At 61.8% G+C, this 115343-nt stretch carries 96 protein-coding genes (2 of these 96 running past the window's edge); 44 read left to right on the top strand and 52 right to left on the bottom strand.

Annotation, left to right across the window (positions count from 1 at the left end; translation table 11 throughout):
* Together OH764_RS04735 and OH764_RS04730 are read right to left on the bottom strand one after the other, a co-directional pair.
* A protein-coding gene (locus OH764_RS04735; protein WP_498848206.1) for an NAD(P)-dependent oxidoreductase crosses the window boundary here: on the bottom strand, nt 1–35 show its start. Its footprint begins 1315 nt before the window's first position; the window shows 35 of its 1350 coding nt (coding positions 1–35); it begins with the start codon at nt 33–35; the stop codon falls past the left edge of the window.
* Between the two features lie 167 nt (nt 36–202).
* Entirely contained in the window at nt 203–1483 is a 1281-nt protein-coding gene (locus OH764_RS04730; protein WP_088174812.1) for a Zn-dependent hydrolase, read from the bottom strand.
* A 302-nt stretch (nt 1484–1785) separates the two neighbouring features.
* Between OH764_RS04730 and OH764_RS04725 the strand changes: the two genes are divergently transcribed.
* On the top strand, nt 1786–2526 hold the full coding sequence (locus OH764_RS04725) for a TetR/AcrR family transcriptional regulator (protein WP_020065404.1): 741 nt from the start codon (nt 1786–1788) through the stop codon (nt 2524–2526).
* A gap of 33 nt (nt 2527–2559) precedes the next feature.
* Here OH764_RS04725 and boxA read toward each other — a convergent pair whose 3' ends face one another.
* The 4 genes from boxA to OH764_RS04705 form a co-directional block, all read right to left on the bottom strand.
* Nucleotides 2560–3801: a benzoyl-CoA 2,3-epoxidase subunit BoxA gene (gene boxA / locus OH764_RS04720; protein WP_498848205.1), complete on the bottom strand. Its 1242-nt coding sequence runs from the start codon at nt 3799–3801 to the stop codon at nt 2560–2562.
* Nucleotides 3802–3888: 87 nt separating this feature from the next.
* Nucleotides 3889–5316, bottom strand: a complete 1428-nt coding sequence (boxB, locus tag OH764_RS04715) for a benzoyl-CoA 2,3-epoxidase subunit BoxB (protein WP_498848204.1) — start codon at nt 5314–5316, stop codon at nt 3889–3891.
* Between the two features lie 67 nt (nt 5317–5383).
* Complete coding sequence (gene boxC / locus OH764_RS04710; RefSeq protein WP_498848203.1) at nt 5384–7054, bottom strand: benzoyl-CoA-dihydrodiol lyase; 1671 nt, start codon at nt 7052–7054, stop codon at nt 5384–5386.
* A 113-nt stretch (nt 7055–7167) separates the two neighbouring features.
* Nucleotides 7168–8163 carry a helix-turn-helix transcriptional regulator gene (locus tag OH764_RS04705; RefSeq protein WP_498848202.1) on the bottom strand — a complete coding sequence of 332 codons (996 nt, stop codon included), beginning with the start codon at nt 8161–8163 and terminating at the stop codon, nt 7168–7170.
* 180 nt (nt 8164–8343) lie between these two features.
* Between OH764_RS04705 and OH764_RS04700 the strand changes: the two genes are divergently transcribed.
* From OH764_RS04700 to OH764_RS04670, 7 genes are all read left to right on the top strand, one after another.
* A complete protein-coding gene (locus OH764_RS04700; protein ID WP_498848201.1) occupies nt 8344–8811 on the top strand; it encodes a DUF4863 family protein in 468 nt (155 codons plus the stop codon).
* An 8-nt stretch (nt 8812–8819) separates the two neighbouring features.
* Nucleotides 8820–10415, top strand: coding sequence for an aldehyde dehydrogenase family protein (locus OH764_RS04695; protein WP_498848200.1), 1596 nt, complete (start codon nt 8820–8822; stop codon nt 10413–10415).
* 114 nt (nt 10416–10529) lie between these two features.
* Nucleotides 10530–12134, top strand: a complete 1605-nt coding sequence (locus tag OH764_RS04690) for an acyl-CoA synthetase family protein (protein ID WP_498848199.1) — start codon at nt 10530–10532, stop codon at nt 12132–12134.
* A gap of 8 nt (nt 12135–12142) precedes the next feature.
* Nucleotides 12143–12997 (top strand): alpha/beta fold hydrolase, encoded by an 855-nt coding sequence (locus OH764_RS04685; RefSeq protein WP_498848198.1) that lies wholly within the window; start codon nt 12143–12145, stop codon nt 12995–12997.
* Between the two features lie 179 nt (nt 12998–13176).
* Nucleotides 13177–13500: a hypothetical protein gene (locus OH764_RS04680; RefSeq protein ID WP_498848197.1), complete on the top strand. Its 324-nt coding sequence runs from the start codon at nt 13177–13179 to the stop codon at nt 13498–13500.
* A gap of 78 nt (nt 13501–13578) precedes the next feature.
* Entirely contained in the window at nt 13579–15690 is a 2112-nt protein-coding gene (locus OH764_RS04675; protein WP_498848196.1) for a phosphocholine-specific phospholipase C, read from the top strand.
* Between the two features lie 239 nt (nt 15691–15929).
* A complete protein-coding gene (locus OH764_RS04670) occupies nt 15930–17729 on the top strand; it encodes a methyl-accepting chemotaxis protein (protein WP_498848195.1) in 1800 nt (599 codons plus the stop codon).
* Nucleotides 17730–17757: 28 nt separating this feature from the next.
* On the opposite strand, the gene OH764_RS04665 is transcribed toward OH764_RS04670, so the two are convergent.
* The 3 genes from OH764_RS04665 to OH764_RS04655 all read right to left on the bottom strand — a co-directional run bounded on the left by OH764_RS04665 (nt 17758) and on the right by OH764_RS04655 (nt 19465).
* Complete coding sequence (locus OH764_RS04665) at nt 17758–18138, bottom strand: DUF5594 family protein (RefSeq protein WP_498848194.1); 381 nt, start codon at nt 18136–18138, stop codon at nt 17758–17760.
* Between the two features lie 84 nt (nt 18139–18222).
* Nucleotides 18223–18411: a hypothetical protein gene (locus OH764_RS04660; RefSeq protein ID WP_498848193.1), complete on the bottom strand. Its 189-nt coding sequence runs from the start codon at nt 18409–18411 to the stop codon at nt 18223–18225.
* Nucleotides 18412–18556: 145 nt separating this feature from the next.
* Nucleotides 18557–19465: a LysR family transcriptional regulator gene (locus OH764_RS04655; protein ID WP_498848192.1), complete on the bottom strand. Its 909-nt coding sequence runs from the start codon at nt 19463–19465 to the stop codon at nt 18557–18559.
* 146 nt (nt 19466–19611) lie between these two features.
* On the opposite strand from OH764_RS04655, the gene OH764_RS04650 reads away from it, so the two are divergent.
* The 3 genes from OH764_RS04650 to OH764_RS04640 are packed head-to-tail and all read left to right on the top strand — an operon-like array spanning nt 19612 to nt 24132.
* The gene (locus OH764_RS04650) at nt 19612–21732 is read left to right on the top strand and encodes a fatty acid beta-oxidation multifunctional protein (protein ID WP_498848191.1); all 2121 of its coding nucleotides are present in this window, start codon (nt 19612–19614) and stop codon (nt 21730–21732) included.
* Nucleotides 21733–21780: 48 nt separating this feature from the next.
* Nucleotides 21781–22989, top strand: a complete 1209-nt coding sequence (locus tag OH764_RS04645; protein WP_498848190.1) for an acyl-CoA dehydrogenase family protein — start codon at nt 21781–21783, stop codon at nt 22987–22989.
* A 12-nt stretch (nt 22990–23001) separates the two neighbouring features.
* The gene (locus OH764_RS04640; protein ID WP_498848189.1) at nt 23002–24132 is read left to right on the top strand and encodes an acyl-CoA dehydrogenase family protein; all 1131 of its coding nucleotides are present in this window, start codon (nt 23002–23004) and stop codon (nt 24130–24132) included.
* 39 nt (nt 24133–24171) lie between these two features.
* Here the strand turns inward: OH764_RS04640 and OH764_RS04635 are convergent, their stop codons facing one another.
* From OH764_RS04635 to OH764_RS04615, 5 genes are all read right to left on the bottom strand, one after another.
* Entirely contained in the window at nt 24172–26997 is a 2826-nt protein-coding gene (locus tag OH764_RS04635; protein ID WP_498848188.1) for a 2-oxoglutarate dehydrogenase family protein, read from the bottom strand.
* 338 nt (nt 26998–27335) lie between these two features.
* Nucleotides 27336–28274 carry an aldo-keto reductase family protein gene (locus OH764_RS04630; RefSeq protein ID WP_498848187.1) on the bottom strand — a complete coding sequence of 313 codons (939 nt, stop codon included), beginning with the start codon at nt 28272–28274 and terminating at the stop codon, nt 27336–27338.
* A 218-nt stretch (nt 28275–28492) separates the two neighbouring features.
* Nucleotides 28493–28792, bottom strand: a complete 300-nt coding sequence (locus OH764_RS04625; protein ID WP_027775524.1) for an ArsR/SmtB family transcription factor — start codon at nt 28790–28792, stop codon at nt 28493–28495.
* Nucleotides 28793–28835: 43 nt separating this feature from the next.
* Nucleotides 28836–30701 (bottom strand): acetolactate synthase large subunit family protein, encoded by a 1866-nt coding sequence (gene ilvB / locus OH764_RS04620; RefSeq protein ID WP_498848186.1) that lies wholly within the window; start codon nt 30699–30701, stop codon nt 28836–28838.
* Nucleotides 30702–30922: 221 nt separating this feature from the next.
* Nucleotides 30923–31501, bottom strand: coding sequence for an AraC family transcriptional regulator (locus OH764_RS04615; protein WP_498848185.1), 579 nt, complete (start codon nt 31499–31501; stop codon nt 30923–30925).
* A gap of 335 nt (nt 31502–31836) precedes the next feature.
* On the opposite strand from OH764_RS04615, the gene OH764_RS04610 reads away from it, so the two are divergent.
* Both OH764_RS04610 and mug read left to right on the top strand, forming a co-directional pair.
* Nucleotides 31837–32862, top strand: a complete 1026-nt coding sequence (locus tag OH764_RS04610) for a GlxA family transcriptional regulator (protein WP_498848184.1) — start codon at nt 31837–31839, stop codon at nt 32860–32862.
* 80 nt (nt 32863–32942) lie between these two features.
* Nucleotides 32943–33389 (top strand): G/U mismatch-specific DNA glycosylase, encoded by a 447-nt coding sequence (mug, locus tag OH764_RS04605; protein ID WP_498848183.1) that lies wholly within the window; start codon nt 32943–32945, stop codon nt 33387–33389.
* Here the strand turns inward: mug and OH764_RS04600 are convergent.
* Nucleotides 33362–34282, bottom strand: a complete 921-nt coding sequence (locus OH764_RS04600; protein WP_498848182.1) for a LysR family transcriptional regulator — start codon at nt 34280–34282, stop codon at nt 33362–33364. The genes mug and OH764_RS04600 overlap by 28 nt on opposite strands.
* 374 nt (nt 34283–34656) lie before the next feature.
* Here OH764_RS04600 and OH764_RS04595 point away from each other — a divergent pair, with 374 nt between their 5' ends.
* Nucleotides 34657–35331 carry an antibiotic biosynthesis monooxygenase family protein gene (locus OH764_RS04595; RefSeq protein WP_498848181.1) on the top strand — a complete coding sequence of 225 codons (675 nt, stop codon included), beginning with the start codon at nt 34657–34659 and terminating at the stop codon, nt 35329–35331.
* Nucleotides 35332–35393: 62 nt separating this feature from the next.
* On the opposite strand, the gene OH764_RS04590 is transcribed toward OH764_RS04595, so the two are convergent.
* Nucleotides 35394–35594 carry a copper chaperone gene (locus OH764_RS04590; RefSeq protein WP_498848180.1) on the bottom strand — a complete coding sequence of 67 codons (201 nt, stop codon included), beginning with the start codon at nt 35592–35594 and terminating at the stop codon, nt 35394–35396.
* 590 nt (nt 35595–36184) lie between these two features.
* Here OH764_RS04590 and OH764_RS04585 point away from each other — a divergent pair.
* From OH764_RS04585 to OH764_RS04575, 3 genes are read left to right on the top strand one after another with little or no spacing between them, the layout of a single operon-like run.
* Complete coding sequence (locus OH764_RS04585) at nt 36185–37813, top strand: MFS transporter (RefSeq protein ID WP_498848179.1); 1629 nt, start codon at nt 36185–36187, stop codon at nt 37811–37813.
* Between the two features lie 11 nt (nt 37814–37824).
* Entirely contained in the window at nt 37825–38901 is a 1077-nt protein-coding gene (locus OH764_RS04580) for an HlyD family secretion protein (RefSeq protein WP_498848178.1), read from the top strand.
* Nucleotides 38898–40436, top strand: coding sequence for an outer membrane factor lipoprotein domain-containing protein (locus OH764_RS04575; RefSeq protein WP_498848177.1), 1539 nt, complete (start codon nt 38898–38900; stop codon nt 40434–40436). The genes OH764_RS04580 and OH764_RS04575 overlap by 4 nt, the downstream gene beginning before the upstream one ends.
* A 713-nt stretch (nt 40437–41149) precedes the next feature.
* Here OH764_RS04575 and OH764_RS04570 read toward each other — a convergent pair.
* Nucleotides 41150–41953, bottom strand: coding sequence for a transglutaminase-like domain-containing protein (locus tag OH764_RS04570; protein ID WP_498848176.1), 804 nt, complete (start codon nt 41951–41953; stop codon nt 41150–41152).
* A gap of 830 nt (nt 41954–42783) precedes the next feature.
* Entirely contained in the window at nt 42784–43932 is a 1149-nt protein-coding gene (locus OH764_RS04565; RefSeq protein ID WP_498848175.1) for a monovalent cation:proton antiporter-2 (CPA2) family protein, read from the bottom strand.
* 297 nt (nt 43933–44229) lie between these two features.
* Between OH764_RS04565 and OH764_RS04560 the strand changes: the two genes are divergently transcribed.
* Nucleotides 44230–45966 carry a SulP family inorganic anion transporter gene (locus OH764_RS04560; RefSeq protein ID WP_498848756.1) on the top strand — a complete coding sequence of 579 codons (1737 nt, stop codon included), beginning with the start codon at nt 44230–44232 and terminating at the stop codon, nt 45964–45966.
* Nucleotides 45967–46002: 36 nt separating this feature from the next.
* On the opposite strand, the gene OH764_RS04555 is transcribed toward OH764_RS04560, so the two are convergent.
* A complete protein-coding gene (locus OH764_RS04555; RefSeq protein ID WP_498848174.1) occupies nt 46003–47034 on the bottom strand; it encodes a hypothetical protein in 1032 nt (343 codons plus the stop codon).
* A gap of 142 nt (nt 47035–47176) precedes the next feature.
* Here OH764_RS04555 and OH764_RS04550 point away from each other — a divergent pair, with 142 nt between their 5' ends.
* From OH764_RS04550 to OH764_RS04540, 3 genes are all read left to right on the top strand, one after another.
* Entirely contained in the window at nt 47177–48286 is a 1110-nt protein-coding gene (locus OH764_RS04550) for a transporter (RefSeq protein WP_498848173.1), read from the top strand.
* A gap of 143 nt (nt 48287–48429) precedes the next feature.
* Nucleotides 48430–49241, top strand: a protein-coding gene (locus OH764_RS04545) for an IS5 family transposase (RefSeq protein ID WP_498846769.1) whose coding sequence is annotated in 2 segments (ribosomal slippage) — nt 48430–48769 and nt 48769–49241 — 813 coding nt in all. Because the reading frame shifts where the segments join, the coding sequence is not laid out codon by codon here.
* Nucleotides 49242–49401: 160 nt separating this feature from the next.
* A complete protein-coding gene (locus OH764_RS04540; RefSeq protein ID WP_131316658.1) occupies nt 49402–49755 on the top strand; it encodes a BON domain-containing protein in 354 nt (117 codons plus the stop codon).
* 24 nt (nt 49756–49779) lie between these two features.
* Here the strand turns inward: OH764_RS04540 and OH764_RS04535 are convergent, their stop codons facing one another.
* From OH764_RS04535 to OH764_RS04525, 3 genes are all read right to left on the bottom strand, one after another.
* A complete protein-coding gene (locus OH764_RS04535) occupies nt 49780–50619 on the bottom strand; it encodes a class II glutamine amidotransferase (RefSeq protein ID WP_498848172.1) in 840 nt (279 codons plus the stop codon).
* A 159-nt stretch (nt 50620–50778) separates the two neighbouring features.
* A complete protein-coding gene (locus OH764_RS04530) occupies nt 50779–51243 on the bottom strand; it encodes a DUF4126 domain-containing protein (RefSeq protein ID WP_498848171.1) in 465 nt (154 codons plus the stop codon).
* Between the two features lie 168 nt (nt 51244–51411).
* Nucleotides 51412–51630, bottom strand: coding sequence for a DUF2964 family protein (locus OH764_RS04525; protein ID WP_498848170.1), 219 nt, complete (start codon nt 51628–51630; stop codon nt 51412–51414).
* 346 nt (nt 51631–51976) lie between these two features.
* Between OH764_RS04525 and OH764_RS04520 the strand changes: the two genes are divergently transcribed.
* The 5 genes from OH764_RS04520 (at nt 51977) to OH764_RS04500 (ending at nt 58230) form a co-directional block, all read left to right on the top strand.
* Nucleotides 51977–53290: a DUF2254 domain-containing protein gene (locus tag OH764_RS04520; protein ID WP_498848169.1), complete on the top strand. Its 1314-nt coding sequence runs from the start codon at nt 51977–51979 to the stop codon at nt 53288–53290.
* 25 nt (nt 53291–53315) lie between these two features.
* Complete coding sequence (locus OH764_RS04515; protein ID WP_498848168.1) at nt 53316–53993, top strand: carbonic anhydrase; 678 nt, start codon at nt 53316–53318, stop codon at nt 53991–53993.
* A gap of 457 nt (nt 53994–54450) precedes the next feature.
* Nucleotides 54451–54726 carry a hypothetical protein gene (locus tag OH764_RS04510; RefSeq protein ID WP_498848167.1) on the top strand — a complete coding sequence of 92 codons (276 nt, stop codon included), beginning with the start codon at nt 54451–54453 and terminating at the stop codon, nt 54724–54726.
* A gap of 434 nt (nt 54727–55160) precedes the next feature.
* On the top strand, nt 55161–56888 hold the full coding sequence (locus OH764_RS04505; RefSeq protein ID WP_498848166.1) for a methanol/ethanol family PQQ-dependent dehydrogenase: 1728 nt from the start codon (nt 55161–55163) through the stop codon (nt 56886–56888).
* Between the two features lie 88 nt (nt 56889–56976).
* Entirely contained in the window at nt 56977–58230 is a 1254-nt protein-coding gene (locus OH764_RS04500; protein ID WP_498848165.1) for a c-type cytochrome, read from the top strand.
* A gap of 139 nt (nt 58231–58369) precedes the next feature.
* Here OH764_RS04500 and pqqD read toward each other — a convergent pair whose 3' ends face one another.
* The 6 genes from pqqD to OH764_RS04470 all read right to left on the bottom strand — a co-directional run bounded on the left by pqqD (nt 58370) and on the right by OH764_RS04470 (nt 63990).
* Nucleotides 58370–58651, bottom strand: a complete 282-nt coding sequence (gene pqqD, locus OH764_RS04495; protein WP_498848164.1) for a pyrroloquinoline quinone biosynthesis protein PqqD — start codon at nt 58649–58651, stop codon at nt 58370–58372.
* A gap of 135 nt (nt 58652–58786) precedes the next feature.
* Nucleotides 58787–58861 carry a pyrroloquinoline quinone precursor peptide PqqA gene (gene pqqA, locus OH764_RS04490; protein WP_033379411.1) on the bottom strand — a complete coding sequence of 25 codons (75 nt, stop codon included), beginning with the start codon at nt 58859–58861 and terminating at the stop codon, nt 58787–58789.
* Between the two features lie 278 nt (nt 58862–59139).
* Nucleotides 59140–61107: a sigma-54-dependent Fis family transcriptional regulator gene (locus OH764_RS04485; protein ID WP_498848163.1), complete on the bottom strand. Its 1968-nt coding sequence runs from the start codon at nt 61105–61107 to the stop codon at nt 59140–59142.
* Nucleotides 61108–61234: 127 nt separating this feature from the next.
* Nucleotides 61235–62929 (bottom strand): putative bifunctional diguanylate cyclase/phosphodiesterase, encoded by a 1695-nt coding sequence (locus tag OH764_RS04480; RefSeq protein WP_498848162.1) that lies wholly within the window; start codon nt 62927–62929, stop codon nt 61235–61237.
* Between the two features lie 47 nt (nt 62930–62976).
* A complete protein-coding gene (locus OH764_RS04475; RefSeq protein ID WP_498848161.1) occupies nt 62977–63477 on the bottom strand; it encodes a GAF domain-containing protein in 501 nt (166 codons plus the stop codon).
* An 87-nt stretch (nt 63478–63564) separates the two neighbouring features.
* Nucleotides 63565–63990, bottom strand: a complete 426-nt coding sequence (locus OH764_RS04470) for a TOBE domain-containing protein (RefSeq protein WP_498848160.1) — start codon at nt 63988–63990, stop codon at nt 63565–63567.
* 118 nt (nt 63991–64108) lie between these two features.
* Here OH764_RS04470 and OH764_RS04465 point away from each other — a divergent pair, with 118 nt between their 5' ends.
* Nucleotides 64109–65824, top strand: a complete 1716-nt coding sequence (locus OH764_RS04465; protein ID WP_498848159.1) for an SH3 domain-containing protein — start codon at nt 64109–64111, stop codon at nt 65822–65824.
* Between the two features lie 240 nt (nt 65825–66064).
* Nucleotides 66065–66529 carry a VOC family protein gene (locus OH764_RS04460; RefSeq protein ID WP_020065348.1) on the top strand — a complete coding sequence of 155 codons (465 nt, stop codon included), beginning with the start codon at nt 66065–66067 and terminating at the stop codon, nt 66527–66529.
* A gap of 272 nt (nt 66530–66801) precedes the next feature.
* Here OH764_RS04460 and OH764_RS04455 read toward each other — a convergent pair whose 3' ends face one another.
* The 6 genes from OH764_RS04455 to msbA all read right to left on the bottom strand — a co-directional run bounded on the left by OH764_RS04455 (nt 66802) and on the right by msbA (nt 74943).
* A complete protein-coding gene (locus tag OH764_RS04455) occupies nt 66802–67725 on the bottom strand; it encodes a recombination-associated protein RdgC (RefSeq protein ID WP_498848158.1) in 924 nt (307 codons plus the stop codon).
* Nucleotides 67726–67864: 139 nt separating this feature from the next.
* The gene (locus tag OH764_RS04450) at nt 67865–69100 is read right to left on the bottom strand and encodes a glycosyltransferase (RefSeq protein WP_498848157.1); all 1236 of its coding nucleotides are present in this window, start codon (nt 69098–69100) and stop codon (nt 67865–67867) included.
* Complete coding sequence (locus tag OH764_RS04445) at nt 69100–70455, bottom strand: O-antigen ligase family protein (protein WP_498848156.1); 1356 nt, start codon at nt 70453–70455, stop codon at nt 69100–69102. The genes OH764_RS04450 and OH764_RS04445 overlap by 1 nt, the downstream gene beginning before the upstream one ends.
* Nucleotides 70455–71582 (bottom strand): glycosyltransferase family 9 protein, encoded by a 1128-nt coding sequence (locus OH764_RS04440; RefSeq protein WP_498848155.1) that lies wholly within the window; start codon nt 71580–71582, stop codon nt 70455–70457. Before OH764_RS04440 ends, OH764_RS04445 begins: the two co-directional genes overlap by 1 nt.
* 361 nt (nt 71583–71943) lie before the next feature.
* Nucleotides 71944–73020: a glycosyltransferase family 4 protein gene (locus OH764_RS04435; RefSeq protein WP_498848755.1), complete on the bottom strand. Its 1077-nt coding sequence runs from the start codon at nt 73018–73020 to the stop codon at nt 71944–71946.
* A gap of 129 nt (nt 73021–73149) precedes the next feature.
* Entirely contained in the window at nt 73150–74943 is a 1794-nt protein-coding gene (msbA, locus tag OH764_RS04430; RefSeq protein WP_498848154.1) for a lipid A export permease/ATP-binding protein MsbA, read from the bottom strand.
* A 249-nt stretch (nt 74944–75192) separates the two neighbouring features.
* Between msbA and OH764_RS04425 the strand changes: the two genes are divergently transcribed.
* Nucleotides 75193–75957, top strand: a complete 765-nt coding sequence (locus tag OH764_RS04425) for a glycosyltransferase family 2 protein (protein ID WP_498848153.1) — start codon at nt 75193–75195, stop codon at nt 75955–75957.
* A gap of 55 nt (nt 75958–76012) precedes the next feature.
* Here the strand turns inward: OH764_RS04425 and dnaE are convergent, their stop codons facing one another.
* Nucleotides 76013–79603 (bottom strand): DNA polymerase III subunit alpha, encoded by a 3591-nt coding sequence (gene dnaE / locus OH764_RS04420; protein WP_498848152.1) that lies wholly within the window; start codon nt 79601–79603, stop codon nt 76013–76015.
* Between the two features lie 348 nt (nt 79604–79951).
* Here dnaE and OH764_RS04415 point away from each other — a divergent pair, with 348 nt between their 5' ends.
* Together OH764_RS04415 and gluQRS are read left to right on the top strand one after the other, a co-directional pair.
* Entirely contained in the window at nt 79952–80815 is an 864-nt protein-coding gene (locus tag OH764_RS04415) for a rhodanese family protein (RefSeq protein ID WP_498848754.1), read from the top strand.
* A 20-nt stretch (nt 80816–80835) separates the two neighbouring features.
* A complete protein-coding gene (gene gluQRS, locus OH764_RS04410; protein WP_498848753.1) occupies nt 80836–81732 on the top strand; it encodes a glutamyl-Q tRNA(Asp) synthetase in 897 nt (298 codons plus the stop codon).
* Between the two features lie 131 nt (nt 81733–81863).
* Here gluQRS and OH764_RS04405 read toward each other — a convergent pair whose 3' ends face one another.
* From OH764_RS04405 to purT, 6 genes are all read right to left on the bottom strand, one after another.
* The gene (locus OH764_RS04405) at nt 81864–83324 is read right to left on the bottom strand and encodes a DEAD/DEAH box helicase (RefSeq protein WP_498848151.1); all 1461 of its coding nucleotides are present in this window, start codon (nt 83322–83324) and stop codon (nt 81864–81866) included.
* A 352-nt stretch (nt 83325–83676) separates the two neighbouring features.
* Nucleotides 83677–85113, bottom strand: coding sequence for an aldehyde dehydrogenase family protein (locus OH764_RS04400; protein ID WP_498848150.1), 1437 nt, complete (start codon nt 85111–85113; stop codon nt 83677–83679).
* Between the two features lie 60 nt (nt 85114–85173).
* Entirely contained in the window at nt 85174–86826 is a 1653-nt protein-coding gene (locus tag OH764_RS04395; RefSeq protein WP_027775566.1) for an acetolactate synthase large subunit, read from the bottom strand.
* 271 nt (nt 86827–87097) lie between these two features.
* Nucleotides 87098–87454 (bottom strand): MliC family protein, encoded by a 357-nt coding sequence (locus OH764_RS04390; protein WP_498848149.1) that lies wholly within the window; start codon nt 87452–87454, stop codon nt 87098–87100.
* Between the two features lie 22 nt (nt 87455–87476).
* Nucleotides 87477–87704, bottom strand: a complete 228-nt coding sequence (locus OH764_RS04385; RefSeq protein ID WP_498848752.1) for a DUF6726 family protein — start codon at nt 87702–87704, stop codon at nt 87477–87479.
* A 119-nt stretch (nt 87705–87823) separates the two neighbouring features.
* On the bottom strand, nt 87824–89047 hold the full coding sequence (gene purT, locus OH764_RS04380) for a formate-dependent phosphoribosylglycinamide formyltransferase (RefSeq protein ID WP_498848148.1): 1224 nt from the start codon (nt 89045–89047) through the stop codon (nt 87824–87826).
* A gap of 240 nt (nt 89048–89287) precedes the next feature.
* Here purT and OH764_RS04375 point away from each other — a divergent pair, with 240 nt between their 5' ends.
* Together OH764_RS04375 and OH764_RS04370 are read left to right on the top strand one after the other, a co-directional pair.
* Nucleotides 89288–89827 (top strand): META domain-containing protein, encoded by a 540-nt coding sequence (locus tag OH764_RS04375; RefSeq protein WP_498848147.1) that lies wholly within the window; start codon nt 89288–89290, stop codon nt 89825–89827.
* A 153-nt stretch (nt 89828–89980) separates the two neighbouring features.
* Nucleotides 89981–94015 carry an FtsK/SpoIIIE family DNA translocase gene (locus tag OH764_RS04370; protein WP_498848146.1) on the top strand — a complete coding sequence of 1345 codons (4035 nt, stop codon included), beginning with the start codon at nt 89981–89983 and terminating at the stop codon, nt 94013–94015.
* A gap of 179 nt (nt 94016–94194) precedes the next feature.
* Here the strand turns inward: OH764_RS04370 and OH764_RS04365 are convergent, their stop codons facing one another.
* Nucleotides 94195–95391, bottom strand: a complete 1197-nt coding sequence (locus OH764_RS04365; RefSeq protein ID WP_498848751.1) for a lactonase family protein — start codon at nt 95389–95391, stop codon at nt 94195–94197.
* Between the two features lie 312 nt (nt 95392–95703).
* On the opposite strand from OH764_RS04365, the gene OH764_RS04360 reads away from it, so the two are divergent.
* Entirely contained in the window at nt 95704–95856 is a 153-nt protein-coding gene (locus OH764_RS04360; RefSeq protein ID WP_007175701.1) for a DUF3096 domain-containing protein, read from the top strand.
* A 257-nt stretch (nt 95857–96113) separates the two neighbouring features.
* On the opposite strand, the gene OH764_RS04355 is transcribed toward OH764_RS04360, so the two are convergent.
* The gene (locus tag OH764_RS04355; RefSeq protein WP_006048362.1) at nt 96114–96359 is read right to left on the bottom strand and encodes a hypothetical protein; all 246 of its coding nucleotides are present in this window, start codon (nt 96357–96359) and stop codon (nt 96114–96116) included.
* 237 nt (nt 96360–96596) lie between these two features.
* Here OH764_RS04355 and OH764_RS04350 point away from each other — a divergent pair, with 237 nt between their 5' ends.
* Together OH764_RS04350 and OH764_RS04345 are read left to right on the top strand one after the other, a co-directional pair.
* The gene (locus tag OH764_RS04350) at nt 96597–98477 is read left to right on the top strand and encodes a glycoside hydrolase family 15 protein (RefSeq protein ID WP_498848145.1); all 1881 of its coding nucleotides are present in this window, start codon (nt 96597–96599) and stop codon (nt 98475–98477) included.
* A 180-nt stretch (nt 98478–98657) separates the two neighbouring features.
* A complete protein-coding gene (locus OH764_RS04345; RefSeq protein WP_498848144.1) occupies nt 98658–99935 on the top strand; it encodes a polyhydroxyalkanoate depolymerase in 1278 nt (425 codons plus the stop codon).
* A 208-nt stretch (nt 99936–100143) separates the two neighbouring features.
* Here the strand turns inward: OH764_RS04345 and OH764_RS04340 are convergent, their stop codons facing one another.
* Nucleotides 100144–100776, bottom strand: a complete 633-nt coding sequence (locus tag OH764_RS04340; RefSeq protein WP_020065324.1) for a TetR/AcrR family transcriptional regulator — start codon at nt 100774–100776, stop codon at nt 100144–100146.
* 234 nt (nt 100777–101010) lie between these two features.
* Between OH764_RS04340 and rsxB the strand changes: the two genes are divergently transcribed.
* The 3 genes from rsxB to OH764_RS04325 all read left to right on the top strand — a co-directional run bounded on the left by rsxB (nt 101011) and on the right by OH764_RS04325 (nt 103211).
* Nucleotides 101011–101919, top strand: a complete 909-nt coding sequence (gene rsxB, locus OH764_RS04335) for an electron transport complex subunit RsxB (protein ID WP_498848143.1) — start codon at nt 101011–101013, stop codon at nt 101917–101919.
* A 19-nt stretch (nt 101920–101938) separates the two neighbouring features.
* Entirely contained in the window at nt 101939–102583 is a 645-nt protein-coding gene (nth, locus tag OH764_RS04330) for an endonuclease III (protein ID WP_088174870.1), read from the top strand.
* Between the two features lie 193 nt (nt 102584–102776).
* Complete coding sequence (locus tag OH764_RS04325) at nt 102777–103211, top strand: DUF1841 family protein (protein ID WP_027775577.1); 435 nt, start codon at nt 102777–102779, stop codon at nt 103209–103211.
* Nucleotides 103212–103386: 175 nt separating this feature from the next.
* Here the strand turns inward: OH764_RS04325 and OH764_RS04320 are convergent, their stop codons facing one another.
* Both OH764_RS04320 and OH764_RS04315 read right to left on the bottom strand, forming a co-directional pair.
* Nucleotides 103387–103770 carry a c-type cytochrome gene (locus OH764_RS04320; protein ID WP_020065320.1) on the bottom strand — a complete coding sequence of 128 codons (384 nt, stop codon included), beginning with the start codon at nt 103768–103770 and terminating at the stop codon, nt 103387–103389.
* Nucleotides 103771–103828: 58 nt separating this feature from the next.
* A complete protein-coding gene (locus tag OH764_RS04315) occupies nt 103829–104197 on the bottom strand; it encodes a c-type cytochrome (RefSeq protein ID WP_013338619.1) in 369 nt (122 codons plus the stop codon).
* A gap of 265 nt (nt 104198–104462) precedes the next feature.
* Between OH764_RS04315 and OH764_RS04310 the strand changes: the two genes are divergently transcribed.
* The 5 genes from OH764_RS04310 to OH764_RS04290 all read left to right on the top strand — a co-directional run bounded on the left by OH764_RS04310 (nt 104463) and on the right by OH764_RS04290 (nt 109738).
* Nucleotides 104463–105305 carry an AAA family ATPase gene (locus tag OH764_RS04310; protein WP_498848142.1) on the top strand — a complete coding sequence of 281 codons (843 nt, stop codon included), beginning with the start codon at nt 104463–104465 and terminating at the stop codon, nt 105303–105305.
* Nucleotides 105306–105341: 36 nt separating this feature from the next.
* Entirely contained in the window at nt 105342–106517 is a 1176-nt protein-coding gene (locus OH764_RS04305) for a vWA domain-containing protein (RefSeq protein ID WP_498848141.1), read from the top strand.
* Between the two features lie 39 nt (nt 106518–106556).
* Complete coding sequence (locus OH764_RS04300) at nt 106557–107777, top strand: benzoate/H(+) symporter BenE family transporter (RefSeq protein ID WP_498848140.1); 1221 nt, start codon at nt 106557–106559, stop codon at nt 107775–107777.
* 297 nt (nt 107778–108074) lie between these two features.
* Nucleotides 108075–109028: a transaldolase gene (gene tal / locus OH764_RS04295; RefSeq protein ID WP_498848139.1), complete on the top strand. Its 954-nt coding sequence runs from the start codon at nt 108075–108077 to the stop codon at nt 109026–109028.
* Between the two features lie 293 nt (nt 109029–109321).
* The gene (locus OH764_RS04290) at nt 109322–109738 is read left to right on the top strand and encodes a VOC family protein (protein WP_498848750.1); all 417 of its coding nucleotides are present in this window, start codon (nt 109322–109324) and stop codon (nt 109736–109738) included.
* A gap of 189 nt (nt 109739–109927) precedes the next feature.
* Here OH764_RS04290 and OH764_RS04285 read toward each other — a convergent pair whose 3' ends face one another.
* The 6 genes from OH764_RS04285 to OH764_RS04260 form a co-directional block, all read right to left on the bottom strand.
* Nucleotides 109928–111082, bottom strand: coding sequence for an FUSC family protein (locus OH764_RS04285; RefSeq protein WP_498848138.1), 1155 nt, complete (start codon nt 111080–111082; stop codon nt 109928–109930).
* A gap of 160 nt (nt 111083–111242) precedes the next feature.
* Nucleotides 111243–112793 carry a sodium:solute symporter family protein gene (gene mctP, locus OH764_RS04280; RefSeq protein ID WP_498848137.1) on the bottom strand — a complete coding sequence of 517 codons (1551 nt, stop codon included), beginning with the start codon at nt 112791–112793 and terminating at the stop codon, nt 111243–111245.
* Nucleotides 112793–113032, bottom strand: coding sequence for a DUF3311 domain-containing protein (locus OH764_RS04275; RefSeq protein ID WP_020065312.1), 240 nt, complete (start codon nt 113030–113032; stop codon nt 112793–112795). Before OH764_RS04275 ends, mctP begins: the two co-directional genes overlap by 1 nt.
* A 432-nt stretch (nt 113033–113464) precedes the next feature.
* The gene (locus OH764_RS04270; RefSeq protein WP_498848136.1) at nt 113465–114376 is read right to left on the bottom strand and encodes a class I SAM-dependent methyltransferase; all 912 of its coding nucleotides are present in this window, start codon (nt 114374–114376) and stop codon (nt 113465–113467) included.
* Nucleotides 114373–114846, bottom strand: a complete 474-nt coding sequence (locus OH764_RS04265; protein WP_020065310.1) for a DNA-deoxyinosine glycosylase — start codon at nt 114844–114846, stop codon at nt 114373–114375. Before OH764_RS04265 ends, OH764_RS04270 begins: the two co-directional genes overlap by 4 nt.
* Nucleotides 114846–115343, bottom strand: the 3' portion of a protein-coding gene (locus tag OH764_RS04260) for a chorismate--pyruvate lyase family protein (protein ID WP_498848135.1). It continues 213 nt past the right edge of the window; the window shows 498 of its 711 coding nt (coding positions 214–711); the start codon falls outside the window, past its right edge; the stop codon is at nt 114846–114848. Before OH764_RS04260 ends, OH764_RS04265 begins: the two co-directional genes overlap by 1 nt.

The following is a 115343-nucleotide window of genomic DNA, read 5'->3' as shown; positions in this document are numbered from 1 at the left end:
TGCGCGGCGATGTCGCCTGTTTGCTTGATAGCCATACACGTTCCTTCTGTCGATTTGAGGACGCAGCCGAACCTGTCGGCTCTCGCGTGAGCGAAGCCCGGACGGCATGTTTTTCTGGCGCTACGGTGAAGCTGTTAAAGCAGGTAATCCGGCTCGCGATCAGAAGCCGGGACGGCGCTCGCAAGCCGCATTGATCGGCGCACTATGAAACCGGCTCGCACGCACGCTCCAGCATCGCGTGCAGCAATACGTTCGCGCCGGCCTCAATCCATTCGAAGGAGGCGTCCTCGATTTCGTTATGGCTGATCCCGTCGACGCACGGCACGAACACCATTGAAGTGGGCGCGACTTGCGCGAGATAACAGGCGTCGTGCCCCGCGCCGGACACCATGTTGCGATGCGAGTAACCAAAGCGCTCGGCCGCTGCCCGCACCGACTTCACGCAAGCTTCGTCGAACGCAACGGGCTCGTAGTAAAAGATCTGTTCGAGTTCGGTTTCGAGGCCGATGCCGCTCGCGATCTGCGCCACGCCTTCGCGCAACGCGGCATCCATCTTCGCCAACACGGCGTTGTCCGGATGCCGGAAGTCGACAGTAAAGAACACCCGCCCAGGAATCACGTTGCGCGAGTTCGGATAGACCTGCATCATGCCGACCGTCGCGCATGCGAGCGGCGCGTTATCCAGCCCGATTCGATTGACGAGGTCGACTACTCGCGCAGCACCGAGCAGTGCATCGCGCCGGCGCGGCATCGGCGTCGGACCCGCGTGCGCCTCCTGTCCCGTTAGCGTGATTTCGTACCAGCGCTGACCTTGCGCGTCCGTGACCACGCCAATGGTTTTCTGCTCGGCTTCGAGAATCGGCCCCTGCTCGATATGCAGTTCGAACGCCGCATGCAATCGGCGACCGCCGCACGGTACATCGCCCGCATAGCCGATGCGCTGCAGTTCCTCGCCGATCGTCTTGCCATCTACGTCTTTGCGCGACAGTCCGTATTCGAGCGAGAACACGCCCGCGAACACGCCCGACGCAACCATGGCCGGCGCAAAACGCGAGCCTTCCTCGTTGGTCCAGATCACGACTTCGACCGGATGCTCGGTCTCGATGCCATGATCGTTCAGACTCCGAATCACTTCGAGACCGCCCAAGACGCCGTAGATGCCGTCAAAGCGCCCGCCCGTCGGCTGTGAGTCCGCATGCGAGCCGGTCATCACAGGCAGCGCATCGGGATTGCGTCCTGCGCGGCGCATGAACACGTTGCCCATCTGATCGACACTGACCGTGCAGCCGGCTTCCTTCGCCCAGCTAACGATCAGGTCTCGCCCTTCCTTGTCGAGGTCGGTCAGCGCAAGGCGGCATACGCCGCCTTTAGGCGTTGCACCAATCTTTGCCATCGTCATCAGGCTGTCCCACAGCCGCTTGCCGTCGATCCTGATCGACGTGGCGGGCTCTGCCCGCTTTAGCGCTTCGGATACCGCGTTCATTCGTCTCGCTCCTTCCGGTGAACCGACATGAAACTGGTGCATGGGCGGCGGCTTTTGGGGCGTCTCCGCACGGCTGCGGTGCAGGTTCCATGCTCCCGGTTGCTTCTCATAGCGAGGGCTAACCCTGGTGCATGTCCCGCTTTCTCAATCCTGTCCGGTTGGACAGGTTGTAGACGATTAACTCCGCCAAATCAATGCTTTTCGCACGGGCAAACCAAGAGCGAGAAGCGTGCCATTGCATTGCAGCAGGGCTGAAAGCGGCTTCCAAAATACGTAGGTGAGCAATGCGTCGAGCGACTAGAATGAAGCGCGACGCGGCGCCCATGCCGCCGAAGGCGAACATGAGAGACGACGACGTGGCTGGGGGCATCACGGAAAACGACGAAACGCGCGCGCCTTTGCGGCGGCGCAAGGCGCACATTCGCGAGTCGAACGAAGCGCATCTTCTGGCTTGTGCGGAAGCGGTCTTCGCGGAACGCGGACTCGACGGCGCGAGCACCGCGATGATCGCCGAACGCGCGGGCTTACCGAAAGCCAACGTGCATTACTACTTCCCGACCAAGCTTGCGCTTTACCGGCGTGTGCTCGAAGACCTGTTCGAAGACTGGTACCGCGCAGCCGATACTTTCGAATGCAGCGACGATCCGGTGGAGGCAATCGGCGGATATGTGCGCGCGAAAATGGAACTGTCGCGGCGGCGTCCGCTCGGCTCAAAAGTGTGGGCGAGCGAGATCATTCACGGCGCCGGGCATATGGAAGACATTCTCACGGAACGCGTCAAGCCTTGGCTCGACAGCCGTGTAAAAGTAATCGACGACTGGATCTCACGAGGCCTGCTCGCGCCTGTCGATGCGCGCACGCTGATGTATATGATCTGGGCGACGACCCAGCACTATGCCGACTTCGACGCACAGATTCGCGCGCTGAAAGGCAAGCGCGCGATGACGCAAAAGTCGTTCGAGGCGACGACCGAAGAAGTCGTGCAACTGGTCATTCGCGCATGCGGAGCAGTGTCGCCGGCACAACGGGCGCCAGGCCGGTGACGCTTCGCGGTAGCGGTTTCTGGCGCGGCCGGATCAATACGTTTCCAGATGCAGGCGCCCTTCTTTCTTGAGCTTTGCCCACAGCGCTTCCCAATCCAGCTGATGCTGCTCGCCGATCTCCTTCAGCGCTTGCAGCACGCCGTCTTCCATGCCCTTTAGCCCGCATACATAAATATGCGTATTGTCGTCCTTGAGCATCTGCGCAACGTCCACCGCGCGTTCGCGCATCGCGTCCTGCACGTAGCGCTTGGGCTGCCCCGGCGTGCGCGAGAACGCAAGATTGGTGTCGATGAAATCCTTCGGCAGATTAGTTAGCGGCCCGAAGTATGGCAATTCCTCTTTGGTACGCGCACCGAAGAACAGCATCAGCTTGCCCGTTGCTCCCTTCAGGCGACGGCGCCGGCGATATTCCGTCATTGCGCGCATCGGCGCCGAACCGGTGCCCGTGCAGATCATCAGAAGATGGGAATTCGGATGGTTCGGCATCAGAAACGTGCTGCCGAACGGGCCGATCACCGTGACCGCGTCGCCCTTTTTCAGATCGCACAGATAGTTCGAGCAGACTCCGTCGATCGAATCGCCATGCCGTTGTGCGACGCGCTTCACCGTCAGCGAAACGTTGTTGTAGCCGGGGCGCTCGCCGTCGCGCGGGCTGGCGATCGAATATTGGCGCGCGTGGTGCACGCGCCCGTCGCCGGTCGCGCCGGGCGGAAGAATGCCTATCGATTGACCTTCGAGCACCGGAAACGGCATCGTTCCGAAGTCGAGCACGATGTGATGTATGTCGCTTTCCGTCGATACGTCGGTAAGCCGGTAGTTGCCGACCACAGTCGCCGTAGTCGGCGTCTTGTGTGTGTAGAGATTGACGTAAGGCTTCGCGGCGGACCACGGCGGCACGACTGACCCGCGCACGGTGTCTACTTCAATGCCGCTCGCGTTCGCCGCTGCATCGCCGGTAGTGTCCGCCGCGGGCGATTCCTCCACCGCGGGCGCGGCCATTGTGTTCTGCTCCGGCAGGACGTCCCACGTGAATTGTTCTTCGACCGGATATGCGTCTGCCTTCAATACGGTACGCCAGTTGTCGATCGCGCCGGTCGGACAAGGCGGCACGCACGCCATGCAGCCGTTGCAGACATCCGCTTTCACGACGTAGTTGTTTTCGTCGTGCGTGATCGCGTCGATCGGACAGGTCTCTTCGCACGTATTGCAGCGAATGCAGATTTCCGGATCGATCAGATGCTGCCTGAGAACCTCGATCGACACTGGGCCGTTCATGACTTCCTCCACCATGTTGTGACGCGCAAGCTTGCCACGCGCGCTTCATGCAACTTCAGCAACTCCTGCGTTGCGCGATACCGGCGTTCAGTTAAAGCGCACGTATTCGAAATCGACCGGCTGACGGTTCACGCCCATCGCAGGCGGCGCAATCCAGTTCGCGAATTTGCCGGGCTCCGTGACGCGACCCATCAGCGAAGCAACGAATGCGCGGTCTTCCGGTGTGGCGAGCCACTTCGCTTCGTTTGCGGCCCACTCCGTTTCGCCAATCACGCGGCCGTCGGGCGACACGCGTGTGCCCGCAAAGGTGCCGATCTGCCGGTTGAACGCCTTGTGCGGCACCGTCATGCGGAAGTCTATGCCGGCCTTTTCGAGCACCTTGTTCCAGCGTCCTACACCCGCAACCGAGTCCTTGATGTAGTCGTCGCGCAGAACTTCGTTCATCGCATTGAGCATGGGCACTTCGCGTTCCACGAGCTTGCCGTCCTGCACATCCAGCAGCTTGTAGCTCTGTCCGTTCAATTGATGATCGTCGTCGCGCTTGCCCTCTTCATAGCGGCCCTTCAGGCCCGAACTATAGAACGTGGCCGCATTCGACGAATGGTCCGCGCCGAACAGGTCGATCGTCACCGAGTAATGGAAGTTGAGATAGCGCTGAATGGTCGGCAAGTCGATCACGCCGGCCGCGCGAATCCTGGCGACGTCGTCGGTGCCGAGTTCGTTCATCACCTGAGCAGTCCGCTGAATCACGCGCGAAACGCCCGATTCGCCGACGAACATATGGTGCGCCTCTTCCGTCAACATAAACTTCGTGGTGCGCGCGAGCGGGTCGAAGCCCGATTCCGCGAGTGCGGACAACTGGAACTTGCCGTCGCGATCAGTGAAGTACGTGAACATATAGAACGCGAGCCAATCCGGCGTTTTCTCATTGAACGCACCGAGAATGCGAGGATTGTCGTCGTCGCCGGAACGACGCCCCAGCAGTGCTTCGGCTTCCTCACGACCGTCGCGGCCGAAGTAGCGGTGCAGCAGGTACACCATGGCCCACAGATGCCGGCCTTCTTCCACGTTGACCTGAAACAGGTTGCGCAAGTCGTACATGGAAGGCGCGGTCAAGCCGAGGTGTCGTTGCTGCTCGACGGAAGCGGGCTCCGTATCGCCTTGCGTCACGATGATACGGCGCAGATTGGCGCGGTGCTCGCCGGGCACGTCCTGCCATGCGGCTTCGCCCTTATGTTCGCCGAAGTGAATCTTGCGATCCTGGTCACCCGGCGTCAGAAAGATGCCCCAGCGATAGTCCGGCATCTTCACATGATCGAAATGCGCCCAGCCTCCCGCGTCCACGCTCACCGCCGTGCGCAGATACACGTCGTAGCCGTGCGAGCCTTCTGGGCCCATATCGCCCCACCACGACAGAAAGTTCGGCTGCCACTGCTCGAGCGCGCGTTGCAGCGCGCGATCGTCGGCGAGGTTGACGTTGTTCGGAATCTTTTCGCTGTAGTTGATCGTTGACATGGTCGTTCCTTGCAATGCGGAAGGTGAGAGGCGTACCGGGAAGCGGGCGTCGTATCGCGCTCATGCGTCAAACTCGCGATACGTCGAATTGCGCCTTGCTGCCCTTGCCGTACACCTTGAGCGCACCCTTCTCGCCCACTGCGTTCGGCCGGTTGAAGATCCAGTTCTGCCACGCGGTGAGACGGCCAAAAATGCGCGTTTCCATTGTTTCGGGGCCGTTGAAACGCAGGTTCGCTTCGAGTCCGGTCAGCGCATCGGGAGACATTGCCGCGCGTTCCTCGAGTGCGATCCGAATCTCGTCGGCCCAATCGATGTCGTCCGGCGCTGCCGTGACAAGTCCCAAACGCTCCGCTTCGACCGGCTTGACCGCCTGTCCGATCAGCGAACGCACCGCGTCGAGCGGCGCCGCTTCTTCATAGAAGCGGCGTGCAAGCCGTGACTGGTGGGTAACCATCGGATAAAGACCGAAGTTCGCTTCCGACAGCGTAATGGCCGGCTCCTCTTCCTCATTGCCCGGCAATGCGGCCATGTACGAACGATCCGCCGCAAAAGCGAGTTCGGCAAAGGTGCCGGCGAAGCATGAGCCCGGTTCGATCAATGCAAATAACGAACGCGACGAAACGTCGATGCGCGCGAGCGTGCGGCGCAACAGGCCAATCGTCTCGCGTACGAACCAGTGGTCCTTGTGCTGCATCAACACGGCGTCGGCAGCGAGCACGTTGCGCGCGTCGCCTTCGGTTCGGAATATCCACGTGCCGACTTCAAGCTCGTTGGTGCGCATCGACAGGATGGCGTCGTCGAGTTCGCGAGCGAAATGCAACGGCCACCAGTTCGCGCCCGCCGCGACGACCGCATCGATATTCGTAGGCTGTTCGGTTTGCGGCGCTTTTGCGGTGAATGTCGCAATGCGTTTAGCGCGATCGATCGTGACGTCTAGCGTTTTATACGTGAGCCCGTCGTCGCGGTCCGTACGCTCGATGCGCGTGAGCATCACACCTTGCGCGTCGGAAGGACGATCGCTCTGGGCGGCGAGTTCGAGCGCGCGAGCCTGAATGGCCTGGTCGAACTTGTTCGGTTTGACCACCTCGTCCACGAGACGCCACGCTTTTGCCCGCTCGCCGCGAATGCCTTCGACCACGGTGCAGAAAATGTCGGCGCGGTCATGGCGCACCTTGCGTTTGTCAGTGACGCGCGTGAGTCCGCCCGTGCCGGGCAGCACGCCGAGCAACGGCACTTCCGGCAATGACACCGACGAAGAGCGGTCGTCCACCAGGTAGATCTCGTCGCACGCAAGGGCAAGTTCATAACCGCCGCCCGCACAGGCGCCGTTCACCGCCGCAAGAAATTTGAGGCCCGAATACCGCGACGAGTCTTCGAGTCCGTTACGCGTTTCGTTCGTGAACTTGCAGAAGTTGACCTTCCACGCATGCGACGAAAGACCGAGCATGAAGATGTTGGCACCGGAGCAGAACACGCGGTCCTTGAGACTCGTCAACACGACGGTTTTGACTTCCGGATGCTCGAAACGAATTCGCTGAATAGCGTCGTGCAGTTCGATATCCACGCCGAGGTCATACGAATTCAGTTTGAGCTTATAGCCGTCGCGAATGCCGCCGTCTTCCGCGATGTCGATACCGAGCGTGGCTACCGGGCCGTTGAAGCTCAGCTTCCAGTGCTTGTACTGCGAGGGATCGGTGCGGTAATCGACCGGCGCGATCGCGGCTTCTGCTGTGGACATGGGCGTCTCCTGACTTGGACATGCAAGTTGTTTCTAGAACAATAGTGCACTGTCCGACCCATGTAAAGCACTTTAATGCATCTTAGGGTGTTTCCCTGATCCCTCAATGCACGTCAGACAGCGCGCGCCTCATCGGGCGATTCGGCTGCGAGCCGCGCCGCAAGGCGGTCCCGCAGTTGCAGATAGGCGTCCGCCAAGGTTTTCTCGCTCGTGTCGAAGGTCATATCCGCGCGGCCATACAACTCGCTGCGGCCGGCCAGAATGCGCTTCAGGTCGTCCATCGCCTCCTTGTTGCCTGACATGGGCCGCAAATCGCCCTGCGCGACGACCCGGCGCATATGCTCCTCCGGCGCGGCCTGCAGCCAGACGGTGAAGCAATGCGACAGCAGCGCGTTGAACGTGCCGGACTCGGACACCAGCCCGCCCGGCGACGCAATCACCGCACGTTCGTGCTCCTGTATCACCGCTTCGAGCGCACGGTGTTCGTACCGCCTGTAAGCGCTCGCGCCATATAGCGAATGGATTTCCGCCGGCGGGCAGCCCGCCAGCTGCTCGATCACCCGCGTCAGCTCGACGAACGGCACCTTGCGCTCCTGCGCGAGCATGCGCCCGAGCGTCGACTTTCCGGCGCCGCGCAGGCCGATCAACGCGATCCGGTCCTTGCGATGCGGGTCGCGCGGCGCTTGCGCGAACATCTCGGCAAGTGCCATGCGCGCGCGCTGCAATGCAGCTTGGTCACGCCCGTGCAGCAGTTCGCGGATCAGCAACCATTCAGCAGAGGCAGTAGTCTCGTCGCCGATCACCTCGGCCAGCGGGCAGTTCAACGTGGCCGCGATCTGCCGCAACACCAGCACCGACGCATTGCCGACGCCCGATTCCAGATTCGCGAGATGCCGCTCCGACAAGCCGGTTTCGGCAGCCAGTGTCTTGCGCGTCATGCCGCGACGCGCGCGCAGCAGGCGCACGCGTTCGCCCATCGCGGTCAGAAACGGGTCGCGCTCCTCGCGCTCGCCGGTGCGCTCCCCGCGAGCGCTCTCCTCGCCGACGGTTTCGAGCGGCGACGAATCGGACGGCGAGTCGGACGATGAAGCAACGTTATTTCGGTTCATGTTTTCTACCTAGATCCAGCCATACATGTACTATAGTGCTTGACACACACTTAGTGAACGGTTAATTTTCGCCGAACATTGATCTCATACCAAGCTCGCCGCGATTCTTCGAGCGGCATTACGGAGACCGCGCAGCGCGTCACATGCACTAACGTGCGTGCGCACAGTCTGGAGACCCGCATGTCCCCATCCGATTTCCAGCGCCTGATAGCCGGCGTGACAGCGCAACTCGCGGGCCGGCCGCTGAACGCCGAACTCGCAGACTGGCTCAACAGCACTTATCCCGCAGACAGCCAGACCTTTCGCGATCTCGCCGCCGCATGCCGCGCGGGAGTCGCTGAAGGCTGGCTGTGCAACCGCGAGGGCGGCGGCATCCGTTACGGGCGCATCTTCAAAGCGCTGCCCGACACCCACGGCTTTTCCGTCGACGTGGTCGACATGAAGAACATCGCCGGCCCGCATCATGTTCATCCGCACGGCGAGATCGATCTCATCATGCCGCTGACAGAAGGCGCGACCTTCGACGGCCACCCTGCGGGCTGGTGCGTCTATCACGCAGGCTCCGCGCATCGACCCACGGTGGCGAACGGCCAGGCGCTCGTGCTCTATCTGCTGCCGCAAGGCGCAATCGAATTCACCGCTGCGTGAGTGCCGTCATGATCGAACTGCTGAAGAACCACGTAGCGGGCGAATGGGTCGCGGGAACCGGAGACGGACACACGCTGATCGATCCAGTAACGGGAGAAGCGCTCGTCCGCGTGTCCAGCGAAGGACTGGATCTCCCACACGCGTTCCGCTTTGCGCGCGATGAAGCCGGCGCGGCACTGCGCGCGCTGACCTATGCCGAGCGCGCCGCGCGTCTCGCCGATGTGGTCAAGCTGCTTCAGGCAAGGCGCGACGACTACTACGCGATCGCTCTCGCGAACTCCGGCACCACGCGCAACGACTCAGCGGTGGATATCGACGGCGGCATTTTCACGCTGTCGTACTACGCCAGGCTCGGAGCATCGCTCGGCAACGTGCATGCGCTGCGCGACGGCAACGCGAGCGCATTGAGCAAGGATCAATCGTTCAGCGTGCAGCACGTGCTCACGCCAACGCGCGGCGTCGCGCTCTTTATCAACGCATTCAACTTTCCGTCGTGGGGCTTGTGGGAAAAAGCGGCGCCTGCGTTGCTTTCCGGCGTGCCCCTCATCGTCAAGCCCGCGACCGCGACGGCGTGGCTCACGCAACGCATGATCGCCGATGTCGTCGACGCAGGCATCCTGCCACGCGGCGCGCTCTCCGTGATTTGCGGCGGCTCTGCGGGGCTGCTCGACCAGGTTCAGGCGTTCGATGTCGTGTCCTTCACGGGCTCCGCTGAAACGGCCGCATCGCTGCGCGCACACCCGGCTTTCGTCGCACGCGGCGCGCGGCTCAATGTCGAAGCCGATAGTCTGAACAGCGCCATTCTGTGTGCGGACGCCACGCCTGACACGCCCGCATTCGATCTTTTCATCAAGGAAGTCGTGCGGGAGATGACCGTGAAATCCGGGCAGAAATGCACCGCGATCCGGCGCGCGTTCGTTCCTGACGCGGCGCTCGATGCCGTCATCGATGCACTGAAAACGAAGCTCGCGAAGATCACCGTGGGCAATCCGCGCAACGACGCCGTGCGCATGGGATCGCTCGTGAGCCGCGCACAATACGAGAACGTGCTGGCGGGCATTGCTGCGTTGCGCGAGGAAGCGGTGCTCGCGTACGACGGGTCGGCCGCGCCGCTCATCGACGCCGATGCGGCTGTTGCTGCATGCATCGCGCCGCATCTGTTCGTCGTCAACGATCCGGATAACGCGACGCTGCTCCACGATGTCGAAGTTTTCGGACCCGTGGCGAGCGTGGCGCCATATCGCGTCGCATCCGGTGCCGGTGAACTGCGCGAAGCGCACGCGGTCAACCTCGCGCGGCGCGGACAGGGATCGCTCGTCGCATCGATCTATTCAAACGACGACGCGCACCTGGGCAGGCTTGCACTTGAACTGGCCGATTCGCATGGCCGCGTGCATGCGGTTTCGCCTTCCGTCGAGCAGAGTCAGACCGGCCACGGCAATGTGATGCCGATGTCGCTTCACGGCGGACCGGGACGCGCAGGCGGCGGCGAAGAACTCGGCGGTCTGCGCGCGCTCGGTTTCTATCACCGGCGTTCGGCGATTCAGGCGTCGGCAGCGGCAATCGATGCAGTTACGCAGCTAACCCATTCGCCCACGGCATGACGACTTGAAGATGAACACCACCTGACGGAAAAGCGCCCGCAGTAGCGCACGCAGACATTCAGCGGATCATGAGCACATAACAGCCGGACCGCCCCCACTCGATGGAGGAGACATATGGAAGCCCTGTTCGAACCGGCTGCAAGCCAGCCTGTCGTCACGGTCGAGCCGCCGCCCGCTCGCTTCAATTTCGCGGCTCATCTGTTCGCGTTGAACGCGCCGCGCGCGGCGAAAACCGCTTATATCGACGACAGCGGCCACACGACTTACGGCGAACTCGAAGATCGCGCACGGCGCTTCTCGAGCGCGTTACGCGGTTTGGGCGTGCATCCGGAAGAGCGTGTGCTGCTGGTGATGCTGGACACCGTCTCATTGCCCATCGCCTTTCTTGGCGCGCTCTATGCGGGCGTGGTTCCGGTGGTCGCCAACACGCTCCTCACGCCGGCCGATTACGTGTACATGCTCACGCATAGTCATGCGCGTGCGGTCATTGCGTCGAGCGCGCTGATCCCACATGTCACGCAAGCCATGGAGACGGCCGAGCACGATGGCTGCCAGCTCATCGTGTCAAACCGCGCGGCGCCAGCACCTGGAGGCGAGCCGCTCGCGGCACCGGTGCTGGAAGATCTGATCGACGCCGCGACGCCCGCATTGAAAGCTGCCACCACAGGTTGCGACGACATTGCCTTCTGGCTGTATTCGTCGGGTTCGACCGGCAAACCGAAGGGCACGGTCCACACGCATGCGAATCTTTACTGGACCGCCGAGTTGTACGCGAAGCCGGTGCTGGGCATTGTCGAAAGCGATGTGGTGTTCTCCGCGGCGAAGTTGTTCTTTGCATATGGGCTGGGCAACGCATTGACCTTTCCGCTTTCTGTCGGCGCCACTGCTGTGTTGATGGCCGAGCGCCCCACCGCCGACGCCGTTTTCTCCCGCCTCACGCGCCACCTTCCGACCGTTTTCTATGGCGTGCCGACGCTTTACGCGAGCATGCTCGTGTCGCCAAATCTACCTGCGCGCGACGATGTCGCGATGCGCGTTTGCACCTCCGCTGGCGAGGCATTGCCGCGGGAGATCGGCGAACGGTTTACGCGGCACTTTGGCTGCGAAATTCTCGACGGCATCGGCTCGACGGAGATGCTGCATATCTTCCTGTCCAATCGCGCGGGCGAAGTCGAATATGGCACGACCGGTCGCCCTGTGCCTGGTTACGAAGTGGAGTTACGCGACGACAGCGGTCGCGCGGTCGGCGACGGTGAAGTGGGCGATCTCTTTATCAAAGGCCCGAGTGCCGCGCTGATGTACTGGAGCAACCGCGAAAAAACGCGAGCCACTTTTCTCGGCGAGTGGATTCGCAGCGGCGACAAGTACAGCCGTTTGCCGAATGGCTGCTATGTGTATGCGGGCCGCAGCGACGACATGCTGAAAGTCAGCGGCCAGTATGTGTCGCCGGTCGAAGTGGAAATGGTGCTGGTGCAGCATGACGCAGTGCTCGAAGCGGCCGTTGTCGGCGTCGATCATGGCGGCCTTGTGAAAACTCGCGCGTTCGTCGTATTGAAGCGCGAGTTCCCACCGTCTGAGATACTGGTGGATGAGCTGAAGGCGTTCGTGAAAGACCGGCTCGCTCCGCACAAGTATCCACGCGATATCGTGTTCGTCGACGACTTGCCGAAGACCGCCACCGGAAAAATCCAACGCTTCAAACTGCGCGAACAGTCATAAGGTGATACATGCAGAATGCCGCTGTCGAGACGCCCGCTAGCCATTTCGCCGACTTGCCCGCCACGGCATCGCACGGGCCGCTGCGCATCGAATATCGCTGGTTGAACGGTGCACCCGCCGAAGCAACTGGCAACGCAACGAGCCATGCGCCAATAGCCGTCTTTCTTCACGAAGGACTCGGCTCGATCGCCATGTGGCGCGACTGGCCACAATCGTTGTGCGAGCGGCTCGGCATGCGTGGACTCGTGTACTCGCGTCCCGGTTATGGTTTGTCGACACCGCGTCCCCACCACGTCAAATGGCCGGTCGACTTCATGAGCGACCAGGCGCGCGATATTTTGCCCGCGCTGCTGGACGAACTCGGCATCGGCCTGCACGAACGGCGGCGCATGTGGGTCATTGGACACAGCGACGGCGGCTCGATCGCGCTGCTTTATGCGGCGTTGCATCCCGACGCGCTGGCGGGTGCGGTGGCCATCGCGCCGCACGTATTCGTCCAGGAGTTATCGGTGCAAAGCATCGCGCAGACGAAGCAGCTTTACGAAAGCACCGACCTGCGCGACAAGCTCGCCCGCTATCACGCGGACGTCGATTCCGCTTTCTATGGCTGGAACGATATCTGGCTGGACCCCGCATTCCGCGACTGGTCGATTGCGCAGCAGCTCTCGACGATCAGCAAGCCATTGCTCGCCCTACAAGGCCACGACGACAACTACGGCACGATGGCTCAGATCGACATCATTCCCGAGTACGCGCCGCATGCCGAACTCGTCAAGCTCGACGCTTGCGGACATTCGCCACACCGCGATGCGCCAGACCGGTTGAACGAGGCAATCGCGGAGTTCGTGTCGCGACACCGGTAGCCGCAGGTTGCCGCTTGCCGGCACGCAACGGGCGAGGCGACAGCCTCTATCCCCATTTGTCACCAAATCCCCAAATTTCCAAAACTTCACAAAACTTACACAGGTAAGCGGATATTCTCTTCGCACCGCTGACCTGGGCACACCGATGCCCGCGCGTTCCCCGTGCCGGAGACATCGCTATGTCCTATGCATCGAAGCCGTTCAGTGCCTTGCATCGCAAACGTTTGGCCATTGCGCTCGTGGCGCTGCCACTGTCCGCGCTGATGGTCGCCTGCGGCAATGACGACGCCAAGGCGCCGGATACGGGCAACGCGAGCTCCGCGCTGAATGCCACCGATCAGAGCAACACCGCCGTCCTGTCGGCCAATCCCCTTTCTGCATCGCCCTCGCCTGCCGCCGTCACGATTCAAAGCCCAGCACTACCTGCATCAAGCGCCGATCCTGCATTGTCCGCCGCCGCTTCGACGCCCCTCGCCACACCTGTAATCCATACCGTTGACTGAGTCCCGCGCTTCACGCGCCGCTCATGCCTGCCGCGCTGCGTGGATCGTTTCCCCACTGAAGACACGAAAGCACATACCATGACCTCAAAAAATCGTCGTGATTTTCTACGCTCTGCCGCGCACGCGGCCGGTTCCGTCACCGCGCTGAGCATGCTGCCGCAAGGCATTCGCAACGCGCTCGCCATTCCGGCGAACAACAAGACCGGCACGATCCGCGACGTCGAACATATCGTGGTGCTGATGCAGGAAAACCGCTCGTTCGACCACTACTTCGGCACGCTCAAGGGTGTCCGCGGTTTCGGCGACACGCGCGCGGTCAATCTGCCCAATGGCAAGCCGGTGTGGTATCAACCGCTTGCCGCGGATCTCGGCTATGTGTTGCCGTTTCGCCCGAGCGCGCCGAACCTCGGACTGCAGTTCCTGCAAGACCTCGCGCACGACTGGAACAGCACGCACGCCGCGTGGAACGGCGGCCGCTACGATCAGTGGGTGCCCGCCAAAAGCGCGACCACCATGGCCTACCTCACGCGCGAGGACATTCCTTTTCACTATCAGCTCGCCGACGCTTTCACAATCTGCGACGCCTACCATTGCTCGCTAATGGGCCCGACGGACCCAAACCGCTACTACATGTGGGCAGGCGGTGTAGGCAACGACGGCACCGGCGGCGGACCCGTGATCGACAATTCCGAGCTCGGTTACGGCTGGTCGACCTATCCGGAAGTGCTGCAAAACGCAGGCATTTCGTGGAAGATCTATCAGGACATCGGCACCGGCCTCGACGCCAAAGGCTCGTGGGGCTGGACTCAGAACGCCTACATCGGCAACTACGGCGACAACTCGCTGCTTTACTTCAACCAGTACCGCAACGCACAGCCGGGCAACCCGCTGTACGAGAACGCGCGCACCGGCACGAATGCATTGAAGGGCGACGGCTACTTCGACATTCTCAAGCGCGATGTGCAGAACAACGCGCTGCCGCAAGTCTCGTGGATCGTTGCACCGGAAGCCTATTCCGAGCACCCGAACTGGCCTGCGAACTACGGCGCGTGGTACATCGACCAGGTCTTGCAGATCCTGACGTCGAATCCCGAGGTGTGGAGTAAGACGGTACTCCTGATCAATTACGACGAGAACGACGGCTTCTTCGACCACATGGTGCCGCCGTGCGCGCCGAGTTCGAGCGCGAATGGCCTCTCCACTGTCGACACTGTCAACGAGATCTATCCGGGCGATGCAAAGAACGTCGCCGCGCCGTACGGCCTCGGCCCGCGCGTGCCGATGCTCGTCGTCTCGCCGTGGTCCAAAGGCGGCTATGTTTGCTCGGAGGTGTTCGATCATACGTCGGTAATCCGCTTCATCGAACAGCGCTTCGGCCAACAGCACAATCTCGGCGAGCCGAACATCTCGCCGTGGCGACGCGCCGTGTGCGGCGACCTGACGTCGGCCTTCAATTTCAGCAACCCGAACGACGCCTTCCCGACGTTGCCGAGCACGACCGGCTATGTGCCGCCCGATCAGAACCGTCATCCGGATTACGTGCCGCTGCCGCCTGCGGTCCAGGCAGTCCCGCGCCAGGAACCCGGCGTGCGCCCGGCTCGCGCGCTGCCGTATGAAATGTTCGTGCGAGTACATGGCGAAGGTGCCGACAAAACGTTGACCATGCGCTTCGTCAATACGGGCAGCGCGGGCGCCGTGTTTCTGGTCTATCGCGCAAATAGCCTGGCCGCGCCGCGCACGTACACGGTCGAGGCCGGCAAGCGCTTGCAGGATCAGTTCCCGCTCAATGCGGACGGCACTTACGATTTCACCGTGCACGGTCCGAACGGATTCTTGCGCCGCTTCACCGGCCGGCCGATTGCGCGCAGCTGGTGGGACGGCTCGGATATCGCGCGCCCGGAAGTACTCGAAGGCTACGACGTCGTGAACGGCAACCTGCAACTGCGCCTTGAAAACGTGGGCAGCGCGCATTGCAAGTTCACGATCGTCAATGCGTACGACCCGAAGCACACGATCAAACGTGTGGTGCGCGGCGGCGATACGGACGAGCTTTACCTCGATCTTCGCAATGCGCACGGCTGGTACGACCTGGCGATCACCGTCGACACCGACCCGCTGTTTGCCCGCCGTTTTGCAGGCCACGTGGAGACGGGCAAGAGCAGCATGAGCGATCCTGCGCTGGGCGCCTGAGCGAGCGCGAACACCGACGCATGAGAACGGCCGCTGCGATAAAAAGCAGCGGCCGTTTTTTTAAATCGTAGTGCACGTTGGCCGTATTTGAATCCTTATCTTCAGACGAATCGCGCGATGCACCGTGTGAAAACACTGGCGCACATGCGCTCAAGTCTTTCCGTTAGTAAGCCGTATACCCCGTATGAGGCGCCCGCCTCAATCACTACGGCTCAATGCTCATCCGAAAGACTTCCACCATGTTCACATCCATTCGCGCGCGGATCGTTGCGCTGTGCGTCGCCATCGTCGTGGTGGCACTTGCTGCCAATGCGGTCCTTAATTATGTGGTCGCGAATTCGTATAACGCCGACGCCATCGACAGCAGTTTGACGGCAGTCGAGAGCGGCCATGCAGCCGGTATCAGCGACTGGGTTGCCGCCAATAGCCAGATGGTCGACTCGCTGCAGGACGCGGTGCTTCAACCCGACCCGTCGCCGGCACTCAAGCAGATCGCCACTGCTGGCAAGTTCACCAACGTGTATGTTGGCTACGCAGACAAGACAGCAAAGTTTTCCGACCCGACCGGCATTCCCCCCGACTACGATCCGACCGGGCGGCCCTGGTACAAGCAGGCCGTCGCAGCAGGCAAGCCGGTGGCAACGCCGCCCTATGTCGATGTCGGCTCGGGTAAGCTGGTGGTCGCGTTCGCCGCGCCCGTTGTACGCGACGGCACCGTCAAGGGCGTGGTGTCCGGCGACGTCGCAATGGACAGCGTGATCGCCAACGTGAAGTCGATCCACCCGACCCCCGCGAGCTTCGGCATGTTGATCGACGCGAGCGGCAATATCGTCGCGCATCCGGATCCAAAGCTCACGTTGAAGCCGGTGTCCGATCTGGCGCCTGGCCTCGCCGGCGACAAGCTCGCCGCGCTCTTTAGCGCGCAACGTCCGGTGCAGATGGACGTCAGCGGCAGCTCGAAACTGTTGCGCGCGCAATCCATTCCGGGCACCAACTGGTACGTGGTCGTCGCGCTCGACAAAGCGGAGGCAACCGCCGGGATGCGTTCGCTGCTGACCGCGTCGGTGGTCGCGCTGATCGTGATTGCGGGCATTGCGGCGGCTATTGTCGCGGCGGTCACCGCGGTTTCGTTCCAGCGTCTGTCGAAAGTACGCGATGCAATGGACGACATCGGTTCCGGCGAAGGCGATCTGACGCAACGCCTGCCTGCCATCGGCAACGACGAAGTCGCGCAGATCGCCCGTTCGTTCAACACATTCATCGACAAACTGAGTCACGTGATGCGTCAGATTCGCGATGCGAGCGAGTCGGTGCGCGTGGCCGCCAATGAAATTGCAGCGGGCAACGTCGATCTGTCCGGACGCACCGAATCGGCTGCGGCGAGCTTGCAGGAAACCGCAGCGTCGATGGAAGAGATCACTTCCACGGTCACCCAATCGGCGAGCGCCGCGAAGCAGGCCGACACGACCGCAGTTTCCGCATCGCGGGTCGCTTCGCGCGGCGGCGTGGTCATCTCCGAAGTGATTACGACGATGGGCGAGATCGAACATGCGTCGGTGAAGATCTCCGACATCATCGGCGTGATCGACGGCATTGCTTTCCAGACCAATATTCTTGCGCTAAACGCTGCGGTTGAAGCTGCCCGCGCCGGCGAACAGGGTCGCGGCTTCGCGGTCGTGGCGGGCGAAGTGCGCAGCCTCGCACAACGCAGCGCGCAAGCCGCCAAGGAAATCAAGGCGCTGATCGAAGCCACGGTCGCGAGTGTGAGTTCAGGCTCGGGACAGGTGCGCCAGGCGGGCGAAACGATGACGGAGATCGTGAGCAACGTCGCCAACGTGACCACGATCATTTCCGAAATCACGCAAGCCGCCAATGAGCAGACTCGCGGCATTCAGGAAGTGAACCGCGCGGTGAGCCAGCTGGACGAAATGGTTCAGCAGAACGCCGCGCTCGTCGAACAGTCGACGGCAGCTGCCGCCGCATTGCAATCGCAGGCGGTGAGCCTCGCGAGCGCGGTTACGCAGTTCAAGCTCGACTAGACGAGCCGAAAAAACCGGTGGCGCGGGCTTACGACTCGAAGTCGAGCCCGCCTATCAGTGCCACCGGATCGGCCTGGGTGTGCGACAGAAAATCGAGGTCGCGCGCATGATGCCACGCCGCCAGCTTTCGCGGCAGCGCGGCCAGATAACGAGAGAAACGCGCCTGCCCTTCTTCTTTCATGAGCCTCTCGATCTCGTCGCTGTCCCACGTGAGATATAGATTCAACGGATGCGCAAACTGGGCGATATGCTCGAGCGGCGCCGCGTGAATGCGCAGGCGCGTGGGATGGCCAGGGCCTTCATACGGCAGTATTTCCGTGTGCACGGTGGTAGCGAAGCACGCGGCGATGGCCTCGGCGATGCGAGGCGCGAACTCTTCATCGAAACGGGCGGCATTCTCTGGACGCATCTGATTCTCCGACATGCTGCGCAATGAGCGAAGCATCGTAGCATGTACTACGCGGCCCGCTGCAAGCACTCAGCTCGGCGCCGCCTAGCCCACGCGCCTCGTTTTACGCGCGCGATTGCCGCGCCGCCGGATCACGTAACTCACGAGCGCAGCAAGCGCCGCCGTCGCCGCATAGCCTCCCAGGCGAATAGCCTGCTCGGCGGGCAGGCGCGCGATCAGCATCGCCACAATGATGCTTGCGAGCACGACGAGAAATGCGATTGTCCACTTCATTCCGGTCTCCGCTGACGTTCACGACGTTCGTGACGTTCTTTAAGTTCGTGGCGTACTGTTGCACGGCTCGTGCACGCTCTTTTTTCACAGCATACTCGCCAGAGCTACACGAAGGGACAATTGTGGTCGGCCGAAAACCCGCGGGCTACGAAGCGCCGCCTCTTCCGCTTGCCCGCGCCTGCGCCAGAATGAACTCGATGAAAGTTGCCGCCGCGCGAGTGTGGTGCCGGTTCGGCATGTAAAGCATGTACATGTTCGTACCGAAGATACTCAGGCGCCATTCGTCGAGCGTAGTTACGGCATCGCCGCGTTTCAGATCATCTTGCACCACATAATCCGGCAAGATGCCGACGCCTAGCCCTGCAAGTACCGCTTGCCGCAAAAACAGAAAGTTCTCGGAGATGATTGTCGGTTCGAGCAGCACCTCGTGCCGTTCGTCACCGAGATAGGCGGCAACCCGCAATTGACGGCCCACCACCGCCGCCGTAATCAATGGCGTGGTGCGCAGATCGTCGAGTTGCATGGGCATGCCGTGGTTTTCCGCGAACGCGCGCGATGCACAGGCAACGTATCTGACCGGTCCCATATCGCGCGCCACGAGATTTTGCGGCGGCTCGGACATGACCCGCACGGCAATGTCCACTTCGTCGCGCATCAGGTCTTCCACGCGGTTCTCGAACAACACATCGAGAACGATGCCTGGATAGCGACGCTTGAACTCGATCAACCACTCGGACATGACGAGTTGACCGTAACCGCTCGGCACGCTCAGGCGCACCCGCCCCTGCAGGCTTTGCCCGAGCGTCGTCACCGATTCGCGCGCAGCCAGCAACGCGTTCTGAATCGCGCGGCCATGCTCATATAGCTGTAGACCGATTTCAGTGGGTTCGACGCGACGCGTGGTGCGCCGAACGAGCTGCACGCCCACCGAGCGTTCCAGCTGGTTCAGGTGATAGCTCACGTTCGCGCGGCTCATTTTCAGGCGCCTCGCCGCCTCGCTCAGATTACCTGCGTCGAGAATCTCCACCAGCAAAGTCAGCGAATGGACGTCCACAACTGCGCCTTTGTCAAAGTTATTTTGACAGTCTGTCAACCGTTCATGTGATTGTCAATGAACCTTGACCACTCCACAATCAGGACAATTCGCGGGCGCGGGATGCCGCCGACGCGCCCAGACAATCAGCCAGGAGACGACACGCCATGAGCTTCACCACTTCAACCGACGTCGTGACACGCGAATTGCGTGGCAAGGTGCTGCTCGTCACGATCGATCACGCGCCCGTCAACGCGCTCTCTGCCGACGTGCGGCGCGGACTGCTCGCCGCGATCGAAGCCGCCGACAGCGACCGTTCGGTGCAAGCCGTGCTGATTGTCGGCGCGGGCCGCAACTTCATTGCCGGCGCGGACATTCGCGAGTTCGGCAAGCCACCGGTGCCGCCGTCGCTGCCGGACGTGTGCAACCGCATTGAAGCGTGTACGAAACCAGTCGTCGCGGCGATTCACGGTGCGGCGCTCGGCGGCGGTCTGGAAGTGGCGCTCGCCGCGCATTACCGGATCGCCGTAGACGGGGCGAAGCTCGGCTTGCCCGAGGTCCAACTCGGATTGCTGCCCGGCGCGGGCGGCACGCAGCGCACGCCGCGCCTGATCGGCGCCCAGGCGGCGCTCGACCTGATGTTGAGCGGTCGCCATGCAACCGCGCAGGAAGCACTGGCGTTAGGGCTCGTCGACCGGCTTGGCAGCAGCGACGACATCCTCGCGGAAGGTCTCGCCTATGTTCACGAATTGCTTGCGGGTCATGCGCCGGTGCGCCGCACGCGTGACGCCACCGCGTTGAACGACCGGGCCGCGAACCTCGCCGTCGTCGCTACGGCACGCGCCGAGACCACAAAAAAATCGCGTGGTCTGTTTTCACCGCTAAAGATCGTCGATGCAGTCGAAGCGGCAATCACGCAGCCTTTCGAAGACGGCTTGCGCCGCGAGCGCCAACTCTTTCTCGAATGCCTCGACAGTCCGCAGCGCGCGGGCCTCGTTCATGCGTTTTTTGCGGAGCGCGAAGTGCTGAAAGCGCCCGAGACGCGCGACACGAAGCCGCGTGCGCTGAACGCGATTGGCGTCGTCGGCGGCGGCACGATGGGTGCGGGCATTGCCGTCGCAGTGCTCGACGCGGGCCTGCCCGTGACGATGATCGAGCGCGATGAAGCATCGCTCGCCCGGGGCCGCGCGCACATCGAAAAGGTCTATGACGGCCTGATTGCCAAGGGCCGCATGAGTGACGAGAAAAAGGCTCAACTCATGGCGCGCTGGACCGGCAGTACTTCATACGACGCACTCGCCAACGCGGACCTCGTGATCGAGGCCGTGTTCGAAGATCTGTCGGTCAAGCAGGCCGTGTTTGCCGAACTCGACCGCGTGTGCAAGCCGGGCGCCGTGCTCGCAACCAACACGTCGTATCTGGACATCGACGCGATTGCAGCCAGCATCTCGCGCCCCGCCGATGTGATCGGTCTGCACTTCTTCTCGCCGGCCAACATCATGAAGCTCCTTGAAGTAGTCGTGCCGAAAGCCGTCAGCGCCGACGTGGTCGCCACCGCATTCGAGCTTGCAAAGAAGCTGCGCAAGACACCGGTACGCGCAGGCGTGTGCGACGGCTTCATTGGCAACCGCATTCTCGCCGTCTATCGCAGTGCCGCCGACGCGATGATGGAAGACGGCGCGTCGCCCTATCAGATCGATGCAGCAGTACGCGCGTTCGGCTTCCCGATGGGACCGTTTCAGGTGGTGGATCTCGCTGGCGGTGACATCGGCTGGGCAGCGCGCAAACGGCGCGCAGCGACGCGTAATCCGGCGGCCCGCTATGTGCAGATTGCCGACCGTCTGTGCGAGCGAGGCTGGTTTGGTCAAAAAACGGGGCGCGGCTTTTATCTGTACCCCGAAGGATCGCGCAGCGGTCAGCCCGATCCGGAAGTCGAGGCGATCATCGACGCCGAGCGCGTGAGAGCCGGCATCACCCCGCGCGAATTCTCCGACGACGAGATCATTCGCCGCTACATGGCTGCGATGATCAATGAAGGAGCGAACGTCGTACATGAACGGATTGCGCTGCGACCGCTCGACGTCGACGTGACCTTTTTATACGGCTACGGTTTCCCGCGTTATCGCGGCGGCCCGATGAAATATGCGGATATGGTCGGCCTGCCGCGTATTCTCGCGGACATCCGCGAATTTGCGAAAGAAGACCCATTGTTCTGGCGAGCTTCGCCCTTGCTGATTGACCTGGTCGAGCGCGGCGCGGATTTTGCGAGCCTCAATCACGCGGCATGAAGCGGCTCGCTTTTCAGCGCAGCCGTTGAACATCACGAAGGAACAGTCATGGATCTGAACTTCACACTCGAAGAAGAAGCCTTTCGCGCAGAGGTGCTTGCGTTTTTGCGCGACAAACTTCCACAGCACCTCGCCGACAAGGTGCATGGCGGCCGGCGCCTCACGCGCGACGACATGGCCGGGTGGCATGCGATTCTGAACGAGCGCGGCTGGCTCGCAAATCACTGGCCGGCAGAATACGGCGGACCGGGTTGGACCGCAGTGCAGAAGTTCATCTTCGAAAACGAATGTGCGCTGGCCGGAGCGCCGCGCATCGTGCCGTTCGGCGTCAACATGCTCGGACCGGTGTTGATCAGATACGGCCGTGAAGCGCAGAAGCGGTATTGGCTGCCGCGTATTCTCGAGGGTTCCGATTGGTGGTGCCAAGGCTACTCCGAACCCGGCGCAGGGTCCGATCTCGCTTCGGTCAAGACCACTGCCGTGCGCGGCGTCGACGCCGACGGCGAGCACTACATCGTGAACGGCCAGAAGACCTGGACCACGCTCGGCCACTACGCGAACATGATCTTCTGTCTCGTGCGCACCGCAACCGACGTACGCAAGCAGGAAGGCATCAGCTTCCTGCTGGTCGATATGAAAACGCCGGGCGTCGAAGTGAGGCCGATCATCACGCTCGATGGCGAGCATGAAGTGAACGAGGTATTTTTCACCGACGTGCGAGTGCCAGCTGAGAACCTCGTCGGTGAGGAAAACAAAGGCTGGACGTACGCCAAATATCTACTCACGTACGAGCGCACGAATATTGCCGGCGTAGGGTTCTCCGTCGCGGCGTTCAACCGGCTGCGCAAGATTGCGGCGAAACAGCAGCGCAACGGCCGGCCGCTTTGCGAAGATCCGGCATTCGCGGCGCGCATGGCACGCGTCGAAATAGATCTGGAGAACATGAAGACGACCAACTTGCGCGTGATTGCGGCAGTAGCAGGCGGCGGCGTGCCGGGTGCCGAGAGTTCGATGCTGAAGATTCGCGGCACGGAGATTCGCCAGGAAATCTCGTCGCTGACGCGCCGCGCGATGGGGCCGTATGCGCAGCCGTTCATCGAAGAAGCATTGCACGACAGTTATCAAGGGGCACCGGTTGGTCCCGAAGAAGCGGCGAGCGCGGCGTCGCTGTATTTCAACAACCGCAAGCTGTCGATTTTCGGCGGCTCAAACGAAATCCAGAAGAACATCATTTCTAAAATGATCCTCGGACTGTAGGAGACGCACGTCATGAATTTCCAGCACACCGAAGATCGCCGCATGCTTGCGGATACGCTGAACCGCTTCGTCAGCGAGCAGTACGGGTTCGAGACGCGCGACAGGATCGCCCGCTCGCCTCAAGGTTTTAGCCCTGAACTGTGGAGTCGTTTCGCAGAGCTGGGTATTATCGGCGCCCTCTTCGATGAAGCGAACGGCGGCTTTGGTGGCGGCGGATTCGACATTGCGGTGGTGTTCGAGAGCTTGGGCCGCGGCCTCGTGGTCGAACCGTTCCTCGATACGCTTGTTGTGGGACAGGCCGTCGCACGAAGCGGCAACGCCACGCAACGCGCTCTGCTGGGCGAATTGATCGACGGCTCGCGTATCGCCGCACTCGCGCATGGCGAACCCGGCGGCCATTACGAACTCTCGCGTGTCACCACGCGCGCCCAACGCGAGGGCAACGGGTGGCAATTGAATGGCGCTAAAGCAGTCGTGCATTACGGTGAGCACGCCGCACTCTTCCTCGTGTCTGCGCGGACCGTCGGCGACGACGATTCAGAGGAAGGCATAGCGCTCTTTCTCGTGCCTCGGGACGCAGCGGGTGTCAGCGTGCGAGGCTATCCGAAGATTGACGGCGGACGCGCGGCCGAAGTCACGTTCGACAATGTCAAACTCGGCGAAGAATCGCTGCTTGGCGCGGAAGGTGCGGGTTTCCCGACGCTCGAGTATGCGATTGCATGTGGTGTGCTCGCGTTGTGTGCAGAAGCCGTCGGCGCGATGGACGTCGCTAAAGACTACACGCTCGACTACCTGCGCACGCGCAAGCAGTTCGGCGTGGCGATAGGCAGCTTCCAGGCGCTGCAACACAGAATGGCCGACATGCTGCTGGAAATCGAGCAGGCGCGTTCAGCGGTAATCAATGCTGCAGCAGCGCTCGGTGCACAGCGCACGGTGCGGGAGCGTGCGGTGTCGGCGGCGAAGTACAGCATCGGCAGGATCGGCGCACTGGTCGCACAAGAGAGCATTCAACTGCACGGCGGCATAGGCATGACGTGGGAGTTGCCGCTCGCTCATTATGCGAAGCGGCTTGTGATGATCGATCATCAGCTTGGAGATGAGGATCATCACCTGGATAGATTCGTGCGCTTGGGACGTGAGTAAAGTCATAACCGTGTCTGTGATTGACTCACGCCACCCCGTTCACTCATCGATAGCTGCGTGCAGGTACTGTTCCTGGCGAGCAACGTGCATTGACCGATAACCGGGCGCAGTAGATGCCGTTGCCTCGGGTCCAATGTAACGCAGCGCCGCGGGCGCTTGCACAATGTCCAGCAGCGGTTCCAATACGAAGCTCCAGGAACCCTGGTTCTTGGACTCTTCCTGACACCACACCACGCTCTTCAGATTCGGATAGCGCCGTAACTGCGCGCTGATTTGCTTCGCGGGGAACGGATACAACTGTTCAACGCGAATCAACGCGATGTTGTCCCTTTGCGCCTTGCGCCGACGCTCCAGAAGCTCGAAGTAGACCTTGCCCGAACACAGAATCACGCGGTCGATTCTGGACGCCGCTTCTGCAGTCGGCGACTCGGCAAGGATCTCATTGAATCGGCCGGTGGCGAGATCGTCGAGGCTGCTGACCGCCTCGGGGTGGCGCAAAAGCGATTTCGGCGTCATGACAATGAGCGGAACGCGCTCGGCGAGCACCGCCTGCATACGCAGCAGGTGGAACATCTGGGCGGGCGTTGTAGGCTGACACACTCGCATATTGTCCTGCGCGCAAAGTTGCAGATATCGCTCTAGCCGCGCGGACGCGTGCTCCGGCCCTTCTCCTTCCTGACCGTGCGGCAGCAGCATCGTTACGCCGCTATGTTGCCCCCACTTTGCCGCGCCTGCCGACAGGAAGTTGTCGATCACAACCTGCGCGCCGTTAGCAAAGTCGCCAAACTGCGCTTCCCACAATACGAGCGAGTTCTGCCGAACAACGGAGTACCCGTACTCGAAACCGAGAACCGCAGCCTCGGACAAAACCGAGTTCGTGACCGAAAACCGCCCCTGGCGTTCGGATACATGGTGAAGCGGCACGTAGGTGCCTTCTCCGCGAATCGACCGGTTCTGATCATGCAGTACCGCGTGACGATGGCTGAATGTGCCGCGCTCGCTGTCCTGCCCGCTCAGGCGCACGTCGATGCCCGCGGAGAGTAAAGAGGCGAAAGCCATATGCTCGGCCATCCCCCAGTCCAGCGGACGCTTGCCTTCCGCCATGTCCCGGCGAGCCGACATGACTCTTGCAACTAGCGGATGCAGCGAGTATTGCTCGGGCACTTCGGTGATCTTGTGCGCCAGCGTCTCCACCAGGCCCGGCAATGGTGGAGCGTAATAGATCCGGCCCACGTTTCCATCGAGTAGTTGCGGCCAGTTCGCTTCATCGTTCTTCTGGTCGACTGGCTTCTGCTCTTCGGCGCTCTGCGCGGCATCAAGACGCTCACGGTACTCGTGAACATACTTCTCGACGTCCTCAGCCGCCAGAAGCCGCTCGTCGAGAAGCTTCTCGGCATAGACGGTACGAACGCCGGGGTGGCCGACAATGGACCGATACATCAGCGGTTGCGTGATGTTCGGCGTGTCCTGTTCCTGGTGGCCGTGGCGGCGGAAGCAGACGAGTTCAATAACGACGCTCTTGTGAAACGTCGCTCGGAAGTCGATTGCAAGACGTGTCGCGGCAACCACCGCTTCGGGGTCGTCGCCGTTGACGTGCAGGATCGGTGCTTCGATCATCTTCGCGATGTCGGTGCTATAGAACGATGAGCGAACGTCTCTCGGATCAGACGTAGTGAAGCCAACCTGGTTGTTCACCACTATATGAATCGTGCCGCCCGTGCCGTAGCCCTTCGTGTTGGAAAGATTCATCGTCTCCATGACGATGCCCTGACCTGAAATAGCGGCGTCGCCGTGAATCTCGACAGGCAGAACAGCGGCCGAACCTTGCCCCAATACTTCGGCGCGCGCCCGGGCAATACCTTGAACGACCGGATTGACTATTTCGAGGTGCGACGGATTAAACGCGAGGGTGACTTCGGCAAGACCGGTTGCCGTGGGCAACTGGCCAGTAAAGCCTTTGTGATATTTGACGTCGCCGGCCGGGAGAAGATTCGCCGTTTTGCCTTCGAACTCATCGAATAACGCAGCCGGCGGTTTGCCGACAATATTGACGAGAACGTTCAGACGCCCACGATGTGCCATGCCGAGAATAGAACTTCTGACTCCTTTCGTGGCGCCGTACGCAATCAACTCGTCGAGCAGCACAATAAGCGACTCGCCACCTTCGAGAGAAAAGCGCTTTTGACCGACATAGCGGGCGTGCAGGTATTTTTCCAGGCCCTCGGCAGCCGTGAGCCGCTCGAGAATGTGCAGCTTGTCACCCTTATCCAGTGTCGCTTTCGAACGTGACGACTCGAGGCGCATTGGCCACCAGTTGCGCTGATCCGGATCGGCAAGATGCATGAACTCTGCGCCGAGCGTCCTGCAATAGGTTTCTGTCAGCGCCTGCACCAGATCGCCGAGGGTTGTATCGTCGTCCGCGAAATAGGTGCCTGACGTGCTGAATCTCGTGTTCATGTCCGCGTGGGACAGATCGTAGTAGCTCGGGTTTAATTCAGGCACTGGCGCGGGTGCGGTCCACCGCAGCGGGTCGAGATGAGCATTGCGGGTACCGACCATTCGATACGCAGAAATCAACGCCTGTACCGCGACTTGCTTGCGGGCGAAACTGAGTACGTCGCTTTCTGAGCGCCCGCCCGTTTGCGTGTGCCTCGCCAACTCGACGAAGCGCGACACGACTGGCGCATGGGCGACGTCGCCCGCGTCCGATCCATCGAGCGCCGGCACTTCCTGCAACGCGTCGAAATATCCGCGCCACTCGTCCGATACCGTTTTCGGGTCGGCAAGGTAGGTTTCGTATTGCTCCTCCACGTAAGGAGCGTTGCCTCCAAAAAGAAAGGAGGTGTTGCGGTTGCGCATCATCATGATGACTCTGTCCTCAATCGGGCCCACGCCCGGTGTCCGCGAAAAATCTGGCTATGGCGGCACCGTTGCCGTCTTGACCAGGCCATTGCATTCACAGGTACACGAAGACAAAGATCCGACTGCGAAAGGAGGCAACGTTCATCGCCATCCTGCTCGCGTCGACTTGTGCAAAACCTGATGACTTAAGTCACCAGATCCCTGTGCTCGCCAGGACCAGCAGTCTTTTGACCACTGATGAGAACAGTTTAGGTTCTAAGGGTTATGACTGACGCACTCGCTTCAACGGTTTCGGGACATTTCACGCTCGTTTCTGGCCAGCACTGCGCCAGATCGCAACCTCATTCAATGCGCGGGATAAATCCCGGGTTGCCGGTCTTCACGACCTGGTTGAACCGCTGCCTGGTCTCGATGCGATTGATCTCGTCAAAGGCATCGGCGGGAAGGGCTGAAATGTCGAAATTTTCGCGGGCACGCGCGGCGGTCTTCGGCGTCGTCAGGACGGCGGTGCCACGCTGCACCGCCCATGCAAGCAGTACCTGTGCAGGCGTCTTGCCGATCCGCGCAGCAATCCTTGAGACGACCGGATCTTCGAGCGGCCCGGGTCTTATTCCGTGACCTAACGGCGCAAACGCCAGAAACACGATCTCTCTTTTCTTGCAGAACTCCAGGAGTTCGTTTTCTGGAAGATAAGGATGCGCCTCGACCTGAACCACGGCCGGCTTGATTCTTGCCGATTCATAGAGCGGTACCAGATCATCGAGGCCGATGTCGGACAGACCGATCGCGCGACATCTTCCCCCGTCGACCAGATCTTCCATCGCCCGCCATGTATCGAGCAGGGTTACTCCTTCGTCGTAGAGGACGTTTCCATTTGCGTCACGGGGATCCTGCTCATCTCCCGCCTGGAATGCGAACGGCGTATGAATAAGATAAAGATCCAGATAGTCGAGTCGAAGCCTTTCAAGGCTTGCGTCGAAAGCCGGTTTGACACGCTCCGGGCGATGATTCGAATTCCATAGCTTCGTGGTCACGAAGATTTCTTCGCGTGCGATTCCTCCCGCTGCAAGTCCCGCTTGTAACGCTTCGCCCACCTCGCGCTCGTTGCGATAGCGCTCCGCACAATCGAAGTGCCGATAGCCCGCTTCCAGCGCGTCTTTCGTGGCGCTTGTCGTGATGGCAGCATCTGCGATCAGCGTGCCAAAGCCGATTGCGGGCATCGAGCCGCCTCCGTGGTTCAGCGCAATTCTTTTGAGCCGGAAATCGCAAGGCTCGATCATGACGATACCTCCGCATTGAGTGGCGCCACACAGGTTCCGCAACCGGGCACTCCGGTCGTGGCAGAGAGTCAGGGCCAATGTCACGCATCGAACCTGGAGCGAAGACTGTGCCTTCGCAATTGTTCAACGCTCGTCTCGACTTCCAGCATAGGACGATTTGTGAAGAACACCGGACGATTTCGACGAAGAGAAGAGACGCGATGCGCCGCGCGCCGCAGTCACAAATGCAAGCTGACCTGCCTGGCAAATTCGCGGATCACCTCTTCATTGCGCGATAGAAAGACCCACTGGCCTACTCGCGTCGGCACCACAAGCTGCGCCTCCACCAGGCTTGCAACGTGCGCCGAGACCGTAGACTGCGATAGACCGCTGCGCGCGTGAATCGCGTTCGGTGGTACGCCGTGACTGAAATCGATGTGACCCTGTGCAAAAACTTCGTCCGGCGTCTTCAACCACGCGAGAATCTGTCGCCGGAAGGGATTCGCTAGCGCCTTATGAATCAGGTCGACGTCAATCATGGCGTTTTGCCGAGAATGAAAATAGAAAGCATCGAAAGCATGCTCAGAACATGTCCGCGGCCTGAAGGCGCACTGCCCCTTCCTTTCCCGGTTCCGGATCGGACCGCGACGGTATGAACGGCCCTGTGATCATGTTCGAATAGCTTTGACCCGGACCTACCATTGGAAATACGTCGGCGTTCTGATCGATCATCACTTCCAGAAAGGCGGGTCCCTCGAACGCCACGAATGCTTTCAGTTTCTCCTCGAGTTCGCTCGCCGTTTCGACGCGACGGGCAAACTCGAAGCCGTCCGCTCGCGCCGCCATCACAAAGTCCTTGCGATGAAGAGCCTTGTCGCTCACGAAAGTGCGTCCTTCGTAAAAGAGACGCTGCCACTGGCGGATCATCCCGTCACCGCGATTGTTGAGCAGCAAGACCTTTACCGGGACGCCATACGTGCTGGCCGTTTCGAGTTCTCCAGCGTTCATGCGGATACTGCCGTCACCGTCGATGTCGATAACCAGTGCATCAGGGCGCGCCAGTTGAGCGCCGATCGCCGCGGGCAGACCAAAGCCCATCGTGCCCATGCTGCCCGAGGTGAGAAAGCTTCGAGGCTCGGTGAACTGGTAGAACTGCGCGGTCCACATTTGATGCTGGCCTACACCTGTGCTGATGATTGCGCGCCCACCGGTGATCTCGCTGAGCTTTTCAATCACACGCTGCGGCTGAATCAGCGGGTTGCTACGGTCATAGTTCATCCCGTGGCGCTGCCTCAGTTCCGTCACCCAGCCGATCCATCCGGAGGACGACAGAGCAATGGACTCGTGCTCCATCAATGCACGCAATGCCTGCCTCGCGTCGCCTATGTGACTCCAGTGCGCGCGCTTGACCTTGTTGATCTCCGCCTCGTCGATGTCGATATGTGCGACGTGGCGCGCGCCTGCGGCGAACATGTCGGGTCGGCCGCCGGCGACCCGGTCGTCGAATCGTGCGCCCACCGCAATCAGGAAGTCGCAATCTTCAACCGCGTAATTCGCGCAGGCGGCGCCGTGCATGCCGAGCATGCCGAGCGATAGCGGGTGTTGCGCAGGTATCGCGCCAAGACCCATCAACGTCGTCACGACCGGGATCTCGTAACGCTCCACGAACTGACGCAGTTCGGCCGTTGCTCCTGCCGCGATAACACCGCCGCCCACATACAGGAGCGGTCGCTCGCTTTGTCTGAGGAGATCGAAGAACTGGGCGCCCTTTTGCTCGTCAAGGCGAGCACCGTTAGCTACCAATCGCAACCGGTCGGAGTAGCCGCGAAAGTGCAAGGTGCCTTGCCCGTGATATTGACCGACCCAGTTCTGGATGTCCTTTGGCACATCTACCACGACCGGGCCAGGGCGGCCGGTGCGCGCGATTTCGAATGCCGTGCGCAATGTCTGTTCGAGTTTGGCGGGATCGGTGACGAGAAACACCTGTTTGGCGCAGGCCGACATGATGTTGAAGACCGGCGCCTCCTGGAAAGCGTCGCTGCCGATTGCCGCACGCGGCACCTGCCCGCATATGAGGACGACGGGAATCGAATCGCCGTTACAGTCGGCGATCGGCGTGACTGCATTGGTCGCGCCAGGCCCGGACGTCACCATGAACACACCTACTTTTCCGCTCGCGCGCGCATAGCCGGCCGCCATGAAACCCGCCGCCTGTTCGTTGGCCGGCACGACGAATTTGATCTGACGCTCGGGGTTTGCGGCATGTGATTCATTGAAACGGAACACTGCGTCGTAAGTCGGCAGGATCGCGCCGCCGCTATATCCGAATAGCGTATCGACGCCCTGCTCCGCAAGTACGCGCAGGATAATGTCGGCGCCCGACATTGGTTCGCCGGGAAGCGTTGGTGCCGGACAGACTTTTGAAGCAACGTTCGGATGGGTGGTCATGGCTGACTCGTGTGGAGAACCGCCGTGGGATCAACGGCCAGGTCTTACCGGCGATGGGCCGGAAGAACATGAAGTCGATTCTGCCAACGATCCAGACAGCACGCTCAACGATGCAGGCGCTCTACGGGCCAAAAGAGAACACATCCGGGCCACCGCATCGCCACAGCGTTGCGGAAAAGGAAACGCGGTCGTTCCAGCGCGTTTTCGGCACACGCCTCGGTTTAAATGCCTGGAGGCAACAGTGCTTTCGCAACGTCGCCGGCGATGTGCTCGCCCAGATCTTCTCCGACGAGAGCCAACGCGAGATAAATACCGGCACTCACGCCGCCTGACGAATAAAGATTGCCGTCCTTCAAGCAGATTCGATCCGTTGCAACGTGTACCAATGGATAGTCGCTTGCAAGACGCTGCGCGTCGCGCTCACGCGTGGTCAGCCAGCGATCGTTCGCAAGACCCGCACGCGCCACGAGAAAAGCACCGTTCGACACCGACGCGACCTTGCTCGCGCTGCGTCCAGCGTTCGTGAGCCATTTCACCAGTTCGTGATGCTCGCGCTCCGAACCTGTCGCCGGAGAACCGGGCACCATGACAATGTCGAACGATGTCTGCAAATCGCGCAGAGACGCTGTGGTGCCCACCGCGGTGCCGTTCGAGCATGTCACCGGCCCGGGACGCGGCCCAACAACGTGCTGCTCGTAGAACGCGGTGCCGCATACACGGTTCGCTTCCTGGAACACGTCCATTGGGCAACTTACCTCTAGCAGTTGAAAACCTGAATACACCATCATTCCGACACGCATGCGCCGTTACTCCGCGAGTGCACTCAAATAGATCGATCCTTGAAATCACTTTAACCAATCGACGTCGCCCCGGAATGCGTAGATCCCGCGATAGCTGGCCAATCAGCGCGGAATTTGGGCCACGTCGTGCCGCTGGCATCGCCGTGAGTTTTTGTCCGTTCTTTACACTGACGCAAAAGTCATTTAACGGTTACGGCGGGCCCGGTATGTGGCCATTGCTGTAAGCTAGGCCATCGCTCGTTGCCGTCGTTTATTGCGTTGCATGGCGCCCCCATGAAGGGGCGTGGGCTCATGCTGGTAACGGAAGCGCGTTCCTATTTGATGAAGGTCACGGCATGAAAGTCGCCATTGTCGCATTCGATGGTGTGCAGGCACTGGACGTTGCAGGCCCACTCGATGTATTCGCGGAAGCGAATGCAAATCTCTCCGAGCATCAACGCTATGAGGTGTCGCTTGTCGGAAGCAAAGCCGGCACTGTGACGTGCTCCAACGGGATGCAACTTTCCGTGCCGTCGGCTTTTTCGGATTCTCTCGTCCAGTTCGATCTGGTTCTCGTCGCGGGGGGACCAAGCCTGCCAGATTACCGGCCACCGGACGAATTTCTGAAGTGGTTGCAAACGCAGGCATATGGCGCGGCACGGTTCGGTTCAGTGTGCAATGGAGCGTTTGTACTCGGCCACGCCGGACTGATCGACGGCAAGCAAGTAACGACCCATTGGGCAGAAGCCGCCCGCCTCGCGCGCGACTTCCCTTTGGCCTGCGTGCAGCCCGACCGGATCTTCATTCGCGACGGCCGGTTGTTTACATCTGCTGGCGTGACAGCGGGAATCGACCTTTGTCTTTCGCTCGTTGCCGAAGACTGGGGACACGAAATGGCGGTGCGAGTCGCAAAACGCCTCGTTGTATATATCCAGCGAGAAGGCGGTCAATCGCAGTACAGCCCTTACATCGGGGCCGGCAAGGATGACAATCCGATTATCGGCAAAGTCCATCAGTATGTGACCGAACATATAACCGACACGCTATCGATCGAGCAGCTTGCCACCGCTGTTTCTGTCAGCCGGCGCACTTTTTCACGCCTCTTCGCCAAATATGCAAAGGTCACGCCTTCGGCGTTTGTCGAACAGGTCCGCGTAGATACGGCGAGAAAGCTGCTCGAAGACTCGGACGCTCCGCTAAAAACCGTCGCCTTCAAGTGCGGCTTTCACAGTGCCACGCAGATGCGGACTACCTTCGCCCGTCGGCTCAATGTCACGCCAAAACAATATCGCCAGCGATTCCGCGGCACGGTCGAGTCCCGTCCGCGGACAAATACGGGCACCGGCATGCCGGTGGCGGCTCAAAGCGCGAGTTATCTGTGAGTTGCGCAATCGACGCTCAATCGCTTCCGGATGTTCTAGAGCCAGGTCTGTCGCTGATATTTTGCGGAATAAATCCTGGCATGCGTGCTGCAGCGACAGGCCATCACTTCGAAGGTAGAAACAACCGCTTCTGGCGGACGGTGCACCTCGCAGGCTTTACTCCGGAACAGATTCGTCCTGAAGATGACCGCACTTTGCCCCGCTATGGTTGTGGACTCACCACGGCGGTCTCGCGTCCAACTGCACGAGCGGACGAGCTTTCGCAACTGGAGATAGAAGCGGCCGCATCTGATTTCCGGCACAAAATCGCACACTATGCGCCGCGGTATATCGCCTTTCTCGGGAAGATGGCGCTCTCGGCCATGTCCGGCAGGCGCGATATCCAATGGGGCTTGCAGGCCGACACATTCGGCGGTGCGCGCGCATGGGTGCTGCCCAACCCGAGTGGCCTCAATCGCGCATATAGCCTCGATTCGCTGGTGAGTGCCTACCGCGAACTTTACGTGGCCGTTGCGTCTTCGTCCTGAAGGTGCGGGTTGCTGCGCAGGCTATCCGTGACGAAATCCACAAACGCGCGCACCTTACCGCTCGCGCCCCGCCGCTCGATATGCAGCAGATTCACTGGCGTAGCCTCGGGCTCGAACGCTCTCAGCACGGATCGCAGCTTGCCATCGAGCACCTCCGGCGCCGCTTGATACGACAGCAGTTGAGTTATGCCTACGCCATCGAGTGCTGCCAGTACCGCAGCGGGAGACAGATCGACAATCATCCGTGGCTGAAGCCGCACCGGCAGTCTTGATCCATTCTCGTTGAACACCCATTCGAACGGACTGGACACACCGGTAAACGACACACAGTGGTGGTTCATCAGATCCCTGGGATGGCTGGGCTCACCACGCGCCGCGAGGTACGCAGGCGCCGCGTAGGTCCGGCGTCGCACCGCCCCTAGTGGCACGGCGAATATCGTCGAATCTCCGAGGTGGCCAATACGGATCGCAATATCCACGCCTTCTTCCAGTAGCCGAGTCGTGCGATCGGCGTAGACGGCATTGACGTTGACCTCGGGGTAGCGCAGCGCGAACGCGTTGATCAAGGGCGCAACGAACCGCTGCCCGAATAGAACCGGCGCCGATACCGTCAACGTGCCGACGGGATTCAAGTGGTCTGCTGCGACATTCGCGTCGGCTTCGGTGATAGCGTCCAGCACTTTCCGGCAGGCATCGAGGTAAACGACGCCTGCGTCAGTCGGCCGAACCGTGCGAGTGGTCCGTGCGAGCAATTGCGTGCCAAGCCGCGCTTCAAGCGAATTCAGTGCCCGTGAGACCGCGGGTGTCGACATTCCGAGCTTCTCCGATGCCCCCGTAAAGCTGCCACGATCGACGATGGCGACAAAAACCTCCATCTCGCGCAATTTGTCCATTTCAACTCCTATCGGTCATCTGCTGCGCACCTCGCGATTGTAGGCATCGGAATGCTTCGTCTCTTCAACCTGGCCCAAAGAAGACCGGGATTGGCCGAGCGCAGGCTATTTAAGGCGGACCTAAATCCAATGCACAAAGTGTTCGCTGTGTTAGCTGCGTTCGCATCCGCACTATTGGTCTGACGGAAGAAGACGCTCGTCCCCGCGCGACGGCTGTCATGACACGCGCCAGCGGACTGGCAAATTTGCCGAACTTATTGGCCCAATATGGGACGCGCTTGCGCTTCAGTAAATTCGATGCGTCGCAGACAATCAATGCAGCCAATCACCCGACTGCGGGCCAATCGTATCGCCAAGCAAAGGAAGAATCCGGAATGTTTTCTGCAATGCTCGAAGTCCATCCTCTACGTGAGCAGTTTGATCTGTATCTCGGCATGGCAAAGATGCTACGCCCAGAACTCGAAAAGATCGTGGGGTTTATCGACAACAACCGCTATGCAAGTTTGACGCGCGACGGGTGGCTTCTTTCGCTGTCGACCTGGCGCGATGAGAAGTCGCTCGTGCGCTGGCGCACCACGACGAAGCATCATCAGGTACAACAGGCAGCGCGCGACCGCGTGTTTTCCGACTATCGCCTGCGAATTGGACAGGTCGTCGCGGACACCTGCCTGCCTGAGGGCGAAGTGCTGCTTGAACAACGTCTTGATGTGACGGAGACAGGAGCAGGCACGGCGGTGACGCTCCTCAGTGCGACGTACGATCCGGAGTGGCTCAGACAGGCAGGAGCAGAGGCAGTTGTGAAGTCAATGGGACTCGACGTTGCGGCTTCCGGTCTGGTTGCGTGGGACGTATTCGATGCGCTAATGACGCCCGGCGATGCGATCGCGGTGCTGACGTGGCGCGATCTGGAGGCCGCGCGGGCGTTCCAGCGAGAAGCCACGCTGCCGGCCAATGTGCACCTGCGACATATTCGTGTGGTGCGCGAGTATGGAATGTTCGATCGCCGTGAAGCACCTCAATACTTCAGCGACGCGCAGCCTGCTGCCTAGCGCGTGGGGCGAACCGGGAGGCGGCTCTATGTCGCCTCCCGATTCGCCCGAGTACCGTCAGCCTATGCCTCGACAATGCGCACGTCATAGTCTTCGTCGACGAAAGCGACGAGGAACTCCTCCGGCATCAACCACGAATCGACGCTCACGGTTCTTGCATTGACGTTCACGCTAACTTTAGCGTCTGCGTCGACCATCTTCATTGCATGCTCAATGGTCGGAACGTCGCCTGTTTGAATGTCTTTCTTCATTGAAAATTTCATGTCTCACCTGTTCAGTCAATAGCATGACGGCTGCACACATTCTCCGCACCAGACATCAGGCTGCATGCAAGCCAGCTCACGGTTCATGGCGATGCACCTTCAGAAGAAATATGGCGCGACGGCACATCACCGGCTTGTCCTAACTATGGGTGTCGTATGTGCCATTGGAAAGCCTGCCCTCTTGCGTTGGCCCAAAAACGATCAGAAATGGCCACCGTACGCCTCGTGCGCTACACGTCTTCGTACTGTCTCCAGCACGACCATGTTGATTGGCTCGTCGAATCGAAAGAGAGTATTCCAGAACACGCGCATGCATGAGCGCGCTCGGACTCGTTGGCCCGATTCGCAAACGGAATGGCCAAATGCACAAGCTCCATTGTCTTTCATGAAGGTCGGCTGGTCTCCTAGAATTAATCAACCTCGATGTGGTAGTCCTGCAGCGCAGTAATACGTTGAACAGACGCGCAGGAACTACGAGGGCAAAGAAGTGAACCGTACGCCGACTCCGCTCGTTATTTAACACTACCGAGCGTCGGCAAGCTCGGTGCCCGGCGCAAAAGCCCAACCATTCTGGTAGATCTGCATACCTCATGAACATCGCAACGCCACGGACAACTGGAACGGCAGAACCGGAGGAAGTCAGTTCGTCGGCACCGGTCGCCTTACGGGAAGCAGACAGTCCAGCTCCAAAGAACGCTGCGACATCTGCGTTGTCGCCTCGCCTCGCAATCGGGCTGGTTGGAATGCTTCTCTCCTCATTGCTGGCGATAGTCAATGAGCAGGTGACGGCGGTCGCGCTGACGGACATCCGCGGCGCGCTGTCGATCGGACACGACGACGGAACGTGGCTGACTGCTCTTTTCGAGGCAGCAAACGTGACCACGATGGTATTTGCGCCATGGTTCGCGATGACGCTCACGCTCAAGCGGTTCACGATCGGCGCGGTAGTGGCCACCATGGTGTTCGGATTTCTTTGCCCGCTGGCACCGAATCTGCCGACACTGTATGTGCTGCGAGTACTCCAGGGAATAGCCGGCGGATGCCTTCCTCCGATGCTGATCATCGCAGCACTGCGCTATCTTCCGCCGAAGATCAAGCTCTATGGACTTGCTGGCTACGCATTGACTGCAACGTTCGGGCCCGCACTCGGAATTCCGCTCGCCGCGCTGTGGACCGAATATGTGAACTGGCGGATGACTTTCTGGCAGATCGTGCCGCTAGGCCTTCTGAGCTGTATCGCGATTCAGCAAGGGCTTCCTGTAGAGCCGCTCAAACTCGAACGCTTCAAATCGTTCAACTGGAGCGGATTCGTGACAGGCTGCCCTGCAGTTGCGATGCTGGTCATTGGCTTATTACAGGGCGACCGACTGGACTGGCTCAATTCCGGCTTTATCCGCGTGATGCTCGGCGGTGGTGCATTGCTGCTGATCGCATTCATCGTGAACGAGTGGTTTCATCCGCTGCCGTTTTTCGGCCTGCGTCTGCTTGGCCGGAGAAACTTCACTCACGGCCTTCTCACGCTCGCGGGGGCCGTGATCCTGCTGACCGGCATCGCCGTCATCCCATCCCAATACCTTGCAAAGGTACACGGCTACCGGCCGCTTCAAACGACGCCGTTGGCGCTGCTCGTCGCGCTGCCTCTACTGGTTGCGCTGCCTCTGACCGCAGCCGTTCTGAACATCCAGCGGATCGACCGCCGGTGGATCCTCGCCGTTGGAATTTCACTGATGGGCGTCACCTGCTTCATGGGAAGCTTCATGACGTCAGAGTGGGTGCGCGATAACTTCTACTGGCTGCAATCGCTGCAAATTGCAGCACAGCCCATGGTGATTCTCTCGATCCTGATGGGCGTGACCGGTGGTCTCGCTCCAACAGATGGCCCGTTTGCGTCCGCCATGTTCAACACAGTGAAGGTTTTCGCAGGAGTGGGAGCGACCAGTCTCATCGAGGGGCTAGGTACCGCCCGCCAGCACTTTCATTCGAGCATGCTCGTGGACCGGCTTGGCAATAGCGCACTGATTACAGCGCAAAGCGTCGGTGAAGATCACGGCCTCCTTGCCACACTTGCGCACCGTATTCACGAGCAGTCCGTCGTGCTGACATCCGCGGACCTTTATCGCGTGATGGGCTGCATCGCGATAGCCCTGCTTCTTCTCGTGCCCGTGTTACCGACGCGTATCTATCCGCCCTGGTGCACCACGCCTCCCTCTTCCCGCTGATCGACGAATATATGTCAACTGTCTTCCGACTCCCTTTGAAAACGCTTCGTCTCGCCGCGTATGTGGTGGTTCCCTGCGTCGTTGTACTGGCTTGCATATGGCTGTGGGCCGAGCCCGGCAGCGAGTCGACCAACGACGCGTATGTCACCGCCGATTTCACCCTGGTGGCGTCGCGCATCGCAGGCCAGTTGTCCGACGTGCCGGTGGCAGATAACCAGCAGGTGAAGGCCGGCCAACTGCTCGCGCGTATCGATGATCGCGACTTTCGCGCGGCGCTCATGAGCGCCGAGGCTGACGTGGCCGCCGCGAAAGCCTCCGTTGCGAACTACGACGCAGAGATCGCGCGACATCCGTCGCTCGTCGATCAGGGCCGCGCGACGCTTCGCTCCGACGAAGCAGCCATCGAGTTTGCGCAAGCGAATGCATCGCGCTACCGCAATCTGTCCGAAACCGGCGCGGGCACGACGCAGGAACAACAGCGTGCATCGAGCGCGCTGGCCGAGCAACTCGCACAACAGTCGCGCGATCGCGCGGTACTCGTCGCCACCCAGCAAAACCTCGACGTGCTGCGTACCCAACGCGATAAAGCAGCCGGCGCCCTCGCGCATGCGCAGGCCACTCTGGAGCAGGCGAAGCTGAACCTCTCCTATACGGAGATTCGTGCGCCCATCGACGGGAAGGTCGGAAGGCGTTCGGCACGCATTGGCGCATTCATTACGCCGGGTGCCCCGCTTCTTGCCATCGTGCCGCTTACGGATGCATATGTCGTCGCAAACTTTCAGGAAAACCAGCTTGCAAGAATGCGCCCGGGAGCTACAGTGCGCATCAAGGTCGACAGTTTTCCGGGCGTCGTTATTCGAGGTCATATCGACAGTCTTGCGCCCGCTACCGGCGTCAGCTTTGCGCCCATCGCGCCCGACAACGCGACCGGTAATTTCACGAAAGTGGTGCAGCGCGTGCCGGTCAAGATCAGCATCGACCCGGGTCAGCAAGCGGCATCTGCATTGAGCGTGGGGCTTTCTGTCGAAACTGAAGTCGCTGTCGGCAAACCCGCCGATGTGTCGATCAAGGAGGCAGACCTCAAATGAACGCGCGCGAGTTTTCCGTCCGTACACCGGCATTGGCTGTGTTGGTGTGCTTTGCGCTAAGCGGGTGTCTGGTCGGGCCCAACTTCGAGCGCCCAGAGGCCGCTGCACCGGATGTGTTCAATCGAACACAGTCCGCGCAAGCAGCGAGCCGCCCGGTCGAATCGGAATTCAACTCCGACTGGTGGAAGCTGCTTAACGATCCCACGCTGAATTCGCTGGAAGAACGTCTGGGCGATGCGAACCTCGATGTTGCGGCGGCGTCCGCTCGCCTGCTGCAAAGTCGGGCGGAGCGGCGCATCGTGGGCGCAGAGGAATATCCCAGCCTCAATGGAGCCGCCTCGTATAACCGCGAGCGCGGCAGCATAAACGGCATTCTGTCGTTGCTCGGTGTTACTCCCACGGGAACACAAACCCAGTCCGCTTCCGGTGCTTCGCCGACCGGCGTGGCGGCGTTACCTGGCGACAAAGGCTCGCCGGCATACGACCTCTATCAGTTCGGCTTCGACGCGTCGTGGGAACTTGATTTTTGGGGACGAGTAAGGCGTGGCGTGGAGGCCGCCACCGCGATGAGCGAGGCGTCATATCAGGACCGGAACGCTGTGCTGCTGTCTGCACGCGCAGAGCTCGCGCGAGACTATGTTCAGCTGCGCGACACTCAGGCTCTGCTGGAAATAGCAAAGCAGAACCTTGCGATCGCCCGCGATGCCACGAAGCTCACAGAGACGCGAGTACGTGAAGGCGTCACTACGAATCTGGACGTGGCGAACGCTTCCGCGCAGGCAGAGTCGATAGAGAGCCTCATTCCGACACTCGAGGCGAGCCGCGAAACAACGATCAATGCAATTGGCGTGTTGCTGGGAATGCAGCCGGGTGGACTACAGCCAATGCTCAGCGAGGCCGGTGACGTCCCAGCGTTGCCTCGCCAGGTGCCTATCGGGTTCCCGTCGGAAGTGGTGCAACGCAGGCCGGACATCAGGAGAGCCGAGGCGCAGTTGCACGCCGCTACCGCGACGATCGGTATGGCGAAGGCTGACTTTTATCCGCGCATATCGCTCAACGGCAGCGCGGGATTTCAGAGCCTCCAGCTTTCTACTCTCGCAGACTGGGCGTCCGGCCAATTCGTGATTGGGCCGTCAATAACGCTTCCAATCTTCGAGGGCGGCCGCCTGAAAGGAACACTGCACCTGCGCGAGGCGCAACAGCAGGAAGCCGCTATCGTCTACAAGCGCACGGTGCTACAGGCCTGGCGCGAGGTGGACGATGCGCTCGTCGTGTACGACGCCGAACAGCGCCGAAACGATCGGCTCAAACAAGTGGTCAGCCTGAATCAGAGCGCGCTTTCGATCGCACGGCAACGTTACAAAGCAGGGGCCGTCGATTTTCTCGACGTGCTCAACGTGCAAAAGCAGTTGCTCGACGCACAGAGTAATCTTGAACACAGCAAAGCGAACGCCGCCACTAACCTCATCACGCTCTGCAAGGTACTCGGCGGTGGTTGGGAGTCGACTTATGGCCAGCAGCAAGCGGAGCATTAGGAGTTGAGCCGCGACGCTGACCGCTCTAACAATCGACACGCGATAGGCAATTGCGGCACAAAGGGGTCAAAAGAAGGTATGTAGTTCAACCTACACGGTTCGATTCGTGATCCTATCGATCTATAGCGGATCGTGCTTCAAACTGAGGTTCAACATGAAAGTTTCGTTATCTTCAATGCTGGTTGCCACGGCAATCGCCGCTGCGTCGGGTCTCGCGTATTCGCAAACTGCCCAGCCTGTCCAGAACAGCCAGGGGTCAGGTACGACCATGTCACAACCCGCAATGTCGCAACCTATGGCAGCGACGACCGGGTACGACGCTCTCGGGCCGCAACCCGGTGGCTCCACCGCAAGCGGCAGAGGGCGAGACGGGGCCCCTTGTATTGTTGGCTTGTCTTGCGATATTTATCGGGGCAACTAAGTCGAATGGCGACCCATGTCACCGCAAGGCGCCGCGGGTGAGAGCCTATGAACGACCATGAACAACGCCGTTCAACGATAACTCGCGCGCGCGACATCCACCTCACCTGCGGTAGCGCTGACAGCGGGCCGTACCGCGCTTCGTGTCGACAGGTTGGCGCGAGACGCGGTGCGGCTTCGACCGCTATCGTTCAGCAATTGACTCGATTTGCCATGTCTTTGCTCGGCGCGTCGAGCACGTGCCGCGCGTGTGTCGACTGCCTGACCGTACACTCGGCCGGACCTGCCCGTAGTCATTCCGCTGCGCAGTGAACGTCGAATTTGATGAGCTTCGTCGGGCCGAACGTGTTGCTAATTGCCACGTCGGCGGCATCGCGGCCACGCGCCATCAGGACCCGACCGATACGCGGCACGTTATTGCGCGGATCGAAGGTTTGCCATGAGCCGCCGACATACGCTTCAAACCAGGCTGCAAAATCCATTGTGCTCCAGGGCGGCGGCACGCCGACATCGCTGATATAGCCCGTGCAGTAGCGTGCCGGAATATTCATTGCACGGCACAGCGCCACGGCCAGATGGGCGAAATCGCGACAGACGCCCTTGCGTTCTTGCCATGCATCGAACGCAGTTTTGGTCGGGCGGGCGAATTCGTAGCCGAATTCGATATGACGGTGCACATAGTCGCAAATCGCCTGAACCCGTGCACCGCCGGGTGGCGTGCCGGAAAATAGTTTCCACGCAATGTCGGACAGCAGATCCGTTTCGCAATAGCGGCTGCCGAGCAAAAACGCGAGGCACTCGTCCGGCAGCGCTTCGACGGCATGCTGATAGTCAAAGGGACCGCGCGTCTCCGGCTGATCGGAGACATTCAGTAGCGCGCTCGTCGAAAGCGAGATCGACCCTTGAGGTGCAACAAGGCGGCTGCAAAGATTGCCGAAGCTATCGCGATACTGCGTAATGGCCACTGGCGGATTCACAACCAGAAGATCAGCGGACAACACGTCCTGAGCGTGCGAAAAGTGTGTGTTCAGCATCAACATCATCGGTGTCGGCTGTGCGCACTCATAGACCAGTTCATAGCCCACGCGAAGTTTCATCGGACCATCCTTTCATTGATAAAACACGTGACGCGCTGCGCGCTGGAGATGCCGGTTGCCGGCGGTGACGTGGGTCAGGTGGATGGAGCGACGAATCAGCGATAACAATTCTGCTGATCGTGACTCGCCAAGGAACAGAAAAAAGGTGCACGCGAAACCGCAGCGACGCTGCTTCTAGCTGGCTCTCGTACACCTTGTTGAAATACGCACACACATGGGGCAAAGCGGCTGCCCGCCACGTGCGCGTGTCGTTACTTTTTCTTTGCTACGGCACTCGGTACAGAAGCCTTGGAGGGAGGCGTCCTGAACAGATCCGTTCCGGGTGATGGCGACTTCTTCGGCTGTTTCGGCTTTTTCGCCTCTCGGTTACTACGCAGTTGACCTTTTGCCATTTTGTTCCCCCGTTTCGGCGGCCACGAAGAGGCCGCTCTCCTACTCATTCTGGGCGCATTTCTGCGTAATGTCGCGATCTATTTAAAAGCGACGCTTGGAGCCAGGAACCGGCATGAGCTGCTGGTGCTGCGAAACGTCTGGGGGCCGTCAAGTGCCAGTCGGTGAGAGATTCTGCCGTGCGTCGTTATGGGGCCTGCCGGGAGGCTCCGCGTGGCTTTCTGTTGCCAATCTGTGTTGACCGAGTTGCCACGCCTTCTACAGCCATGCCGACGCTGCAGAGAACAACAACGAGCCGGGTCCACGAGTGAGGCGAGTTTGCAATTCGAGCTCCACGGGAGCTGCTCGATTCGATCTGGCCAGCACGAATGTTTCGCGTTTTCTCCGAATCCGGGTACAAAGCGCAAAAACATGGTGTACCGCTTGAGGATGCGTCCGTTCTAGCCTGCTTCACCGCTGAGAAATGGCCGCGCTAGTCGGCGGTGCAAAAGCAGCATTAAGGGCGTCGAGACCATCGACAGCGCAACAACCAGTGTGACAAGTGACGATTGGCGCTGATCGATGACATGTGCCGCCATTGAGGCCGCCATCACCACGAACGCGAATTCGCCGCCTTGTGACAGCAGAATGGCGAAATAGCCGCGTTGCGGAGCGGGCACGTCGAATTTGTCTGCCAGCAACCACTGCGCGATCGTCTTGATGCCGACTACCGCTACGACGAGTACTGCCACACGAAGAGGCTCGCGCATCAAGACGCCGAAATCGATCGACATGCCTACTGCAATGAAAAACAAACCGAGCAGCAAGCCCTTGAATGGAGCCATGTCGGCTTCGATTTCGTGACGATATTCCGAGTCGGCGAGAAGCAGACCCGCGACAAAGGCGCCTAACGACATCGACAGATGGACGCGTTGCATGAGCAGTGAGATACCGATGACCCAGAGTAATGCCAAAGCGGTGAAAATCTCTGGGACTCCGATGCTCGTGATCAAGCGCAGTACGACATGCAGCAAATAGCGGCCGCCAAGCACCACCACACCGAGCATGGCCAGTGCTTTCAAGACTACAAGCCATGCCGGCTCCGCCGTGGGTGTGGCCATGGCTGGTCCTAGCAACGGCAACAACGCAATCAGGGGGATAGCTGCCATGTCCTGAAACAGGAGAATGCCGAATCCGGCACGGCCGGTTGGCATGTCCATCAGCTTCCGCTCCTGAAGTTCAGACATAACCATTGCAGTCGACGACAGTGAAAGCGCAAGGCCGCCCGTCAACGCAATGCGCCACGGCAACCCTAACCCCATAAAAACAACCGACAGGACTGCAGCACAGACTCCCATTTGTACGGTGCCATAGCCGAAAATCGTGCGACGCATCGCCCACAGTCTATCGGGCCGCATTTCCAGTCCGATCACGAACATCATCAGCACGATGCCCAACTCGGAAAAATGCAGGATCGCGTCGACGTCGGTCATGAGCTTAAAAACCCATGGGCCGATGAATATGCCGGCTACGAGATAACCGAGCACGGCGCCGAAGCCAAGGCGTACCGACAGGGGAACGGCAATCAGTGCCGAAACGAGGAAGATCACCACTTCTATCAGCAACTCGGTCACCCTGCCTCCCTGAAGCAAACCGAGACCTGTCTTCTACTCAAACGTATTGGGGGCACGGTAACTACTCCAGAATCGCGCATTCCGGACAGCACGTTTTACGCCGCTCCAACGACCTGGAAAGTACGTCAAAAGCCAGTCTACGCATTGCCTGCCGCGGAAGGTATTGGACCATGGTCCCATACACCGCGCCCCACTGACTCGCCTATCCTTCATGCGGAAATGGCAGTACGGGACACTCAATATCGCGACTCTTTCGCCTCAACCATCCGACAAATGCAATCCGACCATCCTGTTCCGGAAGGTGGACAAACTGCGGCGCCCACGCGGCGCTGGTTGCGTTGGTTGCCCGGTTTGACGATGCTTCGGACGTATCGGCTCAACTGGCTACCTAACGATCTTGCAGCGGGACTGGTGCTCACCACGATGCTCGTACCCGTCGGTATCGCGTATGCCGAGGCGTCGGGCGTACCTGGCGTTTACGGTCTCTATGCGACGATCGTTCCGTTGCTGACTTATGCCGTCTTCGGCCCCAGCCGGATTCTGGTTCTCGGTCCCGATTCCGCGCTGGCCGCGCCGATTCTTGCCGTCGTCATCGCTACCGCCGGCAGCGATCCGTCGCGCGCGATCGCGACAGCCAGCATGATGGCGATCGTCTCGGGCCTCTTCTGTATCGTGATGGGGCTCCTCCGCCTCGGCTTCATCACGGAACTGCTTTCCAAGCCGATTCGATACGGCTACATGAACGGCATTGCGCTGACTGTCCTGATCAGCCAGCTACCCAAACTCTTTGCCATTTCCTTCGACGATCGCGGGCCCCTGCGTGATCTGCTGTCGCTTGGCGCCGCCATCGCCGACGGCAAAACCAACTGGTACAGCTTCGCCGTCGGTGCGGGAAGCCTCGCACTGATACTGTTGCTAAAACGCTTCGATAAAGTGCCGGGCATCCTTATCGCCGTCGTCGTCGCGACGCTGAGCGTTATCGTTTTCGATCTTGACAGCCGAGGCGTCAAAGTACTCGGCAAGATCCCACAAGGTCTGCCGTCGTTCGCGTTGCCATCGATCGGCGATGCCGATCCCACCAAGATCCTGCTCGGCGGCTGTGCGGTAGCGCTGATTTCGTTTGCGGATACAAGCGTGCTGTCACGGACCTTCGCTGCCCGATTTCATACACGCGTGGATCCCAACCAGGAGATGGTCGGCTTAGGAGCGGCCAATTTAGCGGCTGGCTTTTTTCAGGGCTTCCCAATCAGCAGCAGTTCTTCGCGAACCCCCGTGGCCGAAGCAGCGGGCGCAAGAACGCAGGTGACGGGTGTTGTCGGCGCGGTGGCGGTAGCGATACTTCTGATTGCCGCGCCCAATCTGATGCGCTACCTGCCCAATAGCGCGCTCGCCGCTGTCGTCATTGCCGCAGCCCTCGGCCTGTTCGAATTTGCGGACCTCCGCCGCATCTTCCGAATCCAGCAATGGGAGTTCTGGCTTTCCGTTGTGTGCTTCGTGGGCGTCGCCGCCTTCGGCGCGATTCCCGGTATCTGCATCGCAATCGTGATCGCAGTCATAGAGTACCTGTGGGACGGCTGGCGCCCTCACTACGCCATTCTCGGACGCGTGGAACACCTTCGCGGCTACCATGACATCGAGCGCTATCCGCATGCCATGCGGATTCCGGGACTGCTTCTGTTCCGCTGGGACGCGCCATTGTTTTTCGCCAATGCCGAGTTATTTCAGGAATGCCTGCTGGAAGCCGTCGATACGTCTCCCACGCCCGTGCGCACCATCGTAGTGGCTGCGGAACCTGTAACCAGCGTCGACGTGACTTCGGCAGACATGCTCAGAGAGCTGACGCGAACACTAGGCAAGCGCAATATTGCGTTGCACTTCGCCGAAATGAAGGATCCTGTGCGAGACAAGCTCAGACGTTTCGAAATGTCCGATGTGCTCGGCGATGCGCAGTTTCATCCGACCGTGGAGAGTGCCGTCGATGAGTATGTCGAGCGGCACTCAGCGCAATAACTCATCCGCTATCAATGGGTCACCCGCGTCCCAGACTCAGATCAGCAGCCGCCCCGCCTCTCCGAACATATCCCGTTCAGGGAGAAGATCACTGCGTTTGAAGCGCAGCAATGCAAACGCTCGTGTCAGGTCGGCGGACTCAGGGAGTTGCACGACCGTGAACTCGATCTCGTTCGCCTCCCGACCGCCCGTGCCATCCGTTCCATCGGCCACGACATTCATCGGGTCCAGCCGCAGCTTTTTCTGTTGCACGCATAGGTATGGCTCCGGCGAAGACAGTACTTCGCACATCAGACCGAGTCCGCGCTCGATCGTCTCTGTCTTGAGACCGAGCTGCGCCAGTTCCTGTTCGTTCCGGTCGAGTTGCGCCTGGGCACTCGCCATCTCGGCGACGCTCGGCGGCGCTTTGCTTCCCAACATGGACTGCACGCCAGCGGCTTGCCGCTCCAATAGCACGAGGCGTGCTCTCAACAGTGCGCGCTCTTCCTGAAGGGCATTGCGCCGCGATTCGTCGGTTTCGATTTTTTGCAGGCCTTGCAACGTCAACTGGTCGAGCAGCCGCAGCACGATCTGTTGGCGAAGTTCTGCATCGGTTGCGCCGCATACGCGCACTTGATGATCGCTGAAACTCACGGTAGTTTGAGCGACATCCGACCGGGTGGCTACGCCGTGCTGTGCAACGCCGAACACCTCTCTCTGATGCATGGCCATTCCCAACACCGCGAATACCTCGAGCAATTCCGCATGCTCCTCGAAGTAGTTCCGCAACTGTTCTGATTGACTCAATGCGGCACATACGTCCTGCGGTGTCGTAAAAAAGGCATGAATGCAGGGGTCGCTGGACCAGGCGGCAGCACTCGCCTCGTGCGCAGCGGGAACTTCCGCAGTGAGCCGCTCAATGTAGCGCACGGCTTCAGTCAACGCGGGCAATAGACGCGCCTCATAATTCCGCGCGAAACGTAATGGCGGGCTCATTCCGACGACGCGCTCCAACATTTGCTTCATCTGCTGGTGATCGCTTCGATCGTCGTGACGGTGGCGGTTCAGCAACCATGACAGCATGCTCATCGCTGGCTCCTGGCGTGCTTTTATCTCTCGCGTCCCCGGAGAATCTGCGCGTTGATCAAGGGTACTTCCAGTACTTGTTATGGATGCGCGACCGCAATGTTCTCGAGCCGTGCATGAGCAAGCGGCCTCGCGTTAACGGCCAATGCAAACCGTAGTCCACGCTCATCCTGATCGACGTCTGTTCATGGTCGCACCGCTGCACGACCCCTGTAATCAGACCAAGGTCGTATTACCGGTGGATCAGCGAGCGGCTACGCTGGATTTGCCAACTCCGGTTCATTTTCGGGCGCGGTCGCGCGCTGCGCTCGACCGTCCATTCAGGCCGACGATGACGCGTATCTGGTGCCGTTGGGCGCTTGCGTGTGCAAGTGCATTCGGCACTCTACTGGCCAACGCCCCAGCGTGTTCACAGGAACTGGAACCTCGCTCGTATTCTCCTTCGCCTGTCGGCACCAATTTTCTGGTCGCAACGTACTCGCATCTTTCCGGCGATGTACTGACGGACTCGTCTTTGCCGATTACGGGTGTGCAGGCCCAATTCAACCTGCTGACGCTCGGCTACGTCAGGACCTTCGATCTGCTCGGTCACACAGCCTCGTTGGGAGTCGGGGTGCCGTTCGCGCGCGGCAACGTCAGCGGCAATGTGATCGACGCGCCCACCGAAGTACATCGAAGCGGCATTGGAGACATGCGACTTCGCTTCGCCTACAACGTCTTCGGTAATCCACCGTTGCCACCCGAGGCCTTCACGAAGCCGGAGTCGACTACGTCGCTTGGCACCAGCCTGACGGTCATTGCGCCATCCGGGCAATATGTGGATTCGAGGCTCGTCAACATTGGCGCGAACCGATGGGCATTCAAGCCCGAAGTGGGAATCTCGCAGCCATTCGGAAACTGGTTCATGGACGGGTCCGCCGGTGCGTGGTTCTTCACGTCTAACAATGACTTCTTCCGTGGAAAGCAACGCAGCCAGGCGCCTTTCATGGTCTTTCAGTTGCACGTGGGCTACGGTTTTCGCCCCGGCCTCTGGATCGCGGGCGATCTCGGCTACGCAGCAGGCGGCCGAACCACGACGAACGGTGTCGACGCCGCCGATCGATCGGCCAATATGCGATACGGCATGACGTTTTCCGTGCCCATTGCACGAGGCTGGTCGACCAAGTTGGCCTTCTCGCACGGACTCGTCACAAGGGCTGGCGGAGACTTCACCTCCATCTCGTTGACGCTCCAGTATCGCTGGTTTAGTCGATGAATCATGGCCACGCGCCAAGGTGCGTTATGCCCGACTGTGGTGTATCCGCTTAGCTAAGAAGCTGTTGCGAAATTAAGTTCTGGGCCTGTTAACTTTTCTGACTTGGTGTTAACTTCCTGTCTTGTTTTGTCCAACAGGAAGCGATGCCTAAAGAACTCATCGACGACGAATTGTGGTTGCTCATCGAACCGCTTTTACCTGCTCGGGCACCGCGCAATCGCCAGTATGCGGGCCGCAAGCCGACTCCCGACCGTGCCGCGCTGACGGGCATTGTGTTCGTACTGCGCTCCGGCATTGCGTGGAATCTGCTACCGCAGGAGATGGGATGCGGTTCGGGCACCGCCTGCTGGCGGCGGCTCGTGGCATGGCAAGAAGCAGGAGTCTGGCAACGCATCCACGAAACGCTGCTGGCCGAACTGCGTCGCCGTGGCGAAATCGACTTGTCACGAGCGCTTGTAGACAGCTCGTCGATTCGCGCGATGCTGGCGGGAAAAAAACCGGCCCGAATCCCACGGACCGGCGCAAGCTCGGCAGCAAACACCACCTCATCGTCGACGCGAAAGGCATCCCGCTCGCGGTCATTCTGAGCGGGGCGAACCGCCACGACGTCACCCAGCTTGATGCACTCGTCGATGCCATTCCACACATTAGAGGCAAGCGGGGACGCCCGTTGCATAAACCGCAAATCGTTCAGGGCGACCGGGGCTACAGCTCGGAACCACATCGACAGCGTTTGAGAGAGCGCGGCATCACGCCGGTGCTCGCAAAGATTGGCTCGCCCCATGGCAGTGGTCTGGGCAAAACGCGTTGGCCAGTCGAGCGCTCGATTGCATGGCTTCACTCGTTTCGACGCCTGAAGATTCGCTACGAACGTTATGCCCATGTCCATGAAGCCTTTCTGTCCCTGGCTTGCGCCTTGATTTGCTGGACGCGACTCAGGCCAATGTTTAACTAATTTCGCAACAGCTTCTAAGTGCTGCCGCCTTCGTTCACTCCTCAATGGCGCGAGACCTTCAAATCACCTTGGGCCGCGACCGTAGAGACGGCTTTATTCGGAACGAAACGTTGGCTATCTTTGATTCAGAGTCAATTAAAAACCACCTGGAGATGCAATCATGAAAACACTTCACGTCGTGAGTCGGCTTGTCTTCGCCGGATGTCTGACGCTGGCGTCGAACGTCTACGCGCAAACCAGCAACACCATGCCGACGACATCAGCTTCAGGTGCAAGCTCAGGCAGTACGGCACAGTCCGACAAGAAGCTGGCCCGCGATGTTCGCAAAGCGTTGTCTAAAGCGCCCCACTTCAACGTATCGAACGTATTCGTCAAGGCGCGCGGCGGTGTCGTGACCTTATCGGGCAGCGTGCCCGACGGTGCTCAGATCGAGCAGGCCGCGACGGTGGCGATGAACGTGCCGGGCGTAACCTCGGTGAGTAACCATTTATCGCTGTATACCAAGGGGTATTAACGGCCCACCATGCAAATCGTGGGCTTAACTGGCGGCGCCGCGAGGCTCGAACGCAAAGCGCTCGATCTCGCCGCCGCGCGCCACCACGGCAGTGCTTTCCGGAATCTCTTGCCACCATCCCGGCAAATCGGCGAGCGGTTCCGAAACAACCAGAAACGCATCCTGCCCGGCCATCGCGATCCGGGTATCGTCGGGGTACAACTGGTGCAGGTGGCGGAACGACGTGTTGTGAAACAACGAGCGCGACTGCCTTTCGCTCGAGTAGCGCACGGCGACGATCTGCTCGCCATCGGTTGCGCAGACGGTCATGTTCAACGGTTCGGCGACACCGTGGCGGCGCCCCGTTTCTTCGACGAACCCAACCATCCTCTCGAGAGCCGTAACGGGTTCCAGTTCGAGACCGAACGTGAGCGCGAGGAAGAACAGCACTTCGGAGTCGGTCGAGCCTTCGATCGAAGGGAACAGTTCGGGCGAAACCGCGATCATCAGGTCGCGGCGCACCGCCGGATAATTACGCACGAGCCCGTTGTGCGCGAAAAGCCAGCGGCCATGACGGAACGGATGACAGTTGGTTTCCTGCGACGGCGTGTCGGTCGCCGCCCGGATGTGGGCGACGAATAGCGGCGCGCGGACCGCTCGCGCCGCTTCGCGCAGATTGCGGTCGCTCCATGCGGGCTGAATACAGCGGTAGCGAAAAGGTATGTCGGTCGGATGTCCGTACCAGCCGATTCCAAAGCCGTCACCATTGGTGGTCGTGTGGCCGAGCCGCGAGTTCAGGCTCTGATCGATCAGAGAATGCTTGGCGTTGAACATGACCGTTTCAAGCTGAATCGGGTTGCCGGAATAAGCGAGCCAGCGGCACATGAGAGGTCTCCTGTCAGATACGCCGGGGTAAGTGGCGAAAAGTTCGCGAGGCAAAGGAACGCCGCACCGGCTCTTTGAAATTGCGGGCCGCACGCGCGGTGCTAATAGACAAACTTGACGATATCGTTCGAGCAAGGCACTACGTCGCTCCCGGTCCGGTCAGGGCACGGCCATTACGATCAATGCGGCGGCGACCACCGCCACTGCGTCTTCGACCAGCGCCGCCGAACCGTCGCGGCCAAACGCGCGCGCCATGGCGCCCCGTGCTCTGGCGCCGCCCAATGTGCCGATCACTGCGCCGGCCAATCCAGCAATCACGCCGCCGACCCAACCCCCGTGCGCCGCGCCGATTCCCGCGCCGCTCAGTCCGCCCGACACGAGACGCGCGCCGAACTGTATCGGCACGGTGCGGCTGGCGGTACTGGGCAACTGATCGACGATGAACTCCGCAATGGCCAGCACCGTGAAAATGTAGGGTGTGGCGGCGAAGCCAAAAAACGCGAGCGGTGTCTCCTGCAACGGCAACCAACCGAGGTGCGCCGCCCAACTGACGGCAGTGGGGGCAGTCATCGTGCGAAGCCCTGCCACAACGCCAATCAGCAATGCGAGAACATACATGGACATGCGGACTCCAGGTCGGAACCAATAATGCGCATTAAACACGCTCATTGACTTCCGTGTCATCGGGGTACCGCATCAATTCGCGGTCGCGACTTGCGATGCGCAGCTACAGGGACCGCCGGCGTTGAGTGTTCTTCAGAACAGCAAAGAGGGATATTCCGGGCGCACCCGCTACCGCGAGATTGGCTTCTTCCTGCTCGACAGGCCTGGAATGGATATCAGGTTAAGCGCAATCACCGCGATTGCGACACCGAAAAAAATCGCGAGTACGCCGTAGCGAAACTCCGCCGGCCGGTCGTAGAGCAAGCCGACGATAGTCGTATAAAGACCGCTCAGCCATAAAGCGACGCCCATCAATGCGATCGCAACCCGCCTTTCCGATTTTTTCATCAGGACCTCTGCAGTCTGCAACTGGTTCCTCAAACCATATTAGTGCGCAGTTGCGGCGTTTTCCAGAACAGCCGTGTTCGCGCCGAGAAATATTCGGACGGAAGAGCCCATCAAGGCGCCATTCTCGAATCTTGCGTCCAGGACCAAGGTCTCATTGACCACGCTGAAGTTCGAGTGTTTTATTGCATCGGGAAGGTTCACGTGTCCGTAACCTGCTTCGCGCCGCGTTTGGACTGATCTGAGCCCCGTGCGCGACCGCTCAGGAAGCCTCCATTGAATGCTGGCGGACGCACCGCGGATACCTTAGGCCACACCGCGATATGAACCGTGTAGAGAGAGAACAAACATGGACTGGAATCGCTGGTACAGCTTAAAGAGCTACCTGAGGTCTTCCCTATGGACTGTGCCGCTCATTGCGATCGCAATCTATGCCGTGGTGAAGCCTGTGGCTGAAATGATCGGAAGATGGATGACCCGGCAAGGGACCCTTGACCCGAAAACCAGCCTTCTTGGACTGTCCATGACGGGTGCACGCTCGCTGCTCGGCGACATCGTTTCCGCAGACCTGGCGTTCCTGGTATTCACGTTTGGTTCGCTGCTCGTCGCAATCCAGGTCGCCGGGGGACAGTACACCCCGCGAATTATCGCGACGACGTTGCTGCGCGATAACGTCATTCGTAGCATTTCGGGGTTATTCGTTTTCACACTGCTGTTCGCCAACAGAACGGCCGGCTGGATGGGTGAGAATCAGGTACTCCAGCTGCAAGTCTTCATTGCAGCGTTATTCGGATTTACTTCCGTCGTCGCTTTTCTTTTCCTGATTGACTATGCGGCAAAATTTCTGCGCCCCGTCAGCCTCGTGGCTCGCGTGGGAGAGCAAGGAATCGCCGTTATTAAGAGCGTTTATCCCTTTCCGTCTACGGGCGTGGTGGTCGAGCCGGAACTTCACAAAGAGCGAGGTGTACCCGATCGCATTGTTTGTCAGCGCGGAAAGCCTGGCATCGTTCTCGCGGTGAATCTGGAGAGGCTGGTGGCCAAAGCACGGCGCGCTGACGTGGTGATTGAATTCGTGCCGCAAGTCGGTGATTTCGTCGCGCTGGACGAACCCTTGTTTCATCTGTACGGAAACTTCGGAGCGATCGACGAAAACAAGCTGCGCACCCTCGTCGCATTCGGGACAGAGCGAACGATGGAGCAGGACCCTATGTTCGCGTTTCGCATCCTGGTCGATATTGCGCTAAAAGCGCTGTCGGCGGCGATAAACGATCCGACCACGGCAGTGCTCGCGATCGATCAGTTGCACCGGCTATTACGCGTGGTGGGCAAATGTTCTCTGCGCGTCGAAGAGATTGAGGATCGTTCGGGGCGGGTTCGCGTGATCTTGCGAACGCCCAATTGGGAAGATTTCGTGCATATCAGTTTCCGCGAGATACGCCAGTATGGCGCGAGCAGCATTCAAATCGCACGCCGTCTGCGCGCGGCGATAGAAAATCTCATTCAGTGCCTGCCGGAGCATCGTCATGAAGCATTGCGCATTGAGCTAACACTGATCGACCGCGCGATTGCCAGGCATCATCCATTCCCGGAGGACCTGGCTTTGGCCCGCATCCCCGACTCGCAAGGGCTTGGAGGTTCGGCGGTCTCGCCAACACATAACTAGTAAGTCGCCTTTCCAGAGGCAAGCCATGCGCAAACTGATCATGGGCATCGTCGAATTTCGCGAGAAAATGCTCCCGCAATATGCGAAGCAGTTCAGCAAACTGGCGCTTGCGCAGACACCCGATGCGCTCTTCATTACGTGCTCGGACAGCCGGGTTGTGCCGGACCTGCTCGCCTCGACCCATCCGGGCGATCTGTTCACGATGCGCAATGTCGGCAATCTGATACCACCAGCCACTTTGGACGGAACCTCTACCGGCGACCTCTCCGAGGCAAGCGCAATCGAGTACGCAGTGCTGGTGCTGAAAGTCGCGAATATCGTTGTATGCGGGCATTCCGAGTGCGGTGCGATGAAAGCCGTATATGCACACAACGCCATGCTGAAAGCGCCCAATCTCGATAGATGGCTGTTCCACGCCAACAACGCAGCGTTTCGCCTCGAAAACGAAGGTCCTCTCAATGCGACGTTGAAAACGCACGATCAATTGTCGCAACTCAACGTGCTTGTGCAGCTCGAGCATCTGATGACATACCCGATAGTTCATCAGCAGGTCACCTCTGGGGCACTGGTACTAAGCGGCTGGTGGTTCGACATCGCGACGGGCGGCATGTACGCCTATGAGCGCACGAGCCGCTCATTCCAGGTCATTGACCGCGCGATGGCTGACCGGATGATTGCGCGCCTTGCCGCACGTGCGCGCTGAAGGCGCGGACCCATGTTCGCTCGTGGCGACGTCGTCACTGACGATCCTGGCGGTGCACAACGAAGGCTGGAAGCACAATACGGAACGCGCCGACGACCTTGCTTCGGTATTCAACGCGCGCGGCGTCGCTTCGCTGCGAGACTCGAGGCGCGGCTAGAAGGACTGCCAGGCCTTCGGTCGGGCCGGAGAGCGCGGATGCAGCGAGCAACGAGTCGCAGAGATTGATGGCCGTTGCCGCCGCAGGCGTAGTCGATACGCCTGAGGAAGAAGCGTTCGACGAGATCACGCGACCGGTGGCAACCCTACTTGAGGCGCCCATTGCGTTGCTGACGTTGCTCACGCCGGAGCGGCAGTGGTTCAAATCTCATTGGGGCCTTGAGCGCAGCGAAACGCCGCGTTCAAGGGCCTCTGCAACTTCACGATCCAGCAGGACGACGTATTTCTCGTTGACGACGCGGTGGCCGACCTGCGCTTTGCAGGTAATCCGCTGGTGACGGGCGAACTTCCCATCCATTTCTATGCGGGCGTGAGCGTTCGCGACATTCAGGGCTACGCGCTCGGGTCACTGGCTGTGATCGACCGCGCGCCGCGCAGACTCCTCCAGTCGCAGCGCGACGCGCGCTCCACGCTCGGGCGCCTTGCGTCGGATCGTATCAACCTGCGCGTCAGGGAACGCCAACTCAGATGGGCTGTGACGAGGCGCGCTGACGCGGGTGCCCCGCCCGTCGCCTGAAATCGAACGAATGATCCTGGTCCACCAGCTGAAGGCTCGCCGCTGTCAGCAAGGTCGACGGCGCCCCGCTCGCGCACTCGAAGCCGCGCTGTCTTTTTTCGCAACACATAGCCGCGTGGTTGCGCCAACGCGCAACAGCGTCATGACCGTCAACAAGCACGCTGACGGGCTCTATTGTTGCCCGCCTCCCCAGCCTGGCGCGTCCTGCGGCATAGCGCTGCGGAAATGGCATGCGACTTGCCTTGAACGACTCGCAGCGAGACTGCGTTCGCAAAGCGATGACGTCGCCGTCCGGCTTCGCGTCGATAACTCAACAGCAACCATGTGGTGTGGATCGGACCAGCGCGCCGCGCCCGAGTTCTGATCGGCCGCGACCACGTCGCATGAGACCGGAGCAGCGCTTAGCGCGACTCCGGTCGACACAGGAGACAAGTATGAAAGCACGTTCAATTTCGGTGCTGCGGCCGCGAGCGCTTGCAATAAGCGTCGCCGCGGTCGTCAGTCTGTCATGCGCAGCGGCCGCCGTGGCCGACGACTATCCCGCCGTCACCTACGACCGGCTGAGCGCCGCGCAAAGCGATCCGGGTTGGCTCACGTATTACCGCACCTACAACGGCCAGGCACATTCGCCGCTCAAGCAGATCGATACGTCGAATGTGAAGCAGTTGAAACAGGTGTGGAGCTACAAATTTCCCGCGGATCTACAACAGGGTTTCGAAGCCACGCCAATCGTCAATGGCCGTTACCTCTTCGTGACCACGCCGAAAGACAACGTCTATGCATTCGATGCGACAAGCGGCAAGCAATTGTGGAAGTTCGAACCGAAGCTCGGCGCCGAGTCGTTCAAGACCGCATGCTGCGACGTGATCAACCGCGGCGTCGCGCTTTACGGCAAGAACGTGTATGTCGCGATGCTCAACGGCGAAGTCGTCGCGCTCGACGCGCAAACAGGTTCGCTCGCATGGCGCAAGACGATGTTCGAGCCGGGAGTCGGCTATGCGTTCTCGCTTGCGCCGCTCGCGATCGACGGCGCGCTGGTGGTGGGCAGCGCGGGCGGCGAATATGGCGCACGCGGCTTTATCGCGGCATTGAATCCCGATAACGGCAACGTGCTGTGGAAGCGCTTCACGGTGCCGGCTGCCGGTGAGAAAGGCGCCAACACCTGGCCCGACGGCATGCAGGAGCACGGCGGCGCACCCGCATGGCTCACGGGAACGTACGACGCGGCATCCAGAACGCTGTACTGGGGCGTGGGCAATCCTGGCCCGTGGCTCGCAGATCTGCGGCCGGGCGACAACCTCTATTCGGATTCGCTGCTCGCGCTCGACCCGAAGACCGGCGACCTCAAATGGCATTACCAGTACACGAAGCACGACACCTGGGACTATGACGGCGTCAACACGCCGGTGCTCGCGAACATCAAGTACCAGGACAAGAACTATGACGCGATCATTCATGCGGACCGCAACGGGTACTTCCACGCAATCGACCGCGGCACCGGCAAGCTGATCTACGCGAAGCCCTTCGTCAAGGCCACCTCCGTGACGGGCTACACAGCGGACGGCGTGCCGGTTCAGGACGCGTCGAAATACCCGAAGACAGGCACGACCATCGAGACGTGCCCGAGCTTCCTCGGCGGCAAGAACTGGTGGTCGGTTTCGTACGACCCCGACAGGCAGGTCGCGATTGTTCCGGCGCTGCATGCGTGCATGTCGCTGTCCGGCAAGTCGGTCACGTACATGGAAGGATTGCCGTACCTCGGCGAAGGTTTCGAGATCAAGCCTGAGCCTGGCAGCAAGGGCTACGGCGAACTGCAGGCCATCGACGTCACGACCGGCAAGAAGATGTGGAGTTACTGGAGCAAGCTGCCCTGGAATGGCGGCGTGGCCACCACCGCGAGCGGACTCGCGTTTAGCGGTTCGCTGGACGGCCACCTGTACGCATTCGACTCGTCGACCGGCAAGGTGCTCTGGAAGAGCCCGAAGCTCGCCAGCGGCATCGTGGCGCAACCGTCGGTGTTCGAAGTCGACGGCAAGGAGTACGTGGCGATTCTCGCCGGCTACGGCGGCGCAAATCCGATCTGGGGCGGGCCGATGGCGAAAGCTGCCGAAAAAATCCCACGCGGCGGCACGCTGTACGTATTCGCACTCAACCACGGCTGATCTCCACGCGGCCGCCGCGCCGGCCTCGCGCGCCTGTTCGCGCGCGCAGATGGCTTGCGGCGGTCCCGTCTTTCCCGGAAGCAATATCATGAAGACTCGACTCAACTCTTTTGCTCTAGCCGGCGCGTTGCTGGCGAGCGGCATGCCGATGCCTGGTCACGCCAGCGCGGGCGTGCGCGTTTGCACTTTTCCAGGCAGTCCTTCGACGGTACTCGACGAGGCCGTCACACGTGAAGCATTTCGCACCGCGGGCATTGCCCTGACGCTTGCGCCCGGAGGCTTCGCGAGCAACGACGACGACGACGGCGTCTCACTCAAGGAACTCGACAAGGCGCTCGCCCGCAAATGCGATGTGATCGCCGGCTTTCCGCGCTCCGAGGTCGCCGACGGCTCCAATAGCAAGCTGACTTTCTCGCGGGCTTATCTGCACTCGGGCTATGTGAGCGTGACGATGCAGCAACCCGCGGCTCACACAGGCGACGCCGAGATCGTTGCGGCCACCTATGCGAGCCCCGCGCAGTTGATTGCCGTGCAGCAACCGAACGTGAAGCTCGATTTGGAGAACACCGCTGAACTGACCGTCGATGCGGTCGCCAACGGACATGCACATCGTGCGATCGTCTGGTACCCGGCTGTCGTTGCTTATACGAAAACGCATCCCGAGCGGCGCTTTCAGATCGCGCAAGCCGCTTCCGCATATGCCGACTGGCAACTGGTGTTTGCGTTCGGCAAAAACGGGGCGGCGTTGCAGCCGCGTATCGACGCCGCGCTGCGCAAGATGGAGTCCGACGGCAGACTCGCCGCGTTGACGCGTGGCTGGACGCTGCCTCGCGCAGCACAGGCGACCACGCCGGATGCAGCGGTGTTTGCGTATCGCGACGGTCCTCATGGTGCCGACGTCAAAGGAGCAATCATGCGAGCCGGTGGCCGCGGGATTGCCGAAGGCCATTTCATCAAGGTCGATGCGGCCGTTTCCACGGATGCGCCGGCTTTCGACCGCGCCCAGGTTGCGCACGGCAAGACCTTGTACTCGAGCGCATGCGCGAAGTGCCACGGTCCCGATCTGCAAGGATTGAACGCGCCGGCGTTGCGAGGTCCGTCGTTTGCGCCGACCGCGAATGCGAAGCTGACTATCGGCGGTGTGTACGGGTATATGGCGACCAACATGCCCGCGGACCGTCCCGGCAAGATGAAGCCGCAAGACTACGCGGACATCATGGCGTTCCTCTTGTATTCGAACGGCTACAGCGCCGGAACGAGCAAGCTGACAGACGAGAGCGCGAGGGCGTCATCGAAACCGCTGAGCGCCGGTAGCTCGCTCAATGCGGGTACTTCGCCCTAACGGCAAGCGCTGAAAGAATGCAATGTGCGCCGTGCGGCGCGAGCGAAAGCGCTCAGCGATTCCCTGTGGTTCAGGAGAATCGCTGGGCGCTCTAACGCGTGTGCAGAGTGCGTTGCGCCGCCGAACACTCAAATCGTGATCACTCCACCCAGCCGCGTTGCCGCGCATGCTCGATGAAACGATAGACGTCCATGGCGAGATCCGACGCGTTGAACATGTCCTCGAGCTCGCCGATGATCTCGTCGAGTTCGCGCGTGCCGTCACAGCGGCTCAGTATTTCGCCTGCTGTCGGATTCAACTTGACGACACCTGCCGCAGACACCAGCACGTAGCCGTCTTGCGCGACATCCTGCTGCAAGCGAAGGCGCGGGTGCAAATTCGGGCGCGGACCGATGAAGTTTTCAGTATCCGGAGCATTCATGGCAGTCACGCGTTTCTGGTTCGTTGTGGCAGGGCGCTGCCTGCATCCAACCCCGGAATCTGTGCTTGCGCAGGCGATGCTTTGAACGCCGCCGCGCGTCGCGCAACGTGACGCGCGGCGGCGTTTGAACATGGTTTAGCGAGTGGCGATATACATCGTGATTTCAAAACCAAAGCGCAAGTCGGTGTAGGCGGGGGTGGTCCACTGCATGGCAGTCTCCTTGATAGACATTCGATAAAAAACCGCATCGTCGAAGCGGTCCTCTTCCGAACGCAAGGTCCATGCCGAACGTATCGACCTGCGCTTTCATTTCGCCTGTAGTGCAGCCAAAGCATTGCGTCCCAAGCGACGGCTTGTTTTGCCAGCCAACGCCTGCTGCGCGAGACAAACATGCCGCGCTGGGCGCGGCATCGAAATTCGCACCCGTTCAATTCCGGAACAGTGCTGTTGCACAACGGAGCATTGCAGCGCATTGCGCCGTACACGAATCACGCTGCGTCTTCGCTGTTGTTCGCGCCGCGCGGCGGCAGCTTCCGATAGATGGTATTGCGCGAGATGCCGAGCGTGCGAGCCGCCGCCGACACGTTGCCGCCATGCTGCGCCACCGCGTTGGCGATCACGCTCGCGGCAACGTCGTGAAGCCGCCCGCTCGGTAGCGACAACACATCCACTCCGTGCGGGGACGATGGCCCGACGGCACGCAGGTCGTCGAAGAAGTCGTCAGGAAGATGCTCGCGGCGAATTTCTCCGTCTGCATCGACCATCACCGCCGCCGTGCGCAGCAGATTGCCGAGCTGGCGGAAGTTGCCGGGCCACGCGCATTGCCCGAAGAGCGTCATGACGTCGTCTGCGATGCTCAGTGCCTGGCCGCCGCCGCTCTCAGCCGCTGCGCAATCCAGCATTTTTTTGATCACCGCTGACAGATCGGTGCGTTCGCGCAGCGGCGGCAATTTGACGACCAGACCGTTGAGGCGGTAGTACAAATCCTCGCGAAAGCGGCTCTGCGCGATCATTTCGCGCAGATCGCGATGCGTCGCGCAAATGATCGCGACATCGACGGGAATCGACTTTGTCGAGCCGAGCGGGTTCACGAGACGCTCCTGCAGCACCCGCAACAGACGCACTTGCAACGGGTACGGCATGTCGCCGATTTCGTCGAGAAAGAGCGTGCCGCCGTTGGCCTGCAACAGTTTGCCGACGGCGCCTTTGCGCCGCGCGCCGGTGAATGCGCCCTCCTCGTAGCCGAACAGTTCCGATTCGATCAACGTTTCCGGTATCGACGCGCAGTTCACCGCGACGAAAGGGCCGGCGCGGCGAGGCGAATCGTTGTGGATCGCCTGCGCGAGCAGTTCCTTGCCGGTGCCCGTCTCGCCGGTGATCAGAATCGGGATGTTCTTGCCGATGACCTTGCGCACCTTGGCGATGACCGCCGCGATCTGCGGGTCGCCGGTGTCGAGATAAGCGAGCTTCGACAGCGGATGCGCAGGCGTCGCAAACGGTTCGCTTCGCTGTGCCGCTTCAGTCGGCGTGCGCGAACGGGCGGGCTCTTCGGCGACTGTCGCGCGGCGGAACCGGACGTTCGCGCACACCACGGCGCCGTTGCTCAGGTTCAGCGACAGATGACGATCGCGGTGCGTGCGCAGACGGTCGATCAACTGGGCGCTCGTGAGCCCGAACAGCGACGACAGCGTATGCGCGCGCAACCCCGCAAGCGGCAAACCGAGCTGGAATTGCGCGCTGCGATTCGCGGACAGAAATCGGCCGTCGCAGGTGAAGGCGGCAATCCCTTCCATCAAGGTACCGAGAAACTCCGGACGGCCATGAAATGCGATCTGCAAGGTTTCGCGGAACGTGTTGGCAAACAGATGGTTCTCGATCATCTGCACGGACATTTTTGCGAGCGCCATGGTGTGCTGGTGATAGCTGCGATGGTCGCCCGTGACGTCGAGCACGCCGATGAGATCGCCGTACGGATCGAGAATCGGCACGCTGGAGCAGGTCAGGAACCGGTTCGCGACGAGATAATGCTGCTCGCCGTGCACGACAGTTGCGCTGCGCTCGGCGATCGCTGTGCCGATTGCATTGGTGCCTTGACGGTTTTCCGCCCAGTTCGCGCCGGGCCGCAGCGCGACCTTCTCGGCGCGCCGCAGGAAGTCGTCGTCGCCGATCGAATGGAGGATCAGACCTTCGGCGTCCGTCAGCACGATCATGCTCTGAGTGTTCACAATCTGCTCATGGAGGGTTTCCATGACCGGCGTGGCGTGCGCGCAAAGAATGCGGTTCTGCTCGAGCTTCAGCGCCAGTTCGCCGGCCGGCAGCACATCGTAGTCGGGACGCATGGACTCGCTCAGACCGAACACTTCCGAGCGTTCATGGGACTTCTGAATCGACGGGGTGAGCCAGCAAGTCTCGTTGGGGGCGAATGGGGTTACGGCATGGTACGTGTCGTCGCGCATTGTCTCCTCCTGGTCAGGCCCGGGTCGTTTTGCCCGGGCCGTGATGGTGCGACACAATGCAAATATTGCGCCAACTCGTCACACGCGGCGGCCGGCCAGATGGTGAACGGCACGCACGCCACCGACATCACGCGCCCGGCGGACTCAGCAGATTCCCCAACGCCGACGCCGTCACCGGCCGCGAAAACCAGAAGCCTTGCGCCTCGTCGCAGCCGAGCGCCCGTAGCTGCGCCGCCTGCTCAGGTGTTTCGACGCCCTCCGCCGTGACGCGTAGCCCGAGCGCGTGCGCCATCGCAACGACCGCGCCGACGAGCGCGTGACATTGCGGATCGCCGGCCATTCTCGTCACGAACGACCGGTCGATCTTCAGGCGATTGAGCGGAAACCGCGTCAAATACGCGAGACTCGAATAGCCAGTGCCGAAGTCGTCGACGGCAATCTCCACGCCGAGCCCGCGCAGCGCGTGGAGCGTTTCCAGCGTCTGCTCGGTGTCGCCCAGCAACACGCCTTCGGTAATCTCCACCTCCAGATAGGACGGAGCGAGCGCGGCGCTGTCGAGCGCGCCGCGAATGGTCTCGAAGAGGTCGTGCCGCTGGAACTGCTGCGGCGACACATTGACCGCGACGCGCGGCAGGTTGCCGGTCATGCGAAGGAGTTTGCCCGCGTCGCGACACGCGGTACGGATCACCCATTCGCCGATCTGCTCGATGAGCCCGGACTCTTCGGCAACCGGCACGAATTCCGCCGGACTGATCATGCCGCGCTCCGGATGATTCCAGCGCAGCAGCGCTTCGACTTGCGCGATGCCGCCAGTGGCGAGCGTCACCTGCGGCTGGTAGACAAGATGCAACTGCTGGCGCTCCAACGCTTCACGCAACATGGTCTCGATCTGGAAGCGGCGCGCGGCCTGTCCTTCGAGCGCCGTCGAAAAGCGCCGGACCGCGTTACCGTTGACCGCCGCTGCGGCCGAGAGTGCGACGCCTGCGCGGCGCATCAGCGTCGGCGCATCGCCGCCGTCGTCCGGATATGCGACGATGCCGATGCTCGCCGCGATGTTCAGCGCCGTACCGCCGTAGTCGATCGGCTCGGCAATGCGGCTGAGCGCCTCGGCGGCGAACGCATCGGCAGCGGAGCCGGTCTCGTTGATCAGCAATGCGAACTGCGTGCCGCCGATCGAGGCGATCGTGCCATCGTTCGGAAAGAGGCCCCGCAACCGCTCACCGACGATCTGCAACACCAGTTCGGCTGCGTGCAAACCGAGTGCGTCGCGAAGCTTGCGCAAGTGATCGAGCTCGGCGATCAGCACAGTAAAGCCGCTCGTATGGCGTTCGCACCGTGCGATCGTCAGCTCGAGGCGCTCGGTGAAAAGCGTCTGATTGGGTAGGCGCGTCACGCCGTCGTGATGCGAGACATACCAGAGGCGCGCGTCCGATTGCGCATAGCGCGTCATGTCGACGACAACGCCGACGTAACGCGCGTCGCCGGGATGACACACCCCTTCACCGGAGAGCGGAGACAGCGCGAGCACCACGCGCACTGGCGTGCCGCTGCGGCGCAGATAAGTCCACTCACTCTCGTAGCGGGCGCCTATCCTGGCCAATATCGGCAATTCACCGCGACGTCTCGCAAGCTCAGCCGGATCGTGCAGAGACTCGAAGCTACGCCGGCCGACCAGTTCATTGGCGGTCATGCCTGTCAGTTTTTCGAGTGCCGCGTTGACGTGCTCGAATGTGCCGCGTGCATTGCAGATGAACATGCCGAAAGGCGCCGCTGCGAGAGCGGCGTCGCGCGCATGCATTACGGGATGAGACGGGTCTTGCATCGCGCGCCTTATATTTTTCTGACGATGGCCGAGACCGCGTGCGGCGACTACGGCGCGCGCGGAAGCGCCGATTCGATAAACACCGCACAGAGCGCTTGCATGCCCTTTGCGTCGTCCTGGTCGAAGCGCGCAACGAGCGGGCTGTCCACGTCCCATACGCCGATCAGCGTGCCGTCCGGTGCGACGAGCGGCACGACGATTTCCGATTGCGACGCGGAATCGCAAGCGATATGGCCGGGAAATTCGTGAACATCGCGTACCACCTGCGTCTCACGCGTTTGCGCAGCCGTGCCGCAGACGCCTTTGCCGAGCGCAATGCGCACGCACGCCGGCTTGCCCTGGAATGGGCCGACCACGAGTTCGCGGCCGTCGAAAAAGTAGAACCCGGCCCAGTTCAGACCGCTCAGCGAATGAAATACGAACGACGAGAAATTCGCGGCGTTGGCGATCGAGTCGGTTTCGTCGGCGAGGAGCGCGCGCGCCTGCGCGACGAGTTCTTCGTAATGCGCGGCCTTGGGCAATTGCGAGGCGGAGGAAACTTCGAACATGACGAGTCCGTGATGAAAGCGGAAAGTGAGGAAACCAGTCGTCCCAGTGTAAAGCAAGCGGCTTCCTGGTTCACTGGAGTGCGGCCACTACGACTGGACGCCGACGATCACGCTCGATGCCTTGAAGATCGCCGTTGCCGCTTTGCCTGCCGCGAGGCCGAGGCGCTCGGCACTTTCGTTGGTCACGACCGCAGCGATCTGCGCGCCGCCCGCGCCGATGATCACCTCCGAATTGACCGCGCCCTTCGTGACTGCCGTCACGGTACCCGCGATGCAGTTGCGCGCCGACACCTGATTCTTCGCTACGTCGACCATCACGATAATCGAGGACGCCTTCACCAGCGGGAAGGCTTTCTTGCCTGCGGCGAGACCGAGCGCCGTTGCACTGCCGTGCGTAATGATTGCGACGATTTCCAGTCCGTCCGCGGTGCGCAGCGTGACTTCGTCGTTGACGGCGCCGTGCGTGACTGTGGTGACTTCGCCGGCAAACTGGTTGCGTGCGCTCGTTTGCATATCTCGCTCCTATGGTTCAACGCACGAGGCGTTGAATGTGTTCGTCTGCGAATCGATCAAGTGTAATGGAACGCGCGACACCGTATCATCGTGCCCTTGGACTTACTTCGTCGAACTCATGCCTGTAGCCGTCCCTTTCCGCATCGCTCGCTCCTGGCCGAACACCGCTCGCGCGGTCGTCCTTTCCGTGGCTTTCGCGTCGCTTGCGGGGCTCGGCGCGTGTAGTAATCCGTCGCAGACACGCGACGCGCGCGTTACCGCCGATACGATCACGCTTTTCCCGCTCAGCGCCTACGATCAGGACGTCGATCACTGGCTCGATCCGACGAGCCCCGGTTACGACAAGGCGTTCCTGAGTGCCGCCGACCAGCAGGCGCACTTCCGGGCGCTCTATGCACGCTACTTCGGCACCGGCACGAATGCGCCGTCGCCGTGGAATTCCGCGTACGTCGCCATGCGTGTCTATCGCCAGCAAGGCGCGGATATTGTCGCGCTGCAGCAGCGCCGCATTGCCAGCTTCGACAATAGCGGCAAGAGCGGCGCGGCCATCGGTTATGGCGAGAACTTCCGCCCGCACGATAAGGCGTGGATCGACGCCATCGCGCGCAACATGAACGTCGCGCAGTTCACCGAGGCGCCGGTCTACCAACCCGCACGACGTGCAATCGCGACGACCAACCTCATGGTGCGCGAGTTGCCGACCTCCGACCCGTCGTTCTACAGCCACCGTCTGGCTGGCGAAGGTTATCCGTTCGACAACCTCCAAATCTCCGCGGTGCGGCCGGGCACGCCGCTGTATGTGCTGGGCACGAGCGTCGACGGCGCGTGGCGTTATGTGCAAACGCCGGATGTGCAGGGCTGGGTGCGCAGCGACGGTGTGGGCATGACGAGCGAGCGATTCGTCGATACATGGCGCGCAGCGACGGCCAAATCGCTCGGCGCGGTGATCGCTGCGTCCGCGCCGGTGCGCGATAGCCGCGGTGTCTTCCGCTTCGACGCACCTGCCGGCACGCTGTTGCCATTGATCGCGCGCTCATCGGTCAACGCGGGACGCGGCGTCAAGACGCGTGCGGCGGCTGACGGTAGCGCTAGCGGTGCTGGCGCTGCCAATGACTCGAGCGTGGACGCGAATGCGGGCACCAACGCTAGCGAACACGACGCAGTCGCCGGGACGCCGGCTCCGCGTGAAGTCCTCGTGCCCGCACGCGACGCAGAAGGCGCCGCGCTCGTTCGCACAGCCGAACTTGGCGACGAACAGATTGCACCGATGCCGCTCGCCGCCACGCCGCGCCATCTCGCTACGCTGATGAAAGCGCTGATTGGCCGGCCTTACGGCTGGGGCAACAGCGGCCTCTATAACGACTGCTCGTCGGAATTGCAGAGCATCTTCGCAGCCTTCGGCGTGTGGTTGCCGCGCCATTCGTCCACGCAGATGGGCGCCGGGCGCATGATCGATCTGTCCGCGTCGACGCCTCGAGAACGCCTCGACTATCTGACGGAACATGGAGTGCCGTTACGCACGCTGATTTATATCGGCGGGCATGTGATGCTTTACATCGGCAATACGACTCGCAACGGCGTCGCGGTGCCGGTCGTCTATCAGGACGTGTGGGGACTGCGTCCCGCTGACAACAGCCGGCGCGCGGTGATTGGCGGCTCCGTCATCCTGCCGCTTTTGGAGCACATTCCCGAAGATTCCACACTACAGTCGCTTGCGGCCACGCCGACATTCCAGATCAGCATACTTGGCGCGCCCGACGGGACGGCGGCGCCCTCGCCAGGGCCCGCTGCGGCGCCACCGGCGCCTGCGGATGAAGATAATCCGGCGGGCTGAGGGTCGGCTGCGATGGCTGGAAGCTGACGGCTGACGGCTGACGGCTGACGGCTGACGGCTGATGACTGACAAGCGACTTTCAGGCTTTGCAACGTCGGCCGGTTACGCGCACGTTCGTGCTTGAAAATATTTTTTACGGAGTGTCGATCCGGCGGCGACGTGCTCGTCGTAACGTTGGGAGCCTGGCTGAAACAGTCGGACTTTCAATCCACGAACCTGTTACTTCAAGGAGTCGCCGTCATGAGCAGCCCTGCTGTCAAACCGATCCCGGAAGGGATGCACTCGCTCACGCCGTACCTGATTTGCGCAAACGCGGCCGAAGCCATCGCGTTCTACACTAAAGCCTTCAACGCCGTCGAACAGTTCCGGCTGCCGGGGCCGGGCGGCAAGGTGATGCACGCGTGCCTGAAAATCGGCGATTCGATGCTGATGCTCACCGACGAATGGCCCGAACACCAGGCCTTCGGACCGAACCATCTGCAAGGCACGCCGGTGACGATCCACCACTACGTCGAAGATGTGGACGCCAGTTTCCAGCAGGCCGTCGATGCGGGCGCGACCGTCAAGATGGCTGTCGCCGACATGTTCTGGGGCGACCGCTACGGCCAGCTGAAAGACCCGTTCGGACATAGCTGGTCGTTGGCGACGCATAAGCGCGATCTCAGCACCGAAGAGATCCAGCAGGCCATGGCGGCGATGAAGTAATTCACTGGGCGGCATGCTTGGAGGGGGTGGCGGGGTGAAGTTACCCACAGATTCTGTTCAGTAGTCTGTGCATAACCGCCCCACAACTTCCTCAACTCATTGATACGGTAGCCGTTTTCGCCGCAACGCTAAACCGGGTCATGTTTCCTTGAGCGAGCCTGTGCATCGTAACTGCTGCCCTCCTCCGACTACGGGACCGAGCGGACATTCCGCCTCCCGGAACCCAGGAGTGGCGTGAGCGCAAAACAGGCCTCCCCGAACGCACCGCCTTCTCAAGCCGCCGCGGCCTCCAACATCGCGTCAACCTGCTCTCCGCCCAACGCGTCGAGCAAGTCACCCAGCATGCGATCGAGTTCCGCAGTCATCAGCGTGAAATCCGAGTCGAAGCGTTCGTCGTCGTTCTGCGCGGTCGGATCGCTTGCTTCCTTCAGCACGTCGAGGGGCGCAATGCGCTTGATCGTCAGCGAAGGCGTCAGTACGAACGACACCCGATCGTTCCACGTCATCGCAAGTCGCATGCATTGCTTGCCGGCCTCGATATGGCGGCGCATATCTTCGGCGTCCAAAGTATGTCCCACGTAACGCACGGTCGCGTTGCCTTCCGCCGGTGAGCGCAACTCGGTGTCCTGATCGAGCGTGAAACCAGCGGGCCCCTCGCCCGACAGCAGCCAACCCGTCATGGCCGCAACCGGCGATTGTGTAACGCGCACGGTACCAAGCGGCAACTGATCGATCGACTTCACCAGCAACCCGCGCACTTCGTCGGCAACTGCTTGCGACGCTGCGTCGATGACCAGCCAGCCGTTGCGGCAATCGATCCACACGCGCGTATCACGCCGGATGCTGAAAGCGCGCGGCAACAGTTCGTCGGTGACCTGCTCCTTGAGTTCGCGCATCTGTTTGCGGCCTGGTTTGAAACCCTGCTGCTCTTCCAGTTCAGCGGCGCGCGCCTTCGTAACCTGCGTGACGACCGAAGCCGGCAGCAGTTTCTTTTCGGTGCGAAACGTGAGCAGCATCTGCCCATTGAGCGCATAGACGAGCGAATCGTTGTCGCGAGGAGACGCCCAGCCATGGCTTTGCATCTCGACACTATTGCCGGGCGCGAAAGCATGCGGCGCGAGCCACTTCTGCATCTGTTCGGGAGTAACGGACCACGGCGCGGGAAGGCGGTGAAGCTGAAGGTTTTTGAACCACATGGGCAGAGTCGAGTACGGGCAAAGCGCACCATTCTATCTCTATCTGGCAGGTCGCCCGACTTGCTGGCGATCTCGGCGAGCGACGCCGGAGGACCAGTGTTGAGAGATTAACGCAACGCCGCGCGATCGAAGTCCCGGCTCACCGAGACGTCGCCGCCTTCTCCTTCAACAGCCTCGAGGCGAGTGCGAGCATCCGCTGGTTCGCGCTTGCGGGGGCAAAACTGGCGACCTTTTGTGAAGCTGCCTGCACGAGGCTACGGCGCAGTTCGGTCTCGGTGAGAAGACGTTCCATAGCCAGCGCCATCGCGTCGACATCGCCCGCCGGTACTAGCAGGCCGGCTTTGCCGCCCTCCAGCAGATCGCGCGGGCCGGTCGGGCAATCCGTCGATAGAACCGGCGTGCCGAGCGCCATGGCCTCGCCGAGAACCATGCCGAAGCCCTCATAGCGGCTGCTCAGCACTAGCAGCTCCGCCTGCCTGATATAGGGCGATGGGTTGGCGCAAAAGCCCAGGAAATGCACGGACGGGGCGATCCCCAGTTCGTGTGCGAGTTGCTCCAGCTCGCCTCGGTCCCGGCCCTCGCCGATCAGCACCAGCGCCGCGCTGCAGCGGCCACGCTCGCGTAATTGGGCGTAGGCTCGCAGCAGCGTCTTGTGGTCCTTCTGACCTTCGTCCAGACGCGCCACCGACACAATGAACGAATCCGCCGGACGTTCGATCTGCCCGGACGCCGCACGCCGCAACGCCTCGATGTCGATCACGTTCGGCAACTCTGTAACGTCCACATGACTTGTCGCGAAAAGCTCGCGCGCTTCGCGCAGCATGGCTGGCGTCAGCACGGCTACCGCGGAGTAACGTGCGAAATGCCGGACACGGCGGGCAACGTAACGCTCGCTCTTGTTGCCAAGCCGCGCGGCGAGGCTGAAGTGACTGACGCCAATCCACGGCACGCCGCAACTGCCTGCCAGGTGACGCAGCGAAAAATCGAAGTCGCAAACCAGGTCATGCTGGCTCGCGAGGCGTCGCATCCGCCGCGCCGCCAGCGGCCGGATCGCGCCGTAGGTCAGCGCCTTGTGCAACAGCTTCTCGCCGAGGCCGAGTTTGCGTTGGCGCGCTTTCTTATGCAGCGCGACCATCCATTCCGATGAAGCGAGCACATGGACATCGACGTCGTCGGGAATGGAATGCGCGCGCCAGAACGCCAGGTCGTCGGTCGGATAGGCCACCGAGAGGCTCGGCGCGAACAGCTGGCGGTCCAGTGTCTTGAGCCACGACAGCAGCGCCGTCTCGGTGCCGCCCTTACCGAAGTCGTTGATGTGAAACAGAATGCGCAGCGGGGCGCGGTCGGTCTCTGCGGCCTTCAATGTCTCGCTCATCACCGCCCTTTTTCATCCAGCTTGACGGTCTGCGATTCGCGTAGCGGTTCGACCCGCCCGGCCGTGGACATGGTGCGCTCAACGCTTTGCGAAGATCCAGCCGAAGCTCTGCCGTGCTCCGCGTACCCCAGCAGGAGGCCCGCAAACGACCAGAACGCCAGCATGGTCGTCTGCCACATGAAATCATCGGTCATGTTTTTCGCGATCATGCCGGCCACCAGCGCAACGCCTGCAGCGCATAACCACGGTTCCGCTCGCTGATACCGCCAGAATCGCGCAACCAGGCTCAGCAACAGCCCCGTCTGCAGCACGACGCCAATGAAGCCGGTCTGCAGCCACGTGTTGATGAAAAGGTTGTGCGCATGCGTCAGCGCTTGCGGTTCGGCCGCCAGCAACGCAGGCGGCATTGCATTGCGATAGACGATGCCCGGCAATGGCTTGCCGAAACCGATACCGGCCCAGGCGTGATGCTCGGCCTGGCCGACATAGAACGCCCACAACTTCGGGCGCGTATCGGCCGATACCGTATCGCCGATAGCCGACAGTGAGCCCGGCACGTAGACCTGATGACCGTCGATCACGACGTCGCGCGCCTGTGTGACCTCGGGCGCGGCACCGCTCGTACGCAAGCGCGAACTGAGCTCGAGCGTGCCGACGCCGGCTGCACCCACTACGGCAATGGCCAGCACCGCGAGCATGAGGCGGCGCCGATACAGCGGATATAGCGCGACGAGAAGCGTCACGGCGGCGGCCGGCCAGAAGAACCGGTTGAGCGTCGCGAGCCCGATAAAGAGGCACAGCACAATGCCGCTCGCGCCGACCACGCGCCAGCGCGGACGCAACAGGAAGCCGGCGAAGAGCGCTATCGAAAACACCGCGAGCGTGCTGGTATGACCGACGCGATTATAAAAATGCAACGGGAAGGTATTGGCCGTAGGCGGCTGCAGATGCCCCCAGTTGAGCGCGCTGATCGTGGCGAGCACAAGGCACGCAAGCCAGTTGACGGCAACCACGGGCTCGGGTCGCCGCAGTTGGCTTCCGAACAGCCAGAAGCCCCAGAACGACACCAGCGGATAGAGCACCTCGTCGCACCACGCGTGCAGGCTGACCATCGGATATGGCGACCACGCCACCGAGGCAAGCCCCCACCCCGCCCACGCGGCGACGGGCAGCAGCAGCGGCCAACGCGCGAGCGACGGACGATTCGCCGAAAAGGCAGCCGCCGCGACACCGAGCGCAAGCAACGCGAGCGCGTTGAAGACGATCGCCGTCATGTGGCCGAACATCACCACGAACAGCAGGACCGGACAGGCAACCCAGAACAGGCTCTCCACTCGCGCAGCCGTGTGAGTCATTACGCTTTCACCAGGATATTTTGCAAAACATTGAATACCGACTCGACCGTGAGTTGGCCCATGCACTCGGCGTGGTCGCCGCGCCACGCAACGCAGGTCGTCTCGTTGCGATCGCAGCGCCGCACCCATGCTACCTCGCGGCGGAAGATAAAAGGCTGATCGCGACACAGCATGTCGGCGACGGTGATCGGCACGAACGGCACCTCGCGCCAGTAGCGTCCCGCGCCATGAATCTGCGCGTTGCCCGGACCGAAAAGCGCAAGCGTAGGCACACCGATCAGGCGCCCAAGATGGGCGACTCCGGTATCGGGACAAACCACGGCCTCTGCACCGGCAAACAGATGCCACAACTCGCCGAGACCAAGCTGAGCCGCCAGATTCGGATGACGCGCTTGCGGGTCGATCGCGCGGATCAGATCCGCTTCGCCCGGACCGCCGGTCCACACCGGCAGATAACCCAGTGCTTCGACTCGCCGCGCCAGCTCGAGCCAGCGTGCATTCGGCCAGCGCTTGACGCTCCCACTCGCGCCCGGATGAAGCACCACATAACGTTTTGTGAACTGCGCCGGCTCCGGCAACGCGCGATGCGGAGGCGCAGGCCAATCTGCGGGACGGTAAGCGCGTGGAGGCGGCCCTTCTATCAGTTGCGCGGCGAGGTCGGCCCACGCCTCGGGCGCATTGGGATATGGCACGCTCCGGTCGAGCGGCCAGTTCTTCCACGCGGGCTTGTCGCCGGAGTGTCCGACGATCCACCGGCAGCCGGCCGCGAGTGCGAGCCAGCTATAGCGGTTATCGCCGAGCACGAGGCCAAGGTCGTAGGGTCCGGAAAGCAAAACGTTTCGCACGGACGCCGGATCGCGCGGATCGAACGGCAACACGCTAACGCCGAAAGGCCGCCCCGCATATAGCGGCACGATGGCTTTCGGGCAGGCCAGAAGAATGTCCGCTTGCGGATATTGCGCACGCAACTTGGCGAGCAGCGGCGTGAGCAGCAACGTATCGCCAAGCAGAAGATGATGCGCGATCAGGATACGGCGGATGCTCTGCGGCTCGCGGCGCAAAGGCTTGGCGAGCAGTCGCGGAATAGCCGACCTGAAGGTAAGAAGACGCCCGGCAAGCCGACTCATAGGCTCATCGGCGCGTTTATTTCCGCCGCGATCTTGCTGTACGCCGATACCCGGCGCGAGGTCGCGTTCGCCATGCACAATCTCCAGCGTATTCTTTTCGACAGATCCAGTGCGGCGGCTGCGGCCCCGTCGTGACGCGTAGGCGCGCCCCAGCGACGGCGCTGCTGGCCCGCCGCCTGTCCTCGCGGGCATTGAAGCCCGGTGAAGTAAAGGGGGTGTTCGGCTCGAATGAGATCAAGCCGAATTCAAGCGTTAATTTCAAGCGTCGATATCACAAAATTATAACATGTGCCTCTAGCGCAAAACGACGCAAGACCGTGCCTGGCGGCCCCCGCGCGCCGTCCCGTAGCGGGTGGCGAGACTACGAGGCGGGTGCGATCTGCTTCGCCAGGCTCAGCAACGCATCGACGTGAGCGGCCACGCTCGGGTCATAGCGCACCGCGGCGGCGTCGGTGAGTTCCGGCGGCGCGAAGCGCGCGTGGTCGCGATGTGCTGCGACCGCTCGCGCCAGCGTTGCCCGCAGATCGGCCACGTCGCCCGGCTTGAAGACGAACTTTGCATGTGAGGCGATAGCGTCGCAGCAACCGATGTTCGACGGGAAAATCACCGGCGTGCCGCACATCACCGATTCGATGCCGACAAGGCCGAAGGGCTCGTACGTCGATGCAAGGATAGAGAAATCCGCAGCCTGATAACACTCCGCGAGTTCCTTGACATACCCGATGTAGCGCAGCCGTTCCGATGTGCGCGCGGGCGGGCGTCCCGCCACGGCCACCACGATCGGCAGTGACGTACCCTGCAACGCCGCTTCGATGAGCGGCAATCCCTTGCGCTCGTGACTGCTGGACGGAAACAGCAGAACGATCTCTTCATCCGCAAAACCGTATTTACGCCGCAGGGCGGCGCGAGTGGCGGCATCGGTCGGCTTGAAACGAGTTCCGTCGACGGGCGGATACAACACACGAATTTTTGCTTCGTCGATCCCGTACAGTCGCCGCAACTCGTCGTGCATGAGTTGCGAATGGGCGACGACGACTTTGGAGCACGCGTATTGGCGTCGCTCAAGTTCGATTTGCCAACGGTCCGAGCGTTTCTGTGCGCGCCCCGTCGCCTGAAGAAAACCAAGATGCGTACCGCCGCAGATAGCAATATCGGACGAGTCAACGCGGTTGCAGCCAATCAGCAAGTCGACGTGCGCCGCGCGGCGCGCCGAGCGCAAGCGCCAGGAAAACCAGCGGTCGCGCAGTTTGCCCGGCAGAAACGACACGTTGATGCGGTGCCGTTCGACCATGCCGCTTTCGGGCAGAGACGTATCGAAACGGCGCGCAAAAAACGCAAGCTCGACGCCGCGTGCCGCGAAGCCGCGCACGAGATCCATCGCATAGCGTTCCAGGCCGCCGCTGTGCTGCAATGCGTTGCTGGAAAGTCCAAGTTTCATCATTCAGACAGCGCGCGCGAGCGCCTCGTCAAACGTTATCGGAGAAGGGGCGCGGTCCGGCAAAACGGACCGCCTGATGGCGGACCGACTCGTGGCAGAGAAGACCGCTGAAGGCCGACGTCGTGCGCGTTACGCCGCGCTCTGCTGAAACTGGATGCGATGCAGATGTGCATACAGTCCGTTTTGCGCGAGCAACTCGCGGTGGCTGCCGCTTTCGGCGATTCGCCCCGCCTCCATCACGAGAATCCGGTTAGCGCGCTCGATGGTCGACAGACGGTGCGCAATGACGAGCGTCGTGCGGCCCTTCATGAGGGTTTCGAGCGCGGCCTGCACGTGGCGCTCGGACTCGGAATCCAGCGCCGAGGTTGCTTCGTCGAGAATCAGAATGGGCGCGTCCTTGTAGATGGCACGCGCGATTGCCAGACGTTGCCGCTGGCCGCCGGACAGCATCATGCCGTTGTCGCCCACGAGCGTGTCTATGCCGTTGGGCATAGCGTCGACCGTGTCCCACAAATTGGCCGCCCGGAGCGCCGCGTTGACCTTGTCCCGATCCGCGGCCTGGCCGTAGGCGACGTTGTTGGCCACGGTGTCGTTGAAGAGCACGACGTCCTGGCTAACCATCGCGATCTGGCTACGCAGCGCGTGAAGGTCGTAGTCGCCGATCGCAACTCCGTCGACCAGAATCTCGCCGCCGGTCGGATCGAAAAAGCGCGGCAGCAGATTCACCAATGTAGTCTTGCCGCTGCCCGACGGGCCCGCGAGCGCCACCATCTCGCCGGGCGCAACCTTGAACGACACATGGTCGAGCGTGTGGCGGTTATGCGTGGCGTTGGTGCTGTACCTGAACGAGACGTTGCGGAACTCAACTTCGCCGCGCGCGCGTTCGAGCGGTTTGCCACCGCCCGCGGGCTCCGCGGGCTCGTCGATCAGACCGAAGATCAGCTCGGCCGCCGTCATGCCGCGCTGGAGCGGTTGGTTCACGTCCATAAGATGCTTGAGCGGCGAGATGATCAGCAGCATTGACGTGACGAATGCGACAAAGCCGCCGACCGTGGTCTGATCCGACGACGACTGCACCACCGCGATCGTAATCACGACGGCGAGCGCGATAGACGCGAGGAACTGCGTCAGCGGTTGAGCAAGACCGCCCGACACGGTCATGCGCATTGCATAGCCGCGCAGGCGCTTGCTCATGGACGTAAAGCGGTCCATTTCGTACTTTTCGCCGTTATGAACCTTGACGACCTTGTAGCCGCCCACGGTCTCCTCGACGATATAAGACAGCTCGTTCGTCAGCAGTTGATGCTCGCGGTTCAGACGCCGCAGCCGGCGGTTGATCTTGCCGACCAGCCAGCCGATGCCCGGCAGCAGTACCGCCACGATCAGCGTCAGACGCCAGTTCAGATAAAACAGATAGCCGAGCAGGAAGATGACCGTGAGCGAGTCGCGGACCAACGTCACCATCACGCCCAACAGCACGTTGAGAATCTGGTTGACCTCGAAGACGATGGCGTTGATCACCGTGCTCGCGGTTTCGCGCTGAAAAAACGCGACGCTCGTATGAATCATGCGGTCGAACATTCTCAGGCGCAGTTCGAGCAGGATCTTGTTGGATACGTACGCAAGCAAGTAGCCGGACGCATATTGCGATACACCGCGGATCAGCGCGAGTCCGATCACAGCGGCCGGCACGAACCATTTCGCGTTGTCGCTCGCATGCGCGCCAAAGCCTTTGTCGAGCAGCGGCTTGAGCAACGCGGGGATGGCCGCGTCGGTGCCGGCGCTCACCGCCATTGCGACGATCGCCCCGACGATCACCCACAAGAGCGGCTTGATGAACGGCCACAGGCGGCGGAAAACGACGGTGGGGGACGACGCCTCACCTTCACCGATGGGCTTGCTTAACGTTGGCTTCGCGCTCAAGGAATCCTCTGGGAATGCGGTACGAGATTCGCGCCGGCAAAGGGCCGCCCGCCGCGCGAAGATCGAAAAGGAGCATTGTAAACGGTTGGAGTTGACGGCCGGCTGACGTTTTGGCGCGACGATCCCGGTTAGCGAAGGATCGGACAGGCTGTGTATACTTCCGCGACCCGTTGCGCTCGATCGCGCGCTTTTGCGCGATCCGTCCGGTCATTCCGCGTCCAGTCCATTCCGCGATCAGGCAATTCAGGTATGCAAGAAACCACCCTCGGCGTCGCCATCATCACCAGAAACGCGGCGGCGCGGCTGGCCGAATGTCTGCAGTCCGTGGCCTTTGCCGACCAGATCGTCGTGATCGACGGCGGCAGCACCGACGGCACAGCTGAAATTGCGCGGGCACACGGCGCCCAGGTGATCGAACAAACCGACTGGCCAGGGTTCGGCCCGCAAAAGAACCGCGCGGTGGACGCGCTCACCACCACATGGATTTTCTCGCTCGACGCCGACGAAATCGTTTCGCCGGAACTCGCGACTGCGATCCGCGCCGCGCTCGCCGCACCCACGGCCGACGTTTACGCAGTGGACCGACTGTCGAGTTTTTGCGGGCACTGGATTCACCACAGCGGCTGGTATCCGGACTGGATTCCACGTCTGTTCAAACGCGGCGCCGCGCGTTTTTCCGACGATCTGGTTCACGAACGTCTGGTGTTCAATACACCGGCGCAACGCCTCTCCGGCAAGCTGATGCACTACTCGTACGAAAACTTCGAGGGCGTATTACGCAAGCTCGATGCCTATTCGACCGCCGGCGCGCTGCAGCGTCACGCCGCGGGTCAACGCGGCAGCTTCGGCAAGGCGCTTGGCCGCGGCGCCTGGGCGTTCGTGCGAACCTACCTGCTGCGCCGCGGTTTTCTGGACGGCCGCGCGGGCTTCATGATCGCCGTGTTCAACGCCGAGACGGTGTACTACCGTTTCCTTAAACTCGCGAGGCTTGGAGAAGAGCGGCGCTCGCGGTAGCGCCCGCAGGGCGTACGCGGCGGCGCCTGCATCGGCGCCAGCGGCGGCGCTTGCATCAATACACAATCTCGATCGCGCTGCCGGCGAACTGGCCGCGCAGGTCGGCAAGCAGTTCGTCGGTGGGCTTCACGCGCCAGGCGTCGCCAAGACGCATTTCGCCCTCCGCGTTCTCGCTGCGGTACACCACCTGAACGGCGAGGCCGTTCGGGATCTGGACGGGCTGACGTTGCCGCCCATTGTCACCGCCGTAGCCGCCACCAAATCCGCCGCCCCCGTTTCGTCCACCGCCATTGCCGCCGCGCGATGAAGCCGCCGGCGCCGGCACTGCCTGCGGCTCATCTTTACCCGCGCTATGTGCTTCGAGCACGCGCCGCAACGCCAATGCGTCCGCGTTGCCGTTCATCTGCACTTTCACGGCCTCGGCATAGCGGCAACGCGCGCGGCCCAGATCCATGACCGTGTCGACCGTGAAGCGGATACCGCCCGTGAACGCGTCGTTGCGCGCCTGGCCCTGCACGACCAGCAACTCGTCTTCCTTGAACAGTTGCTTGTTCGCTTCGAAGGTCTCGTTGAAGACCGTCACTTCGCATTGACCGGTGCCGTCGTCGAGTAGCGCAATCAGCATCTTGCCGCGCTGGGTCATCTGCGTGCGAAGCGACGCGATGATGCCGGCAACCAGCTTGTCGCGCCCTTCCTTCAGCTCGCCGATTTTCTGGCGCACGAAGCGGCGCACTTCGGCCTTGTACGCATCGAACAGATGGCCCGACAGGTAGAAGCCGAGCGCGGCCTTCTCTTCCTGCAACTTCTTCTTTTCGGGCCACTCGGGTTCGTCCACCAGTTCGTGGCCTTGCGACGGCGCGTCGCCCATGTCGAAGAGGCCCGCTTGCAGCGCATTCGCACTCGCCTGCTCGGCGGCTTCCATGGCGAGCGAAACCGACGCGATCAGCTGCGCGCGATTCGGATGCAAGGTGTCGAACGCACCTGCGCGAATCAGCGCTTCTACCGTGCGGCGATTCACGACGCGGCGGTCGATCCGGTTGCAGAAATCGAAGATGTCGATAAACGGACCGTCTTCGCGCGCGCGCAGGATTTCCTCGATCGCATTCTGGCCGCTGCCCTTGATCGCGCCGAGACCGTAGCGGATGGTCTTTGAGCGCTTGCCGTCGGCTTCCGCGACCGGCTCGAAACGATACGCCGACAGATTGATGTCCGGCGGCAGCACGGTCATCTTGTTGGCGAGACAGTCTTCGAACAGGATCTTGACCTTGTCCGTGTCGTCCATGGCGAGGGACATATTTGCCGCCATGAATTCCGCCGGATGGTGCGCCTTCAGCCACGCGGTGTAATACGCGAGCAGCGCATACGCAGCCGCGTGCGACTTGTTGAAGCCGTAACCCGCGAACTTCTCCATCAAGTCGAAGATTTCGTCGGCCTTCTCGCCGGTCAGCCCGTTCTTCGCGGCGCCCTGGCGGAACAGCTCGCGATGCTGGGCCATTTCCTCGGCCTTCTTCTTACCCATCGCGCGACGCAGCAAGTCGGCGCCGCCCAGCGAGTAGCCGCCGATGATCTGCGCCATCTGCATCACCTGCTCCTGGTAGACCATGATGCCGTAGGTCTCTTTCAGAACAGGTTCGACGCGCGGGTCAGGATACTCGACCACTTCGCGGCCATGCTTACGAGCGCAGAAGCTCGGGATCAGGTCCATCGGGCCCGGACGGTACAACGCGACGAGCGCGATGATGTCCTCGAAGCGGTCGGGCTGCGCGTCTTTCAGCATGCCCTGCATGCCGCGGCTTTCCAGCTGGAACACGGCAACCGTATTCGCTTTCTTCAGGATCGAGAACGACGCCGGGTCGTCGAGCGGCACTTGCCCGAGCGACCAGTCTTTCTTCGACGGATCGAGACGGCGGATATAACGCTCGGCCCAATCCAGAATGGTCAGTGTGGTGAGACCCAGAAAGTCGAACTTCACGAGGCCGACCGCTTCGACGTCGTCCTTGTCGTACTGGCTCACGACGCCGCTTTCGTCGCCCTGCGTGTAGAGCGGACAGAAATCGGTCAGCTTGCCGGGCGCGATCAGCACGCCGCCCGCGTGCATGCCGACGTTGCGAGTGAGACCTTCCACGCGTTGCGCGAGTTCGAGCAGCTGATGCACTTCGTCTTCGTTGTCGAAGCGCTCCTGCAGAAGCGGCTCTTCCTTCATCGCGTCGGCGATCGTGACGTGCTTGCCCGGCTTGAACGGAATAAGCTTCGCGATGCCGTCTGTGAACATGTAGCCGAGATCGAGCACGCGGCCGATGTCGCGCACCGCCGCCTTCGCGGCCATCGTGCCGAACGTCGCGATCTGCGACACGGCGTCTGCGCCGTATTTCTCCTTCACGTACTGGATCACACGGTCGCGGCCGTGCTGGCAGAAGTCGATGTCGAAGTCGGGCATCGACACGCGTTCCGGGTTCAGGAAACGCTCGAACAGCAGGTTATAGCGCAGCGGATCGAGGTCGGTCACGCCGAGCGCATAGGCGACGAGCGAGCCCGCGCCCGAACCCCGGCCGGGGCCCACGGGCACGCCATTGTTCTTCGCCCAGTTGATGAAGTCCGCGACGATCAGGAAGTAGCCCGGAAAGCCCATCTTGATGATCGTGCCGCACTCGAACTCGAGCCGCTGATAGTACGTCTCGCGCTGCGCGGCGCGCTCCGCTTCGTCCGGGTACAACTGCTCAAGACGCTTTTCGAGCCCTTCTTTCGACAGATGCACGAGGTAGTCGTCGAGCGACATGCCGTCGGGCGTCGGAAAGAGCGGCAGCTTCGGCTTGCCCAGTTCGAGCGTGAGATTGCAGCGCTTGGCGATTTCCACCGTATTGGCAAGCGCCGACGGAATATCCGCAAAGAGCGCGGCCATTTCCTCTTGCGTGCGGAAATACTGCTCGGGCGTGAAGCGCTTCTGGCGCCGCGGATTGGCGAGAATGTCGCCTTCCGAAATGCACACGCGCGCTTCGTGCGCGGTGAAGTCGTCGGGCGTCATGAACTGCATGGGGTGCGTGGCGACTACCGGCAGCTTCAACGACGCGGCGAGCGCGACCGCCTGCTGGACATACTGCTCGCCGCCCGGCTGACCGCAACGCTGCAACTCGATGTAGAAGCCGCCCGGAAAGACCTTTGCCCAATGCAGCGCGTTGCGCTTTGCCGCTTCCTGATTGCCCGCGGCAAGCGCGAGTCCGACGTCACCCTGCTGCGCCCCCGACAATGCGAGCAAGCCCTCGCCCAGGCCCGATTCGAGCCAGCCAGCCTCGACTTCCGCGCGACCACGATACTGGTTCGTGAGTGATGCCTTGCTCAGCAACTCGCACAGGTTCAGGTAGCCGCGACGGTCTTTCACCAGCAGCAGCAGGCGCGAAGGCTTGTCGCGGTCGTCTGGATTGGTGATCCAGACGTCGCAGCCGGCAATGGGTTTGACCCCTTTGCCGCGCGCTTCCTTATAGAAACGGACGAGGCCGAATGCGTTGCCGAGATCGGTAAGGGCGAGCGCGCCCTGACCGTCCTGGGCAGCCGCCTTGACGACGTCGTCAAGACGCACGATGCCGTCGGCAATCGAGAATTCGGAGTGGACGCGGAGATGAACGAAGCGGGGATCTGACATGGGCGACATTGTAACTCCACCCTCCCGGAGATTTCAGCGCAAAACCCCGTGTTAGCCATCTGGCGTAGGACGCTGACTTCGGAGCGCCCCGCATTGGCGCTTTCGGGACTCTTGCGAGGTCTCCTCTAGCCTTGTACGGCCCCGATGCGCGCAAGTTCGCAGGCCATTTGCGCTAACGCAACTGACTGGCTATTCGGCCGAGTCGGGGAAAGCGCCAGCTTGAGGGATAATATGGGTTTTGCCGCGTTCGACGTGGCCGCGGCACCGGGCTTCGGGCTTTCCCCGTACTCGCCCATCCGGCAGCAGCCCACCGCGCCCGTCACGCACAACGCCGCCACTTATTACCGCTGGACATCCATGAGTATCGTCAATCTCGCCGCGTACCATTTCGCGACCATCGAAGACACCGCCGCATGGCGCCCGCACGTCACGGAGCGCTGCAACACGCTCGGCCTGCGCGGCACCATTCTGCTGGCGCCGGAAGGCATCAACCTGTTCGTCGCGGGCGCGCGCGAGAACACCGACGCGTTCATCCACTACATCCGCCACGATCCGCTCTTCGAGGGCAAGTTCGCGACCCTGCAATTCAAGGAAAGCCTGTCGGAAAAGCAGCCGTTCACGCGCATGCTGGTGAAGCTCAAGCGCGAAATCATCACAATGAAAAAACCGGCCATTCGGCCGGAATTGGGGCGCGCGCCGTTCGTCGACGCGCCCACGCTCAAGGCCTGGCTCGACCGCGGTCACGACGACGAGGGCCGCCCGGTCGTCATGCTCGACACGCGCAACGCGTTCGAAGTAGACGTCGGCACGTTCGACAACGCCCTCGATTACCGCATAACGAAATTCAGCGAGTTTCCGGAAGTCATCGAGCAGAACCGCGCCGACCTGGAAGGCAAGACCGTCGTGTCGTTCTGTACGGGCGGGATTCGCTGCGAGAAGGCCGCGATCCACATGAAGGAAGTGGGTATCGAGCACGTGTATCAGCTCGAAGGCGGCATCCTCAAGTATTTCGAGGAAGTGGGCGGCGCGCATTATCACGGCGACTGCTTCGTGTTCGACTACCGCACTGCGCTCAATCCGCAACTCGAGCCCACCGCGACCGCACAATGCTTCGGCTGCCGTGCGGTGGTCACGCCTGAAGCGCAGAAGTCGCCGATGTACGTGCCTGGCAAGACGTGTCCGGCATGTCATCCGGACAGCAAGGCGGCTCGCGCTGCCTGAACGGCAGTGCTTGCCGACTCATGAACTATCGCGGACGCTTCGCGCCCTCGCCTACCGGCCCGCTGCATTTCGGCTCGCTGGTGAGTGCGCTCGCAAGCTGGCTCGACGCCCGGGCGCATCACGGCGCATGGCTGGTTCGCATTGAAGATATCGACGGACCGCGCACCGTGCCGGGCGCGGCGCAAGACATCCTCGCCACGCTCGAACGCTTCGGCATGTACGCCGACGAGCCACCCGTCTGGCAAAGCACGCGCATCGAACGTTATCAGCAGGCCTTCGAACAGTTGAAGGCGGCGGGCCTCGTCTATCCGTGCGGCTGCACGCGCAAGGAAATCGCCGACTCGCTGCTGCACGCACATACGCGTAACACCACGCTCGCCTATCCGGGCACGTGTCGCAACGGACTGCACGGCAAGCCGGCGCGCGCGTGGCGTCTGCGCGTGCCGGACGACGACGTGGCAGTGGTCGCCTTCGAAGATCGCTGGCAAGGCAAGCAGACGCAGAATCTCGCCACCGATGTCGGCGATTTCGTGCTGAGACGGGCGGACGACCAGTGGGCGTATCAACTGGCGGTAGTAGTGGACGACGCCGACGCGGGCATCACGCACATCGTGCGGGGCGCAGATCTGATGGATTCAACGGCAAGGCAGATTTACTTGCAGCGATGCCTCGGCGTGCCAACGCCACGGTACTTGCACGTGCCTGTGGTCACGAACCAGTATGGTGAAAAGCTCAGCAAACAGAATGGAGCGAGCGCGCTCGACTGCGATAAGCCGCTCGAAGCGCTGAACGCGGCCGCGCGGCATCTGGGATTGAATCTGGATGGTGACGCAAGCGTCAAAGCCTGCACGACGCTGGACGATTTCTACACCGCGGCGACCGCGGCGTGGGCAAAGCGCATGCGCTCGGCGATATGACCTGGCGCTGCATGCAAGGCCTGCGGCCTGAGGCCGCCATTCGCATGAGCGCTGCAAAGCTATTTCCGCCGGCCTGGTTCAAACGCCGGCGGCGCAACCGCGCCAACCCTGAAACTGGCGGCGGCGCTCTTTTACGACGACTTGCGCGGCATGCCAAAGCCGCCCAGCAATGCCGCAAGCGGCTGCTTCGAAGACGACTTTTGCGGCGCCGACCCGGCAGCCTCGGCCTCTTCGCCCTTGCGAACCGAAGCAGGCGACGGTTCATAGGGCTTCAGGAAGAAGTCGTCCACAGGCTGCGCGCGATGATGATGCGGCCGGTCGAACGAACCCGACGGCGCGCCCGCGCGGCGGCGACCGCCCCGCTCGTCGCGGCCCTCGCTGCGCTCACGCCGCGGTGCGCGCTCTTCGTGATGATGACGCACCGGCGCGTCGACGGTCAGACGCAGAACTTCCAGCGGACGCTTGATCAGTTTCTCGATATCCGCCAGTTGCTTGCGCTCGTTCGGGCTGCACAGCGACAAGGCGTCGCCGGAAGCGCCCGCGCGGCCCGTACGGCCAATGCGGTGCACATAATCTTCGGCGTTGAACGGCAAATCGAAGTTGATCACCGCCGGCAGTTCGGCGATATCCAGACCGCGGGCGGCGACGTCGGTGGCGACCAGCGCCTCGATCTCGCCTCGCTTGAATGCATCGAGCGCCTGCATCCGCTCGTTTTGTGAGCGATCGCCGTGAATCGCGGTCGCGACCACGCCGTCACGTTCCAGACTCCGCGCAAGACGGCTCGCGCCAATCTTGCTGTTGCAGAACACGATTACCTGCTTCAGGCCGCGCTCGCGGATCAACTGAACCACCGCGCCGGTTTTGTCGCCTTCGGCCACTTCATAGACGATCTGCGTGACATTGGTCGCGGTCGAGTTGCTGCGCGCCACTTCGATAGTCTGCGGATTGCGCAGATATGTGGCAGCCAGCTTCTTGATTTCGCCCGAGAACGTGGCCGAAAACAGCAGCGTCTGACGCTCTTTCGGCAGCAGATTCAGAATGCGCTGCAAGTCCGGCAGGAAGCCCATGTCGAGCATCCGGTCGGCTTCGTCGAGCACGAGGATTTGCACCTGCCCCAAGTTGGCGGTTTTCTGTTGCACATGGTCGAGCAGGCGGCCCGGCGTGGCGATCAGAATTTCGACGCCGCGGCGCAACTGCTCCGACTGCGGGTTCATGTCCACGCCGCCGAAAACAACGGCGCTGCGCAGCGCCGTGTGCTTCGCATATGACTGAACGTTCGCCGCAACCTGATCGGCCAGCTCGCGGGTCGGCGTGAGAATCAGCGCGCGCACCGGATGGCGGGCGGGCGAAGCGCTCGTGCTGGCCTGCGGCAACAGGCGCTGGATGATCGGCAGCGAGAAGCTTGCGGTCTTGCCGGTGCCGGTTTGCGCGGCGCCCATGACGTCGCGGCCTGCCAGCACGACAGGAATCGCCTGCTCCTGAATCGGCGTGGGCGTGGTGTAGCCCGATTCTTTGACCGCTTTCAGGATGTCGGGTGCGAGACCGAATTGATCGAAGGTCGCAGTGCTGGGGGTGACGGCTGTGTCGGACATGGTGGCTTTCGCTAAAAATGCGCTTGGCGCGTGCGCGCGGCAGCGGTCGAAACCGCAGAAGGCATCAGGATGAAGGCGGAGCCACGGCGTTCCGCACGGGACCCGTCGTTGCGGGAAAGGATGCGGCCGGCTCCGGCCGGCGGAAACACCCGCCGGAAAGGCCGGTATTGTAGCACTTCAGCAAAAACACTCATGGCGCGGGCGCCGGCTTTCTGCTTATGTGGCGAAAGCACGGCGCCGCGTGCCGGCGCCCCCCGCCGTGCGCCTCGCCCGGCGAGCGTAGTGCGTTCAAACGACAGTCGCATGACAGCGCGGAAAAGCGGTTTTGCGCGGCCGCACCGACTCTCGCACCTCACCAGGTCTCGCGCATCACCATCAGACGCATTTCGGTCATGTCTTCGATCGCATAGCGCACGCCCTCCCTCCCGAGCCCGGAGTCCTTCACGCCGCCGTACGGCATGTTATCGACGCGAAACGACGGCACGTCGTTGATCACCACGCCGCCCACTTCGAGTTCGTCCCACGCGCGATGCGCATGCGCGAGCGAATCGGTAAACACGCCCGCCTGGAGGCCGAAGTCGCTGTCGTTGACGGTCGCGAGCGCGGCACCAAAATCGTCGAAACGCTCCAGAATGGCGACCGGCCCGAACGCTTCCTTGCGATACAGGTCGGTGTCGCGCTTAACGCCTTCGAGCAGCGTGGCCTCGAACATTGCGCCGTCCACCTTGCCGCCCGCGACGATCGTCGCGCCCGCCTGCACCGCGCTCTCCATCCAGCCGGCGAGCCGCTTCGATTCCGATTCGGAAATCATCGGTCCGACGAAAGTCTTTTCGTCCTTCGGGTCGCCCATCACGAGCGACCTCGTTTTGGCGATCAACTTCTCGCGCAGCGCATCGTAGATGCTTGCGTGCACGAGAATCCGCTGCACGCCAATACAGCTTTGCCCCGACTGATAGAACGCGCCGAACGCCAGCCGGTCGACGACATAGTCGAGCTTGCCGGTCTGATCGCCGTCGACAATCGCTGCCGCGTTGCCGCCCAGTTCCAGAATCACCTTCTTCTTGCCCGCCTTTTTCTTCAGCTCCCAGCCCACCGCCGGCGAGCCCGTGAACGACAGCAGCTTGAAGCGTTCGTCGGTCGTGAAGAGATCGGCGCCGTCGCGATGCGCGGGAAGAATCGAAAAGGCGCCCTTCGGCAAGTCGGTCTCGGCGAGAATCTCGCCCATGATCAGCGCGCCGACCGGCGTGCGGCTCGCCGGCTTCAGCACGAACGGCACGCCTGCGGCGATTGCGGGCGCGACCTTATGCGCGGTCAGGTTCAGCGGAAAATTGAACGGCGAGATAAACGAACACGGACCGATGGGCACACGCTTCACATAGCCGTGGTAACCGTTGGCGCGCGGCGAGATCTGCAGATTGACGATCTCGCCGTCGATCCGCACGGCTTCCTCGGCGGCTACCTTGAACGTGTCGATCAGACGCGTGACCTCGCCCTTCGAGTCGTTGATCGGCTTGCCTGCCTCGATGCACAGCGCGAGCGCCAGTTCGTCATAACGTTCGCGAAAGCGCTTCACGCAATGCTCGAGCACCGCCTGGCGCTTGAACGGAGCAAACGCACGCATTGCGGGCATCGCTTCGACGGCGAAGCCGATTGCCTTGTCGATCGCGGCCGCGTCGGCCATTGCGACGCGCGTTGCGACTTCGCCGCTGAATTTGTCGGTGACTTCGAGATCCGTGTTCGCCGCCACGGCCTGGTTCGCGAGGTAGTACGGGTAAGTCTTGTTCAACATGACGCATTCTCCTTCCGATAGGTCACAGCGACAGCGCGGCGCCGAAGCAGCCTGCACCGCTCACAGTTGCGCGGAAAGCCGCTTGATCTCGCGGTTCAGCACGCGCTCGTTATCCGAATAGTCGATGGGCACGTCGATCACATGCACGCCCGGCGTGGCAAAACATTCTCGCAGAAGCGGCGCGAATTCCGCCGCCGCTTCGACCCGATGCCCCTTCGCGCCATAGCTCTGCGCGTACGCGACGAAGTCCGGATTCGCGAGCGTCATGCCGTAATCGGGGAAGTTCATGTTCTCCTGCTTCCAGCGGATCATGCCGAACGCGTCGTCGCGCAAAATCAGGATCACGAGATCGAGCTTCAGCCGCACGGCCGTTTCCAGTTCCTGCGAATTCATCATGAAGCCGCCGTCGCCGCACACGGCCATGACCTTGCGGTCCGGGTGCACGATCTTGGTGGCGATTGCGGACGGCAAGCCGGCGCCCATCGAAGCAAGCGCGTTGTCGAGCAGCAGCGAATTGGGTTCGTGCGCACGGTAGTAGCGCGCGAACCAGATCTTGTACATGCCGTTGTCCAGACACACGATGCCGTCAACGGGCGTGGTTTCGTAGACGTCGTTGACGAGCCGCACCGGGTACATCGGGAAGCGGTCGTCGTGCTGGCCTTTCACCAGATGCGCCTCGAAGTGCTCCTTGATCTCCTTGAAGCGCGTGAAGTCCCAGTGTTCCTGGCGCTCCTTCAGGCTCTCCTTTAACTGCCACACCGCATTGGCGATGTCGCCGACCACTTCGATCTGCGGGAAATACACCGTATCGACTTCGGCGCCGAGGAAGTTGACGTGAATCACCGTTTTCTCGCCGGCCTCGCCGCTGCGCATGAAGAACGGCGGCTTCTCGATCACGTCGTGCCCGACATTGATGATGCAATCGGCGTGATCGATCGCGCGGTGCACGAAGTCGCCGTCGGACAACGTGGCGTTGCCGAGCCACATAGGATGCGATTCGTCGATCACGCCCTTGCCCATCTGCGTGGTGAAGAATGGAATGCCGATCTGGTCGACGAACTCGCGCAGCATCTTCGTCGTGGTCTTGCGGTTGCCTCCTGCGCCGATCATCAGCAACGGATGCTTCGCTTTCGTGATGGCTTCAACGGCTCGCGCGACCGCTTTTTCCTCGGCGACGGGACGCCGGCTGTAGCTCTTGGGAATCGGCTTGCCGTCGCCCTCTTCGTGCGCGACGTCTTCGGGCAACTCGAGATGCGTGGCGCCGGGGCGTTCTTCCTCGGCCTGCCTGACGGCCTCGCGCACCGCCGCCGGAATATTGGCGATCGACACGATCTGGCGCGTGTACTTGGTGAGCGGCTCCATCATCCGCACGACATCGACAATCTGAAAATGGCCTTGCTTGCTCGACTTGATCGGCTTCTGGCCCGTGACCATCAACATTGGCATGCCGCCCAGCTGCGCGTAGGCCGCCGCCGTCACGAAGTTGGTCGCGCCCGGGCCGAGCGTTGCGAGACACACGCCGGTGCGGCCCGTCAGACGTCCGTAGGTCGCGGCCATGAAGCCCGCGGCCTGTTCATGACGCGTAAGGATCAAGCGGATTTTCGAGCGGCGCAGCGATTCGAGCAGATCGAGATTTTCTTCACCGGGGATGCCGAACACATACTCGACACCTTCAGCTTCCAGCGATTTGACGAACAGGTCGGATGCTTTCATGGAGGGTCTCGCTTGATGGTACGGACGCGGGCGCAAAGCCTGGCCGTGGGTGAGCGGGAACGGACGATCGGAGACTCAGGGCGACCGCAGAGACGGCAACGGCGACAAACAGTCACGACGACACGCGCAATGCCACGCCGGACAGCTTACTACTCGGGGAGAAATGATGCGCGCACGGAGACACTGCAGCGCGAGAGACCAAAAGGCCGACGGCTTTGGCCGGCCGCTCGATCATACTGAGCCGGGATTCGGGAAAGAGTCCGGCCGACGTTCAGCGATTGAGGGTGATGCAGTCGGACAGAATTGGCGGCGCGTCCTCGCCGGCCGTGGCGTCGTAGAGATCGGCGCGCGGACCCTTGGTCCACCATGTATAGCTGCCGGCCTGATATTTCACGCCGGACGCGGCGATCGTATCGACGAACAGCAGTTGCTTGCCCTTCACGGGCACGAGCGCGAAGCTCTGGCCGTTGGCGGTGTTCCAGTAGGTGACGTGCAGGATCCTGCCGGTCGCGCAGGTGTACTTACGCGTTTGACGATTTTTCGCCTGAACGTCGTCGAGATGCAAGGGCGCGGCGAACGCATACCCACACATTGCCGCGAGGCTCACTGCAACCAGCCTTTTCTTCATTGAATGCCCCGCTCGTTGCTGATCAAGGGTCGATGACTTCGGCGCAGGCGTCGGTCGGCGCGGCGGCCACATGCCCGACCACCGGCACGATCTTCAGACCGGCGGACGCAATGCGACACGGCGCAGCGGCAAGTCCGCAGCCCGTCAATGTCGCGCAAAGCGCGAACAACACGCCAACAGCGCCGAGACGCACGGCGTTGCCGCGCCGTGCTGACCCGCGCGACACTGCGCCGCGGGATTCCTGCGACATTCGTACCTCGACTTCGGTGAGACCGCCAGTGAGCCGGCCAATGAGCGCGTCATCCATTCGTGGGCTCGGAACACTCAGGCCGCGATCGCGCCAGGTCGGCCGGCACGCTCGCGAGCGTGTCATTGCGCAGACTTCCCCGACACCGGACGCACCGCCGCCGCGGCCTCTTTCGCGCGCGAGCGTGCTTCGTCGATGTTGCCGCCGGTTGCCAGCGCCACGCCCATGCGGCGCTTGACGAAGCTCTCCGGCTTGCCGAAAAGGCGCAGGTCCGTATTCGGCACGGCGAGCGCCGCAGCAACGCCTTCAAAGGCGATGCCCGCCTCATCGAGCCCGCCGTAAATCACCGCCGACGCGCCCGGCGCGCGCAACGACGTATCTACCGGCAAACCGAGGATTGCGCGCGCGTGCAATTCGAATTCCGAAAAGCGTTGCGAGCACAGCGTAACGAGACCCGTGTCGTGCGGACGCGGGCTCACTTCCGAGAACCATACGTCATCACCGCGGACGAAAAGTTCCACACCGAAGAGGCCACGCCCGCCGAGCGCGGCCGTCACCTTGTGCGCGACTTCACGCGAACGTTCGAGTGCGAGCGGGCTCATGGGTTGCGGCTGCCACGATTCGACATAGTCGCCCGCCACCTGCACATGACCGATCGGATCGCAGAAATACGTGGCGACTTCACCAGTCGACGGATCGACAGCCCGCACGGTCAACTGCGTGATTTCGTAGTCGAAGTCGATAAAGCCTTCGACGATCACGCGGCCGCGATTCACTCGCCCGCCAGCCATTGCATACTGCCAGGCGGGCTCGACGTCGGCGTCGCTTTTCAGCACCGATTGCCCCTTACCCGACGACGACATGACCGGCTTCACCACGCACGGATAACCGACCTTGGCGATGCCCGCGCGCAGTTCATCGAGCGAATCGGCGAACGCGTAAGGCGAGGTGGGCAAGCCGAGTTCTTCGGCAGCAAGGCGGCGGATGCCTTCGCGGTTCATTGTGAGTTGCGTGGCGCGCGCGGTCGGAATCACCTCGGCAAGACCGTCGCTTTCAATAGCGGCAAGCGCGTCGGTTGCGATCGCCTCGATTTCGGGGACGATCAGATGCGGGCGCTCCTGCTCGACGAGCGCGCGCAGCGCGGCGCCGTCGGTCATGTCGATCACGTGCGTGCGGTGCGCGACCTGATGGCCCGGCGCGTTCGGATAACGGTCGACGGCAATGACCTCGACGCCCAGCCGCTGCAGCGAGATGATCACCTCCTTGCCGAGTTCGCCGGCGCCGAGCAGCATGACGCGCGTGGCGGATTCAGAAAGCGGCGTGCCTATCCGTTGGCCGATCTGCATGGGGTCTCCAGATAAAAGTCGGATGAGGGTGGGAATGGGCAAAGCACGATGTTAACATGCGGGCCCCTCGCCGCACCTTGCTCGCGGCGGCTGCTTCATGTCCGCGTGGTGTGCGCGAAGAGCTGCCGCGCGCTGACCTGGAATGCGGCGCAATAAGGGCGCTGCCGCAATCTGCATGAGCGCGCGACGCACCGAGTGCGTTACCCTTACGCCTTTGCCAGTTTCAAGAGGAACGACGCCATGCATCCAAGCTTCTCCACGCGACGTCTTGCGCGCATTGCTCCATTTGCGCGCACGGTCCTCGCCGCGTTGAGCGTCGCGGCGCTGCTCGGCGCCTGCGCGATTCCGAAGCATCCGGATTCGGAAGCCCCCGCGCCCGACCCGTTCAACCCCGCCGCCACGCAATTACTCGACGACACGAGCTGGGTCCTCACCGGATGGAAGCAGGCGGACGGTACGGCCCGCACCATTCCGTTCGCGAATCTCGGCGCGCCGATCACACTCACGCTTTCGACCGCGACGGGCCAGCGCCACGCGAGCGGCTTTTCCGGCTGCAATCGCTATATGGGCTCGTACTCGCTAAAAGACGGCAAGCTCAGTTTCGGCACGCTGGGCGGCACGCGCATGGCTTGCGCGACGCCGGGCGGGCAAATCGAGAGCACCTACCTGAGCGCGCTGACGCACATCGAACGGACCGGCGTGCAGATGCGTGAGCCGCAGCAAATGCAGCTGGTGCTCGATAACGGCGATACGCTGGTGTTCGAGCGCAGCGCCAAGTAGCAGTAGCGCGGGCGGCGTGCGGAATTTTCGGCGCGCTGCCCGGTTTGCATGAGGACGCAGGCATACTTGTGTCCGCCTTCGGAGCCTTGGGCTTCGCCGGTTTAAACTCGACGGATTGCGTTTCCCTCAATCCGTCATTTGTTGATGTCGAGTATGCACACGGTAGTTTTCGGCTGGTTCGGCGGGTCGGCCGTCTGGTTCATTCCTCTCATATGGCGGCTCGTCAAGTCGATGCTGCCGGGCGGCGCGGGTCTGCGCGGCCCCGGCACGATCCGGCTCTGGCTAGGCTTCGTCTGCGTGATGGCGGCGAGCTGCACGCTGGAGGCGTCGCTGATCGGCGCGGCCGGCACGAATGCGATCGGCCATGCACTCGCGGCGGGCTTCGGCCATCTGCTCGGACATATCGGCACGCCGCTGGCGGCGCTGGCGCTGCTGTTAGTCAGCCTGCCCTGGCTGATCGGTTTTCATTGGCGCGAGTTTCTCGCGTGGGCCGACGGCGCGTTCGGCCTCGGCCTCGCCTCGCGCGGTCTTGCAAGGCGCGACGATGAAGCGCGCCGCCATCGCATCGACGACGGCGCGTCGCCGCACATTTCCAGTTCCATGAACACGATGGCGCCCAAAACCAAAGGGCGTTATTCGCGGCCCACCGTTTGGCGACCGCCTGTCAAGGGACGCGCTGCGGGCGGCGCGGGGGCTGCAGGCGTCGGCGCTGCCGGATCTGCCGCTGGCAGGGACGCGCCAACGCGCGCGACTAGCGAAAGCTGGCGAGCCGGGCGGGTTGCGCCGCGCAGCCGAAGCTCGCAAGCCGAGCCGGTTCTGGTTACAGGCAGCGCGAATCCGGCGCGGCCCGCAACGTCACAGACGCCGATGCATGGGCCGGCTGCCGGCAAGGCGACATGGGCGCCGGCGGAGCCGGTCGCGCCAGCCGGTTGGCTGCGCGAGACCACGTCGCAGCCGCGTGCGTCGACTGTGAGCACAGCAGCGCAAAACGGGGCTGGCGATAACGGCTCGCCCGGCACAGGCCGCCCAACTCGTGATCCGAGAGGTAGTGGATCGTTGGGAATCGGCGCCGGTGCGGCGGGAGTGGCCGCCGGTATGCAAGGCGCCAATGCGCATGCCGCGCGTCCCGCAGCGGGTACAACCGCGGGTCCGCGCGGGTCTGCCGGTAGGACGGCGCCGAGCGGGTCCGTCGATGGCCGCGCCGCGCTCAACCATACTCCGACGCCGCTCAATCGTGCGGCGTCGCCGGCGCAAGTGTTGCCGGCGGCCCCGCGCACCCAGGATGTCGCTTCGGTTTCGGGCACGCGTCGTCCGTTGTCGGCTGCGCCGAGCTACACGCGGCCCCTGCCTGCAACACAAACGGTGACGCCGCCTGCCAGCGTCCAGGAGACGCTGCGCAGCATCGCGGAGAACGCTGCCCGCTGGACGGATATCGCCGGCGTCAGCCTCGCGCGAAGCACCGGCGTGGAAGGTGCGAAGATCGCGGACCAGAACACGCCGTCGTCGGGTGCGAGCGCCACTGCAAGCGGGGAAATTGCGCACTACGGCAACGTCGAGCCGCCTTCATTCGCGGATCAGGCAGAGTCTGACGATGTCGCAAGTCCGGCGGCAAGCAATGCGTCGCGAGCCGATGCGATCCACGCCGATGAAGCTCCGTTCGAGCGGCCCGTCGACATGCAGCCTCCAATGTCAGTGGAACAAACTGCACTAGAAACGCCGCATGAAACGCCGGTTGTCCCGCACGCTCACACGCTGGAGACGGAACCCGAGGCGTCGGCTGCGAGCAATAACGTCCCAGTCGTGCAATGGCCGATTGAGCCGCCCGTCATTCAAGCGCCGATAAGCTCGCCGAGTGAACCTGCGACGCCGTCAACGCCGTCAACCCCGTCAACGCCGGCGATCGTGCCCGCAGCGGGGATGGCATCGACGGTCGTGCCAGCGCTGCCGGTTGCCGCACCACCGCTTAATCGCACGCCGTTCGGCATCTTTGCAACCCGACTGCAGGAGCCCGACGCGCCGTCGCAGACGCCGCCTTGGGAAGAAGACCTGAATTCATCGGCGCAACAGCCGGATGACCGTCCCGACAGCCCGGCTAGCGCGGCCACGCATGCAAGTCAGCACCGCGACGAGCAAGTCGAAGACTCCGCGATGCCGCTCGTGGTCAGGCCGGTGTCGATCGCTCCCGACATTGCGCCAGACAACGCTCCGGCCCACGCTGCACAGGTTCCGCACACCGCAGGCACAGGGACAAACACAGGTACGAGCGAAACCACTGCAGGCTTGGCATCCCCAGTCACTGCCGACCTGCACACGCCCCCTACCCTCGCGGACCGAGCGGCCACGTCGGTCGAACCGAACGCCGCACCTGTGGCCGATACAACTGTCGGACTGGAGCCAGGCGCTGCGACGCCGGTGTCGTCCAACGTGGTTCGTTTCCCCAGCTTGGTAACCCAGGCGCACACGGCTACGCGCGACCAGGCGGTAACGCAACCGCATGCGCATCCGCATGACGAGGAAAACCTCAGCGCACCGGCGATCCACGCTCCCGCTCTGGACGCCACCTATTCCGCGCCGCACTCTCCACCGCTGGCCGCATCGAACGCCGGGCACGAACCGGTGCCCGCGGCCGAACCGCCCGTGCAGCGCACGCCGCTGCGCGGCCACAGCCCGACTAACGGCTTCGAGTTCCACGCGCCGGCCGCGTCGATGGTCGAATTGCCCACGCTCGATCTGCTTGCGCCCGCCGATACCGACGTCGAGCCCGTCCCCGAGGAAAAGCTCATCGAGACCGGTCTGCTGATCGAACAGCGCCTGCAGGAATTCAAAGTGCCGGTGACGGTGGTCGGCGCATCGGCAGGTCCCGTCATCACACGTTTCGAGGTCGAACCGGCGCTCGGGGTGCGCGGCAGTCAGATCGTCGGGTTGATGAAGGACCTGTCGCGCGGTCTCGGACTCACGTCGATCCGCGTCGTCGAAACGATTCCCGGCAAGACCTGCATGGGCCTCGAATTGCCGAACGCGAAGCGCCAAACGATCCGCCTCTCCGAGATTCTCGAAGCGAGCGTCTATCAGAACTCGCATTCGCAATTGACACTGGCGATGGGCAAGGACATTACCGGCCATCCGGTCGTCGCCGATCTGGCAAAGGCGCCGCACATGCTGGTTGCGGGCACGACGGGCTCGGGCAAGTCGGTCGCGATCAACGCGATGATCTGCTCGCTGCTCTACAAGGCGACGCCAGAGGAAGTGCGCCTCATCATGATCGACCCGAAAATGCTGGAGCTGTCGGTCTACGAAGGCATTCCGCATCTGCTCGCGCCTGTCGTCACCGACATGAAGCTCGCGGCCAACGCGCTGAACTGGTGCGTCGGCGAAATGGAAAAACGCTACCGCCTGATGTCCGCGGTCGGCGTACGCAACCTCGCGGGCTTCAACCAGAAAATCCGCGACACAGAAGCGAAGGGCAAGAAGCTCGGAAATCCGTTTTCACTGACGCCGGAGGCGCCCGAGCCGCTCGCGCCTCTGCCGCTGATCGTCGTGGTGATCGACGAGCTCGCCGACCTGATGATGGTGGCCGGCAAGAAAATCGAGGAACTGATCGCGCGGCTTGCGCAAAAAGCGCGCGCCGCCGGCATCCACTTGATTCTTGCGACGCAGCGCCCTTCGGTGGATGTAATCACCGGGCTCATCAAGGCGAACATTCCGACGCGCGTCGCGTTCCAGGTGTCGTCAAAGATCGACTCGCGCACGATTCTCGACCAGATGGGCGCGGAGTCGCTGCTCGGCCAGGGCGACATGCTGTTCCTGCCGCCAGGCACGGGCTATCCACAGCGCGTGCACGGCGCGTTCGTCGCGGACGAGGAAGTGCACGCGATCGTCGAGTATCTGAAGCAGTTCGGCGAGCCGCAATACGAGGAAGGCATTCTCGACGGCCCCGCGACCGACGGCGGCGCGGCGCAGGACCTGTTCGGCGACTCGCCGGATGCGGAAGCCGATCCACTGTACGACGAAGCCGTTGCGTTTGTCGTGCGCACGCGGCGCGCGTCGATTTCGTCGGTGCAGCGGCAATTGCGCATCGGCTATAACCGTGCGGCGCGTCTTGTCGAGCAGATGGAAACCGCTGGGCTGGTGTCGGCCATGGGTATCAACGGCAGCCGTGAAGTGCTCGCGCCTGGACCAGCGGAATAAGCCTGTCTGACTGGCGGTCAGCTTCGCCGACGCATCGAATACGCGTTACGAGGCGAGCCAGGCTTGCTACAAAACAACGGGCCGCTCGAAGCGGCCCGTTTTCATGCAGCGTACAGCGCGCGTGCTCGCACGCATGATTCAGTGGTTCCCTCACCTGCGCACAGATGCGGGCCCCTCCCTCACGACGGCGACACGAGCTTGAAGTCCACCGGCGAGCCGATCTCGATCCGCTTCGGGTTCGCTTCGAGCAAGCCGCTCTGCTGATCGCGCCTGAATACGTAGACCGTGTCGCTGTTCTGATTGCCGACAATCAGCCATTTGCCCGTGGGGTCGATTGCGAATTCGCGCGGCGACTTTCCAAGACTCGATTGATGACCGATCTTTTTCAGGTGTCCGTTAGTCGGATCGACGGAGAAGATCACGATTTCGTTTGCGTCGCCGCGATTGGTCGCGTACAGGAACCGCCCGTCCGGCGACAGATGGATCGCCGCCGCCCCGACCGCGCCCTTGAAGCCGGGCTCCGTTAGCGAGACTGTCTGGACCTGCGTGAGCTTGCCGTCGTCGTAATTGAAGATGCTGACGGTCGCGGCGAGCTCGCTCGTCAGGTACGCATGTTTGCCATCGGCACCGAACACCAGATGCCGGGGGCCAGTGCCCGGCTTTTCCTGCGTATAGCGCCAGTCGGTCGGACCGAACAGGCCGCGGCTGCCGTCGGGCGTGTAGCGGTACGAATAGAGCTTGTCTGCACCGAGATCCTGCGCGAACAGATAACGTCCGTCTGGCGAAAAGACAGTGGAGTGCACGTGCGAATTGTCCTGGCGTCCTTTCACCGGGCCGCCGCCTTCATGATGTACGGTCAACACCGACGCGCCGAGCTGGCCATCCGCCTGCACCGGGAACACCGCGAAGCTGCCGCCAGGGTCGGCCGCGACCGAATAGTTCGCGGTCAGCAGATATTTGCCATCCGGTGAGAGACTCAGGTAACACGGATCGTTGCCGTCGGCGGAGACCTTGTTGAGGAAGCTCAACTGGCCGCTCGCGGCGTCGAAACGAAATGCGCTGATGCCGCCGCGCTGGCTGGCCGGTCCGTTGTCGCCAGGCAGTTCGTTGACGGCATAGACAAACCGGCGGTCGCGGCTCACCACCAGATACGACGGGTTGACCGTCTGCGCGACCGAGACACGCGTCGCGTCGCCGGTCTTGGTGTCGAACCGATAGACATACAAGCCCTCGCTCTTGCCGCCCGTATAGGTGCCGACCAGCATGTCATAGACGCCGTCGGCGGGAGCGGGGCCAGCGTCCTGGGCGAACGCGGGTGAAGCGACAATCGAGACCATGAGCGCGAAACCTTTTATGATCGAGCCGGCGGAGAGCATGGGCGCCCATGTGCGCGCGCGCCGTGAAGGGAAGCCTGCATCGGAAGACGAAGAAGGCTGAGTAACACCTGAGGCGGCGCGCACTGCGGCCCGGTGACGACGAAGCATATGACCTCCTCTACATCGTTTGTTCGCATGAACTGGTTGTAATGGCGTCTCTGGTCTGCCGCGCGAACCTGTCGGCAGGTAGTCAGTCGGGTAGCGGTCTGTTTTAGAACTGGAGCGCTGCAACGCCGGCCGCTGCATGGGTAGCAATTGTCCCGCCTGAACGGGATCTTCTTTAATCGCGTCTCACCACACTACGGAGTATTCATGAACGTCACACTCAGCCTGGGCCCGCTGGTTTCGTTGATCGCCGGCATACTGATTCTCGTGATGCCGCGGCTGTTGAACTATATCGTCGCGCTTTATCTGATCATCATCGGGATCATTGGGATTTTCGGCGTGGGGTCTTCGCATTTCTGAGCGCGGCGGCCGGGCGCAAGACGGCCCGGCTAATTCCCATGCGAAGTAGATGGAGGGCCGGTGTGCGCGCGTTGTCGTCCCTGCCGCCCGGCGACAGTGTTCAACGTGCACAAACTGCATGAACAAAAAGGAGCGCGCACGGCCGGACTAGACCGTGCGTTACTGCTGCAGGCTGGCGAGAATAGGCGTCAGGCGTCCAAGCAAGACAGGTTCCGGGCGACGCCCGATGTCAGTGCTGCTCGCGGAAAACGCCGTCGTCAGCCGTTCGAAAGCTGTTCGAGACGCCAGCGACCCTGCAGCGACAGCGCGCCGACGGCATAATGGCCGTCACCTTCCTGATAACGCCGGAAGCAGGCTCGTTCGATCAGAAAGCTCGCGGCGGTCTGCATGCCGTTGCGGCTCAGACCAAGGCGGCTGTGATCGAGAGGCAACATTGAATCGTCCGCAAGCTGGCTCGCGGCGGAGAGAATCGTGATGCAGTCGGATTTTGACGGATTCAGCATGGCTTTCGTCCTCGAAACGGCGTGTGCATGCGCGATGGGCAAGCCGGTTCGCAAAATTGTGAAGATTTTTGCACCGGCCAGATTACCGATTGTAGGCATAGGTTCGACATTTACCAACCCGCGTTTTGCCGCATTGCCGACGAAGCCCAAAAACTGCCAGCGAGTCCGGAAAGAACAACGAACAGGTGGGGCCAGTTGCGCCGCACCTGCTACTCAAACGCACTGATACGCACCCTCATGCCCGCACCCATCGAAGACTATGCGCTCATCGGCGACGGCCACACCGCCGCGCTCATTTCCCGCGAAGGTTCCGTCGACTGGCTTTGCTGGCCGCGTTTCGACTCAGGAGCATGTTTCGCCGCGCTGCTCGGCACGCCGGACAACGGCCGATGGCTGATTTGTCCCGATACCGACGCGCCCGTGAAAATTACCCGCCGGTATCGGGGCGAAACGCTGATACTCGAAACGGACTTCGAAACGCCCGAAGGCGCGGTGACGCTCGTGGATTTCATGCCGCCGGGCAACGGCTGGTCCGAAATGGTGCGTATCGTCGTCGGCAAACGCGGCACCGTGCGCATGAAGATGGAACTCGTGCTGCGCTTCGACTACGGCTTCTCGATTCCGTGGGTCCAACGCCTGAAGAACGAGAGCGGCATCCGCGCGATAGTCGGCCCGGATAACGCGGTGCTGAGGACGCCCGTGGAACTGGTCGGCGAGAACATGAAGACTGTGGCGGGATTCACCGTCAAAGAAGGCGAGCGTGTGCCGTTCTCGCTCTCCTACGCGGCTTCGCACTTGCGACTGCCGCCGGCACGCGATCCGCACACGGCGCTCGCACGCACCGAGAACCACTGGCTCGAATGGTCGGCGCGCGGCACCATCCAGGGCAGATGGGCCGAGCCGATCCGCCGCTCGCTGATTACGCTGCGCGCGCTCGCCTACGAGCCGACTGGCGGAATCGTCGCCGCGCCTACCACGTCGCTGCCCGAACAGTTGGGCGGCACGCGCAATTGGGACTACCGCTACTGCTGGCTGCGCGACGCGACCATCACACTGCTCGCGCTGATGCGCGGCGGCTATTACGACGAAGCGCGTGCATGGCGCAGCTGGCTCGGCCGCGTCACGGCCGGCGCGCCCGACCAGTTGCAGATCATGTATGGGCTCGCCGGCGAGCGGCGCCTTCCCGAGTTCGAGATCGACTGGCTGCCCGGCTATCAGGGCGCGAAGCCCGTGCGGATTGGCAATAACGCGGTGGGGCAGCTTCAGCTGGACGTGTATGGCGAGGTGATGAATGCGCTGCATCTGGCGCGCGTCGGCGGCTTGCAGGCAGACGACACCGCGTGGAACGTGCAATGCGCGCTGCTGGGCCACCTGACGACGATCTGGCAGCAACCCGACGAGGGCATCTGGGAGACGCGCGGCGGACGCCAGCATTTCACTTTCTCGAAGGTCATGGCGTGGGTTGCGTTCGACCGCGCGCTTGCATCGGCGGAAATGTTCAAGCTCGACGGCCCGCTCGACGAATGGCGCGCCACTCGTGCGCAGATTCACGCGGAAGTCTGCGAAAAGGCGTGGAATCCGTCACGCAACGCGTTCGTGCAGGCGTACGGCAGCGACCAGCTGGACGCGAGCCTGCTGCTCATGCCACTGGTGAGCTTCCTGCCGCCGCACGATCCACGAATGAAAGGGACGGTGGAGGCGATCGAACGCGACCTGATGCACGACGGTTTCGTGATGCGCTACCGCACGACCGAATACGACGACGGCCTCCCGCCGGGGGAAGGCACGTTTCTGGCTTGCTCGTTCTGGATGGTGGACAACCTGGCGCTGCAAGGCCGCCTCGACGAAGCGATTGCCATGTACGAACGGCTGCTCGGACTATGCAACGACGTCGGGCTGCTCGCGGAGGAGTACGATCCGGCCGAGAAACGCCTGGTTGGCAACTTCCCGCAGGCGTTTTCGCATGTGTCGCTCGTCAATACCGGCCTGAATCTGATGAAACATGAGCAGGCGATGGCGCGGGCCACGGGTCAGCCGTCTCATAACGGCATGCACCAGACGGAACTTGAGGGTGCTGCAAGCCCGGATAGCGGCACAGCAGCATCGCCAGTAGCATGATTCAATGACACTTTCACGGATTGACGCGACCAGATTGCTGCATTGCACAACACCACTTGTTTCTATATCATCGAACCGTCTGTCGGCCCGAAAATAGTGTGCCAACAACCAGAATGGCCTGCCGCAACGCCACACGCGTGTTTGCGAAGCCCCATGCGAACCGCTTAAAACGGAGCACCCATGCTCTACCAATTGCACGAATTCCAGCGGGCTATGCTGAGCCCGCTTACCGCCTGGGCTCAGGCCGCGTCAAAATCGTTCGCGAATCCTGCCAGCCCCCTGGCCTACGTGCCCGGTGCCACGCGCCTTTCCGCCGGCTACGAACTGCTCTACCGGCTTGGTAAAGATTACGAGAAGCCGGAGTTCAATCTCCATCAGATCGTCAAAGACGGCCATAACATCCCGATCATCGAGCAAACGATCATCGAAAAGCCGTTCTGCCGTCTGATGCGCTTCAAGCGTTTCGCGGACGACAGCGACGCTGTGACCCAGCTCAAGGACGAGCCGGTCGTGCTGGTCTGCGCACCGTTATCGGGCCACCATGCCACGCTGCTCCGTGACACAGTGCGCACGTTGTTGCAGGACCACAAGGTCTATCTGACCGACTGGATCGACGCGCGTATGGTGCCGCTCGAAGAGGGCGAGTTTCATCTCGACGACTACATCGCCTACATTCAGGAATTCATCCGCCATATCGGCGCGAAGAATTTGCATGTGATCTCGGTGTGCCAGCCGACGGTGCCGGTGCTCGCCGCCATTTCGTTGCTGGCGAGCCGCGGCGAAGACACGCCGCGCACCATGACCATGATGGGCGGGCCTATCGACGCGCGTAAGAGCCCCACGTCGGTCAACTCGCTCGCCACGCAACATTCCTACGAGTGGTTCGAAAACAACGTGATCTTCACGGTGCCGCCGAACTATCCGGGCGTGGGCCGCAAGGTGTACCCGGGCTTCCTGCAACACACGGGCTTCGTCGCGATGAACCCGGAACGTCATGCGGCTTCGCATTGGGACTTCTACCAGAGCCTCCTGCGTGGCGACGAAGACGACGCGGAAGCGCATCGCCGCTTCTACGACGAGTACAACGCCGTGCTCGACATGGACGCCGATTACTACCTGGACACGATCCGCGTGGTGTTTCAGGAGTTCTGCCTGGCCGAAGGCACCTGGGACGTGGCCGGCGAACGCGTGCGTCCGCAGGACATCACGAAAACCGCGCTCTTCACGATTGAAGGCGAACTGGACGACATTTCCGGCGACGGTCAAACCTATGCCGCTCACGAGTTGTGCACCGGCATTCCAGAGAAGAACAAGCGTCACTTCACGGCGGAGAAGTGCGGGCACTACGGTATCTTTTCGGGCCGGCGCTGGCGCACGATCATTTACCCGCAGTTGCGCGACTTCATCCTCGAGCACAACAAGGCGCCGAAGGTCGTGAAGGAAAAAGCTGAAGTGTGACGCGTGTCATGCGGACTTCGCGCAAACGTCATGCAGGCTTTTTCGGCCACTCATGAAGTCACTCACGAAGTCCTCGCGAACTGATAAGAACGGCCTCCTGATTAGGAGGCCGTTTTTTTGGCACGTCTCAAACGGCCCGTTCAAAAGCAAGCGAAGTTGAGAAGCGTCTTAGCACTTCTCAACTTTGCGGACCAACACCGAGGCCGTCCTATTTTCGCAACAGATAAGCGAGCAATAGTTCGGTGTTCATCTGAATCACCTCACTGCGTTCGCTCGCACTGCTGAAATCGCGACCAAGCGTGGCTTCGAGCGTGAAGCGATTGGACACGATGTAATAGCCCATGCCCGACAGCGTGACGTAGAAGCGCAGCGGATCCACGTTCGTGCGAAAGAGCCCTGCGCGTTGACCACGCTCGAGAATGCTGCCAAGCGTGGCGACGATCGGCGAGATCATTTCTCGGATGCGCGTGGACTTCTGCATATAACGCGCCTCGTGCAAATTTTCGTTATTGACGAGGCGCAGCAGTTCAGGATGGTCGCGGTAGTAATCCCAAACAAAATGCGCGAGACGCGTAACTGCCTCGACCGGTGCAATGCCGTTCAGTTCGAGCGTGCGTTCCGCTTCGTTGAGCGCGCTGAACGCGTGCTCGAGTACAGCAGTGAAAAGCTGCTCCTTGCTACCGAAGTAGTAGTAGAGCATGCGTTCATTCGTCTCCGCTCGGCGGGCGATCTGATCGACGCGCGCGCCGAATAGCCCACCATTTGCAAACTCTTCGGCTGCCGCAAGCAGAATGCGGCGCCGGGTGCCTTCAGGATCTCTTTTGATTTTCGGCTGATTCATGGTGGCATGGTCTTCGTGAGCCGCGTTTTCCAGATCGTGCCGCCGGCCTCTCCTCGGGCCTTGCATAGACGGCACTGAACGGGCTGGTTGGGGGAAACCCTTCTGCGGTCTTTCGAAAAAGGCGCTTCGATTATGGCACATGGATTGCCGATGGCAATTGGGGAAATCGGCGATAATGTGCTATTTAGTTCAAGCTGTGCGGCCGCCCCGCCGAGCCCCGCTTGGCCCCACATCGTGACCGTGACACAGATCAAAACACTCGCAGATCGCATTGAAGATCTGCTTCCCCAGACGCAATGCACCAAGTGCGGTTATCCGGCGTGCCGTCCGTATGCCGAGGCCATCGCATGCGGCGAAGCCAATTACAACCAGTGCCCGCCGGGTGGTGAAGAAGGCGTCGCGCGGCTCGCCGCCTTGCTGGGCAAACCGGTGATTCCGCTCAATTCCGCCAATGGCGTCGAACGCCCACGCCCTCTGGCGGTTATCGACGAACAGGTGTGCATCGGTTGCACTTTGTGCATGCAAGCGTGCCCCGTCGACGCAATAGTTGGGGCACCGAAACACATGCACACGGTAGTCGCCGAGTTGTGCACGGGCTGCGACCTGTGCGTGCCGCCCTGCCCGGTCGATTGCATCTCGATGCCGCCGGTGACCGGCGAGGCGACCGGCTGGGACGCATGGAGCCAGCCACTCGCCGACGCCGCGCGCGAGCGACATAACCGGCGCGAAGCGCGTCTTGCACGCGAGCGCGAAGCTGCCGAAGCACGTGTTGCGGCGCGGCGAACCAGCGCAACCGCTAGCGGCGCGATCACTGCGGCTGCCACTGCGCCGGCAGGCAACGTGTCGACACCGTCGGCATCGCCTGCAAGCGCTGCAGATAATGCGGACGCTGAAGCGAAGAAGCGCGCCATTATCCAGGCCGCGCTCGAACGCGCGCGCAAAAAAAAGGAAGAGCTGGCCGCCAAAGGCCAGGTCCCGTTGAACACCGAGCAGGTGAGCGCCGACGTGCAGGCGCAGATCGACGCGGCCGAAGCGCGCCGCCGCCGTCTCGGGCTCACCGACACAGGCACCGACCAACGTACCGACGATGCCGCCGGCAACCCGCCGCCGTCGACGCCGGCCGGCACGCGCAATCCGCGCTAACAGCATCCGCCCGCTCAGCATGAACGCGAACAAACGCCGCGCCATCTACGAAACGCTTCAGAGCATCAATCCGCATCCCACGACCGAACTGGAGTACACCACACCGTTCGAACTGCTGATTGCCGTACTGCTTTCGGCGCAGGCAACTGACGTCTCGGTCAACAAGGCCATGCGCAAGATGTTCCCTGTGGCCAACACGCCGCAAAAAGTGTTGGCCCTCGGAGAAGAAGGCGTCGCCGACTACATCAAGACGATCGGGTTGTACAGGAACAAGGCCAAGAACGTGATCGCGACTTGCCGCATCCTGCTCGATCAATACGGCGGCGAAGTGCCTGAGGACCGCGAGGCGCTGGAAAGTCTGCCGGGCGTCGGGCGCAAGACGGCTAACGTGATTCTGAACACGGCGTTCGGCCATCCGACTATCGCCGTCGACACACACATCTTTCGGGTTGCGAATCGAACCGGGCTGGCTCCCGGCAAAGACGTGCGCGCGGTTGAAACAGCGCTCGAAAAATTCACGCCCGCCGAGTTCAAGAAGGACGCGCATCATTGGCTGATCCTGCACGGCCGTTATGTGTGCAAGGCGCGTCGGCCGGAGTGCTGGCACTGTGCGATCGAGCCGCTTTGCGAATTCCGGCCAAAGACGCCGCCGCCCGATCTTTGAGCGGGCGCGTCCCCAGCAAGCCGCGGCACCGACGCGTAAAATGCCGCGTTATATATAGTGCGGCGCCGGCCTGAGTTATACGCGGCGGCACCGGCCAGCGTGAGCGGCTCCGCATGGCGCGTTCTCACAGCAACGCCTCACCGCACGCAGCCGTTGCGTCCTCCCACTTTCCACTCGATAAACCGGTCCCACGATGTTCAATCCAAGCCGCGACGAAGTCCGTCAATTTTTCACCGAGACCTGGCGCAAACAGCGTCAGGGCGAGATTCTGACGCCGCTCGAAGCGATTGCCGCCGACTGGATCACTGAGCATCCCGAGTATCACGCGGAACTGACCGATACCGAGGCGGCCCAGGCTCAGGACTACTCACCCGAGCGTGGACAGACCAATCCGTTCCTGCATCTGTCGATGCACCTGGCCATCACAGAACAACTGTCGATCGACCAGCCGCCAGGCATTCGTGCCGCGCACGAGCGTCTCGCCGCCCGTCTTGGGTCGACGCACGACGCGCAGCACGCGATCATGGAATGCCTCGGCGAAACCATCTGGGAAGCGCAGCGCACAGGCATGCCGCCCGATACCGACGCGTATCTGCAGCGAATCGAACGGCGCGCGACGCGCGACTAGCCGCAAGCGTGCCCGCATAGCAACGCCAGCACGAGCCCTCGAAGGGAACGCGCTAAAGAGCGCGCGAGCCCCGACGTGGCCACGCACGCGAAGTTCGGCGCTCCAAAAGCACGACACCCCGTCGAAGCGGGGTGTCGTTGGAATTGCCAGGCAGCGCCGAGACGGCGCGGCGTGCTTACTTCTTCTGCACGAGATCGCCGTTCAGCGATTCGATGTAAGCCGCGATGTCTTTCATGTCCGATTGCGACAGGCTCTGCACCTGCGCCTGCATGATCGCGTTGTTACGACCCATGTGCGGGTTGCCGTTACCCATCTGATACTGACGCAGTGCCCAGTAGACGTAATCGGAATGCTGACCCGCGAGCTTCGGATATTCCGGGCTTACGGGCTTGTTCAGGTTCGGGCCGTGACATGCCGCGCAGTTGTGGCTCTCGGACAGCACCTTGCCGTTGCCGGCGTCGGCCGCGTGGGCGACGCTCGTTGCAACCAGACCGATTACTGCCGCCGACGCGCATGCAGCCTTGAACACCGTGTGGAGTGCCTGTTGGGGCTTATTCATGAATTCTCCTATCCCGCGAATTTAATAGCCGTGTGACTGGTTGGATAACCGCAGCCGGTCACTTGTCGGGATTGCTCTTCGATGAGGAATTTTGCGCCGCGTAGTAAGCAGCGATGTCGGCGATGTCCTGATCCGATAGCGACGCGGTGATCGCGTGCATCGTTTCGAAGTGGCGATCGCCCTTCTTGTAGCCGCGCAGGGCGTTTTCGAGGTACGCCTGATTCTGGCCGCCGAGCATAGGCACGCGGTAGACCTCAGGATAAGCCGTGCGATATTCAGGGATGCCGTGGCAGCCAATACACATCGCGACCTTGCCTTGGCCCGCTTTCGCGTTGCCGACGACATCCGCTGCCTGCGCACTGGCCGCATAGCCCGCGAGCACCGACAGCGCTGCGATCACGACGTGTTTGCCGACGAATTTATTCATAGCATGTAACCTGGCTTGAGGGGAAACGGGCGCCCAAAAAGGCAACGGCCCGCGCCGTTATTCTTATAGGGAGCCACGCAGGCCAAAAAAATCGGGCTAATTGTACCGCGACGCCGCGCCGAACGTCCACCGCGCGGGGCGCGCCGGCCGGCGGGCCTGCCTTCCGGCCGGGCCGCACCGCGGCTGAAACCATACGCGAGCCGGTTTCAGGCCAACAGGGCTTCTGACTTATACTGGGTTTTTTCCGCCCAAAGAGCATCTTGCCATGCGTTTCGAAGGCTCATCGCAGTACGTCGCCACCGACGACCTCAAGCTCGCGGTCAACGCCGCGATGACGCTCAAGCGCCCGCTGCTGATCAAGGGCGAGCCCGGCACTGGCAAGACCATGCTGGCCGAAGAAGTCGCCGCCGCGCTCGGCATGCCGCTGCTGCAGTGGCATATCAAGTCCACCACCAAGGCCCAGCAAGGCCTGTACGAATACGACGCGGTGTCGCGCCTGCGCGATTCGCAACTCGGCGACGAGCGGGTGAAGGACATCCGCAACTACATCGTCAAGGGCGTGCTGTGGCAGACGTTCGAATCGGACGAACAAGCCGTGCTGCTGATCGACGAGATCGACAAGGCCGACATCGAATTTCCGAACGACCTCTTGCGCGAGCTCGACCGCATGGAGTTCTACGTGTACGAGACGCACGAGTTGATCCGCGCGAAACAGCGTCCGCTCGTCATCATTACGTCGAACAATGAGAAGGAGCTGCCCGACGCGTTTTTGCGCCGCTGCTTTTTCCATTACATCAAGTTTCCCGACCCGGCCACGATGCAGCAGATCGTGGAGGTGCACTATCCCGGCATCAAGAAGGATCTGCTGGCCGCGGCCATGCAAAGCTTCTTTGAGCTGCGCAACGTGGCCGGGCTGAAGAAAAAGCCGTCCACGTCCGAACTGCTCGACTGGCTCAAGCTGCTGCTCGCCGAAGACATTCCACCTGAAGCGCTGCGCTCGTCGGATCAGAAGCAGATCATTCCGCCGCTGCACGGCGCGCTTTTGAAGAACGAACAGGACGTAAGCCTGTTCGAGCGGCTCATTTTCATGAACCGCAATAATCGTTGAATTTCTAGTGAGTGCCCGCGCCGCGGAGAACCCAGCATGCTGATCGACTTCTTCTACTCGCTGCGCGCCGCGAAACTGCCCGTGTCGGTGAAGGAATACCTGACGCTGCTCGAGGCGCTCAAAGCCAACGTGATCGCGCCGTCGCTCGACGAGTTTTATTACCTCGCGCGCATGACGCTCGTGAAGGACGAACAGTACTTCGACAAGTTCGACCAGGCGTTCGGCGCGTATTTCAACGGCGTCGCGCAGACCTCCGAACTTGCCTTCGACGTCCCGCTCGACTGGCTGAAGAAAAAGCTGCAACGCGATCTGTCGCCGGAAGAAAAGGCACAGATCGAGGCGATGGGCGGCATCGACAAACTGATGGAACGCCTGAAGCAGCTATTCGACGAACAGAAAGAGCGGCACGAAGGCGGCAGCAAGTGGATCGGCACGGGCGGCACGTCGCCGTTCGGCAATGGCGGCTACAACCCGGAAGGCGTGCGCATCGGTGGCGACGCGGCAGGCAATCGCACTGCCGTGAAAGTCTGGGAAGCGCGCGCCTATCGCGACTACGACGACCAGGTCGAAATCGGCACGCGCAACATCAAGGTGGCGTTACGGCGCTTGCGCCGCTTCGCGCGCGAAGGCGCGGCCGAAGAACTCGACCTGCCCGACACGATCCGCAGCACGGCCGCGAACGCCGGCTGGCTCGATCTCAAGATGGTGCCCGAGCGGCACAACAAGGTGAAAGTGCTGATGCTGCTCGATGTCGGCGGCTCCATGGACGATCACATCAAGCGCACGGAAGAACTGTTCTCCGCCGCGAAGGCCGAATTCAAGCACCTCGAGTTTTACTACTTCCACAACTGCGTGTATGACTTCCTGTGGAAGAACAACCGTCGCCGTCACACCGAGCGCATGGCGACGTGGGACGTGCTGCACAAGTTCACGCCCGATTACAAACTGATCTTCGTCGGCGACGCCACCATGAGCCCCTACGAAGTGCTGCAGCCGGGCGGCTCGGTCGAATACAACAACGCAGAAGCCGGCGCCGTGTGGCTGCGACGCCTCGCCGACCACTTCCCGCATTACGCGTGGCTCAATCCGGAACCTGAAGGCCTGTGGGCGTACCGCCAGTCCGTCAGCGCGATCCGCGAAGTGCTCGGCCAGCGCATGTATCCGCTCACGCTCGCCGGGCTCGAGTCCGCCATGCGGATGCTGAGCAAATAGAACCTCCCGCTCCACCCTCAACGACAAGAAAGTTTCTGCATGAGTCGCTCGTTATCGCCTGATCTCGCGCCTGCCGGCATTCCGCCCGGGCGCTTCAACCCATTGGCCGACACTTCGCTGTCGGCGATCGTCGCGGGCTTCGTCGCGATGATGACGGGCTACACCAGTTCGCTCGTGCTCATGTTTCAGGCCGGTCAGGCCGCACATCTGACGAATGCGCAGATTTCGTCGTGGATCTGGGCGTTGTCGATCGGCATGGCCCTCTGCACGATCGGACTGTCGTTGCGGTTCCGCGCCCCGATCGTGATTGCGTGGTCGACGCCCGGCGCGGCGCTTCTGGTGTCGTCGCTGCCGCATGTGCCTTACGGGCAGGCGATCGGTGCGTTTATCGTCTGCGCGCTGCTCTTGACCATTGTCGGACTGACGGGCTGGTTCGACACGCTCATGAAGAAAATCCCCGCTGGCATTGCGGCCGCACTGCTGGCGGGCATCCTCTTCGAGATCGGCATCGAGATCTTTCGAGCCGCGCAGTTTCAGACGGCGCTCGTGCTGACGATGTTTCTGACCTACCTGGTCATCAAACGCATCGCGCCGCGTTACGCGATTCCAATGACGCTGATTGCCGGCACGATTGCCGCGGGTGCCCTCGGCCTGCTGGACTTCAGTCACTTTCAGGTGGCGCTCGCGCATCCCGTCTTTACGATGCCGGCGTTTTCTCTTGCCGCGAGCATCAGCATCGGGATTCCGCTTTTCGTCGTCGCCATGGCGTCACAGAACGTGCCCGGCATCGCGGTGCTGCGCGCGGACGGCTACAACACGCCGTCGGCGCCGCTGATTTCCGCGACGGGGATCGCGTCGCTGCTGCTCGCGCCGTTCGGCTCGCACGGCGTCAACCTTGCCGCGATCACTGCGGCGATCTGTACCGGCCCCGAAGCGCACGAAAACCACGGCAAGCGTTACATGGCCGCGGTGTGGTGCGGTATCTTCTATCTGATCGCCGGCGTTTTCGGCGCGACCATTGCGGCGCTGTTCGCGGCGTTTCCGCGCGAACTCGTGGTGTCAGTCGCGGCCCTGGCTCTGTTCGGCTCGATCATGAGCGGACTCACCAACGCAATGCAGGACGTCAGGCAGCGCGAAGCGGCACTCGTGACCTTCATGGTGACGGCGTCGGGGCTGACGTTGTTGTCTATCGGGTCGGCGTTCTGGGGGCTGGTGGCGGGCGTGCTCACGCAGGTCGTGCTGAATGCGCGGCGCGCATGAGTACGTGCGATGTCCTGCGTCTCGCGCGTGTGCCTGCATGCGGCGCATAGCGGCGGCACCTCAGCTCGCCCGCAAGCGCGGTGGAATGGCAGTGAAATAGCTGTGAACGGATCGCCGCTGGCAACTGTCAACACTACATCCGACGATCCGCCATAAAATAGAAGCATCCGGCAGCGTTTACCAGGAACATCGGGCAAATGCTGCAGCATGACTCGCGGCCGCCGGGCCCGGTCTTTCATTCCGGCGGCGACCTCGTTCTCCTGAACCACGGCGCATGCGCCCTCTGAAGGCACGAATATGACAACCGCACTCGATCAACTCAAGCAATACACCACGGTCGTGGCCGATACCGGCGACTTCCAGCAACTCGCGCAGTACAAGCCGCAGGACGCGACCACCAATCCGTCGCTGATTCTGAAGGCCGTCCAGAAAGACGACTACCGGCCGCTGCTCGAAAAAACGGTGAAAGATCATGCGTCGAAGCCGATGGGCGCGATCATCGACCAGTTGCTGATCGCTTTTGGCACCGAAATCCTGAAAATCATCCCCGGGCGCGTGTCGACCGAAGTGGATGCGCGTCTGTCGTTCGACGTGCAAGGCTCGATCGCCAAGGGCCGCGAAATCATTGCGCTCTACAAAGACCACGGCATCGACCGCGAACGCGTGCTGGTCAAACTGGCTTCCACGTGGGAAGGCGTGCGCGCGGCCGAAGTGCTGCAGAAAGAAGGCATCAACTGCAACATGACGCTGCTGTTCTCGCTCGCCCAGGCCGCCGCCTGCGCCGACGCCGGGGCGAAGCTGATCTCGCCGTTCGTCGGCCGCATTTACGACTGGTACAAGAAAAACGCCGGCAGCGCGTGGGACGAAGCGAAGGACGGCGGCGCGAACGACCCGGGCGTGCAGTCCGTGCGCCGCATTTACGCGTACTACAAGAAATTCGGTTACAAGACCGAGGTCATGGGCGCGAGCTTCCGAACCACGGGCCAGATTCTGGAACTGGCGGGCTGCGATTTGCTGACCATCAGCCCGGATCTGCTGCAAAAGCTGCACGAAAGCACCGAGAAGGTCGAGCGCAAGCTCTCGCCTGACAGCGCGAAAGACGCCGACATTGAACGCGTGCCGGTCGACGAAGCGTCGTTCCGCTTCCTCGTCAACGACGAGGCCATGGCAACCGAAAAGCTCGCCGAAGGCATCCGCGCGTTTGCGGCCGACGCAGTCAAGCTGGAAAAACTGATCGAAGCGCTGCGTTAAGCGCAGCGGCCGTCGTACGTCGGCAAGAACCGACGACCACAGCACGCGCGGCAACAGCAGCGCTCCAACACGCGGCCCCGAAGCTCATGGTTCGGGGCCGCGTTCCGTTTACCGGGAATCCGCCTACCCGCTCATCCGCTGACGCGGCCTTCGGCCGTTTCCGGCGAGCCGTCTTTTCCTCACGACACAAAGTCACAATCGCCCGAAAACCCTTGCCTAAAATGGTCTGCACGCCTGCTCCTTTGCCCGCCATAAGGCGCCAGGCGTTCACATCCACATTTCGGGAGACGATGATGGAAGTCCAACCCTACGTTTTTTTCAACGGACGCTGCGAAGAAGCGCTCGATTATTATCGCCAGCACCTCGGTGCCGAGGTCACGTTCATGATGCGCTTCAAGGACGCCCCGCCCGACTCGCAGAACCAGCCGAGTGCCGGCCTCGAAGACAAGATCATGCATGCGAACGTTCAGATGGGTTCGACACAGTGGATGGCGTCCGACGGCAATTGCGACCAGGACGCGAAGCCCATGAGCGGCTTCAGCTTGTCGCTGACGGCGGACGACGCGGCATCGGCGCAAAAATACTTCAACGCGCTCGCCGACGGCGGCCAGATCGTGATGCCATGGGGCGAGACCTTCTGGAGCAAAGGCTTCGGCATGACGGTGGACCGCTTCGGCCTGATGTGGATGGTGACGCTGCCGCAAGAGTGATCGTCGGTCACGGCGATGCCGTTTGGTCGCGCGATGGCGATGACATGGTGTAGTCGCGCGCTGCCGCGACGACCGTCGCTGGCGCTGCTTACTACCGCTATCGCGGCGGCAACGCGAGAGCCAGCGTCACCGCCGCGGCCCGAGCCCTTGCCAGGAACCATGAGCGGACTTCACCGGCATCTTCTCTAACTAAGCCTTCTGCAGAACTCGCGAACGCCGCTCGATGTTCCAGTTCACCTCTGTCTCAAGTAACGCTGCGCGCAGGCGGTCCACCTGCTCTGCGAGCCGCTGCCCGAGCCAATAAGGCCCTTGCAGGTCGGGCGGGAGTTTAGACGCAGCGTTGCCCGCGGTTCGCACGAGCGGCGACGCGGCCGGATCGCCGGCCGCCGGATTGCCGGCCACCGGAATCCCAAATTGCGTCGCGCGGCCAAAGCGCAGGCCGCGCGCAATCGCCAGCAGCATGGCGCGCACCGCCCGCACCTCCGCGCCACACTGTTCGGCATATGCGGTGCGCGCGGCGGCGCCGGCCTGCATCAATGGACCGGTGGCAAGCAGTTCGAGCGAACTCAGCACCGAGCGATGCAGCCGCTGAATCTCCTCGAGCTTCGCCTGCGGCACGTCGATCTCCTTTGCCACCGAAGGCATCAGCGAACGCAATTGCACGAGCCGCCGGTTAATCTCGAGAAACCGCTTCACCTGCTCTTCCTCGCCAATCGTCTCGCCCTCCAGCAAACGCGTATAGATTTGCGCGCACTCGCGCAAATTCGCCGCAATACCGTAGCGCCACGAATATGTGGCGTGCAGCGGCAGCGCAAATGAAAAAGCCAGCGCGATCACAATGCCGATCAGCACGTTCAGCGTGCGCCACAGTCCGACGTCGATCAGATTGTCGCCATGTCCCGCGACGATGCACATCGTGATGGCCGTCAACAGCCCGATATAGCCGGACGAGCCGATCGCGAACCACGCGCAGATCGCGGCCAAGATCGACATCAACACATAGGTGAGCGGCAGCGAGCCAAGCAGATTCTGCTGCACGATCAGTAGCAGCCCGATCGACGCCCCGAGCAAGGTGCCCGCGGCCCGCTCCGCCGCTTTCTTGCGGATATTGCCGTGGTGTTGCAAACCGCCGATTACCACGAGCAGCGTCACCGACGACCAGATGCCGTGCGGAATGTCGATACCGGTTGTCGCGAGAATCGAGAACAGCATTGCCAGTCCTACGCGCAGGCTGTGCAGGACCTTCGCATGTCGATAGCGGTAATACGGCGACGTGATCGCGCGAACCATCCGGCTTACCGCCGAACGGCGTGGAATCACGGTGCGGGAATCGGCAGGAGCCATGGCGGAGTGAGCGACGCTTGTGAGAGACGGTCTCGCTATCGTGCCCTGGAGTGCGCCGCAAACACAAACGCCCGCAGACTTTCGTCTGCGGGCGCTGCGTTTGAGTTGCATCGTTTCGCTTGCCGGCCGGCATGCCCGGCCGCCAACAAGCTTGCGACGCTTAGCTTTCGACCACGTCCAGATAGTCTTCCGGACGCGTGCGGTCTTCGGCGCGCTGCATGCCGAACGCGCGCACCAGCAGGCTCACCACCACCGCCACTACCAGGTTCACGATCAGCGACCAGACAGCCGCGTAGCCCGGAATCCCCATGCCGAACAGGTGGATCGTAAAGATCGAACCGGCGAGCTTCAGCGAAACGGCCATCCACGTACCGGTCGCGATGCCGACTGCCCAGCCGAGCAGCAAACCGCGATAGTCGAGCACTCGCGTGTACAGGCCGAGCACGATCGCGGGCAGCGTCTGGATGATCCAGATGCCGCCGAGCAATTGCAACTGGATCGCATACGTGAGCGGCAGGCCCAGAATGAACGCCACTGCGCCGACCTTGACGATCAGCGACACCAGCTTCGCGACGTTGGTCTCCTGTTCGTGCGTCATGTTGCGATTCACGAACTCCTTGTGGATGTTGCGCGTGTACAGGTTCGCGGCCGCAATCGACATGATCGCCGCCGGCACCAGCGCGCCGATGCCGATCGCAGCGAACGCCACGCCGACGAACCACGACGGGAAGAAGTGCAGGAACAGAGCCGGCACTGCGAAGTTCGGACCGAACGCCTTGAAGTACGGCGCGAATTCCGGCATGTCCTTCACGCCCGAAGCAAGCGCCATGAATCCGAGCAGCGCGAGCAGACCGAGCACCAGCGAGTAAGCCGGCAGCATCGCCATATTGCGGCGGATCGTATTACCCGATTTCGACGACAACACCGCCGTGATCGAGTGCGGGTACAGGAACAGCGCGAGGGCCGAACCCACCGCGAGCGTCGCATACGCGCTATAGCCGTTCAGGCTCGACACGTCCGGTGCCTTAAGCAGCAACTTGGCCGGCGGCACCGTTGCGAAGATGTGGCCGAAGCCGCCCAGTTGCGGCGGAATCACGATGATCGCAGCGAAGATCGTAATGTAGATCAGAACGTCTTTGACCACGGCGATCATGGCCGGCGCGCGCAAGCCCGACGTGTACGTGTACGCGGCCAGGATCGCAAACGCGATGATGAGCGGCAGATCGCCGACGAAGCCCTTCGTGTCGAAGCCGAGCGCGCCGATCACTACTTCGATCCCGACCAGTTGCAACGCGATATACGGCATGGTCGCGACGATACCCGTCACCGCGATTGCGAGAGCGAGCATACGGCTGCCGTAGCGTGCCGATACGAAGTCCGCCGATGTCACGTAGCCCTGACGTTTCGCGATACTCCACAATTTCGGGAAGACGACGAACGCGAACGGGTAGATCAGAATGGTGTACGGCAGCGCGAAGAAACCGGTTGCGCCCGCACCGAATACCAGCGCCGGTACAGCGATGAAGGTGTACGCGGTGTAAAGGTCGCCGCCCAGCAGAAACCAGGTGACGATGGTGCCGAAGCGCCGGCCGCCGAGACCCCACTCTTCCAGATGCGCAAGATCTCCGCGCCGCCAGTGCGCCGCGATAAAACCGAGAATCGTGACGCCGATAAAAAATAGAACGAAGACGAAAGTCGCGATGGCGTTCATTATTGTGCGTCCCCCTGAGGACGGCCCGACGAGCGCGCCTTGGTCTTCATATAGACGAGCGCCGTAATGACTGCGCTGATCAGCACCCAGAGGAGCTGATACCAGTAGAAAAACGGAAAGTCGAACAATACCGGTTCGACCTTGTTGTACGACGGCACCCAGACCATGGCGATCCAAGGCAACAGCAACAGCCAGAGCCAGTGCTTGCTGGCTTTATTCGCGTCGGCGTCGTGAGCCATGACGTCTCCTCTTCCCTATTATTGAAATGTTGGCCCGTGTTCGACGGGTGCTGGACCGCCACGCACAAAACCGCCTCGCGGCAGCAAGCCCGCGGAGGATCGCCCCGCGTGGAACACGAGTGCCCCGAAAGCCTCGAAAGAGTATAGGAGCCGCGAACGTGCGGTCAAGCAGGGAGGACCCGAGGCATTGACACTGCTGTCAGAGCCGGCAGGACGGTGTTTCAGCGGATGTCGGGCGAGACAAGCGACTCGAGCAGGACCCACGCGCAGCGCGAGTCTCGCGGCCTCGGCGCGTTCGCGTGCGGAGGAGAAAACAGCGGATTTTCGGCGCAATGCCGGATAGATAGCAGATCTGAATTCCGTCGCGCGGATGCGACGCTTGTCAGGGTGAGGCCGGTCCGTTATGGCCCGGCCCCTTACGGCTCTATGCGGTCAGATGACGAACGACCCGCCCGTCTGTCCGGTCGACTCCTGCAGACCCTTGATCCATTTGCGTGCGGGCAAGCCGAGTTCCGCTTCGATCAGCTTCGCGCGTGTTTGCAGCGCCGTGAACGGCACGTCGAGCGCGGGGCCGGAAAACGCAATCGCGATGCGGTTGCCGTCGTGCACTTCCGGCAGCGCGACGACGCGACCGTCGAACGCTTCTTTCAGACGCTTCATGTTGCGCACGAAGCTCGGGTGATCGCCGAACAGATTCACCGTTGCGACACCCGCATCGGTCAGACACGCGCGAGCCGCACGGTAGAAGCCGACGCTGTCGAGCACCGGGCCGCGCGCCGTTGCATCGTAAATGTCGATTTGCAATGCGCCGATCGTGCCGTGGTTCGCGCGGTCGTTGACGAAGTCCCACGCGTCCGTCTCATGCACGGTGAGGCGTGCGTCGTCCGGCGGCAACTCGAACATCGCGCGAGCGGCAATGACCACTGCCGGGTTCACTTCGACCGCCTCGACCTTGGCGCGCTTCAGGAAGCGATGTGCGAACTTGGTGAGCGCAGCCGCACCGAGGCCGAGCTGGACAATGCGCCTGGGCGTTTCGATGAACAGCAGCCACGCCATCATTTGCTGAGCGTATTCGAGTTCAATATGGTCCGGCTTGCGCAGACGCATCGCGCCTTGCACCCATTCCGTGCCGAAATGCAGATAACGCACGCCGCCTTCTTCCGAAAACGTGACCGGCGCAAAACGCGGCTTGCGCGGCGTTTCGATTTGCGGCGCGTCGTGCAGATCGTCGTCGTGCGACGACTTTTTCTTGTTGCGCACCACCTCGCGCTTGCCCGCACCGTCGGCATTGCGGTTGCGGAATGCACGCGCTTCAGCCGAAGCGCGCTTGATGAGTTTCGTCATGTCAGGATGTCGCGCCACAGGCGCAATTTTTGATCGAACGAGAGCATAGCATTGGCCGGACTGGACGAAGGCAATACGAGGGTCGTGTAGCCCGCCTCGCCGATCACCGGCGCGAAGCGGCCCGCCGTCTTGCCGTTGAAGCAGACCTTGCGCAGCTTCGGCGCGTGTTCGCGCAGCGATGCAAAGTCGTTCGGCTGCGCGTTGCGAATGGCCGCATCGAGACTACCTTCGCGATGGCACGCGGCGAGCACGTCCCACACGCCGATCCCGTGAGAAAGCACACGCCGCAGCCGCTCTTCGTAGGCGAGTTCCGCGAGCGGGTCGTCCAGCACGGCGCCAAGCAGACGCCAGAACTGGTTGCGCGGATGCGCGTAGTACTGGGTCGCGGCGAGCGACGCCTCGCCGGGAAAGCTGCCGAGAATCAGCGTATGTGTGTCGGCGGCGACAACCGGAGGAAAGCCGATCAGCATTATCGGCTCCGTTCGCTGGCGGCACGCGTCGCGGGATGCGCGCGCGATGCGGTGTGCTCGATCGGCCGGCCATGTTCGCGCAGGCGCGGGTGACCTGCGGGCGTGGAGTCGACGGACAGAGCGATTGAGCGGCGAGCGCCGCCTGCATTCGCTAACGACGCGAGATGCGTCCACAGGGCCGGCAAGAAACATTCGGTGACCATCAGCGGCTCGCCATGCCGCTCGAACACCGAGCGGCGCGCCGACAGTGCCTGCGGCGGCATCCCGCCCACTTCACGCGCCGCCAGCCGGTACAGCGGATGCCGCGCGGTCACGCGGCGGCTGACCAGCGCCGATCGCGCGACGCTGCTATCGCTATACAGCAGCTCGGCAAGCGGCCGCGTGCGCAAGCGTCGCGTGGCTTGCCATACGCCGCCGCTCGCGGCCAGGGGCGCAACACTGTGCGCGGCGACGAAGGGCACAGCATCGACCGACAAGACGACCTCGCGCACCCACAC

Source organism: Burkholderia sp. M6-3, assembly GCF_050858985.1.
GTDB classification, from domain to species: Bacteria; Pseudomonadota; Gammaproteobacteria; order Burkholderiales; family Burkholderiaceae; genus Paraburkholderia; species Paraburkholderia caledonica.
This window is presented reverse-complemented; position numbering and strand designations above follow the sequence as displayed.

Bases quoted from the DNA above. Each gene is read 5' to 3' on its own strand.
- OH764_RS04405 (WP_498848151.1), bottom strand. From the start codon at position 83,324: ATGTCCGACACAGCCGTCACCCCCAGCACTGCGACCTTCGATCAATTC.
- OH764_RS04355 (WP_006048362.1), bottom strand. From the start codon at position 96,359: ATGCTGAATCCGTCAAAATCCGACTGCATCACGATTCTCTCCGCCGCG.
- OH764_RS04685 (WP_498848198.1), top strand. From the start codon at position 12,143: ATGCAGAATGCCGCTGTCGAGACGCCCGCTAGCCATTTCGCCGACTTG.
- OH764_RS04650 (WP_498848191.1), top strand. From the start codon at position 19,612: ATGAGCTTCACCACTTCAACCGACGTCGTGACACGCGAATTGCGTGGC.
- pqqD (WP_498848164.1), bottom strand. From the start codon at position 58,651: ATGAATGCTCCGGATACTGAAAACTTCATCGGTCCGCGCCCGAATTTG.
- OH764_RS04445 (WP_498848156.1), bottom strand. From the start codon at position 70,455: ATGACTCACACGGCTGCGCGAGTGGAGAGCCTGTTCTGGGTTGCCTGT.
- ilvB (WP_498848186.1), bottom strand. From the start codon at position 30,701: ATGACCACCCATCCGAACGTTGCTTCAAAAGTCTGTCCGGCACCAACG.
- OH764_RS04325 (WP_027775577.1), top strand. From the start codon at position 102,777: ATGTTCAATCCAAGCCGCGACGAAGTCCGTCAATTTTTCACCGAGACC.
- OH764_RS04670 (WP_498848195.1), top strand. From the start codon at position 15,930: ATGTTCACATCCATTCGCGCGCGGATCGTTGCGCTGTGCGTCGCCATC.
- OH764_RS04615 (WP_498848185.1), bottom strand. From the start codon at position 31,501: ATGCGTGTCGGAATGATGGTGTATTCAGGTTTTCAACTGCTAGAGGTA.
- OH764_RS04375 (WP_498848147.1), top strand. From the start codon at position 89,288: ATGCATCCAAGCTTCTCCACGCGACGTCTTGCGCGCATTGCTCCATTT.
- OH764_RS04590 (WP_498848180.1), bottom strand. From the start codon at position 35,594: ATGAAATTTTCAATGAAGAAAGACATTCAAACAGGCGACGTTCCGACC.
- dnaE (WP_498848152.1), bottom strand. From the start codon at position 79,603: ATGTCGCCCATGTCAGATCCCCGCTTCGTTCATCTCCGCGTCCACTCC.
- OH764_RS04645 (WP_498848190.1), top strand. From the start codon at position 21,781: ATGGATCTGAACTTCACACTCGAAGAAGAAGCCTTTCGCGCAGAGGTG.
- OH764_RS04520 (WP_498848169.1), top strand. From the start codon at position 51,977: ATGGACTGGAATCGCTGGTACAGCTTAAAGAGCTACCTGAGGTCTTCC.
- boxA (WP_498848205.1), bottom strand. From the start codon at position 3,801: ATGAACGGCCCAGTGTCGATCGAGGTTCTCAGGCAGCATCTGATCGAT.
- OH764_RS04695 (WP_498848200.1), top strand. From the start codon at position 8,820: ATGATCGAACTGCTGAAGAACCACGTAGCGGGCGAATGGGTCGCGGGA.
- boxB (WP_498848204.1), bottom strand. From the start codon at position 5,316: ATGTCAACGATCAACTACAGCGAAAAGATTCCGAACAACGTCAACCTC.
- OH764_RS04585 (WP_498848179.1), top strand. From the start codon at position 36,185: ATGAACATCGCAACGCCACGGACAACTGGAACGGCAGAACCGGAGGAA.
- OH764_RS04425 (WP_498848153.1), top strand. From the start codon at position 75,193: ATGCAAGAAACCACCCTCGGCGTCGCCATCATCACCAGAAACGCGGCG.
- OH764_RS04480 (WP_498848162.1), bottom strand. From the start codon at position 62,929: ATGCAAGACCCGTCTCATCCCGTAATGCATGCGCGCGACGCCGCTCTC.
- OH764_RS04370 (WP_498848146.1), top strand. From the start codon at position 89,981: ATGCACACGGTAGTTTTCGGCTGGTTCGGCGGGTCGGCCGTCTGGTTC.
- OH764_RS04305 (WP_498848141.1), top strand. From the start codon at position 105,342: ATGCTGATCGACTTCTTCTACTCGCTGCGCGCCGCGAAACTGCCCGTG.
- OH764_RS04475 (WP_498848161.1), bottom strand. From the start codon at position 63,477: ATGTTCGAAGTTTCCTCCGCCTCGCAATTGCCCAAGGCCGCGCATTAC.
- OH764_RS04360 (WP_007175701.1), top strand. From the start codon at position 95,704: ATGAACGTCACACTCAGCCTGGGCCCGCTGGTTTCGTTGATCGCCGGC.
- OH764_RS04450 (WP_498848157.1), bottom strand. From the start codon at position 69,100: ATGAGCGAGACATTGAAGGCCGCAGAGACCGACCGCGCCCCGCTGCGC.
- OH764_RS04525 (WP_498848170.1), bottom strand. From the start codon at position 51,630: ATGAAAAAATCGGAAAGGCGGGTTGCGATCGCATTGATGGGCGTCGCT.
- OH764_RS04460 (WP_020065348.1), top strand. From the start codon at position 66,065: ATGAGCAGCCCTGCTGTCAAACCGATCCCGGAAGGGATGCACTCGCTC.
- OH764_RS04680 (WP_498848197.1), top strand. From the start codon at position 13,177: ATGTCCTATGCATCGAAGCCGTTCAGTGCCTTGCATCGCAAACGTTTG.
- OH764_RS04560 (WP_498848756.1), top strand. From the start codon at position 44,230: ATGCAATCCGACCATCCTGTTCCGGAAGGTGGACAAACTGCGGCGCCC.
- mug (WP_498848183.1), top strand. From the start codon at position 32,943: ATGCGTGCTGCAGCGACAGGCCATCACTTCGAAGGTAGAAACAACCGC.
- OH764_RS04705 (WP_498848202.1), bottom strand. From the start codon at position 8,163: ATGAACCGAAATAACGTTGCTTCATCGTCCGACTCGCCGTCCGATTCG.
- tal (WP_498848139.1), top strand. From the start codon at position 108,075: ATGACAACCGCACTCGATCAACTCAAGCAATACACCACGGTCGTGGCC.
- OH764_RS04270 (WP_498848136.1), bottom strand. From the start codon at position 114,376: ATGACGAAACTCATCAAGCGCGCTTCGGCTGAAGCGCGTGCATTCCGC.
- OH764_RS04555 (WP_498848174.1), bottom strand. From the start codon at position 47,034: ATGAGCATGCTGTCATGGTTGCTGAACCGCCACCGTCACGACGATCGA.
- OH764_RS04290 (WP_498848750.1), top strand. From the start codon at position 109,322: ATGGAAGTCCAACCCTACGTTTTTTTCAACGGACGCTGCGAAGAAGCG.
- OH764_RS04575 (WP_498848177.1), top strand. From the start codon at position 38,898: ATGAACGCGCGCGAGTTTTCCGTCCGTACACCGGCATTGGCTGTGTTG.
- OH764_RS04570 (WP_498848176.1), bottom strand. From the start codon at position 41,953: ATGAAACTTCGCGTGGGCTATGAACTGGTCTATGAGTGCGCACAGCCG.
- OH764_RS04300 (WP_498848140.1), top strand. From the start codon at position 106,557: ATGAGTCGCTCGTTATCGCCTGATCTCGCGCCTGCCGGCATTCCGCCC.
- OH764_RS04690 (WP_498848199.1), top strand. From the start codon at position 10,530: ATGGAAGCCCTGTTCGAACCGGCTGCAAGCCAGCCTGTCGTCACGGTC.
- OH764_RS04515 (WP_498848168.1), top strand. From the start codon at position 53,316: ATGCGCAAACTGATCATGGGCATCGTCGAATTTCGCGAGAAAATGCTC.
- OH764_RS04630 (WP_498848187.1), bottom strand. From the start codon at position 28,274: ATGATCGAGCCTTGCGATTTCCGGCTCAAAAGAATTGCGCTGAACCAC.
- OH764_RS04730 (WP_088174812.1), bottom strand. From the start codon at position 1,483: ATGAACGCGGTATCCGAAGCGCTAAAGCGGGCAGAGCCCGCCACGTCG.
- OH764_RS04400 (WP_498848150.1), bottom strand. From the start codon at position 85,113: ATGTTGAACAAGACTTACCCGTACTACCTCGCGAACCAGGCCGTGGCG.
- OH764_RS04285 (WP_498848138.1), bottom strand. From the start codon at position 111,082: ATGGCTCCTGCCGATTCCCGCACCGTGATTCCACGCCGTTCGGCGGTA.
- OH764_RS04600 (WP_498848182.1), bottom strand. From the start codon at position 34,282: ATGGACAAATTGCGCGAGATGGAGGTTTTTGTCGCCATCGTCGATCGT.
- purT (WP_498848148.1), bottom strand. From the start codon at position 89,047: ATGCAGATCGGCCAACGGATAGGCACGCCGCTTTCTGAATCCGCCACG.
- OH764_RS04395 (WP_027775566.1), bottom strand. From the start codon at position 86,826: ATGAAAGCATCCGACCTGTTCGTCAAATCGCTGGAAGCTGAAGGTGTC.
- OH764_RS04350 (WP_498848145.1), top strand. From the start codon at position 96,597: ATGCCCGCACCCATCGAAGACTATGCGCTCATCGGCGACGGCCACACC.
- OH764_RS04500 (WP_498848165.1), top strand. From the start codon at position 56,977: ATGAAGACTCGACTCAACTCTTTTGCTCTAGCCGGCGCGTTGCTGGCG.
- OH764_RS04580 (WP_498848178.1), top strand. From the start codon at position 37,825: ATGTCAACTGTCTTCCGACTCCCTTTGAAAACGCTTCGTCTCGCCGCG.
- OH764_RS04635 (WP_498848188.1), bottom strand. From the start codon at position 26,997: ATGATGATGCGCAACCGCAACACCTCCTTTCTTTTTGGAGGCAACGCT.
- OH764_RS04470 (WP_498848160.1), bottom strand. From the start codon at position 63,990: ATGCAAACGAGCGCACGCAACCAGTTTGCCGGCGAAGTCACCACAGTC.
- OH764_RS04640 (WP_498848189.1), top strand. From the start codon at position 23,002: ATGAATTTCCAGCACACCGAAGATCGCCGCATGCTTGCGGATACGCTG.
- OH764_RS04465 (WP_498848159.1), top strand. From the start codon at position 64,109: ATGCCTGTAGCCGTCCCTTTCCGCATCGCTCGCTCCTGGCCGAACACC.
- boxC (WP_498848203.1), bottom strand. From the start codon at position 7,054: ATGTCCACAGCAGAAGCCGCGATCGCGCCGGTCGATTACCGCACCGAT.
- OH764_RS04265 (WP_020065310.1), bottom strand. From the start codon at position 114,846: ATGCTGATCGGCTTTCCTCCGGTTGTCGCCGCCGACACACATACGCTG.
- OH764_RS04625 (WP_027775524.1), bottom strand. From the start codon at position 28,792: ATGATTGACGTCGACCTGATTCATAAGGCGCTAGCGAATCCCTTCCGG.
- OH764_RS04435 (WP_498848755.1), bottom strand. From the start codon at position 73,020: ATGAAACTTGGACTTTCCAGCAACGCATTGCAGCACAGCGGCGGCCTG.
- OH764_RS04725 (WP_020065404.1), top strand. From the start codon at position 1,786: ATGAAGCGCGACGCGGCGCCCATGCCGCCGAAGGCGAACATGAGAGAC.
- OH764_RS04700 (WP_498848201.1), top strand. From the start codon at position 8,344: ATGTCCCCATCCGATTTCCAGCGCCTGATAGCCGGCGTGACAGCGCAA.
- OH764_RS04530 (WP_498848171.1), bottom strand. From the start codon at position 51,243: ATGTCCATGTATGTTCTCGCATTGCTGATTGGCGTTGTGGCAGGGCTT.
- gluQRS (WP_498848753.1), top strand. From the start codon at position 80,836: ATGAACTATCGCGGACGCTTCGCGCCCTCGCCTACCGGCCCGCTGCAT.
- OH764_RS04595 (WP_498848181.1), top strand. From the start codon at position 34,657: ATGTTTTCTGCAATGCTCGAAGTCCATCCTCTACGTGAGCAGTTTGAT.
- OH764_RS04455 (WP_498848158.1), bottom strand. From the start codon at position 67,725: ATGTGGTTCAAAAACCTTCAGCTTCACCGCCTTCCCGCGCCGTGGTCC.
- OH764_RS04385 (WP_498848752.1), bottom strand. From the start codon at position 87,704: ATGTCGCAGGAATCCCGCGGCGCAGTGTCGCGCGGGTCAGCACGGCGC.
- OH764_RS04505 (WP_498848166.1), top strand. From the start codon at position 55,161: ATGAAAGCACGTTCAATTTCGGTGCTGCGGCCGCGAGCGCTTGCAATA.
- OH764_RS04665 (WP_498848194.1), bottom strand. From the start codon at position 18,138: ATGCGTCCAGAGAATGCCGCCCGTTTCGATGAAGAGTTCGCGCCTCGC.
- OH764_RS04440 (WP_498848155.1), bottom strand. From the start codon at position 71,582: ATGAGTCGGCTTGCCGGGCGTCTTCTTACCTTCAGGTCGGCTATTCCG.
- OH764_RS04660 (WP_498848193.1), bottom strand. From the start codon at position 18,411: ATGAAGTGGACAATCGCATTTCTCGTCGTGCTCGCAAGCATCATTGTG.
- OH764_RS04485 (WP_498848163.1), bottom strand. From the start codon at position 61,107: ATGCGCGACGACACGTACCATGCCGTAACCCCATTCGCCCCCAACGAG.
- nth (WP_088174870.1), top strand. From the start codon at position 101,939: ATGAACGCGAACAAACGCCGCGCCATCTACGAAACGCTTCAGAGCATC.
- OH764_RS04365 (WP_498848751.1), bottom strand. From the start codon at position 95,391: ATGCTCTCCGCCGGCTCGATCATAAAAGGTTTCGCGCTCATGGTCTCG.
- OH764_RS04390 (WP_498848149.1), bottom strand. From the start codon at position 87,454: ATGAAGAAAAGGCTGGTTGCAGTGAGCCTCGCGGCAATGTGTGGGTAT.
- OH764_RS04315 (WP_013338619.1), bottom strand. From the start codon at position 104,197: ATGAATAAATTCGTCGGCAAACACGTCGTGATCGCAGCGCTGTCGGTG.
- OH764_RS04275 (WP_020065312.1), bottom strand. From the start codon at position 113,032: ATGGCTCACGACGCCGACGCGAATAAAGCCAGCAAGCACTGGCTCTGG.
- OH764_RS04340 (WP_020065324.1), bottom strand. From the start codon at position 100,776: ATGAATCAGCCGAAAATCAAAAGAGATCCTGAAGGCACCCGGCGCCGC.
- OH764_RS04320 (WP_020065320.1), bottom strand. From the start codon at position 103,770: ATGAATAAGCCCCAACAGGCACTCCACACGGTGTTCAAGGCTGCATGC.
- OH764_RS04675 (WP_498848196.1), top strand. From the start codon at position 13,579: ATGACCTCAAAAAATCGTCGTGATTTTCTACGCTCTGCCGCGCACGCG.
- OH764_RS04550 (WP_498848173.1), top strand. From the start codon at position 47,177: ATGCAAACCGTAGTCCACGCTCATCCTGATCGACGTCTGTTCATGGTC.
- OH764_RS04535 (WP_498848172.1), bottom strand. From the start codon at position 50,619: ATGTGCCGCTGGCTCGCTTATTCCGGCAACCCGATTCAGCTTGAAACG.
- OH764_RS04345 (WP_498848144.1), top strand. From the start codon at position 98,658: ATGCTCTACCAATTGCACGAATTCCAGCGGGCTATGCTGAGCCCGCTT.
- mctP (WP_498848137.1), bottom strand. From the start codon at position 112,793: ATGAACGCCATCGCGACTTTCGTCTTCGTTCTATTTTTTATCGGCGTC.
- OH764_RS04540 (WP_131316658.1), top strand. From the start codon at position 49,402: ATGAAAACACTTCACGTCGTGAGTCGGCTTGTCTTCGCCGGATGTCTG.
- OH764_RS04310 (WP_498848142.1), top strand. From the start codon at position 104,463: ATGCGTTTCGAAGGCTCATCGCAGTACGTCGCCACCGACGACCTCAAG.
- OH764_RS04415 (WP_498848754.1), top strand. From the start codon at position 79,952: ATGAGTATCGTCAATCTCGCCGCGTACCATTTCGCGACCATCGAAGAC.
- OH764_RS04610 (WP_498848184.1), top strand. From the start codon at position 31,837: ATGAAAGTCGCCATTGTCGCATTCGATGGTGTGCAGGCACTGGACGTT.